Origin of the sequence: Bradyrhizobium sp. AUGA SZCCT0169, assembly GCF_018130085.1 — a bacterium.
In the GTDB taxonomy this organism is placed as follows: domain Bacteria; phylum Pseudomonadota; class Alphaproteobacteria; order Rhizobiales; family Xanthobacteraceae; genus Bradyrhizobium.
The window spans coordinates 1-111,558 of sequence record NZ_JAFCMC010000022.1 but is presented as its reverse complement, the minus strand read 5'-3'; the positions used below and the strand labels follow the sequence as shown (position 1 = coordinate 111,558).

The window sequence follows — 111,558 nt, the reverse complement described above, 5'->3', positions numbered from 1 at the left end:
AGAACTCGTCTCCGGGGAGATCACGGCATAAGCCGTAAAGCCATTGCGCAGGGAAGGCCGGGTGTTCTCCGCTGCCCTGTATGCTCGTGTGCAGCTTTCTTTGCACTATTCGCACACGAGACCGCGGGTGCAGCGCGCACCCGGTCTTCCCTGCGCCCTCTATTTGAAGAGGGCGGGAAGTTTCCAGCAAAGCTCGGGCGCAATGCGTCGCGAGATCGCGAAACTGCGTTTGGTGCACAGCGTAGCTACAAACACCGCCGTCGTCCCGGCCTTGAGTCGGGACCCATAACCACAGGAAGAAGTTTTGCGGATGGTCTCGGCTACCGAACCTCATCGAGAGATCACGCGGTATGGGTCCCCCGATGCGCAATTGCGCATCTGAGCTCAAGGCCGGGACGACACCGAGCAAGACCCCAGGGCCGCCCGAGCCGGGGAACCCGGTTCCACCCCCCATAACCGTCCGGCCTGCCTTGATTTCCGGCAGTCAAATTGTCCTTTGGTAACCTCGCATTAACCAAGATTAGCGTCTGGTTAGGGACGTAAAGACGCGCGGATAGCCCTCGTTTTGACACGTTGGCAGGGGAAGCAGGACCCGGCTTTGGACGGGCCCCCCATGTGACACCAATGAGGCTCTCGCGCTGGCGCATTTTTCGCCGCGCCCGATGCGCGGCTGTGGAACCGGCAGCCAGTCGCTCCCGGAGGAATTTGGGAAGGAGCATGATCCGGAAAAGTGGGACCCGGTTTTCCGAAAAGATCATGCTCCAAACAAGAGACCGAGCATGATCCGGAAAAGTGGGACGGTTTTCCGAAAAGATCATGCTCCAAACAAGAGATAGAGCATGATCTGGAAACGTGGAAACCGGTTTTCCGAAGAGGGTCATGCCCAAACGAGAGCATTGAGAGGATATGATCTGGTGATCCGGAGATTCCTGCAGTTCGTGACGCTGGCCTGCCTTCTGGCAACGGCTTCGTCAGCCAGCGCCCAACAGGTCGAAACGCAATCGCTGTCGCTGGCCGCGTCAGACGTGTCGCTGATCGCGCTGTTCCTGCAGGCGCACTGGGTCGTCAAATCAGTGATGATGGGGCTGCTCGCCTGTTCGGTCTGGGTCTGGGCGATCGCCATCGACAAGATTTTTCTCTATGCGCGCACCAAGCGTGCGATGGACCGTTTCGAACAGGCGTTCTGGTCCGGACAATCGATCGAGGAGCTTTACCGCTCGCTCTCCGCCAAGCCGACGCAATCCATGGCAGCGTGCTTTGTGGCGGCGATGCGCGAATGGAAACGTTCGTTCGAGAGCCAGACCAGGTCCTTTGCCGGCCTGCAGATGCGGATCGAGAAGGTGATGAACGTCTCCATCGCCCGTGAAGTCGAGCGGCTGGAACGGCGGCTTTTGGTGCTGGCCACCGTCGGCTCGGCCGGGCCGTTCGTCGGCCTGTTCGGAACCGTCTGGGGCATCATGTCGAGCTTCCAGTCGATCGCGGCCTCGAAAAACACCTCGCTGGCGGTGGTGGCGCCTGGTATCGCGGAGGCGCTGTTTGCCACCGCGATCGGCCTTATCGCTGCCATTCCGGCGACTATTTTCTACAATAAGTTCATTTCCGAGGTGAACCGGCAGGCCCAGCGGCTGGAGGGGTTCGCCGACGAATTTTCAGCGATCCTGTCGCGCCAGATCGACGAGCGGGCATGATCCCGAAAAGTGGAAACCGGTTTTCGGACCAGATCATGCCCCGGATAAACGGCGTGAGGAGCGGTCAATCGTGAGCATTGTGGGCATCCGATCATGGCGATGAACATGGCAGGTTCGGCAGGTGGCGGTGGACGCCGCGGCCGGCGGCGCGCCGCCGTGATGGCGGAGATCAATGTCACGCCGATGGTGGACGTGATGCTGGTGCTGCTGATCATCTTCATGGTGGCCGCACCGCTGATGACCTCGACCATCGATATCGATCTGCCTGTCGCCAGCGGCGGCAAGTCGCTGGCGTCGAACGCCCCGCCATTGACGCTGTCGGTCAAGCGCACCGGCGGCTCCTGCAATTCGAATGTCGAACTATATCTGGGGGATACATTAATCCCTGCCGCCGACTTGCTGCCCAAAATCAAGGCTATCCGGGAAACCCGGTCGGAGGCCGAGAGCGTGGTCTATCTGCGCGGCGATAAAGACGTCTGTTACACGGATATGATGAAGTTATTGGGGTATATTAGGACGGCGGGGTTCAAGGCGAACATCGTGATCATCCCTGAGGGGGGCTCGTGAGCGATCCCGTTTTTGCGCGGAGCGGAAAGACTTAAGTGAAGCTCAAGATCGACAAGACACTGGCTGCGTCGGTCGCCCTGCACGTCCTCGTGCTGGGGTACGGACTGGTGTCGTTCTCGACCAAGGCTTACGAAATGACGCCGGAGGAATCGGTCGCCGTCGACGTCATTTCCCCCGACCAGCTCGCCAAGGTTATGGCCGGCATGAAGACCGGCAAGAAGGAAAATCCGAAGCCGCTGGTCGACAAGGTGGCTGAAGCCAAACCGATCGACGACGCGGTCGGCAAGGTGACCGAGAAGGCGCCGATCATCACCGAAACTGCGCCGCCGCCGCAGCCGAAGGCCGAGGAGAAGCCGGTCGAGAAAAAACCTGATCCGCCGAAGGTCGCCGAAAAGCCCAAGGAAGAGCCGAAGCCGGAGAAGAAGCCGGATCCCCCGAAGGTCGATCCGATCGCGGAAGCCATCAAGAAGGAAGAGAAGAAGCCGCCGCCGAAGCCGGTCGCCCAGCCTGCGGCAAAACCGCCGGAGCAGAAGCAGAAGATCGTGGAACGGCACTTCGATCAAACGCAGATTGCGGCGCTCTTGGACAAGCGCGACGCGACGCGGCAAGCCGCGACTGGTGCCACGCTGAATTCCAACGCCGCGCTCGGCACTTCAAAGGGCACGGCAGCAGACAATTCCGCGACCTGGGGATCGATGTTCAAGCAGCAGGTCGAGCGATGCTGGAAAAAACCCTATGGCGGCATCGAGTCGCAGAAGCCGGAAGCGGCGTTTGCGATCCGCCTGAAGCGCGACGGTACGCTCGAGGGAATGCCGGTTCCGGAAGGAACACCGGCAACGCCGTATTTGCGCGTCTATCAGGAGAGCGCGTTGCGCGCGATCATCGAATGCCAGCCGTACAAGCTGCCTGCGGCGTTTTTCGAGGAATGGAAATATTTTGCGCCGGTGTTCACCGAACAGAAGACCTGAAGCTTTTGTAATTTGGTGGTCACCTCCCGGCAATCACGGTTATGAGCAAAGTCGAATCGATGACTGACAAAGATGGATTGCCGAACATGCTGTTTCGCCCGAACCGCCGGCAGATCATTACGGGAATGGCGTCAGCGGGCCTGCTGATGAGCGGCCAGCGTGCCTTCGGCCAGGCGCCGAAACGCATCATTGTGCCCGAGGGCGAATTCACGCCGCTCCCCATCGCGATCCCGAATTTCGCTGCCGGCACGCCGGCAGACAGCGAGGTCGGCGCCGGCGTCACGCAGGTCATCACCAACAACCTGAAGCGCAGCGGTCTCTTCGCGCCGATCGATCAGGCGGCCTACATCGAGAAAGTAATCAACATCGATGCCGCGCCGAACTTCCAGAGCTGGAAGAGCATCAACGCGCAGGCGCTGGTGACCGGCCGCATGACGCGGCAGGGCGACGGCCGTCTCAAGGCCGAATTCCGGCTCTGGGACGTCAACACCGGCCAGCAGCTCACCGGCCAGCAATATTTCACCTCGCCGGAATACTGGCGGCGGATCGCCCACATCATCTCCGACCAGATCTACGAGCGCCTGACCGGCGAGAAAGGCTACTTCGACAGCCGCGTGGTGTTCGTCGACGAGAGCGGCTCCAAGGAACGCCGCGTCAAACGGCTGGCCTTGATGGATCAGGACGGCGCCAATGTGAAATATCTGACGCGCGGCGCCGACCTGGTGCTGACGCCGCGATTTTCGCCGTCGACCCAGGAAATCACCTATATGGAGTTCGGGCAGGGCGATCCGCGCGTCTATCTGTTCAACATCGAGACCGGGCAGCGCGAGATCGTCGGCAACTTCCCGGGCATGTCGTTCTCGCCGCGCTTCTCGCCGGACGGCCAGCGCGTCATCATGAGCCTGCAGCAGGGCGGCAATTCGAACCTGTTCGTGATGGACCTGCGCTCGAAATCGACCACGCGGCTGACCGACACGCCGGCGATCGACACCTCGCCGTCCTATTCGCCGGACGGAGCCCGCATCTGCTTTGAGTCCGATCGCGGCGGCAAGCCGCAGATCTATGTGATGGGCGCGACCGGCGGCGGCGCGCAGCGCATTTCGTTCGGCGAGGGCAGCTATTCGACGCCGGTGTGGTCGCCGCGCGGCGACTACATCGCCTTCACCAAGCAGGGCGGTGGTCAATTCGCGATCGGCATCATGAAGCCGGACGGATCGGGCGAACGCATTCTCACCTCGGGCTTCCATAACGAAGGCCCGACCTTTGCGCCGAACGGCCGGGTGCTGATGTTCTTCCGCGAGCCCGGCGGCAACAGCGGCCCTTCATTGTTCACCGTCGATATCTCCGGGCGCAACGAGTTGCGGGTTCCGACCCCTGGCTTCGCCTCCGATCCGGCATGGTCTCCGCTGTTGTCCTGAGCGTTCCATGGTTAGGGTGTTAATCGGCAAACATTGCCTAGCATGCTGATTTATCAGGGGATTTCTATAGCCTGAAATCGAAAGCAACGTCTTGGTAACGATATTCCCTCAGAAAGACTTCATCTGCAAAGGGTAAGACTACGCACGAACAGGACGGCGTACACCCGACATGCAGCTCGCAAACCAGACCGGAGAGTCCGATCAGAAGATGTCGCCGTATCTTCGCGCGGCGCTGATCGATTCGCTGTTCGAAACTCGCGCTCCGCTGCTCACGGGTCTTTTCTTCGGCGCCGTTGCGGCGGCCGTGACCGCGCTGAAGACCGGAGAACCGCTGATCTGGGCGTGTGTCGCGCTCCTCATCTTCGCCGCCGCCATCCGGGCGTTCGACTTGCGGCGGTACCACACACGCAAAGCGACGCTGACCGCCGATGAGGCTGCGCGGTGGAAGAGCCGGCATCAGATCGGGGCGATCATCCAGGCCGCCGCGGTCGGCATCTGGTGCTGCACCACCCTGTTGGTCTCTGACGACGCCGTCGCCCATATGATTTGTCTGTCCACAACCACCGGATTCGTGGCGGGCGGTGCGGGCAGGGCCTATGGACGGCAATGGATATTCCAGCTGCAGGCTTACCTCTGCTTCGGCTCAACGGTCATCGCGCTGGCATTGCGTGGCACGCCCTATTACATGGCCATGTCGGTCCTGTGCGCCGCATTTCTCGTGGTGGTCATACAGATTTCGGCCAATCTGCACAGAATATTCATGCAGGCGCTGATGGCGCGCGAGCGCGAGGCGGCGCTGGCCGGCCAGTTCGATACCGCGTTGAACAACATGCCGCACGGGCTGTGCATGTTCGGCGCTGACGGCCGCCTTGCGGTCATGAACCACCGCTTCAGCGAGATGATGAACCTGCCTGACGATTCGGTGCAGGGTGCCGCCAGTGCGTCCGACATTATTGCAGGCTGCGTCGCCTCTGGTTCGATTTCGCACGCGAGCGGCAGTATGATCCTGTCGGAAATCGAGAGCTCGCAGGCGCGGGACATGATCACGACCGATCCCGACTTCACGCGCAACCGGTCACTGTCATGGACATTCCAGCCGATGGCGGGCGGAGGCGCGGTGGTCTTGCTCGAAGACATCACCGAGCGGCGCGACGCGGAAGCCAAGATCAGCCATCTCGCGCGTTACGACGAACTCACCGAGCTTCCCAACCGGGTCAATTTCCGCGACGAAATCGGGCGCCTGCTGGCCATTCAGCAAGGCGCCGACAGGTTGTCGGCGCTGCTGTTCGTCGACCTCGATCAATTCAAGCAGGTCAACGACACGCTGGGTCATCCCTGCGGCGACCAGTTGTTGTGCGCGGTTGCCGGCCGGCTGCGCGAGATGTTGCGTCCCGAGGACTTCGTGGCGCGGTTTGGCGGCGACGAATTCGTCGTGTTCCAGCAGGACATTCATTCCCACGAGGATGCGGCAGGTCTTGCCCGGCGTATCGTCGACCGGCTGAGCGAGCGCTACAAGATCGACAATCATCTGGTCGAGATCGGCGCCAGCGTCGGCATCGCCATGACCTCTCCCGGGGTCAGCGCGGATACGCTGCTCAAGAATGCCGACATGGCGCTGTACCGCGCCAAGGCCGACGGCCGCGGCACCTTCTGCTTCTTCCGCGACGAGATGGCCCAAACCGTCGAAGCGCGCCGCATCCTTGAACTCGACCTGCGCAAGGCGCTGGCGAACGAGGAGTTCGAACTGTTCTATCAGCCGCTGGTCAATATCAAGTCGGGCAAGATCGCGACCTGCGAGGCGCTGCTGCGCTGGAATCATCCAATCCGCGGCACGGTGTCGCCGATCGATATCATTCCGGTCGCCGAGGATATGGGCCTGATCGTCGATCTCGGTCGCTGGATTCTGCGCAAGGCCTGCATGGAGTGCATGAAGTGGCCCGAGGCCGTCAGCGTCGCCGTCAACTTCTCGCCGCAGCAATTCCATCAGCGCGACGTGCTGAGCGAAGTCCGCTACGCGCTCGAGGTCTCCGGCCTGCCGGCGCACCGGCTCGAAATCGAGATCACCGAATCCTCGTTATTGCGCAACACGCAGCTGACCCATGATGTGCTGTCGCAACTGCATTCACTCGGCGTGCGGATCTCGCTGGACGATTTCGGCACCGGCTATTCGAGCCTGAGCTATCTGCACAACTTCCCACTGCAAAAAGTGAAGATCGACCGTTCCTTCCTCGAAGGCATCGATACCGATCGTCCGCTGACGTTGCTGCGGGGCGTGGCGCGGCTCTCGGCCGATCTCGGCATGTCGGTCGTGGTCGAGGGCATCGAGACCAACGAACAACTCGAATTGATCAGCACCGATGGCACGGTGACCGAGGCGCAAGGCTATCTGTTCAGCCGGCCGGTCCCGGCGGTTCGGGTTCGCCAATTGCTGAACGCTTCCCACGGCCGCCGTTCGCCGGACGAGCCGCTGGTTGTGGTGCCGTCGCGTTCGATCGCGTGATACAACTTCCCGTAATATTACGGACGGTTACGGCCACAAAGGTTAACCCTAACGTCTCGATAGCTTTGCAATTTTGTTAAGGAGCTGTTAAGTTTTTCGTACTCGCTCAGGTTGTTTCGAAGTGATGGAGTACGTGATGAAATCCGAAGCCGAACCGCGCGCTTCGTTCGCTGTTCGGGGAGGAGCGCTGTTTGACCGCGTCGATTACCGACCCATCGAAACTCCTGAGGCGAAAGACCAGCTCTATTTGATGCGCTACAGGGCCTATACGCACGGCAATTTAATTCCGCCGTCAGGGACCGAGCGCTACAGTGATCGCTACGACGATGCGCCCAATGCCTGGACGTTCGGAATCTATGTTGACGGAGAACTTTATAGCTCCATCCGTCTCCACGTCCTGACGTCCGAACAACGGATGTCCTGCACGACCGATTTGTTTGGCGATGTTCTTCATCCTCGCCTCGATCGCGGCGAAGTTTTCATCGATCCGGCCCGTTTTGTTGCAGATCCGGATAAAGCCCAGCGTTTCCCGGAGCTTCCTTATCTGACAGTGCGGCTGGCCTATCTGGCATGCGAGTATTTCAACGCCGATACCGGGCTCGCGCTCGTTCGCCCCGCGCACCAGTCGTTTTATCGCCGGGTCTTTCTTAACGAGACCATCGCCGACCCGCGCCAATTTCCGAACGCATTGGCCAAGGTGGCATTGATGGCGTCCGATTTCCGCGCCGTGCGGGAACACGTCATGACCCGGTTTCCCATCATGCGCTCAAGTGCATTCGAGCGGCGGATGCTGTTCCAGCGTGCGCCTCATTCCTTCCAGGATGCCGAAATATCGACCTTCGAGCGAGCCTCGATCGTTCCCAGTTCCTGAAGCTGCCGGGCCGAAATCATCAGGAATTTGCTGTCCGCCGGCAGGGGCCGCCCAATCGGCGCACAAACCGCCCTGTGCCGCGCGCCCAAAGTGACGATTTCGGCCTCAGCCCGCTTGCCTTCACCGTCGCGCCACATTTACAAACCATTAACCATCGTGGGCGCTTTTCACGGTTTGTCGGCATTTGATCGGGTCTGGCAAGGTTCCATCAAGGTTGACGGAACGTTCGCTTAACCATCGCCCTGTAGACCGGATGACAGTCGGAAAACGTGAGCGTGGAGGCTCCGGAATGAAACATCAGATGCGCATCCTCCAGGGATTGAAACTGGCCGCGGTACTCGCGGTGGCCCTGTCGATGGGCGCTTGCGCCAACAAGAACGTCGGCGCCGATGGGGCGATGGCGAGTGCGGCGACCCCGGGCAGCCAACAGGACTTCGTGGTCAATGTCGGCGACCGCGTGTTCTTCGAGAGCGACCAGACCGAGCTCAGCCCGCAGGCGATCGCGACCCTGGAAAAGCAGGCGCAGTGGCTGCAGACCTACAACCGCTATTCCTTCACCATCGAAGGCCATGCGGACGAGCGCGGCACCCGCGAATACAACATCGCGCTCGGTGCACGGCGCGCCCAGTCGGTACGGAGCTATCTCGCCTCGCGCGGCGTCGATCCGAACCGCATGCGCACGATCTCCTACGGCAAGGAACGCCCGGTCGCCGTGTGTAACGACATCTCCTGCTGGTCGCAGAACCGCCGCGCGGTCACGGTGCTGAACGCCGGCGCCTGAGCGGCTTCGACTGCCGAATTTCAGAACCGGCGCCCTGGGGCGCCGGTTTTGCTTTGGGCGTATGATGAAGCCGCGGGTGACGGCCAGCTTTCGCTGCGTCTGGCGGTTTCGGGGCCTTCGAGGCCGAAGAACAGCCGAACCCCGTTCACGGCTGCGTGCATGGGCCTGATCCCTTCCGTTGATGAACGGCCCGCCGACCATGCCGCTTGCTTGTTTTGAAGCTGATACTAAACCATACCGAAATCCGGCTTCCGGATTCGGAAACGCCAGTCACAATTCTGGCGTACTCCCTCTCTCAATGTGTTCGGCTTTCGATGTCACGCCGAATTTTCGTCGTCAGGGCAAAATGTCATTCAGGTTTCTCAATTCGATCAGCGCCGTGGCGATTGCCGCGATGCTCTCCCTGTCTTCGCAGGCCTCCTTCGCGCAGATATCGTTCCCGTGGTCCTCTTCTCCGCAAGGCTCCCCGCCGGTCCAGGCGCAATCCGACGACGCCGACGCGGATATGCGGATCCAGCGGCTCGAGAACCAGCTGCGGCAGCTCACCGGCCAGAACGAGGAACTGCAATATCGTAACCGCCAGCTCGAGGAGCGCCTACGGCAGCTCGGTGGCGGTGCGGCGGTAGCGCCTGCCGGTCAGCCTCCGGCGGCCCAGCCCGGCGTGGCCGCGGTGCCGCCCCCGGTCCAGGCCTATCCGCCCACCCGGCAACCCCAGGCGCAGCCCGGCTACCCGCAGGGGCAGCAGGGCTATCCGCAGGGACAGCAAGCTTATCCTCAGGCGCAGCCGACCTATGAGCAGCCGCAGATCGCGGCACCGCCGCCGATCATGCAGGAGCAGGCAGCAGCGCCGGCGACCGGCCGCCGCCGCGGCGACGCCTTCGATCCCAGTCAGAATCCGAACGCCCCCGGCGCGCCGCGCGCGCTCGGCGGCGGTCAGTTGCCGGTTGCCAATGACGCGCCGGTCGGCGCTCCGGGCGGCCGCGGACGGGGCGAGCCGCTCGACCTCGGTGCCACCAGCCCGCGCGATCCCGGCGGCGCGCCGCCGCCCGTGCGTGCGCCCGGCGCCAGCGCCGCGCTGACGACGCTGCCGCCTTCGGCGACGCCGAAGGACGAGTTCGATCTCGGTATCGGCTACATGCAGCGCAAGGACTATGCGCTCGCCGAAGAGACCATGAAGAATTTCGCGCAGAAATATCCGAGCGATCCCCTGATCGCGGATTCGCAATACTGGCTTGGCGAAAGCTACTTCCAGCGCCAGCAATATCGTGACGCCGCGGAAGCCTTTCTCGGCGTGACCACCAAGTTCGACAAGTCCGCAAAGGCGCCGGACTCGCTGCTGCGGCTCGGCCAGTCGCTGGCGGCACTGAAGGAGAAGGAAGCGGCCTGCGCTGCGCTCGGCGAAGTGACGCGGAAATATCCGCGCGCCTCGGCCGGCGTGAAGGCCGCCGTGGACCGCGAGCAGAAGCGGGTGAAGTGCTGAGTCGTTAGACCCCGCATCAAGCGCGGGACAGGCTTGGCCCGATAACGCTATGGTCGGTCCATGGCAGAGGACGACCATTCCGCGATCACGGCGAGCCAGGCGAAACTTCTGTTCGCCGATTGGAAGGCTGCGCCCGCGATCGTGCTCGCCGTTTCCGGCGGACCTGATTCCATCGCCCTGATGTGGCTCGCCGCGCGCTGGCGCCGTGCCCTGAAGCGCGGGCCGCGATTGATTGCGGTGACCGTCGATCATGGCTTGCGGCATGAAGCCGCGCGCGAGGCGCGTGACGTCAAAAAGCTCGCCAGGCATCTCGATCTGCCCCATCGCACGCTGCGCTGGCATGGCGCCAAGCCGAACACAGGCGTGCCGGCCGCGGCGCGGGCGGCGCGCTATCGCCTGCTGGCGCAAGCAGCACGCGCTGGTGGCGCGACCCATATCCTCACCGCGCACACCCGCGATGACCAGGCTGAGACATTGTTGATGCGGATGCTGCGTGGCAGCGGCATCGCCGGTCTGGCGGCGATGGCGCGCCAGAGCGAACGCGACGGTGTGTGGCTGGCGCGGCCGTTGCTGGATGTCCCGAAATCGCAACTGATCGCGACGTTGAACAAGGCCAAGATCGCCTTCGCGGATGATCCGACCAACCGCGACGTCAATTACACGCGTCCTCGTTTACGTGCGCTGATGCCGGCGCTGGCGGAAGAGGGCGGCGATGCCAGAATCCTGGCGCGGCTGGCGTCACGGCTGGCGCGGGCCAATGCCGCGCTGGAAGTGCTGGTTGATGGCGCCGAGCGCTATCTGGCACTGAGGGACCGCAATGACGTCGCGCGTTTTGGCTTCGATGCGTCCGCCTTTGCGGGTCTGCCTGAGGAAATCCGGCTTCGGCTGCTGATGCGGGCCATCGACCGCGTCGGTCACGAGGGGCCTGCGGAACTCGGCAAGGTCGAGGCCCTGCTGACGGTGCTGGATCGGGCGGTATCGGAAGGCCAGCCGAAGTTGAAACAGACCCTCGCAGGCGCCGCAATCAGCTTCATTGGAGGCCGGATTCACGTCGAGCCGGCTCCTCCGCGTCGTCGCAGGCCGGCATAAGAGGCAAGCCTAAACCTTGATATCCCGTCATAAACCGGTGTGGAGTCTTAACCACCCCCGAAAAACGCTGATTTTTACGCCATTATTTGACCGGGAATCCCGTTAAGATGCGCTAAATCGTCCTGCAAGATGCGCTAAATAGTCCTGCGTGGTTCCCTTGGCATCGACCCGGGCGCCACCTAGATTGTAAGCAGTGCTCCGGGGATTCTGGCCTGACTGCTCTAGGACGACCCAAGGTTTACTGCCAAGGACATAAGGCCACGATCCGCGCGGCCACGAAGGAAGATCGATGAACGCCAATCTGCGCAATTTCGCCCTCTGGGTAATCATTGTTTTGTTGCTGTTGGCACTCTTCACGCTTTTCCAGAATCCGGGGCAGCGCGCGTCCTCGCAGGACATCACGTTTTCGCAGTTCGTGAGTGAGGTCGAAAAGAACACCGTCCGCGACGTCGTGATCCAGGGGCCGGAAATCCACGGCACCTTCACCAACGGCTCCAGTTTCCAGACCTACTCGCCGAACGATCCGTCGCTGGTCAAGCGCCTGGTTGATGCCAAGGTGAACGTCAGCGCCAAGCCGCCCGGCGACAATGTGCCCTGGTTCGTGTCGTTGCTGGTCTCCTGGCTGCCCTTCATCGCGCTGATCGGCGTGTGGATCTTCCTGTCGCGCCAGATGCAGGGCGGCGCCGGCAAGGCGATGGGCTTCGGCAAGTCGCGCGCCAAGATGCTGACCGAGGCGCATGGCCGCGTCACCTTCGAGGACGTCGCTGGTGTCGACGAAGCCAAGCAGGATTTGCAGGAGATCGTCGAATTCCTGCGCGACCCCGGCAAATTCCAGCGCCTCGGCGGACGGATTCCGCGCGGCGTGCTGCTGGTCGGCCCTCCCGGCACCGGCAAGACCCTGATCGCGCGTGCGGTCGCGGGCGAAGCCAACGTGCCGTTCTTCACCATCTCGGGCTCCGACTTCGTTGAAATGTTCGTCGGCGTCGGCGCCAGCCGCGTCCGCGACATGTTCGAACAGGCCAAGAAGAACGCGCCCTGCATCATCTTCATCGACGAAATCGACGCGGTCGGTCGCCATCGTGGCGCCGGCCTCGGCGGCGGCAATGACGAGCGCGAACAGACCCTCAACCAGTTGCTGGTCGAGATGGACGGCTTCGAGGCCAATGAAGGCGTAATCCTGATCGCGGCGACCAACCGTCCCGACGTGCTCGATCCCGCGCTGCTGCGCCCGGGCCGTTTCGACCGCCAGGTGGTGGTGCCGAACCCGGATGTCGTCGGCCGCGAGCAGATCCTCAAGGTCCACGTCCGCAAGGTGCCGCTGGCGCCGGATATCAACCTCAAGACCATCGCGCGCGGCACGCCGGGCTTCTCCGGCGCCGACCTGATGAACCTCGTCAACGAAGCCGCCCTGACCGCCGCGCGCCGCAACAAGCGCATGGTGACGCAGGCCGAGTTCGAAGAGGCGAAGGACAAGGTGATGATGGGCGCCGAGCGCAAGTCGCTCGTCATGACCGAGGAAGAGAAATTGCTGACGGCCTATCACGAGGGCGGCCACGCCATCGTCGGCCTCAACGTCGTCGCGACCGATCCGATCCACAAGGCCACGATCATCCCGCGCGGCCGCGCACTCGGCATGGTGATGCAGCTGCCGGAGCGCGACAAGCTGTCGATGTCGCTCGAGCAGATGACGTCGCGGCTTGCAATCATGATGGGCGGCCGGGTTGCCGAAGAGCTGATCTTCGGCCGCGAAAAGGTCACCTCGGGCGCGTCGTCCGACATCGAGCAGGCCACGCGCCTGGCCCGCATGATGGTGACGCGCTGGGGCCTGTCCGAGGCGCTCGGCACGGTCTCCTATGGCGAGAACCAGGACGAGGTCTTCCTCGGCATGTCGGTGTCGCGCACCCAGAACGCGTCGGAAGCCACGGTTCAGAAGATCGATACCGAGATCCGGCGTTTCGTCGAAGACGGCTACAACGAAGCGACGCGCATTCTCACCGAAAAGCGCGCCGACCTCGAAGCGCTTGCCAAGGGCCTGCTCGAATTCGAGACGCTGTCCGGCGACGAGATCATCGACCTGCTCAATGGCAAGAAGCCGAACCGCGAGTCGGTGCTTGAGCCGACCACGCCGCGGGCCTCCGCTGTGCCGCCCGCCGGCAAGTCGCGCCCGCGCCCCGATCCGGATCCCGGCCTGGAGCCGCAACCGCAGGCCTAAGTGGGTTTGCACTTGGAATAGAAAACGCGGCGGCGACGCCGCGTTTTTTTATGGTGGCGTCCCGGCCCGCCGTGGTGATCAACGGCGAGACGTGGGAGCGGTTTGGTAAGCTGCCGATGGGGAATTGTCACTTCGTCATTCCGGGGCGCGCGTCTTCGCGCGAACGACGATGTGCAATTGCACATCTGAGAATCTCGAGATTCCCCGATGTGCAATTGCACATCTGAGGTTCGACGCTTCGCGTCGCCCCGGAATGACTAACGAGCCGGCTCCCCGCACGCCCGCAGCAGTTTTCGCAGCGCCTGGATCGGCGGAAACACTTCCCTGTTCCAGTCGGCGCCTTGCGCGTCATGGGCGGCCTGTTCCATCTCGACGATCTCGCAATCCTCCGAAAAGACCCGGTTGGTGAACCAGGCCAGCACCGGCCAGCCGAGATCGAGGATGCCGGGCACTCTGGGCTTGCGCACCGACAGCACGACGAAGGTCCGGTTACGGCGCTGTGCGGCATCGATGGGCGTGTAACCAAGCCATACGCTGAGAACCGGTGCGTCGCCCTTCGTCCACATCCGCAGGGTCTGGTAGGGATATTCGGTGCGCACCGTCATCAGGTCGCGCGCCGTGCCGGCACGGCCGCGCAGGCGGCCGACGATGACGGCCTCGCCGATCGGCGGCTTCTCGCCAGGCCGGGCAAAGCTGTAATCGACCTCCATCCAGCGTTCGCCGGCGCGGCTGCCGAGATAGCGCGGCACGACTTTTCCGGTGGTGCGCCGGTGCAGGAACTGATGATTCATGTCCATCAAGTTCTCATGCATGAAAGTGTAGTGGCAGGCGACGAGCTTGCCGAACCGCCGGGTCTTGTAGGCGGTATCAGCGGCTGCGCCGATCTGCGGCAAGGGGGCGGCGGCAGGCCCGGTGCCGGGCCATATGAAGATCAACCCGTCGCGTTCGAAGCAGGGATAGCGGCGGACGCCGTTCGGCCGCTTGCCCTTGCCGAGATAGGGGACGTCGACGCAGTCGCCCGACGCGTCGTAGCGCCAGCCGTGATAGACGCAGCGCAGGGTGCAGCCATCGACCGTTCCCTTCGACAGCGGCACCTGGCGGTGCGCGCAGCGGTCCTCAAGCGCGAAGATCGCGCCCTCCCTCGGGCGCACCAGCACGATCGGCTCGCCCGCGAACCGCGCCGCGAAAGTCTGGCCGGACTTCACCTCGCGCGACCATGCGACCGGATACCAGTGGTCCGGATTCGCGCCGACCTTGCGAAGATCGACGGCAGCTTCCGACCAGGCGTTATCCGGCCTCACCGTCATCGCGTCGTTACGCCTTTGCCAGCGGTCCGAGATGCCGCGCCATGATCTGTTCCGGCGTCTCGGTGACCTCAATGCGCTGGCCGTCGCCACCGACGAAGGCGAGCACGGTGCGCTCGCCGTCGCGCCACATGCTGCCGACCAGCGCGATATTGATGTGGGTGGCCTGCCCCGTCTCGCACCTCGTGCATTCGATCCAGAAGCGCATGGCGTATCCTTTCAATGATGCCGGGATGAGAGACGGGGCGGGCGTTTAAGCGAGCGCCCGCAATTCGCGGGCGGCGGCGACCATGTTGACCAGAGCGGGCCGCACCTCTTCCCATTTCCGGGTTTTCAATCCGCAATCCGGATTGATCCAGAGCTGGGCGTCGGAGAGCCGCAGCCGTGCCAGCTTGAGCAGGTCGGTTATCTCGGCGGTTTCAGGCACCCGCGGCGAATGGATGTCGTAGACGCCGGGGCCGATTTCGTTCGGATAGCGGTAGTTCCTGAAAGCGTCGAGCAGTTCCATCTTCGAGCGCGAGGTCTCGATCGAGATCACGTCGGCATCCATCGCGCCGATCGCGTCGATGATGTCGTTGAACTCCGAATAACACATGTGGGTGTGGATCTGGGTGTCGTCGCGTACGCCCGACGAACAGATGCGGAAGGCGTCCACGGCCCAGTCGAGGTAGGTCTTCCACTCCGACCGGCGCAGCGGCAGGCCCTCCCGCAGCGCCGCTTCGTCGATCTGTATCATCCCGGCACCGGCGGCTTCGAGGTCGGCGACCTCGTCGCGGATCGCCAGCGCGATCTGGCGGCAGGCTTCGCTACGCGGGATGTCGTCGCGGACGAACGACCAGTTCAGAATCGTCACCGGCCCCGTCAGCATCGCCTTCATCGGCCGCTTGGTCAGCGACTGCGCATATTGCCACCATTCGACCGTCATCGGTTTCGGGCGGGACACGTCGCCAAACAGCACCGGCGGGCGGACGTAGCGCGAGCCATAGGATTGCACCCAGCCATGCGCGGTGAAGGCGAAGCCTGCGAGCTGCTCGCCGAAATACTGCACCATGTCATTGCGCTCGAACTCGCCATGAACCAGCACGTCGAGCCCGATATTCTCCTGCCAGCGCACCGCGCGCGCGGTCTGGTTCTGCAGATAGAGTTTATAGGCGTCGTCGGTCAGCGCGCCCTTGGCATGCGCGGCGCGGGCGTTTCGGACATCCGCGGTCTGCGGGAACGAGCCGATGGTCGTGGTCGGGAAGGCCGGCAGGTTGAAGCGGCTGTGCTGCACGCCGGCGCGATCGGTAAACGCGCTGATGCGGCGGCGCATCGCGCTATCGATGCCGGCGGCACGCGCCGCCACCTTGGCATCGTGGATCCGCGGCGAAGCCTTGCGCGCGGCGGCGGCTTCATCGGAGGCCTTCAGGATGGCGTCGGCGTGGACGCGGCCGCGCGCCAATGCCGTTCCGAGCGCCGCCAGTTCCTCGATCTTCTGCACCGAAAACGCCAGCCAGCTCTTCACGTCGGGATCGAGGCTGGTTTCCAGCGCAAGGTCGATCGGGACGTGCAGCAGCGAGCATGATGGCGCGAGCTGCACGCGGTCGCCGCCGAGCCTGTTGACCACAGGTTCCAGCTGGTCGAGCAGCCGGCTCAGATCGGCGCGCCAGATATTGCGGCCATCGATGATGCCGAGCGACAGCACGCGGTCCTTTGGAAGACCGGCGAGATCGTCGAGTTGCTCGGGCGCGCGCACGAGGTCGAGATGCAGGCCGGCGACGGGCAGGGCGATCGCGGTGTCGCGGTTGGCGCCGAGCCCGCCAAAGTACGTGGCCAGCATGATCTTCAGCTCAGGCGCCGCCTTGGCGATTTCCGCATAGGCATAATGCAGCGCCTGCTGCGCGATGACGTCGAGGTCGAGGACCAGACACGGCTCGTCGATCTGCACCCATTCCGCGCCGGCCTTGGCAAGTTCGCTCAGCACCTCGATGTAGACCGGCAGCAACCGGTCTAGCAGCGACAGCGTGTTGAACCCCGCATCCTTGCACTTGGCGAGTTTGAGGAACGTCACCGGGCCGACCAGCACCGGGCGGGTCTGGTAGCCGAACGCTTTGGCTTCGAGATATTCCTCGATCGACTTGCGCGAGGCGAGGATGAATTGCTGATCCTTCTCCAGTTCCGGCACCATGTAGTGGTAATTGGTGTCGAACCATTTTGTCATCTCCAGCGCCGGCAGGCCGTGGGCCGCGTCGTGGTGGGCGTGGCCGCAATCCGCATCCTGCGCCGCGCCTTTGGCGCCGCGCGCCATCGCGAAGTAGGTGGCGAGTGGAACCGTGCCGCCGTTCCAGCCGTAGCTTTTCGGAATGGCGCCGACCATCACGCAGGTGTCGAGCACCTGGTCGTAGAACGAGAAGTCGTTGGACGGGATGATGCTGACACCAAGCTTCTTCTGGCGCGCCCAGTTGGCGGCGCGCAGCCCGATGCCGGTCTCGATCAGGGCTTTCTCGTCGGTCGTACCCGACCAGAAGCTCTCCAGCGCGAATTTCAGCTCGCGGCGCGGACCGATGCGCGGCGTGCCGAGCGAAGCGACGGGAAGTGAGGAGGTAGAATTTGTAGAAGAAGTCGCTGTGGAAGACTTCTCTGTAGAAGTAGTCATTGGCTTAACCCCAAAGTTGGGGGCAAAGGCCGAAGTGACACGTCTGGATTCAGGCGTCAGGAGGCGCGCGGAATCGCAACCGCACCACCGGGACACCCCGCCCGAGCACGTTTATGTTGTCGAGGCAGGTCTCCTGGCTCGCGGGTCAATGCTGCTGTCCGGTCTTCCCAAAACCTTTGCAGGTCTCAGTGACTTTGTTGGACAGCGGCTCGCCGCTTACAGTTGCGGGGGCAGCTCCGGCTTCACACCGGCTTCCCTCTTAGCTTCGGGAAAACCATCCCGAAGAACCACGACGCGTCCACTTACTGGCAACTCGGCGCGCCCGTCAACTCGATCGCCGGTTGTTGCGGTTGTTCACAGCTTCAACAGGGTGAACCAGAATTTTCGCAGGCTCGGCTAGCGCACCATTGACACGATTGCCCAAATCGCACCAGATGTAGTTGTCACGGTCTATCACGACGCAAGTCATGGTGGCTAAGAGGGAAGTCGGTGATCGCGCCAAAGGGCGCGAAATTCCGGCGCTGCCCCCGCAACTGTAAGCAGTGAGTTGTTCCCGCCTTTACGTCACTGATGCGGATTTCGCATTGGGAAGACAGGGAATAACGACGACCTGCGAGCCAGGAGACCTGCCGCGACACCGAAAAAACGTCCACGGGCGGGGTGTCCGGCGGTCGCTTGCAGATCCATGCCGGCGTTTGCCGCCGCGCATTCGATGCAGCGTCCCCAAAGACATCCGGCCTCAACAACACCACGGGGTCTGCCGATGTCCGAATCTTCCGGTCTCATTTCTCTCGAAGCCAAAACCGCTGCCTTGTTCCAGTTGCGTCCCGAAACGCTTGCCGCGCCGGACGCCGAACTTCCGATGCAGGTGATCCGCCGCAACGGCACGGTTTCGAAATTCGATGCCAGCAAGATTTCGGTCGCGATGACCAAGGCGTTCCTCGCCGTCGAGGGCCACACCGCGGCGGCCTCGCGCCGGGTGCACGAGGTGGTGGAACAGTTGACCGCTGAGGTCGTCGGCGCGCTGTCGCGCCGGATGAGCGAAGGCCGCACCTTTCACATCGAAGACGTGCAGGACCAGGTCGAACTGGCGCTGATGCGCAGCGAGCACCACAAGGTGGCGCGCGCCTATGTGCTGTACCGCGACGAGCGCACCAGGCAGCGCGCCGAGCAGGAGGCCGCCAAATCGGCAACGTCTGCGGCAGGACCCGTGCTGCATGTGACGCTGGCGAACGGCACCAAAGCGCCGCTCGATACCGCGCGGCTCGCGCTGATCGTGGCCGAGGCCTGCGCCGGTCTTGATGGCGTCGACGCCGTGCCTGTCATCGCGGAAACCCAGCGCAATATCTACGACGGCATCAGCCAGGACGAACTGGCGCTCGCTTCCGTGATGGCCGCGCGGACATTGGTGGAGCAGGAGCCCAACTACGCGTACGTGAGCGCGCGGCTGCTGCTCGACAAGCTGCGCACCGAAGTGCTGTCCTACGTGCAGGGGGTGCCGACCAACGCCTCGCAGGCCGACATGGCCACGCGCTACGGCGAATATTTCCCGGCCTATATCAAGGCCGGCATCAAGGCCGAGTTGCTCGATCCGGAGCTGGCGCGCTTCGACCTGAAGAAAATCGCCGCGGCGCTGAAGCCGGAACGCGATCTGGCGTTTCAGTTCCTCGGCCTGCAGACGCTGTACGACCGCTATTTCCTGCATGAAGGCGGCAACCGCATCGAGCTGCCGCAGACGTTCTTCATGCGCGTCGCGATGGGACTTGCGACCCGCGAGATCGATCGCGAGGCCCGCGCGATCGAGTTTTACGATCTGCTGTCGTCGTTCGACTTCATGGCTTCGACGCCGACGCTGTTCAATTCGGGAACGCTGCGGCCGCAACTGTCGTCGTGCTTCCTCACCACGATCGCGGATGATCTCGACGGCATCTTCAAGTCGGTCAAGGACAACGCGCTGCTGGCGAAATATTCCGGCGGGCTCGGCAATGACTGGACCCGCGTGCGCGGCCTTGGGGCCCACATCAAGGGCACCAATGGTGAAAGCCAGGGCGTGGTGCCGTTCCTGAAAGTCGCCAACGATACGGCCATTGCGGTCAACCAGGGCGGCAAGCGCAAGGGCGCGGTCTGCGCTTATCTCGAGACCTGGCATATCGATATCGAGGAGTTCCTCGATCTGCGCAAGAACACCGGCGACGACCGCCGCCGCACCCACGACATGAACACCGCGAACTGGGTGCCTGACCTGTTCATGCAACGCGTCGAAACCGACGGCGAATGGACCTTGTTCTCGCCTGACGAGACGCCCGACCTGCACGACCTCTACGGCACAAAATTCGCCGAACGCTACGCGGCCTATGAAGCCAAGGCGGCGCGCGGCGAAATCCGCGTCTTCAAGCAGGTCCGCGCCACTGATCTCTGGCGCAAGATGCTGACCATGCTGTTCGAGACCGGGCATCCCTGGATCACGTTCAAGGATCCTTGCAATCTCCGTTCGCCGCAGCGCCATGCCGGCGTCATCCACTCCTCCAATCTCTGCACCGAAATCACGCTCAACACCTCGGACGACGAGACCGCGGTTTGCAATCTCGGCTCGATCAACCTCCTCAATCACATCCAGGGCGGCCGCCTGAACGAGGCGCGGCTGAAGAACAGCGTGACGATCGCGATGCGGATGCTCGACAACGTCATCGACATCAATTTCTACACCATTCCGGAAGCGCGGCGTTCCAACCTGCGGCACCGTCCGGTCGGTCTCGGGTTGATGGGGTTCCAGGATGCGCTGCAGGCAATGCGGATCGCTGTCGCCTCCGATGCGGCCGTGACGTTCGCCGACACCAGCATGGAGGCGATCTCCTACTACGCGATCTCGGCTTCGGTCGATCTCGCCGCTGAGCGCGGCCGCTATCCCTCGTTCGACGGATCGCTGTGGAGCCAGGGCATCCTGCCGATCGATTCGATCGAACTGTTGGCGGAAGCGCGCGGCGGCGTCGCGATGGACCGCTCCATGACGCTCGATTGGGGCAGCTTGCGCGAACGCGTCAGATCGACCGGCATGCGCAATTCCAACGTGATGGCGATCGCGCCGACGGCGACCATCTCCAACATCTGCGGCGTCGCGCAGTCGATCGAGCCCGCCTACCAGAACCTCTATGTCAAATCCAACATGTCCGGCGACTTCACCGTCGTGAACGAGTTTCTGGTGCGCGACCTCAAGGCGCGCGGGTTGTGGGACGAGGTGATGGTCAACGATCTCAAATATTTCGACGGCAGCGTCGGCTCGATCGACCGCATCCCTGATGATCTCAAGGCGCTCTATGCCACCTCCTTCGAGATCGACAGCGCCTGGCTGATCGAGGCGGCGGCGCGGCGACAGAAATGGATCGACCAGTCGCAGTCGCTCAACCTCTACATCGCCAACCCGTCCGGCAAGAAGCTCGACGCGCTCTATCGCCTGGCGTGGACCCGCGGCTTGAAGACCACTTACTATTTGCGCTCGCGCAGCGCGACGCATGTCGAGAAGTCCACGCTCAAGGGCACCGACGGCAAGCTCAACAGTGTCGCCTCCGTGACGATGATGGCTCCAGCCCCAATCATCGTCCCGCTGGCCGCCACCGCGCCGGACCTGTCCGGTGCGGTGGCGTGCTCCATCGATAATCCCGAATGCGAAGCCTGCCAGTAAGCAGCAAGAAACATAAGGAAATAAACCCAATGCTCGACTGGTCCGAACCTTCCGCGCCCGCATCTCACGCGCCGCCGCCCTTTGCGGCATTACCTCCTGCCGGGGCCGATCAAACCGGGCTCGGCACCATCGACCGCCGCGGTGGCCGTGTGTCGGTCGACGACAAGCGGATGATCAATTGCCGCGCCGACGTCAATCAATTGCTGCCGCTGAAATACAAGTGGGCGTGGGAGAAATATCTCGCCGGCTGCAACAATCACTGGATGCCGACCGAAGTCTCGATGCAGGCCGATATCGCGTTATGGAAGTCGCGCGACGGCCTCACCGAGGACGAGCGCCGCGCCATCAAGCGCAATCTCGGCTTCTTCGCGGCATCCGAGAGCCTGGTCGCCAACAACATCGTGCTGGCGATTTACCGCCATCTGACCAATCCGGAATGCCGGCAATATCTGCTTCGGCAATCCTTCGAGGAAGCGGTGCATACCCACACCTTCCAGTACATCGTGGAGAGCCTCGGCCTGGACGAGGGCGAGCTGTTCAACATGTACCGCGAGGTGCCGTCGATTACCGACAAGGCGGCGTGGGCGCTGAAGCACACCCAGCATCTCGACGATCCCGACTTCAAGACCGGCACGTCGGAGGCCGACCAGGCGTTCCTGCGCGACCTCGTCGCCTTCTATGTGATCTTCGAGGGCATGTGGTTCTACACCGGCTTTGCCCAGATCCTGTCGCTCGGCCGCCGCAACAAGATGGTGGGGATTGCCGAGCAGTACCAATACATCCTGCGCGACGAATCCATCCACCTGAATTTCGGCATCGACGTCATCAACCAGATCAAGATCGAGAACCCGCATCTGTGGACCAAGGCGTTCCAGGACGAGGTTCGTGATATGGTGCGCACCGCGGCGGAGCTCGAAGCCGCCTATGGCCGGGACACCATGCCGCGCGGCTTTCTCGGGCTGAACGCGGCTTTGTGCGAGACCTACATGCACTTCATCGCCAACCGCCGCTGCGCGCAGCTCGGGCTGGCGCGGGTGTTCGACGAGACCGAGAACCCGTTCCCGTGGATGTCGGAAGCGATGGACCTGAAGAAGGAAAAGAACTTCTTCGAGACCCGCGTGATCGAGTATCAGAACGGTGGCGCGCTGACCTGGGAGTGAGAGCCGGGCCTCAGTTTGACGAGCCCGGCGCGGAAGGTGGAGCGGCCTTGCGCTGATCGTCGCGGACGTGGATCACGGCGACGTCGTCCGTATACACCCGCTTCCACCCCGCGATATGATCCAGCACCTTGGTGGCCGGCAAATCCGGCCCCAACAAGGTGGCGTCGATCTGATACTTGTCGAGCGTGGCGAGCAGTATGTTGACGTCCTTGGCGGTGACCGCGTCGAAATAGTCCAGGACGAACTGTTCGCCGTAGAGTTCGGCGCGGCCGTCGATGAAGGCCTTGATGTCGCGCGACAGCAGATAGCCGCCAAACGGCGACGTGCTGAAGATGCGCTGAGCCTGCCGCTTCTGCAGGACGTCCACCGCTGCGACCGGGGTCTGGGACGACAGGAACGCGAACGGGTGGTGCGCGATGAACACTTGCGTCGATGCCCATCCGGCCACTGCCACCGCGAGCGCGGCAAGCATCACAGGCGCCCGCGACTGTCCTTCCCGAACGGGCACCATCGCCGCGCGCAGCGTTCCCAACTGCTCGGCAAACGGCTTGGCCACGACCAGTGGCACGATAAAGGCGAAGATTTCGATGTTCCGGGAATGCGACAGCGCCATCCAGAGCAGGCCGAGCAGCAGGATGATTCGCGGCACCGACAATGAGAGGCCTCGATAGAAGCCGAGACCGATCAGGCCGAGCAGCGTGAATTCGAAGAAGCTCCAGGTGGCGAAGTTGGCCGGCATCCATTCCCAGATCATGGACAGCAGCTTGCCGAGGCTGAGGATTTTTGCCGCACCGATCAGCGTGTTCCAGCCATAGGGGGTGCAGCAGCACGCCGCGACGGCGGCAACACCGAACATCGCCCATTGAATCATCAGCCTGATGCGGTCCTTGCGTTCGCAGGTCCAAAGCGCTTCCAGGCCGATCGGTCCGATCAGTGCCAGTCCGAGAACAAAACCGCCGTGCAGATTGGCCCAAATCGCAAGCACCGGCAGCAGCCACCATGACGGCGCGCTCCGGCGATCCGCGGCTGCCAGCAGCCCGCCGAGGAACGCGACCATGAACGGGAACGCCAGCATATGGGGGCGTGCCAGGAAGTGGGTCGCCGACTCCAGCACCGCAAGCGTGACCAGCAGGATCGCGCGGGTTGGGTCGAGATAGTCGGCAAACAGGTACATGAAGATCGTGACCGTCGCCCCGATCGCGAGCGAGGTCAGGATGACCGGGCCGGCCCAGCCCAAATATTCATAGGAAACGGCATAGAGCACCTGGGACAGCCAGGAGCTCGACATCCAGGGTTCGCCGAACCGGGTGAAGGTATGAACGTCGGTGTAGGGCACGGCGCCATGCTCGACGATCCACTGCCCGATCCTGATCTGCCAGAGCGTGTCGGAATCCCGCAGCAGGATTTCCCCGAGCGACAGGAAGATCAGATAGGCGACGAGCCCGGTCAACAGCGGAATCAGCACGCGCCCGAGGCTGCGGACACTGGCGCTATTAACAGTCGGATTGGCGAAGGAAATGGACATCGGATTTTGGGCCGGCTTCTTGCGTTGGTGTGACAGTCACGGCGTGCCGCAGGAATTTTCGCGAGCTGACCATAGCCGCGCTATTTTTGCGTGAATTGCGGGCTCACGTGCCTGACAATGATGTTCTTTGGCGAAGAAGCCGTTAACCGGGCGGACCAGCGTTTTAGTCAGAATTTACCATCGCAAGGCACGACGATGGCGGCCTAATCCAATGCCGGCACCAGGGCTATCTGCGGCGCAGCCTGCGCGGTCGACGACGAGGGCGCCACGATGTTTACGAGATACTTGGCAAGGCAGATGCCGATCACGGCCAGCGCGACACCGCCGAACACGTCGATCATGTAGTGGGCGCCGATCACCGGCGTCGAAGCCATCATCAGGATATTGAGGACGACCGCGGCCCCTCCAACATAGCGCACTGGCCAAAGCGCCCAGATGTAGAGCACGGCGGAAGCCGCGTGGAAGCTCGGGAAGGATACGATGCCGGTGATCTTGAGCAATTCGAGATGCCGCAGCGAGCCATCGCGCAGCGCCAGGATGTCGCGCAGCTGCGCCTGATACATCGAGGCATCCAGCGATGTGAGTTGCGCAGGGTCGATGTTCAGGCCGTAGTAGGTTCCGACCGCCGGCGTGAACGTCGAAATCAAGAGCGTCATGATCAGCGTCAGGCTGAACGCAAGCACGAATACCTGCAGCCGCACAAAACGCGATGTCAGGGCAAGGACCAGCGGGATCGCGACCAGGATGATCTTGATCAGGGTGTAGCTGCGCACCAGCAAAGCGCCCAGCCATTCACGGTCATTGACGTATCGCGCGATCATTTCCGGATCCAGGCCCATGGCGCGATCGATCGCGAGCAAGGCGCGGTCCTGCAGCGGCCAGTTGGTCACAGCAGCGACGTACGTCAGCGGCCCCATGATCGTCGCGATCAACAGCAACTGGGAAATCGCCCCCAGCGGAAAGATCAGCTTGGGATCCGCCTGATCGCCCTTGGCGAAGGCATAGAGGTAGGCGATCAGCGCCAATGCCGCGACGATTCCAAGAGTAACGGCAAGGGCGAGCGGTTTCATCGTGAAACCGCAGAGCGCGCCCCCGAGCAGCACCACGGCGCCCATGGCGGCAATCGGAATCCAGTTCAGCTGAAACAGCCGCCAGGCCGTGAAAGCGTTCGAATTGACCATGCCGCACCCTGCGAGGTTGTAGGGCACAGTTGCGCGGGAAGGCTTAATATTCGGGAAACGGCTATGGTTATCGGCCCACCAATTGGACCCTGCGTTCAGCGGCCATTTGCCCCCGAGGCCGTCATATTTGCTTCTTGTCAACAGGCCTGAATAGTTGTTCAGTTCTTCAAAGCGATTGGGGACAATCGTTCAAAACATTGAAGACGCAGCGCGATCTTGCAACCCCTCCCGGGTGCGGACGCGCCGGGGATGGGGAAGCGCGCCATGGTCTATCGGCGAACCCAGCAAGTGGTGAAACGGCTGGCGGCGCGGCGCAGCGCCATTCTGGCGGCGGCGCGGGACGCTGCGGCGGACGGCGGCATGGCGGCGGTGCAGATCGCCCCCGTGGCGGTCCGGGCCAATGTCGCGGCCGGAACCGTCTATCGCTATTTCCCCTCCAAGGCCGAACTGATTTCCGAATTGATCGCCGAAGTTTCGCGCGACGAACTGGCCGCGATCCGCCGCGCGGCGGAGGCGGCGCCCGGGCCGTCCTCGGCACTGGCCGCGGCGGTCACGACGGTCGCCGTCCATGTGCTGTCGCAGCGCAAGCTCGCCTGGGGGATTCTGGCGGAGCCGGTCGATGTCGACGTGTCGGCTTCGCGGCTCGCCAGCCGCCGCGAAATCTCCGGCGAGATCGCAGCAAGGATCGAGGCGGCCGTGCGTGCCGGACATCTGCCGGCGCAGGATACCGCGCTCGCCGCCACCGCACTGCTCGGCGCATTGCACGAGGCGCTGGTCGGCCCGCTGGCCCCTGACAATATGGACGATTCCGCAAAACTGCGCGACGCCGTGCAGACCGTGACGCTATTGGCGCTACGCGCGGTCGGCGTCATGGACGCCCGCGCCCGCGGCCTCGTGGTGCAGGCGGTGCTGCCGGCCAAGGCGCTGGTGGGGGCGTAGTCGCGACAAAACGCGGAACGCGTTTTGCGCGGATATCACCGGCAATTGACATCGCTCTGACGCAACCATCCGCCAGGTTGCGCGTGATCGGTCATTCACCGGTGAAGGAGCATTCCATGACGACGACATCAGGCTCGGCCAAATGGCAGGGCGGCATCAAGGACGGCAAGGGCGCGATCTCGACCAAGAGCGGCGCGCTGAACGACTATCCCTACGGTTTCGCCAGCCGCTTCGAGGGCAAGCCGGGCTCGAACCCGGAAGAATTGATCGGCGCCGCGCACGCCGCCTGCTTTACCATGGCGCTGTCGCTGATCCTCGGCGAAGCCAAGCTCACCGCCGAGCAGATGGAAACCAAGGCCGACGTGACGCTGGAAAAGCAGGGCGATGGCTTTGCCATCACCTCGGTGCACCTGACATTGAATGCGAAAATTCCTGGCGCCGACAAGGCGAAGTTCGAGGAACTCGTGGGCAAGGCAAAAGCCGGCTGTCCGGTGTCGAAATTGCTGAACACGAAAATCACGCTGGACGCGACGCTTGCTTAGCTGTCATTCCGGGGCGCGCGAAAGCGCGAATCTCAGATGTGCAATTGCACATCGGGGAATCTCGAGATTCCCCGGGGCGCAATTGCGCCCCTGAGGCTGGTCCTTCGGACCATCCCGGAATGACGGCACGCCGTCACTTATCCGCTTTGCCATCCGGGCCGACATAGGCGATGCGCACCATGTTGGTGGTGCCGGCGATGCCGAGCGGCACGCCAGCGACGATGATCACGCGCTGGCCCGCCTTGGCGAAGCCGTCGCGGAACGCAATCGAGCCGGCGCGATCGACCATGTCGTCCTGGTCGTGCGCGTCTTCCGCGACCACGCAATGCACGCCCCACACGACGGACAATTTGCGCCCCGTCACCAGGTTCGGCGTAATCGCCACCACCGGCGGCTTCGGCCGTTCGCGCGCCACGCGGATCGCGGTCGAGCCCGAACTGGTCCAGCAGATGATCGCGGACAATTCCAGCGTCTCGGCGATCTGCCGTGCGGCGTCCGCGATGGCGTCGCCGACCGTCTGCTCCGGCTCGGGCCGCTGTGCCGTCAGCACCGAGCGATAGGTCGGATCGCGCTCCACTTCCTCGCCGATGCGGTTCATGGTCGAGACCGCCTCGACCGGGAATTTGCCGGCGGCGGATTCCGCCGACAGCATGATGGCGTCGGCGCCTTCATAGACCGCGGTCGCGACGTCGGAGACTTCGGCGCGCGTCGGCACCGGCGCCTGGATCATCGATTCCAGCATTTGCGTTGCGATCACCACCGGCTTGCCGGCGCGCCGTGCCATCCGCGTCATTTGCTTTTGAAGACTGGGCACCCGCTCCAGCGGCAATTCGACGCCGAGATCGCCGCGCGCCACCATCAGCGCGTCGGAGACCTCGAGGATTTCGCCGAGCCGGTCGATCGCCTGCGGCTTTTCGATCTTGGCCATCACAGCGGCGCGGCCGCGGATCAGCCGCTTGGCCTCATTGACGTCCTCGGCGCGCTGCACAAAGGAGAGCGCGACCCAGTCGATCCCGGTCGTCACCGCGGCTTCGAGATCGGCGCGATCCTTTGGCGTCATCGCCGAGACCGGCAGGTCGGTGTCGGGCAGGCTGACGCCCTTGCGGTCCGACATCTTGCCGCCGATCACCACCCGCGTCACGGCGCGATCGGGCGATGTTTCCTCGGCAATCAGCCGCACCTTGCCGTCGTCGAGCAGCAAGGCGTGACCCGGCCGCAACGCCGCCAGGATTTCCGGATGCGGAAGCTGGACGCGGCTGTTGTCGCCCGGCGCCTTGTCGGAATCCAGAACAAAGTTCTGGCCGTTCTTGAGCTGGGTGGCGCCTTCATTGAACGAGCCAAGACGCAGCTTCGGTCCTTGCAGGTCGACCAGGATGCCGATCGGCCGGCCGTAGCTGGACTCGACATTGCGAATGGTCGTGACCAGTTCGCGCATCTTGTCGTGCGAGGTGTGGCTCATATTGATGCGGAACACATCGGCACCGGCCTCGAACAGCTTGCGAATCATCGCGCTGTCCGACGATGCCGGGCCGAGGGTGGCGAGGATCTTGATCCGACGGAGACGCCTCATTGCTTGGGCGCCGAAGCTGGCGGCTGCCCGGATCCGCCTTGAGGCGGTCCGCCAGGCGACAGACCCGGCACACCACCGGGACCGACCGTTCCCGGAATCCCCGGCACGCGCTGCTGCGCGGGTTGTTCATTGGCTTCGGTCAATTGCACGGTCCATGCTCTCTGTTCGCCGGTGTCGACCTCGAAGAACCCGGTGCGGTCAAAACCGCGCGCCAGGCAATTCTCGGTACCCTTGATGGTGAATTCCTTGTCGCGCGAACACATGAAGGCCTGCCCCGACCATTCGCCGCCGCGGTCATAGTCGAGCGCGTAGATATAATAGAACCGTGCGACAAGCGTTCCGCGCAGCAGCGTCTCGCAACTGCGCGAGGAGACGTTCCACCAGCCCTCGGTGGTCCAGCCCTCGGCGTCCTTGTAGCCGAGCGCGATGCCGACCCGGCTCGAGGTGTTGTTGCAGAGGCGAAAGTCAGCGGCCGCCGAACTGTTCCACAGGCCCATCACCGCCAACGCCAGCGCCGGCAGGAGGCCGGTGGTCAGGCGAGCGGGGAAGGGACGTGAAGGCAGAGAATCTGTTCCGATCATATGCGAAGCTATATCAAATCATTGACGATTTCGCTTGCCCGGCGGGAGCTGTCAACGCCCGGCAGGCGCGTTTCCCACGATGCGGGACGTCCGGATTAACCGGTCCCGTGCTGGTTTGCGCGCCGATATGGCAAAATCTGTGACAATTCCCACCTGATATCAATATGCTCAGGAACAACCCCGCGGGACCAAACCATGACAATTGACGACAAAACCAGAACAGAACTGGAAGCCGCCGTTTTCCGCCGCCTGGTCGAGCACCTGCGCACCCGGACCGACGTCCAGAACATCGACCTGATGAACCTGGCCGGCTTCTGCCGCAACTGCCTGTCGAACTGGATGAAGGAAGCGGCCGACGGCAAGGGCGTGGCGATCAGCAAGGATGAGAGCCGCGAGGCGGTCTACGGCATGCCCTATGAGACCTGGAAGTCGAAGTTTCAGGGCAGCGCCAGTCCCGAGCAGCTGGAGGCGATGAAGAAGACCCATAGCGGGCATTAGAGCGTCGGCGCGCGCTGCCGTTCCCCTCTCCCCTTGTGGGAGAGGGTGGCTTCGCGAAACGAAGACGGGTGAGGGGTTCTCTCCTCACGGTAAGATTCGAGTTTGAGGATAGAGACCCCTCATCCGGCGCTTCGCGCCACCTTCTCCCACAAGGGGAGAAGGGAAAGTGCACCGGCACCACTCCTACCTTCCTGTGGGCGCGCTGTGGATGAGCGCGATGGTGCCTTGACGCAAGGCGCCGCACTCTTGAGGGTCAATCTCAGAAAGCGCCGCGCGGTGAAGCGTGCGGCGCTTGATCTTTCAGCCCACCCATTCAGTTCCACTCAGGAGTACCCGATGGCCACCTCTGCCGCCGCCGTCCAGGAAGAACCCGCGACGAAATTCGCAAAAGACCAGCTCAAGGCCATCGTCGAGCGCATCGAACGGCTGGAAGAGGAAAAGAAGACGATCTCCGACGATATCCGCGACGTCTATGCCGAAGCCAAGGGCAACGGTTACGACGTCAAGGCACTGCGCACCATTGTTCGCCTGCGCAAGCAGGACGCCAATGAGCGCGCCGAGCAGGAGACGATTTTGGAAACCTACATGCAGGCGCTCGGGATGCTGTGAGCCGCCAGCCAGAGTCCTGTTCCGATGGAATCGGAACGGGACTCTGGATTGGTTGACGCGTTTTCCTGACGCGAACCGGCGTCCACTTCGCTGGAAAACGCTCCAGCAGGCATTTCCGGCGCAAACCAGCTTGGGCCACGGCGCTACGTCTGTTAGGCTGCCCGCAAGGGAACCTGGAAATGGACGTGCCTGGACCAGAGCGGAGGCTGGCAGCGGTCCTTGCCGCCGACATGGTCGGTTACAGCCGGCTCATGGAGGTTGACGAGACGGGGACGCTTGCCCGTCTCAAGACCCACCGGATCGAACTCATCGATCCGGCCATCACGAAGAACCATGGCCGCATCATCAAGACCACCGGCGACGGCATGCTGGTCGAATTCCGCAGCGTCGCCGACGCTGTGCTGTGTGCCGCCGAGATTCAGCGCCGGATGGCGCGGCGCAACGCCGACGTCGCGCCGGCGCGCTGGATACAGTTCCGGATCGGCATCAATCTTGGCGACGTAATCGTCGAGGACAACGACATCTTTGGCGACGGCGTCAACGTGGCGGCGCGCCTCGAAATGCTCGCCGAGCCTGGCGGCATCTGTGTCTCGGGCGCGGTGCGCGATCAGGTCGGCCAACGGCTGGATGACGTCGCGTTCGAGGATCTCGGCGAGCAGAGCGTCAAGAACATCGTCCGTCCGATCCGCGTCTTCCGGGTCCGGCTCGATGCCGATCCAGAAGCCGCGCCAGAGGGCGCAAAGGACGCTGCGGTGGCGGCGCCGGCCTCCAAGAAGCCGTCGATCGCCGTGCTGCCGCTCGCCAACATGAGCGGCGATCCGGAGCAGGAATTCTTCGCGGACGGCCTCACCGAGGACATCATTACCGAGCTGTCACGCTTCCGCGATTTGCTCGTCATCTCGCGCAACTCGACGTTCGTGCACAAGGGCAAGGCGGTCAACGTGCGCGAGATCGCGCGCGAATTCGGCGTCGATTACGTCCTCGAGGGGAGCGTGCGCAAGGCGCGCGATCGCGTCCGCGTCACCGTGCAGCTGATCGACGCAGAAACCGACCAGCACGTCTGGGCCGAACGTTACGACCGCGAGCTTGAGGACATCTTCGCCATCCAGGACGAGATCACTCATGCGATCGTCGCGACGCTCCCCGGCAGGGTCGAGGCCGCCCGGCACGACCGCGCAAAACGCAAACCGACCGAAAGCATGGCGGCTTATGAGTGCGTGCTGGCTGCCAAGGTGCGGCACCACCGCTCGACGCGCGAGGACAACGCCGAAGCGCAGCGCCTGCTCGACCGCGCCCTCGCGCTCGACCCGAACTATGCACATGCCCACGCCTGGAAAGCATGTGTCCTCGGCCAGACGTGGGTCTATGGCTGGTGTGCCGATCGCGATGCCACCTTCGATCAGGTGGCCGCGGAGCTGGAGGTCACGCTGGCGCTCGACGACAATGACAGCGACGTACACCGGATTCTCGCCGCGCTGAACCTGAACCGCAACGACCATGACAAGGCCGCGTATCACCAGGAGCGAGGCCTCGCGCTCAACCCCAACTACGACCTTGTCGTGGTGCAGCAGGGCGAGCTTCTAACCTGGCTCGGGCGGCCAGAGGAAGGCATCGACTGGATCAAGAAGGCGATGCGCCTCAACCCGTACCATCCGGAGCGCTTCTGGAGTCATCTCGGGCGCGCCTGCTATTGCGCCGAGAAATATGCCGACGCCATCGAGGCCTTTTCGCGGATCACGCGGCCCGACTACACCCATCATGCCTTCCTCGCAGCCACCTTTGCGCAAATGGGCAACGCGGTCGCGGCCGCTGCGCACGCGGCCGAGGTTCTAAAGTCAGAGCCGACATTCTCGGTGGCCGTTTACCTCGCCACCCAGCACTACAAGCACGCCATCGACCGCCAGCGTCACGAGGCTGGCCTGCTCAAGGCAGGCTTGCCGGCCTGACGCAGCCGAGCACGAACACGGTGATCACGGCGTAGAGGGGCCGCGCGCTCGCGAGGATGATTTCGAGACCAATGGAAGTTGTGCGCGCTTAGCGCAGCGACGCCGTGCGCACGACGAAAGACTGCGTGGTGAGCTTGGCGGTCGCCGATCCGGTGAACCGGTCGGTGGTCATGCCCAGCATCGGATCTTCCGAGAAGCCCATCGTGATCGCGAACGGCGGCTTGATGAAATAGCTGCGCATCAGCGTCATGTCGGTATCGCCGAGCACGGTCGTTGACATCGCGTTGCTCGCGCTCGGCGCCAGCATCACGACCCGCATCCAGACATCGTTGCCCTTGGCGGCGGCAAGGCGCGTCGAGGTCGAAATCACGCTGCCCTGGCCCTGCGATCCCCCCTGCGCTCCCTTGGCGACGACGGTGTTGATTTCGGTGGCGGCGGCGGCAGCGCTGCGCGCCGGCCGCACGGTGCGCGGGATCGGCGCGGAGGCAGCAACCACGTTGGCGCGGTCAACCGGCGAGGAGGCGGCCGGCGCGTAGGCCAGCGCCTTGTTGAAAGCCTCGGCGACGCTGGCAGTCGGTTGCGGATCGGCGGCGCCGACGGCCTGACGGGCCCTGAGGGCCGCAAGCTGCACGGGGGTGGGCTGATTGGCCGTCGTCGGCGCATCGCCCCAGAAGCCGCGGGCGTTGATGATGTCGGCAGGTGTCTGCGGTTTCGGCTCGGCCGGCTTGTCGGCGGAAGCCTGCGCGGCCGGCTTGGCGTCCGGTTTGGATGGCTCCGGTTTGGATGCCTCCGGCTTGGATTTGGGCGCCGGAACGATCTGCGCATCAGCCGAGGCCAGCTGGATCGTTGCCGCGACCGGCTTTGCGCGCGGCGTCGGCACGATCTCGGCGGTCTTCGGGGCCGCGGCGGCAGCCACCACAGAAGGAGCGGGCTTTTCGTTCCTGACGGTGGCGGGGGCGCCGCCCTCATCCTCCTCGTCATTGGATTTGCCGCTCTTGAACAGCGACGCGAACAGGCTGGGCTTCTTGCCGACCGTTGCAGCGTCGTCGCCACTGCCGCGCCTCTCGATGTCGGCGCGGGCCAGTTCATAACCCTTCAGCGGACCACCATTCGAGGGCAGGTGGACGGTACGACCGTTGGGGAACACCCTGGCCAGCTGGTCATGGGTCATGCGCGGCCAGTGACGGACGCTGCCGGTATCGAGATGAACGAACGGCGATCCCGAGGTCGGGTAGAAGCCGACGCCGCCGCGCTGCAGGCGAAGTCCGGCGGCGCGGATCTGCTCGAGCGGAATGCCCGGGATGAAGAAATCCATCGCGTGGCCGAGCGTATGCTGGCTGTGGCGGGCCACGCCGGACGAGCGGCGGCGGAGCATGGCATTGGTGGCGGGGGAGCGGTAGGCGGAAATGATCTGGATCGGCTGCTTACCGTCGACGTCGCGGTAGACTTCCCAGAGGATGTCGAAGAGGTGACGATCCATCGTGGTCTGGTCCTGGCTGCGCCAGTCGCGGAGGAAGTGATTGAGTTTCTTCAGCGCTTCTTCGTCGTAACGCCCGTCGCGCTTGAAGGTGACGGTGAGGTCTTCGTTGGAGTGGGTGTGGTGGAAAGAAAGCGTCCGGGTCTCGTTCCGCGCGGTTGCGTCATGCACCGACCCGGCTCCGGCAAGGAGCAACAGGGAAGTCAGGCCGATTTGATATCCGGCCTTCGGCAGACGAAGCGAATTGAATTGGCGCGCGAAACCAGCCAGCACGTATGAGCCCACCCAGTCGACCAGCGATCACGGATCTCTTTCGCAAACCAAGCCTCCCTAGGACCTGCGAAAGAGGGTGAACGCTTTATTAAAGCGGGAGGGTTAACCGAAGTTTACCGACCCGCCCCCAAGTTAGGCTTAACCTAACCTGTCGACTGTGGCGAAAAAGTGCCCTGTGCCAAAACCGAGATGGATAATGGTTAACGTAAACGATCTCGCCAAAGCGGCGAGATCGTTGATTTTACTTAAAAATTTCGAGGGGCGGCGGGGACCCGGGGATTGAGACCCCCGGGGATTAACGGGTGATCACCCGCCGCTGCTGCTGGGGCTGCGCTTGCGGCCGGCGGCCGACCGGCGCGGGAGGCGTAACAGATGGTCCGCCGCCGAACAGCCGCTCGAAGAACGAAGGACCAGAGCTGCCGTAATCGTTGTTGAAGGCGACGTTGGAGGGCAGGGACGCGCCGCTCGGCCGGACGTAGCTCGGGTTGGCATGGGCCACTACGTTTTCCAGATCCCTGCTGCCGGAATTCTTCAGCAGCGGCAGCATCCTTGCGTCGCGGCCATAGACGTCCCGGCGCATCTGGAGCTTGCCGGATTCATCCACGAACGCGGTCTGATAGGTGATGTGAACCGGGATCGGCGTCGGGAAGCGCAGGTCGACCTCGCTGCGGCCATACATGCTGCGGATTTTTTCCGGCGTGTATTTGTCGTTCGGCATGACGATGTTGAGCAGCGTCGAGGCGTACTGATCCGGATTTTGCACCCGCATGCAGCCATGGCTGAAGGCGCGCTCATCCTTGGCGAACAGGTGCTTGTCCGGGGTGTCGTGCTGATAGACCAGGAACTTGTTCGGGAAGTTGAAGCGGATCCGGCCGAGCGCATTGGCTTCACCCGGCGGCTGCGAGATGTGGATCGAGCCGTCGCGGTTGCGTTCGAGCCTCAGTCCCATGCGTTGCAGTACGGTCGGATCCTGCTGCAGCGCCGGCAGATATTCGTTGTAGATGATCGACGGCGGCACGTTCCAGGTCGGATTGACGGTGATGAACTTCATCGTCTCGGTCAGCATCGGCGTGGCGTGGTTTCCCGGCTTTCCGGTCACGACGCGGGTGGTCCAGACCGGGGCACCGCCCTGCATCACCTTGAGCGTGAAGTCGGGCACGTTGAGGATAACGTAGGCATTGTTGAGCGACGGCACGCCGAGCTGGCGCGGCAGCCAGCGCAAGCGCTCCATGTTGACGATCACGGTGTCGATCTGGCGGTCACGCTTCGGGCTGTTGATGGCCTTGACGGTCTTGTCGTCGAGCACGCCGGTCGGCTTGAGGTCGGCGCTTTCCTGGAATTTGCGCACCGCTGCGGCGACCTTGGCATCGTATTTGGTGTCATCAGGGTTTTCGGTGACGCCGAGCTTGGCGCGCAGTTGCGGCACACGCGGATCTTCGGGGGCGACCTCCGGCTGTTTCTTGGTGGCGGCCTTGAATGCGAGCGGAGCGCCTTCGGCGATCTGCACCACCGGGCCTTCGCCCTGGCCGCGCAGTTCGGCGAGCTTGGCCTTCAAATCCTTGTACAGCTTGAACTGCGGATTGTAGCCCTCGAGGGCTGCGGAAGCATCCTTGGCGGTCGAGATGTTGGCCAGCACTTCGGCCGGATCGGTCGGATGCTCGGGATAGAGGATGTCGGCAGCGACCTGCGACCAGTGCATCCGGCTGCTCTGCGCCTGGCGTGCATAATCGAGCATGCTGGCGGTCAACTTCAGTTCGGCGTCGGCGAGTTGATCGGGCGAGGTGGCGGCCGCGAAATCCGGCACCGGATAGTCGGAGGGATTGAGGCCGTCAGAGGCGGCGTCCTTCAGGCGCGCGACGACGCCTTTGGCGCTGGCGGTCAGTTTGCCGGCCTGCGTCCACTGCGGCGCGTATTCGCGGGCGCTGTAGAATTTTTCGACCGCGGCGCGCTCGCCCTTGCGGTCGAAGGTCCGCAGCGCCTTGCTGGCCAGCATGTCGCGCAATTTGTCGGCGACCGGCTGATCCGCCGGCGCGACACTGCTCGCGGCTTTCACCGGCTCCGCGGCAGGCGCCGCAGCCGTTGCGGGCGCGGGCGTTGCGGGCGTCGTGGTCGCGGTGTCGCTCTTGGGAGCGTCGCTCTTGGGGGGCGCGGCCGCGGGCACGGCGACGGTTTCGGCCGGCCTCGGATCGGGAACGGTTGCGGTCGTGCTCGGTGCGGGCGCTGTCGTCTTGGCCGGATCGGGCACTGACGCGGTGCTCTCGATCTTGAAATCGCCGATGGTCGGCGGTGGAACGTTGGCCGGTTCGGGGCGCGGGACCGCTGCATCGATTGCGAGCTCTGCAGCACTGGTCCGGGGCGTATCGCTCTGACCCGCCAATGCAGAAGTCGCGGACACCGCGAGGAAGGTTGCCGCGACAGCGATCAGCACGCGGTCAAATCCAGCACGGTTGGTCGAACAGTCACGCATCGTCACACCCCCTTGGGCGGAACCGCCCCGGCATGGAGCAGTCCTTCAGGTATCGCTCGTCACAGCTTGCGCGAAAGCGCCGGCCTCGATCGCTTTAAGTCGGTACGCCTGCACGCAACGATTCAAACGCAGACGATACATGCGCCCCTTTCATGCAGCCAGCGCCATGGGGGGCAACTCACGACAAACTGACCTCAAACCACCAGTTGCAATTCGGGTGGCGTGGTTTTGCCATGCCCCCTGAGATTTGTCTGTCACCGGCAAGCCACGGTTCGAAGGTTCCCGAAGCGCCGATGGCGCTCAAGCCCTTGCCACCGGAGCGCCACAATCGTCCGTCGAGCTCAATTGCTCAATTGGTATCTTGCGCGCCCTCAGCCGGATCGTTGGCGGCGGCCTCGTCGAGTTTGCGATAGAGCGTGGAGCGGCCGATCTTCAGCCGGCGCGCCACTTCCGACATTTGCCCGCGATAGTGCGAAATCGCGAAACGGATGATCTCGTTTTCCATTTCCTCGAGCGGCCGCACCTCGCCCGCGGGAGTCAGCATCGCGAGGCTGCCGGTGTTGCTCAGCGGTGCAATCGGTATCTCATTACCTGACACCATCGCAGGCGCCGTCGACGGACCCACGATCAGCGGTTCGCCGTGCAGAGCCTGGGTATCCGTGTCCGGGACGATATGGTGGGCGGCGGCATGCGGGAAGTCCGACAGGCCAAGCTGGTCGCTCTCGCTCAACACCACGGCGCGATACACGGTGTTTTCGAGCTGGCGGATATTGCCGGGCCAATCGAGCTGCGCCAGATGCGTCATGGCTTCCCCGCTGATGCCGGTGATGGTGCGGTTCTCTTCGGCGCTGAACCGCGCCAGGAAGTGCCGCAACAGATGCGGGATGTCTTCGCGGCGCATGCGAAGCGGAGGAATGGTCAGCGGCAGCACGTGCAGGCGATAGAACAGGTCCTCGCGGAAGGCGCCGTTCTTCACGAGGTCGAGCAGTTTGCGGTTGGTCGCCGAAATGATGCGGACATCGACCTTCACCGGCTTGCGGCCGCCGACGGCCTCCACCGTGCCTTCCTGCAATGCACGAAGCAGTTTTACCTGGGCTGCAAGCGGCAGTTCGCCGACTTCGTCGAGGAACAGCGTGCCGCCGGAAGCTTCGACGAACTTACCCATGTGGCGTTCGGTGGCGCCGGTGAACGCGCCCTTCTCGTGACCGAACAGGATCGACTCCACCAGATTGTCGGGGATCGCGCCGCAGTTGACGGCCACGAACGGCTTGGCCTTGCGCTCGCTGCTGCCGTGGATGGCGCGGGCAAACAATTCCTTGCCGACGCCGGACTCGCCTTCGATCAGCACCGGAATGCCCGATGAGGCGGCCTTCTGCGCGGTGCGCAGCACGCCTGCCATGGTTTCGCTGCGGGTGATGATATCGGCAAAGGTCAGCCGGCCTTCGCGACTGTGACGGATGCGCTGCAATTCGCCCTTCAAGGCCTGCGTGTTGAGCGCGTTGCGCAAGCTGACCTGCAGCCGTTCGAAGCCGACCGGCTTGACGACGAAATCCTGCGCGCCGGCGCGCATTGCCGAAACCACATTGTCGATGCCGCCATGGGCGGTCTGCACGATGACGGGAACGGTCAAACCGGCATCACGAATTTTTGCGAGCACACCGAGCCCGTCGAGGCCGGGCATCACGAGGTCGAGAACGACGGCATCGATCGCTTGCGCGTCGGGGGCGGTCAGCAAGGCCACGGCGGCGTCGCCGCTGTCGACGACCAGCGACTCATAACCGCATTTCTGCACCATGTTTTCTACCAGACGGCGCTGCACCGCGTCGTCATCAGCAATCAGAATGGTGGCAGCCATGGTTTACCCCGCACGTTACGCCAACTGTATCGAATCGGGGCACTCTCGCCTATGGCGATTAACGCACACTTAATTGTTGGAGCTGCGGCTGTGCGTGAGCGGCTAAGTGTTGAGGTGTGGCCACACCTCCAGAACGCCGCGATAGCACATGTCGAAAGCCACATAGAGAATGATCGCGAGGCCGACATAGGCGATCCAGCGATGCTTTTCCAACAGGCGCGCGATGAAGTTGGCGGCGAGCCCCATCAGCGCAATGGAAAGTCCCAGACCGAATATCAGGATCATTGGATGCTCGCGCGCCGCACCTGCGACGGCGAGCACATTGTCGAGCGACATCGACACGTCGGCGAGCGTGATCTGCCAGACGGCCTGGCCAAGCGTCTTCTGGTTGGGCGCAGCGGCTGATGGATCAATCGTTCTTGCTGCCGAAAGATCCTGCAGTTTCGGTTCATGATGATGCGACGTGCGCAACTCACGCCACATTTTCCAGCATACCCAAAGCAACAGAATGCCGCCCGCGAGCAACAGTCCAATGATTTGCAGCAACTGAACCGTGACGGAAGCGAAGCCGATGCGCAGGATCGTGGCGGCCAATATGCCGATCAAAATCGCTTTCTTGCGCTGACCCTCCGGTAGCCCGGCGGCTGCAAGCCCGATGACGATCGCGTTGTCGCCGGCGAGCACCAGGTCGATCATCACGACCTGGAAAAACGCTGTCAGGGCTTCTGAGGAGATTAGTTCGAACATGCGGGCCACTCCGTGAATGGTCCAATCCGACATCGCAGTTCGCTTGAACTGCCAGAGGGGCCCGGGCTTGGACGTGCAGACAAAAACGACGCAGTCAAAACTGCGAAACTGATTCCGTTACTCAGGTTGGTTCGAGGGTGAAAAGCCTGACCATTTGGTCCGGCTCGATCAGAACGGAGAGGACGACGCCGATGAACGTCAGGCTTCCGGCGAGGTCGAACCACATGGTGCGGAACCGGTCGCGCCGGCAAAGCAGCGCGAAGCCAGCCGTCGCAGCGGCAATTGCAAACAGCAGGGTGACGATCGCAGGCGCCAGCGCATCCGCCGGCACCACACTCCGGATTCCGAGGGTGGCGATCAGTGCCACGATCAGGATGCCGGCAAACAGCTCCTTGCCGCGAGCCGAAGGTGCTCGGTCGCTCGTTCGGACAATCTGATTGCGGTCCAAGAAGGCCATCGAAATCTTATTCGCGAGCTGAGATTGTGGTAGGGAACTTGACTGATCTCGGTATTCAATTTGGCTAGTTTAGTAATCATGAAACGAGTAAAACATCAAGACGTTTCCGCTGAACGGCTGCCGGGCAAGGCTGTGCCGGAAGCCAAGCAATTGCGGAAACTGGCGGGGGATTGGCTAAAGCAGCGCCGGGCGGATGCCGAATTGTCGCAGGCCGATCTCGCCGCGCGGCTCGGTCTCAAGTATTATACGTTCATCTCACAGGTCGAGAACGGGTTCAGCCGTGTCCCGACCGAAATTATGGGCGCGTGGGCCAGCGAATTGGGTCTTGAACAGGCGGCGTTCGCTAGGCATCTATTATTGTACTACGAGCCGGAACTGCACCGGCTGCTGTTCGGAGCGGAAAGCAAATGAGCGTGGTTGCGTTCGAGCGCAGACATGAAACCGGCGTCTGGAGCGAACGGGAGCTCAATACAATCTCCGCGGCATTGCAGGCTGCGCTCGCGCCATCGACCGGCCGTGAATGGGAAACCGGCACGACGGAAAAAGGCGATGCCCAGTTCTATCTGTTGGGCCCGCTTCCGGATCAGGCCTGCGAGCTGTGTGTGTCCCGGGTCGGGGGGCGCTATATTCTGGAAGACGGGTTGGGCCGGCTGCTGTTCGAGCATCGAAACCTCGATCTCGTCGCGCTGCACGCGAGGGCCGCGGTCCCTTGCACGTCGTGGCTGATGGTTCGGGCGATCACGCTGTGGTGTGCGATTCGGAGCGTCTTCCACGAAAAACTCGAGCCGATGATCGCGGAGACCGAAGAGCTGCTGGTGCAGCTCGCGCCGCAGCTGGCAGCGTTCGCCTGATCGCCTCGTCAAAAATCATCACGCCAATCTGAAAGTGTTCATGAACGCGAAATCTGCGACATCCCGCGCCAGCAAGAAGTCCCGCAAAACCGCAATCAGCAAGGGAGCTGCCGTCAGCAAGGCCGCCGCAGCCAAATCGAAAACCGGCAAATTGCCGGAATGGAATCTGGCCGACCTCTATTCCGGTATCGACGCCCCCGAAGTCGCGCGTGACTTGCAGGAGATGGATGCCGCATGCATCGCGTTCGAGACCGACTACAAAGGCAAACTGGCCGACAACGTTGCAAAGGATGATGGCGGGCAGTGGCTCGCCGCAGCGGTCAAGCGCTACGAGGCGATCGACGATCTCGCCGGCCGCCTTGGCTCCTATGCCGGCCTGATCCACGCCGGCGACAGCGTCGATCCCGCAATCACGAAATTCTACGGCGACGTTTCGGAGCGGCTCACCGCCGCATCGGTGCATCTGCTGTTCTTCGGGCTCGAACTCAACCGCGTGGACGACGCCGTGATTGAGCGCGCGCTGCAGACGCCCGACCTCGCCTACTATCGCCCGTGGATCGAGGATCTGCGCAAGGACAAGCCGTATCAGCTCGAGGATCGCGTCGAGCAGTTGTTTCACGAAAAATCCCAGAGCGGCTATGCCGCCTGGAACCGGCTGTTCGACCAGACCATCTCCGGCCTGCGCTTCAAGGTCGGTGGAAAAGAACTGGCGATCGAGCCGACGCTGAATTTCCTGCAGGACCGCGCGCCCGAAAAGCGCAAGGCCGCGGGGCAGGCGCTGGCGAAAACCTTCAAGGAGAACGAGCGGACCTTTGCGCTCGTCACCAACACCCTCGCCAAGGACAAGGAGATTTCCGATCGCTGGCGCGGCTTTGCGGATGTCGCGGATTCCCGGCATCTCAACAACCGTGTCGAGCGCGAGGTGGTCGATGCGCTGGTCGGATCGGTCAGGTCGGCCTATCCGCGGCTGTCGCATCGTTATTACGCGCTCAAGGCCGGCTGGTTCAAAAAGAAGAAGCTGGCGCATTGGGATCGCAACGCGCCGCTGCCGTTCGCGGCGACCGGCACGATCGCCTGGCCCGAGGCCCGCAACATGGTGCTGACGGCCTATCGCGGCTTCTCGGTCGAGATGGCCGATATCGCCGAGCGTTTCTTCACCGACCGCTGGATCGACGCGCCGGTGCGGCCGGGCAAGGCGCCCGGTGCGTTCTCGCATCCGACCACGCCGTCGGCGCATCCCTATGTGCTGATGAACTATCAGGGCAAGCCGCGCGACGTGATGACGCTGGCGCATGAGCTCGGCCATGGCGTGCACCAGGTGCTGGCGGCCAAAAACGGTGCGCTGATGGCGCCGACGCCGCTGACGCTCGCCGAAACCGCCAGCGTGTTCGGCGAAATGCTGACCTTCAAGCGGCTCTTGGGACAGACCAAGAATGCGAAACAGCGTCAGGCGCTGCTCGCCGGCAAGGTCGAGGACATGATCAACACCGTGGTGCGGCAGGTCGCGTTCTATTCGTTCGAGCGCGCCATCCACACCGAGCGCAAGAACGGCGAACTGACCGCCCAGCGCATCGGCGAGATCTGGCTCAGCGTGCAGAGCGAAAGCCTCGGGCCGGCCATCGACATCCGCCCGGGCTACGAAAATTTCTGGATGTATATCCCGCACTTCATCCATTCGCCGTTCTACGTCTACGCCTATGCGTTCGGCGATTGCCTGGTGAACTCGCTCTATGCGGTCTACGAGAACGCGTCCGACGGCTTTGCCGAGCGCTACCTTGCGATGTTGGCGGCCGGCGGCACCAAGCATTATTCCGAACTGCTGAAGCCGTTCGGGCTCGATGCCAAGGATCCGAAGTTCTGGGACGGCGGGCTGTCGGTCATAGCCGGCATGATCGACGAACTGGAAACGATGGGCTGACGCACGCGCCGCGGCGACAAACTTCGGCCGTCGTCGCACCCCATCATGACGCGACGTCAGGAGTGCAGTGCTCATGGTCGACACGCCGACACGCCGCGCAGTGCTTGGAGCGGGCGCCCTCGTGGCCGGTTCGCTGTTCGGGATCGAAAGCGCTGTTGCGCAGGCGCCGCTTCGGCCCACGCCCGCCTGCCACGACGGCGAGGCGGCAACCTTGGCGCAGACCGAAGGGCCTTACTTCAAGCCGTCCTCGCCCGAGCGGGTCGAACTGTTTGAAGAGGGGATGGCGGGGCAGCCGATCGAACTCGTTGGGTTCGTGCTTACCCGTGCCTGCAAGCCGGTCTCTGGCGCTTTGCTGGATTTCTGGCAGGCCGACGGCAGGGGGCAATATGACAATTCCGGCTTCCGGCTGCGCGGTCATCAGTTCACCGATGCGGAAGGGCGATATCGGTTGCGCACCGTCGTGCCTGGCGTCTATCCCGGCCGCACCCGCCACATCCATGTGAAGGTACAGCCGCGCGGCGGCCGCGTGCTGACCACCCAGCTCTATTTTCCGGGCGAATCGCAGAACGGCTCCGACGGCCTGTTCCGCAAGGCGTTGCTGGTGCGCACCGCCAAGAACGCCGGATGGCTCGCCGGACGGTTCGATTTCGTGGTCGGCTAGGCGCTTTCGCGCCGCGCCGGCATTTCCGGATGTTTGTAAAACATTTGTTGAACAGGTGGGCGGGCCGTGTTATACGTTCCGTACAACGGAGCCGGTGCTATGACCAAGATCCCTCGCGGCATGAACGAAGCCCCTCGTGAGTACAAGATCGAGGACACCGCTCTTCAGATTCGGAAGATTGGCAATTCGGTCGGCGTGATCCTGCCGAAAGAACTCCTTGCCCGGCTGAATCTCAAGGAGGGCGACAAGTTCTATCCGGTCGAGCAACCGGATGGCAGCCTGCGTCTTTCGCCGTTCAACCCCAAGCACGCGCGGACGATGGAAATCGCCCGCCAGATCATGCACGAATATCGCGATACGTTTGCCGCGCTTGCAAAATGAGCGAGCCAATCTGGCTCGATGTCGACGAAGTCATCGACATGCATGCCGAGCAACTGGCGATATTTGGCGGACCAGAAGGCCTCCGGGATCACGGCCTTCTGGAGTCGGCAGTTATGCGGCCGGTCGATCAATGGGCTTATGGACAGACCGATATGGCCGCGCTCGCCGCAGCCTATGCGTTCGGTCTTGCCCGCAACCGCGCCTTTGTGGACGGCAACAAGCGCACCGCGTTCCACGCCATGATGGTGTTTCTGCGGGTCAACGACATCCCGTTCGCGCCCGATCCGGCGCACGCCACCGCCATCATCCTGTCCCTGGCCGCGGGCGAGGTCAGCGAGGAAAGCCTGACCCGCTGGATCCGGGACAATTGGCCTTGCGAATGACCCGATAGGCTTTGTCCCGTTGCCCTGCTGGCGGCTTTGCGGTAATTGCACGCCAGATCGATGATTACTGGGGATACCGATGGCAGACCATAGCGAAGTGGCCTACACGACCGCTGACGGCAACGATTATCCGGCCCATGAGCAGACCTATGAAGGGTTCATCATGCTGGTCAAGTACGGCACCATCGCCGTCGTCGTGATCGTCGCCCTGATGGGCTACTTCCTGACCTGATGCGTCGCCGGCTGCACCGCCCGGGCGGCGGTGACCAGAAAAATTTGCACGTTGCCCGGTTATGAAACCGGTATCCAACTAAGCGGAAATAACGCTAGTTTGCTTGCGCGCGCGCCCTCGCGCCGCCGGAGGCCCCATGAAGATTGCCGTTGCCAAGGAAATCGATCCGTCCGAACCACGGGTGGCTGCTTCCCCCGATACCGTGAAGAAGTTCAAGGCGATTGGCGCCGAAGTGGTGGTGGAGCCGGGAGCGGGCATCAAGTCGGGCCTGCCGGATTCCGAATATACCGCGGCCGGTGCCACCATCAGCGCGGACGCGTTGAAGGATGCCGACATCATCATCAAGGTGAAGCGGCCGGAGGCCTCTGAACTCGGCCAATACAAGCGCGGCGCCCTGGTCATCGCCATCATGGACCCCTACGGCAACGAGGCGGCGCTCAAGACCATCGCCGACTCCGGCGTGTCGGCCTTCGCGATGGAATTGATGCCGCGCATCACCCGCGCGCAGGTGATGGACGTGTTGTCGTCGCAGGCCAACCTCGCCGGCTACCGCTCGGTGATCGAGGCCGCCGAGGCGTTCGGCCGCGCTTTCCCCATGATGATGACCGCAGCGGGCACGGTTCCCGCGGCAAAAGTGTTCGTGATGGGCGTCGGCGTCGCCGGCCTGCAGGCGATCGCGACCGCGCGCCGGCTTGGCGCCGTCGTCACCGCGACCGACGTGCGGCCGGCCACCAAGGAGCAGGTCGAAAGTCTCGGCGCCAAATTCCTCGCGGTCGAGGATGAGGAGTTCAAGAACGCCCAGACTGCCGGCGGCTATGCCAAGGAAATGTCGAAAGAGTATCAGGCCAAGCAGGCCGCCCTCACCGCCGAACACATCAAGAAGCAGGACATTATCATCACGACCGCGCTGATCCCGGGCCGTCCGGCGCCGAGGCTTGTCAGCGCCGACATGGTCAAGTCGATGAAGCCCGGCTCGGTCCTGATCGATCTGGCGATTGAGCGCGGCGGCAATGTCGAGGGCGCCAGGGCGGGCGAAGTCGTCGATGCCGATGGCGTCAAGATCGTCGGCTACACCAATGTCGCGGGCCGTGTCGCGCAGTCCGCCTCGAGCCTGTACGCCCGCAACCTGTTTTCCTTCATCGAGACCATGATCGACAAGCCGAACAAGGCGCTCGCGGTCAATTGGGAAGACGAACTGGTCAAGGCCACAGCGCTGACCAAAGACGGCGCCGTCATCCATCCGAACTTCCAGCCTAAATAGCCAGCCCAGGAGAGCCGCCATGGATCATATTGCACAGGCCGTCGATCCCTTCGTGTTCCGGCTGTCGATCTTCGTCCTTGCCGTTTTCGTCGGCTACTTCGTGGTCTGGTCGGTGACCCCCGCGCTGCATACACCGCTGATGTCGGTGACGAACGCGATCTCGTCGGTGATCGTGGTCGGCGCGCTGCTCGCGGTCGGCGTTCCCATGATCTCGAGCGGCTCAGGCTGGGCGCGCGGCTTCGGCTTCATCGCGCTGATTTTCGCCTGCGTGAATATCTTCGGCGGCTTCCTTGTCACCCAGCGCATGCTGGCGATGTACAAGAAGAAGGCAAAGTGAGCGGCGTGCACCTCGGGGTGGCGAAGACAATAGGGGACCTGAGATGAACGCCAATCTGGCTGCATTATTGTATCTCGTGGCAGGTGTGCTGTTCATCCTGTCGCTGCGCGGCTTGTCCAGTCCGGCATCGTCCCGCCAGGGCAATCTGTTCGGCATGGTCGGCATGGCGATCGCGGTCGCGACCACGCTCGCCAGCCATCCGCCGGCGGACGGCGTCGCCTGGGTGCTGGTGATATTAGGCATCGCCATCGGCGGCGGCATCGGTGCCGTGATCGCGCGGCGGGTGCCGATGACCTCGATGCCGGAATTGGTCGCCGCCTTCCACTCGCTGGTCGGTATGGCCGCGGTGCTGGTGGCCGCCGGCGCGTTCTACGCGCCCGAAGCGTTCGACATCGGCAAGCCCGGGCAGATCCACGCCGCGAGCCTGATCGAAATGTCGCTCGGCGTCGCGATCGGCGCGCTGACCTTCACCGGCTCCGTGATCGCGTTCCTGAAGCTGTCCGGCCGCATGAGCGGCGCGCCGATCATCCTGCCGGCGCGCCACATCATCAACATCGCGCTGGCTCTGGCGCTGGTATTCTTCATCTTCGGTCTGGTGCGGTCCGGCAGCGCGCTCGACTTCTGGCTGATCACGATCATCGCGCTGGTGCTCGGCGTGCTCATGATCATTCCGATCGGCGGCGCCGACATGCCGGTCGTGATCTCGATGCTGAACTCCTATTCCGGCTGGGCCGCGGCCGGCATCGGCTTCACGCTCGGCAATTCCGCGCTGATCATCACCGGCGCGCTGGTCGGCTCGTCGGGCGCGATCCTGTCCTACATCATGTGCCACGCGATGAACCGTTCCTTCATCTCGGTCATCCTCGGCGGCTTCGGCGGCGAGACCGCGGCGGCCGGCGGTGGCGGAGGCGAGCAGAAGCCCGCCAAACTCGGCTCCGCCGACGACGCGGCCTTCATCATGAAGAACGCGCAGAAGGTGATCATCGTGCCCGGCTACGGCATGGCGGTGGCGCAGGCCCAGCATGCGCTGCGCGAAATGGGCGATCTGCTGAAGAAGGAAGGCGTCGAGGTCAAGTACGCCATCCACCCGGTCGCCGGCCGCATGCCCGGCCACATGAACGTGCTGCTGGCCGAGGCCAACGTGCCCTATGACGAGGTGTTCGAACTCGAGGACATCAACTCCGAATTCGCCCAGGCCGACATCGCCTTCGTGATCGGCGCCAACGACGTCACCAATCCGGCGGCCGAGGACGACAAGACCTCGCCGATCTACGGCATGCCGGTGCTGCAGGTCTGGAAGGCCGGCACCGTGATGTTCATCAAGCGGTCGCTCGCCTCGGGCTATGCCGGCATCGACAATCCCTTGTTCTATCGCGACAACACCATGATGCTGCTCGGCGACGCCAAGAAAGTCACCGAGAACATCGTCAAGGGGATGTAGCCCCGGACACGGGAAGTCATGACCGTCCTGAAATGGCTGCTGATTGTCGTTTCGGTCGGTTATGCTTGCGGGCTCGCCGGGCTGTTCTTCGCGCAGCGCTCGTTCCTGTTTCCGATTCCAACGGCCACACGAACGACGCCGCAGGCGGCCGGTTTTCCGGAAGCCGAAGAGCATGTGCTGACCACCGCGGACGGTGAGAAGGTCATTGTCTGGCATGTTCCGGCCAGGCCCGGCCGTCCCGTCATTCTCTATTTCCACGGCAATGGCGATTTCCTCGCCGGCTTCTTCGGGCGTTTTCGCGAACTGATTGCCGACGGCACTGGCATCGTCGCGATGTCCTATCGCGGCTATGCGGGCTCGAGCGGACACCCGAGCGAGCGCGGCTTGCTGCAGGATGCGGCCGCGGCCTATGCCTTCACGACGGCGCGATACAGCGCGGACAAGATCGTGGCCTGGGGCTTTTCGCTCGGCACCGGCGTCGCGGTGGCGCTGGCGGCGGAGCAGCCGATCGGCAAGATCATTCTGGAGGCGCCCTATACATCGCTTGCCGACGTTGGCGCTGCCGCATTTCCGATCTTCCCGGTTCGTTGGGCGATCAAAGATCCATTCCATTCCGACCACCGCGTCGCGCGGGTGAACGCGCCGCTCCTGGTCCTGCATGGCGCGCGCGATGCCACGATCCCGATCGCATTTGGCGAGCGCCTGTTTGCGCTTGCGCACGATCCCAAGACGTTCGTCAGGTTCCCTGACGGCGGCCACAACGATCTCGATGCTTATGGTGCAACGGCAGCAGCGCGGCAATTCATCAACGCCGCAAAAGGCTGACGGCGGCGATTGTTTACTGCATAGTCGGACGGCAATGATTTCAAGGATTTTGACCGCATGAGCGCGCACGGCCCGATGCCGAAATCCTCGTGGATTTTCCCTGCCTTGGCGGTGGCGCTGTTCGTGGTCGCCACCGCGCTCGGGCTGACCTTCACACCGACGGCCGGCGGTTTGCTGTTCGCGGCGCTGCTGCTGGCGATCCTGTTCGGAACGGTGTTTGCCGCCGTGCATCACGCCGAAATGATCGCGGAGCGGATCGGCGAGCCTTACGGCACGCTGTTGTTGACGCTGGCGGTCACCATCATCGAGGTCGCGCTGATTGCGACCATTATGCTCGGCGAAAAGCCGGTGCCGGCGCTGGCGCGCGACACGGTGTTCGCGGTGGTCATGATCGTGTGCAACGGCCTCGTCGGCATCTGCATCTTCATCGGCGGGCTGCGCTATCGCGAGCAGGATTTTCAGGTCTCCGGGGCCAACCTTTATCTCAGCGTGCTGTTCGTGATGGCGACCATCACGCTGATCATGCCCAACTACACGCTGACGGCGCCGGGGCCGTTCTATTCGGCGGCCCAGCTCGGCTTTGTCAGCGTCGTCACACTCGTTCTTTATTGCGTGTTTCTCTATACCCAGACTATCCGGCATCGCGATTATTTCATCAATGATGCCGGGGGCGAGGCGGCGGACGGATCGCTGCTGTCGAACCGGATGCTGGCGCTGAGCATCGCGCTGTTGCTGGTGTCGCTGCTGGCGGTGGTGCTGCTGGCCAAGAAATTCTCGCTGGTGGTCGATATCGCGATTGCCAGCATCGGCGCGCCGCCGGCTTTCGCGGGCGTGCTGGTGGCGCTGTTGATCCTGCTGCCGGAAAGCGTCGCCGCCATTTCTGCCGCCCGCAAGAACGACCTGCAGAAGAGCATCAATCTGGCGCTCGGCTCGTCGCTGGCGACCATCGGGCTGACGATCCCCGCCGTCGCCGTCGCCGCCTACGCGCTCGACAAGCAATTGGTGCTTGGGCTCAACACGCAGGAGATGGTGCTGCTGGTGCTGACCTTCGTCCTCAGCATGCTCACCTTCGGAACCGGACGCACCAACATCCTGTTCGGGCTGGTCCACATGGTGGTGTTCGCCGTATTCCTGTTCATGGTATTCGTGCCGTAGTTCCCTTGTCGTTCCCTGGAGTTCATCCAAAATGCTCAGCGCCCAGTCAGACGTTCAGGTCGACACCCCGGAAGTTCGCGTCACCGAGTGGCGGCTGGCGCCGGGCAGTGCCACCGGCCACCACACCCACGGGATGGACTACGTCATCGTGCCGGTAACCGCGGGCGAAATGACCATCGTGGCGCCGAATGGCGAACGCTCGAAGGCGCAGCTCGCCGTCGGCAAGTCCTATTTCCGCAAGGCGGGCGTCGAGCACGACGTGCTCAACGAAACGGCAACCGAGATCGTGTTCCTGGAGGTCGAACTGAAGCCCTGATCGTCCGTTATCGGCAGCGCCGCAACCGACTCATTTCGGCCGCAGGTCCTGACAAGCCGTTAATGGTGTGGTTCCCGGAACGTCCCGCAACAAGGAGGGCCGGCGGGGTCGCCTTAGAGACGCAGAAACGGAACCTCATGAGGATCTGCACAATTGCCACCGATCCGTCTTAGTTGATCCCTCAATATGCCCAGAAGTTCCAGCATCAAACTTGCCGCGGGGAGTGGCCGGCATGCTGAAGAAGTATATTTCGAAATTCACGATCGACATCCTGCCTTCGGTGGCAGCGACCGTCATCGGGGCTTACATCGTCAATCATTACATCGTCACCAGGCCGGGCACGGACGCCCCTGTCGCCGCCGCCGTATCGGCTGCCGACCCCAAAGCTGCAGCCAAGACCCAGGACACCAAGGCCGCGGAAACCGGCAGCCCGCCGACGGCGGGCGTCAGGGCCAAGGGCATTTCCGAAAAAGCCCTCCTCGAGAAGACCGCGGCCGAACGGCCGGCGGTGGTGGAGAAGGTTGAAGCCAAAGCGGATATGAAGGCGGATGTAAAAGCTGACACGAAGCCCGCCGACGCGCCTGCCGAGACCGCGAGCGTTCCGGCCGAGCCGCGCGCCGCCCGCGCCGCGCCGCGCGAACGCGAGAAGGAAAAGATCAGGGTCGTGCTGCCGTCTCCGGTGCAGCCCGTGGCGCCGGCCGTCGCCGCCGCGCCGCCAGTTGCCGCGCCGCCGGTCGAAACCGCCGTTGTGCCGGATGACCGCCGCGACGCCAACGACCTCGCGCGCGCTGCGATCGAGCGTCTGCGGGTCAACAATGATGGTCCGCCGCGTGCACCCGAAGTGGTGCGCGCCCCAGAAGCTCAGCGAGTCGAGACTCCGCGGATCGAGACCCCGCGGATCGAGACGACGCCACGAAGCGAAATGCCGCGGGTCGCAACCGCGCCGGCGCTTCGCCCGCTGCCGCCACCGATCTCGGTCTCGACGCCTTCAGGAGGGGAGACTTTCGATCAGGGCAGGCCGCCTTACGCAGCCAATGCGTCTGTCGATCCGCGCCGTCCGACGCCGCCGGCCGAAATTCCGGTGTCGCGTCCGCTCGATTTGCGGGCCGATATGGCGGAGCCGTCCGGGCGCGAGCGGACCTCGGTTGCCGAGGACGTGCTGTCGGCGGCGAAGTCGGTGTTTCACGCCGTCCTGCCGAAATAATCCATAACATCGTGTCTTCTCGTGCCCCCGGACGCAGGCCGCGACCGGGGCTTCCACTTTGCATGGGGTTGTTTTCGCGATTTTGCTTCTGGCGCAACCGGTAGCCACCCGCGATCAAGTCCGAGGGATGGCGGGCATGCTTCGCTGGAAAACGGCGCTACCCGCCGGTGCGGGCCAGGCCGCTGCGTGCGGCTTCGTCCTTGGGGCGGATTGCGATGGCGCGGCCATAAGAGGCGGCCGCCTTGGCCTTGTCGCCAAGCCGCTCATAGGCCTGCCCGCGGGCTGACCAGGCCGGTGCGCTGTTGGGATCGGCCTGCACCGCTTCATCCAGGTCGGCGGCCGCTTCCTTGGCCTTGTCGATCGCGAGATAGCTTGTTGCGCGGCCGAGCAACGGTTCGACCTTTTGCGGCGTCAGGCCATTGGCGGCGGTGAAATCCTCGATCGCCTGCTGGTATTGTTTCTCGCCTTGATAGATCAGCCCGCGGCCGTAGAGCGCTTGGACGTTGTACGGATCGAGGGAGAGGGCGCGATCGAATTCCGCCAGCGCCTCTTCGTTCTTGCCGGACCTGGCGAGCACCTGGCCGCGGGTGGTATAGCCCTGCGAGTCGCTGACGCTACGCGCGCTGATATTGTCGGTCGGTTTTTGCGCCACGGGCTGCGGCTTTGGGCTGTCCGCACCCCACGATCCCAGATCGAACGAGCAGCCGCCAAGCGGTATCGTCAGCAGCGCGACAAGTACGGCCGTATGGCGCACGCCACGAGAAAACGAACAGGAGGCCGGAATGGCCTTATGGCGGAATGCTCGCGCGTTCATGGCGCATAGGTAGCCCGGCACGCCGCAAAATGCATCGGTCAAAATAGCCGCAACCGGCGGACCGAACCCGTCAGGCCCACGTACCGACAAACAAAAAACCAAAGAAAAACCCAAAGAAAAAAGCGCAGGCCAAGGCCCGCGCTTTCCAATTCAAATCTGCTCGGTCGTTCAGCGCGGTCCGCGCGGACCTGCACCCGGGCCGCCACGACCGCCACCGGGACCACCGCGGTCGCCACCGGGGCCAGCACCGAACACCGGCTTCGGCTTCATCGGCAGCAGGCCTTCGCGCTGCAGCTTCTTGCGAGCCAGCTTGCGCGCGCGGCGCACGGCTTCGGCCTTTTCACGGGCCTTCTTCTCGGAGGGCTTTTCGTAATGGCCGCGGAGTTTCATCTCGCGGAAAATACCCTCGCGCTGCATCTTCTTCTTCAGCGCCTTGAGGGCTTGATCGACATTGTTATCGCGGACGAGAACCTGCACGCGGCATCCTCTTTCAATTGATCGGATAGGAATTCTGGTAAAGCGAAGAGCTGGCGAAAGGCCTAGCCCTTAACCTGAAGGCGGGCATTTACCAGACAAAACCTGCGATGTCCACCTGTGAAGCGAAAAGCCGGACCAAGTTAAGCCATGAAATGCGGCAAATCTGTCGCTGTTCGGCCCTGATTTGGGAAGTTGTGTGCCCAGATCGAGGCCGTTCCCGGCGTTTTGAGCAACCCGGCAACAACAATCTGGGGAGACAACCATGGATACGAAGAAATATGCCGCCGAGGCCATCGGTACGTTCTGGCTGACATTTGCGGGATGCGGCAGCGCCGTCATCGCCGCCGCCTTTCCGCAGGTGGGTATCGGACTGGTCGGGGTGTCCTTTGCGTTCGGACTGAGCGTCGTCACCATGGCCTATGCGATCGGCCATGTATCCGGTTGCCATCTCAATCCGGCCGTCACGGTGGGGCTTGCCGCCGGCGGGCGCTTTCCAACCGGGCAAATCGCGCCCTACATCATCGCGCAGGTGATCGGCGCCGTTGCGGCGGCGGCGCTGCTTTATGTGATCGCAAGCGGCGCTGCCGGTTTCGACGTCACCAAGGGTTTTGCGTCGAATGGCTATGACGCGCATTCGCCCGGCAAGTACAGCATGGTGGCCTGCTTCATCACCGAGGTGGTGATGACCATGATGTTCCTGTTCATCATCATGGGCGCGACCCATGGCAAGGCGCCGGCGGGCTTTGCACCGCTGGCGATCGGATTGGCGCTTGTCATGATCCACCTCGTCAGCATTCCCGTCACCAACACCTCGGTGAATCCGGCACGCAGCACCGGGCCTGCGCTGTTCGTCGGCGGATGGGCGCTGGCGCAGCTCTGGCTGTTCTGGGTAGCGCCGCTGATCGGCGGCGTACTGGGCGGGGTGATCTATCGCTGGCTCAGCGAGGAGCCCTCCGGCGTCGTCGAGGGCCGCAAGCCCGCGTGATGCGGGCTTGCCGCTATTTCCTGCGCGGCGACACTTCGGTGACGTGACCCATCTTGCGTCCCGGCTTCGGCGCTCCCTTGCCGTAAAGGTGCACGGTGGCGCCGGGAACCGTCAGCCACTGCTCGTAGCCGAGGATGTCGTCGCCAATCAGGTTCGTCATGGTGACCTCGCCATGACGGACCGGTTTGCCGAGCGGCCAGCCGGCGATGGCGCGGATGTGCTGCTCGAACTGCGAGATCGAGGCGCCGTCCAGCGTCCAGTGTCCGGAATTATGCACCCGCGGCGCGATCTCGTTGACCAGCACTTTCGGCCCGCCATTTTCCGCTACCACGAACATTTCGACCGCGAGCACGCCGACATAGTTCAACGCGGTTGCGATCTGCTCGGCGATGCCGCGTGCCTGCGCCGCCAGCGCATCCGATATCTGCGCCGGCGCGCGCGAGATTTTCAGGATGTGGTCGCGGTGCTCGTTTTCAGTGACGTCGAAACTCTCGACCTGGCCGTCGACCGAGCGCGCAGCGATCACCGAGATCTCGCGTTCGAACGGAATGAAGGCCTCGAGGATCGCCGATTTGGTGCCGAGGTCTTCCCAGACCCTGGTGAGATCGTCGCCGTCGCGGATGATCGCCTGGCCCTTGCCGTCATAGCCGAAGCGGCGGGTCTTGATCACGGCGGGCAGGCCGATCTTCTTGATCGCCGCCCGCAGGGTTTCCACCGACGACACGTCGGCATAGTCGGCGGTGCCGATACCGAGGCGCTTCACAAAATCCTTTTCGACCAGCCGGTCCTGCGTGGTCTCCAGGATCTTCTGGGCCGGCAGCACCGGACGGCGCGCCGCCAGCACCATGGCGGTGGCGGCCGGCACATTCTCGAATTCATAGGTGATGACGTTGACGTCGTTGGCGAACAGTTCGAGCGCCTCGACATCGGCATATTCCGCGCAGGTGGCGTTCAGCACCACGTCAAAGGCCGGCGAATCCGGGTCCGGCGAAAACACCTGGCAGCGGAGGCCGAGGCGCGCCGCAGCCATCGCCAGCATCCGGCCCAATTGCCCGCCGCCGAGAATTCCGATGGTGTCGCCGGGCTTCAGCTTCACATTGTTGGAAGCCGTCACGCCAAGCCCTCCGGCCGCTCTTTGACCGCATCGGTCTGTTGCTGGCGCCAGGCAGCCAGGCGCGTCGCCAGCGCCGGATCCTGCAGCGCCAATACGCTGGCGGCGAGCAGCGCGGCGTTGATCGCGCCGGCCTTGCCGATCGCGAGGGTGCCAACGGGGACGCCCGCGGGCATCTGCACGATCGAATAGAGCGAATCGAGGCCGGACAGCGCCTTGGATTCGACGGGAACGCCGAACACCGGCAGCTCGGTCAGCGCCGCCGCCATGCCCGGCAGATGCGCCGCACCCCCGGCACCGGCGATAATGATCTTGAAGCCGGCCGCCTTGGCGCCCTTGGCGAAAGCAAACAGCCGGTCGGGGGTGCGATGGGCCGAGACAATGCGTTTTTCGCAGCCGACCCCGAGCGCCGCCAGCGTGTCGGCGGCGTGGTGCATGGTCTCCCAGTCCGACTGGCTTCCCATAATGATGGCGATCGGTGCGGTCATTTCGTCAATTCTATTGGGGAATCCAGAAACATAGGCCGATTATAGGGGCGGCCCGGGCGTCATCCAAGGCATGGCAAGGGATTAGGAATGGACTATCCTGTCTTGGTGAATCCGGGCAAGCCTTCATACGCATGCCTGCACAGGGAAGGTCATGAAGAAGAAAACCAGGGCAGCGGCTTCGGGAACCGGAAAACGCCCGAAAACGGCCCCGGCAGGACGAAAAGCCGCGCCGCGCGGGATCCGCAAGTCGGCAAGCCCGCCCCCAGCTCCGTCCGTTGACCCCAAATCGACGATCCGTCGGCTCAAGACGCAATTGGCGCGGGCTCGGGCCCGAATCGAGGAACTGCAGGCCTCGGCCGATACCGACTTCCTGCTGGATATTCCGAACCGGCGCGGTTTTGAGCGCGAATTGCACCGCGCGATCGCCTTCATCAAGCGCTACCACGCGAGCGGCGCCCTGATCGTGCTCGACGTCGATCGCCTGAAGCCGATCAACGACGCTTTCGGTCATGCCGCCGGCGACGAGGTGCTCAAGGCCATTGTGAAGACGCTGCTGGCCCATGTGCGCGCATCTGACGTGATCGGCCGGCTCGGCGGCGACGAGTTCGCGCTGCTGTTGTGGAATCTCAGCGAAACCGATGCCAGAGCCAAGGCGGCGTTGCTGGAGGGGACGATCGATCGCCTCACCTTTGTGTTTGGTGGCCGCACCGTCACTGCGGGCGCCTCCGCCGGCGTCGCGATCCTCGGTCCTCACGCGGAATCGGGCCGCGCGCTGGAAGAGGCCGACAGCGCGATGTACATCCGCAAGGCGCAGCGGCGGCATGAGGCGTGAACTGCATTCGTCAGGTGAGCAAAAGCCAACGGGTCGCGCGAATGCGCGCCCGATGACAGGCTCCGCATCTTGCTTCGTGAATTGATTTGGTGGGCACGCACAAGTGCGCCTTTGCCCACCCTGCGAATGCTTGCTGCGAACGTTCGCAGTGACGACTACAGCCCGCTCAAATCTTCCGGCACGTTGCCGAACTTCCGCAGCAATTGCGCGTCGCCGAATTCGCCGATCATCGGATCGCCACTGCGGCTGAACGCGACTGCGCCGATGCTGCCGGGGGCTCGCGACAGGATCTCGGCGCGGCGCAGCGCGGTGGTCGGACTCTGGCACTCCTCGGCAGCGCCAGCGACCGGCGAGCCGTCATCGTCCTGCAGGAATGGCAATGCAACGTAATAGGTGACATCGGCCATCATCGTCGCTCCGGTTTTGCTGCTCAGGCAGCGGTGCTGCTGGTGCGCAAGGGTTGGGTCGGCACGCAGCCGGCGGATATCGCCGCCTGCAATTCCTCCAGCTCGGCTTCCAGATATTCGTTGGCCATGATCAGCGCCTTGATGGTCGAGCGCAGATTGCCGTCGCACATCGCGATCGCCTGATCGCAGGCTTGCTCGTAGCGGCTGTTGTCGGACAGGGACGGTGGTGCGGACATGACAGAACTCCCTTTGCTGGCGGCAGGGAGATATGTTCCTCTTTTGTTCCATTGGAGTCAAGCAAAGAGCGTGCGCGAAAGTTCATTTTCCCGCGCTCAAAGGCTGCCGGCGACGCGATCGCGGCCCTGAAAGTTCGTCGCAACCGCGGCGCTTGTGGATGTCGGGGAAAAGGGATTTGCGCGCAGGCGGGCGGTCTTCTGGCTATAGCCGCACCGTTCCGAAAAAAAATCGCACCTGCCGGGCGAGCCGATCGGCGGCAGCCAGGTTGCGGCTGTTCATCGTGGTGCGGCTTGTCCTGCGCGGCATCCGGCGCCAGCGCGATCAGCCTGCGATCAGGCAATGATATCAGGCGTGATCTGATCTTCGATGAAGGCGATGCGGTCGCGCAATTGCAGTTTGCGCTTCTTCAGCCGCTGCAGCCGCAGCAGATCCGGCGCCGGCGACTGATGCAGCGCGTCGATCGCCGCATCGAGATCGCGATGCTCCTGCTGCAGCCGGGCAAGCTCGTTTACGAGCTCGCGCTCATCTTCGTCGGTCATGGCGTACGCTAACTGCAAAAGCACGATGAGGTTGTAGACGGCTTGCAAAGCCGCCAGCGAAATATCGTCCCTGCGGGCCCGGTCCGCAAGCCGACCCGGTTCCATAGTCACGATTGGTTACAGATAAATCCGAAAAAATGAGAGCCCCGATTCTGGATAGCCATCGACAGATTCGGCGGCTGGTGTACACTCATTCGTCCGGATCGAATCTGAGGTTTCACCCACCGAGGAGATTTCGTATGGCTCTACAGGCGCATCTTGTTGAACTTGAACGTAAACACAAGATCCTCGAAAACGAATTGCACGAAGCGCTCGTGCACCTTTCCACAGACGACCTCCACATTGTCGAGTTGAAGCGCCGCAAGTTGATGGTCAAGGACGAGATCGAGCGGTTGAAGCAAACCGCCAGCGATACGGTCCACTAAACCGGTCTCCAGCAGAATAGCGAAACGTAATTCACCGTCGGATGGGCGCTTTTGCGCTCATCCGTATAGGTTGTATTGCGAAATTATCTTGTATTTATCGCTTACTGCTCTGCCAGTTCACCAACATGATCAGCGATCGCCAGGGACGACGTCAGTCCCGGCGATTCGATGCCGAACAGGTTGATCAGTCCAGTGACGCCGTGCGCGCGCGGTCCCTGGATCAGGAAGTCCTGCGTGGCAACCGCAGGTGGCACGATCTTGGGCCGGATTCCGGAATAGCTCGGCATCAGCGCCCCGTCCGGCAGCGTCGGCCAATAGCGCCGGATCGCGGGATAGAACCTGTCGGCACGGGCCGGGTCGACGGCGTAGTCGATGCTTTCGACCCACTCCACGTCCGGACCGAAGCGCGCCTGTCCGGCCATGTCGAGGGTGAGGTGCACGCCGAGCCCGCCGGGCTCCGGCACCGGATAGATCAGCCGTGAAAACGGCGCCCGCGCGCTGCAGCTGAAATAATTGCCCTTGGCGAGATACGCCGGCGGTATCAACTCGATCGGCATGCCCTCGATGCTGCGCGCGACCGAAGGCGCGCCCAATCCCGCCGCGTTGACCAGCAGGTTGCATTCCAGAACCATCGGCGCATCGCCGCCCGTCTCGATTTCGATCCTGCCCGCGTTTGCCCGGGCGCGCAGCAGCGGCGTGTAAAACGCGTAAGCCGTGCCGGCTTCCTCGGCATCGCCCATCAACGCCAGCATGTAGGCGTGGCTGTCGATGATGCCGGTCGACGGCGAGAGCAGGGCCGCATCGCAATTGAGTGCCGGCTCCAATGCACGCGCCGCTTCGCCGGTCAGAAGCTGCATGTCGTCGACGCCATTGGCTTCGGCATGGGCGCGGATCGATTGCAGTTTTTCGGTTTCCGCAGGTGTCGTCGCGACGATCAGCTTGCCGCAATTGCGATGCGGGATGCCGTGGTCGCGGCAATATTCGTAGAGCGCCCGTTTGCCACTGACGCACATCTGCGCCATCAGGCTGCCGGCGCGGTAATAGATACCGGCGTGGATCACTTCGCTGTTGCGCGATGAGGTGATGGTGCCGATGCCCTCGGCCGCCTCCAGCACGATGACTTCGCGGCCCTGCTGGGCGAGCCGCCGCGCGATCGCGAGCCCGATCACTCCCGCTCCGATGACGACGCAATCAACCTTGTCCATGTACGCTTCAGGCCCGGAAATTTGGCGCGGGATCACGCCCGTCGCGCGCTTGTTTTATTATCGTTTCGTTCAGAAGTAAGCCCCAACAACCCGTTGGATTGTCTCGACATATGCCCTGAGGTCCGATCGTGTTAGTGAAGCATTAATCATGTCAGGGCAATTGCCGCAATTTGAGTCGCATTTTCCGGTTGCAAGGGTAGGCGTTTACCCGATCCAAACCCGTCGAGCCAGACACTCCATCGGGAAATCCGCGGGTGAATGATGGCTGGCAAGAATTGGCAGGCAGGCGGGAGGGATTCAGTTCCGGCGCTGGCCCTCGTGTGTCTGCTCGCCACCGCTGCGTCGTGCGGATTGGCATGGGCCGCGCCGCCCGTTTCCGGCAGCTTGGCGCCGTCGGGCTATTTCGGTGAGCTCGACGCCAGCATGATCTGGGAGACGCTGATCGGCGGCATCGTGGCCGTATCGTTTCTGGTAGCGGCCGCGCTGTGGGTGCTGTCGGCGCTGCGCCGGGTCAAGCGCTCGCAACTCCGGCGCAGTGCGTTCGTCAGCTCAGCCCTGAACAATCTCAGCCAGGGCGTGGTGATGACCGACGCCCGTCAGCGCATCATCTTCAGCAACGACCGCTATCTCGAAATCTATGGCCTGGTCCGCTCGGACATTCCCCGCAACATGACCGGGCCGGAACTGCTGGAAGTGCGGCGCAAGCGCGGCGCACTGGGCGTCAGCGCCGACGAATTCTATGCCCAGGCCTCCACCGCGGAGGGCCTGATCACCGAACTGCCAAACGGCAAATCGGTGCTGGTCAAGTATTTCCGCCTGCCGAATGGCGGGTCGGTCGCGACCCATGAGGATTGTACGGAGCAGCGCAAACTTTCGCGCAAGCTGGCGTCGACCACGCAGTTCCTGGAATCGGTGCTCGACAACGTTCCGGTCTGCGTCGCCGCCAAGAACATCGAGGACGGCCGCTATATTTTCGCCAACCGCGCGTTCGAGCGTTTCTCGCGCTTCTCGCGCGACCATATCGTCGGCAAGCGCGCCGACGAGATATTCCAACCCGAAACCGCACGCACGATCGACACCGCGGATCAGTCGGCGCTGAAGGCACCGGAAGGCTACCACCGCACTGAGTTCGAAGTCGAGCGCGGCTCCGAGAAGCGCGTCCTCGCCTCCAACCGCGTGATCGCGCGCGATGAGAACAACCAGCCCGAATTCCTGATCGCGCTGTTCGATGACGTCACCGACCGCCGCTCGTTGTCGCGCGAGCTGGAGAGTACCAAGAAGTTCCTCGAACTCGTGGTCGACAACATTCCGGTCTCGCTGATCGTCGAGCGCGTCTCGGACGGAAAATACCTGCTCGCCAACCGCAGCGCCGAAACCATCCTCAACCGCCGTCGCGAGGACGCCACCGGACTGACGGCTGCCGATATCTTCAATCCGCGCGAAGCCAAGCTGATCATCGCGCGCGACGAGGCGGCGATCAAGAAGCGCGGCCTTCTGACCGAGGAACACCCGATTTCGACCAAGGACGGCCTGCGGCTGTTCCTGACCCGCCGGATGACGGTGCTCGATGATGCCGGTGAGCCGCAATATCTGATCAAGACCCATGAGGACGTCACCGATCGCCGCCAGACCGAGTCGCGGATGGCGCACATGGCCTATCATGACGGCCTGACCGATCTGCCGAACCGCGCCGCCTTCCTGCAGGCGCTGGCCCAGATGATCGAGGCCTGCGAGGGCACCGAAGAGGAATTCGCGGTGCTCTGCATCGACCTCGACGGGCTGAAGGAAGTGAACGACGTGTTCGGTCACGCGATGGGCGACAAGGTGCTGACCGAGGTCGCCCAGCGCCTGCAGGACTGCGCCCGCGGCGGCGTGGTGGCCCGGCTCGGCGGCGACGAATTCGGGTTGATCATCGACGGCAAACAGCCCTCCGCGGGCATCGCGCTGGCCGAGCAGGTCGCGATCGCGCTGGCGAAGGAATTCCAGATCGACGGCAAGCCGGTTCGGGCCGGTGCCACCACGGGCATCTCGGTATTTCCGCACAACGGGTCGGACGCCGCAGCCCTGCTCGCCAATTCCGGCGCGGCGCTGTTCCGGGCGAAAGCAAAATCGCGCGGCTCGATCAGCGTCTTCGAGCCCGAGATGGACCAGCAGATCCGCGACCGCCGCGTGCTGCATCAGGACCTCTCGGTCGCGATCAAGAACGGCGAATTGTCGCTGTACTACCAGCCGCAGGCCACTTCGGGTCCGACGGTTGCCACCAGCGACGTGATCGGCTTCGAGGCACTGGCGCGCTGGATGCATCCGGTACGCGGCTTCGTGTCACCAGGCGATTTCATTCCGCTGGCGGAAGAAAGCGGCCTGATCGTCGAAATGGGCGAATGGATCCTGCGCGAAGCCTGCCGGGAGGCGGCCTCCTGGCCGGTGCCGATGCAGATCGCGGTCAATTTGTCGCCGGCGCAGTTCATGCACGGCGATGTGGTCAGTCTGGTGCATTCGATCCTGCTCGAAACCGGGCTGGCGCCGGATCGGCTCGAGCTCGAAATCACCGAAGGCGTGCTGATCGAGGATTTCGATCGCGGCCTGGCGCTGCTGCGGCGGCTCAAGGCGCTCGGCGTGCGCATCTCGATGGACGATTTCGGCAGCGGCTACTCCTCGCTGAGCTACCTGCAGGCGTTCCCGTTCGACAAGATCAAGATCGACCGCGCCTTCGTCATGCATCTCGGGCGCAATCCGCAATCGGCCGCGATCGTGCGCGCCGTCATCGACCTCGGCCACGGCCTCGAAATGTCGATCGTCGCAGAGGGTGTCGAAACCCAGGAACAGCTCGGCTTCCTGTCGGAAGAGGGCTGCGACGCGGTGCAGGGCTATTTCATCGGCAAACCCCTGCCGATCGGGCAATACGCCGCGCTGGTCGGGCGCAACGTCATCAACAGCATCGAGTCCACGCGCAAGACCGGCTAGAGCCTGCGCAGGCTCTACCCGTTTGTTTGACGCGTTTTTGCCGCAGATAAGTCTACGCGATCTACTTGATTGCGATGCGAACCGGTATCCACTTCGCGCGAAAACGCTATGTTGTCGTGCAACTCGGTTCTCGACTGTAAGCGTTGCATGGCGGATTACGATCTTGCGATCATCGGCGGCGGATTGAACGGCGTTGGCATCGCGCGCGACGCCGCCGGGCGCGGCCTGCGCGTGATCCTGCTGGAGCAGGGCGATCTCGCTGCGGGCGCCTCCTCGGCCTCGCCCCGGCTCGTTCATGGCGATCTGGCGGGGCTGGAGCGGCGCCGCTTCCTTCGCGTCCGTGCGGCATTGGCCGAGCGCGACATTTGGCTCCGGATCGCGCCACATCTGGTGCGCCCGATGCGCTTTGCCATCCCGGCCCACACTGACGAACGCCTGGCCTGGCAGCTGCGGTCATGGCTGTTGCTGTATGACCGGCTGGCCTCGCGCGCGCCGTTGCCGCGCTCCGCCACCGTCGACGTCACCCACCATCCGGTCGGCAATCCGCTGAAGCGGCCGTTCGGAACGGCCTTCGAATATTCCGACTGCGTCGTCGACGATTCCCGCCTGGTTGTGCTCACCGCCGTCGATGCCGCGGCGCGGGGGGCTGCGATCCGCACCGGCGCCCGCTGCACCCGCGCCGAGCGGGGCGAGACCTGGCGGCTGGTGACGATCGATCGCGGCCATCGTCAGGTCGTCACCGCGCGGGCGCTGGTCAACGCCACCGGAGCCTGGACCGCGACCGTCGCCGAGACGGTGCTGCGCCAGCCGCCGCCCAGGCTTGTCACGATCCAGATGAGCCAGATCGTCGTCCGCCGCCTGTTCGACACCGACAACGTCTACGTATTCCAGAACAGCGACCGCCGGCTGATTTTCGCCAGCCCCTATGAGCGCGATTTCACCCTGATCGGCACCGTTGGCCATGCGTTCAAGGGCGATCCCGCCATTGTCGCGATGGCGGCCAGTGACGTGGCTTATCTTTGCGATGCTGCCAACCGGTATTTTCGCGAACGGATCGAGCCGTTCGACGTGGTGCGGACGGTTTCCGGCGCCAACCTGGTGATGAACCCCGCGAACAACCGGGCAGCGTGGGATGGCGCGATGAGCTTCGACCACGCTCGCCGCAAGGCGCCGCTGATCACGATCTTCGGCGGCGACGTCACCACCTCGCGGCTGCGTGCCGAAAGGGCCGTCTCCAGGCTGACGCCGTTTTATCCGATGTCGCCGCGCTGGACTGCGACGGCGCCGCTGCCCGGCGGCGATTTTACCTGGAACCGCTTCGAGAACGAGATCGATGAGGTGCGCGCGCGCTGGCGGTTTCTCAGCGAGGATCACGCCCGCCGCCTGGTCGGCGCCTATGGGTCGAACGTCAAGGCGATCCTTGGCGAGGCCAGGGATCGCGGCGATCTCGGCCCGGCGTTTGGGCCTGAGCTGACGGGCGCGGAAGTGCGCTATCTCATGAAGCACGAATGGGCACGCTTCCCGGACGACATTTTGTGGCGACGCTCGAAGCTTGGCCTGACCATGCCGCCGGCGGATCGCGAGGCGCTGGCGGCGTACATGGCGACGGTGTCCTCGGAGCTGGCATGCGGCGCTCAATAAATCCGACGATTGTCATTGCCACGGCGCGGCGGCGATCGAAGTGTTCGCCGTTCAACGCCGCGCCTGAACTTCGCGCGACCAGGCCGCGTCACGCGCGGACGGCCTGCGCTCGAGCCGGGTGGAGATCAGCCCGGCGGCCTTCTCGCGGTGTCCTCCGCGCAAATACGCCACGATCAGCGTGTCCTCCCACAATTCGCGCTGGGCGTGGCTGCCGCCGATCCGCACCAAATCGGCCATCGCGGGTTCGAGCAGGCGGATCGCACCGTCATTGTCTCCGTCGACGAAGGCGCGCATGCCGCGGCAGAGGTCGATCGCCGCGCGCCCCGGCGCCAGTTTACCGTCGGCGGCACGGGCTTCCAGTTGCGCCAGTCGCGTGTCCAGCGCCTCGCCGCCGATGGCCGCCCCTGACAGCGCGTGGTGGACGTCGGCGAAATGCGCCCCGGCCTGCGGGAAATATTTTTCGCCATAGGCGGCGACGTCGCGCCAATGCGGTTCCAGCCCGGATTTGCCGGCGAGCGACAGCCGCCACAGCAGCGAAGCGCCGTCGGTGAAAATATTCAGCGGCGGGTAAGGGCGGTCGGCCGGCTTGATTTGCTGTTCGTAGATCGCAAGCGCGCCTTCGAGATCGCCTTCGTCGAGCGCGGTCAGCGAGATGTGCCACCACAGATGCCCGTGCAGGAAGCTCTTGCGGTCGTGCGCGGGCAGCCACGCGGAAAGGAACTGGCGGCCCGCCGCCAGGTCGCCTTGCTCGAACATCGCGTGCGACAGGCCGTGCGCGGCATTGGCATTTTCAGCCCGCAACCCCATCGCGCGTTCGCTTAAAGTGCGGCCGGTGGCGAGATTGCCGGCTTCGGTATGCGACCAGCCGAGATAACTCAGCAGCCACCAATCCTCGCCGTAATGCTTGGCGACACGCTCGCATACCGCAAGCTTGGCGGCGTCGTGGTCGGCACGGCCCGAAAACGCGTAGAGCCCGAAGGCGCCGAGCAGCATCGACAGCACCAGCGCATCGCGGGGATATTCCTCGAGATGCGCTTCCGCGCCGCCGACGGCCACTTTCGGCTTGCCTTCGATCACGGCAGCCATCACCTCGATATGCTGGCGCTCACGGGCGTCGGCGCCGGCGGCCAGTTGCCGTGCTCGCGCGGCCATGCTGCGCGCTTCATTGCCCTGCATATTGAGCTGATGCAGGCGGGCCCGCGCGATATGTGCCAGCGCGAAATCACTATCTTCCCGGATCGCGCGGTCAAAGGCGTCCTCGGCGCCGTGCCAGGCTGACAACATGCAGTCCATGCCGTCGCGATAATGCGCGGCGGCGCGGTCGGAGGTCGTCGTCAGTGGCAGATCATATCGGTCCCGGTTCATTTTCTTGTTCCGTGATGTGCGCGGTGAGTGCCAAGCCTAGCAGAGACATGACCGCTGACAGCGATAATATTGTGACTGTGCGCCGCGAAGCGGTTGAGCCGATGCCGATCCGCCGCTAGCGTGCGGCAGCGAGGGCTGGCAGGGGACATGACCGAGGAATCGCCGGAAATTACGCCGAAGGCCGATGGGATCGCCGACCCCGCAAAGCCGGAGCCGCCACCTCAAGCGCCCGTAAGCCCGGCGCCGCAGTTCGAATTGGCTGCCGACATGCCGCTGCTGCGCATCGAGGGGGTCGGCAAGACGTTCGGCAGTTTCCGCGCGGTGGACCGGCTGTCGCTCGATATCCGCGCCGGGGAGTTTTTTGCGCTGCTGGGTCCGAGCGGCTGCGGCAAGACCACGCTGCTGCGCATGCTCGCCGGTTTCGAGACGCCGGACGAGGGCCGCATCCTGCTTGGGGCCAAGGACATCGCGCAGGTGCCGCCGCATCTGCGCCCGGTCAACATGATGTTCCAGAACTACGCGCTGTTTCCGCATCTGTCGGTGCGGGACAATATCGCGTTCGGCCTCAAGCGTGCCGGCATGGCGCGCGACGAGATCGCCACCCGCGTCGCCGAGATGGTCGCGCTGGTCAAGCTCGAAGGCATGGAGAAGCGCAAGCCCGATCAGCTCTCCGGCGGCCAGAAGCAGCGCGTGGCGCTGGCGCGCTCGCTGGCCCGCCGCCCGCAGGTGCTGTTGCTCGACGAGCCGCTGGCTGCGCTGGACAAAAAGCTGCGCGAGAGCACGCAGCTCGAATTGATGGACCTGCAGCGCCGGCTCGGCATGACCTTCATCATCGTCACCCACGACCAGGAAGAGGCGATGACGATGGCGAGCCGGATCGGCGTGATGGATGCCGGCCGCCTCGAACAGGTGGCCACCCCGCGCGAGCTCTACGAGGCACCGCATTCGCGCTGGGTCGCGGAATTCATCGGCGACGTCAACCTGTTCGATGGCGAGGTTGGCTGGCGCGAAAATAACCGGCTGCTGGTCACGACCAGGGAGGGCGTCACGCTTGCGGTGACCGAGCCGCGCCAGCGGGTTACCAAGGCCACGGTCTGTGTCGCGATCCGCCCCGAGAAGGTCAAGCTGTCGCGCCGTGCCCCGGTGTCGGATGCGGCCAATACGCATGCGATCAACCGGCTCGAGGGCGTGGTGACAGATGTCAGCTATCTCGGCGGGCTCACCGCGTACAAGGTCAAGCTGGAATCCGGCGCCGTGGTGCGCGCATCGGTGGCCAATACCGCGCGGCTCGACATCGATGCCTATCTCGCGGGCCAGCGCGTGATGGCCTGGTTCACGCCTGACGACTGCATGGTGCTGGAACAATGAGCGCGCGCAGCATCTTCGCCCGTCCGGCGCGGCTGGCTGCGATCGCGCCCTATCTGTGGATGGTGCTGTTCTTCCTGGTGCCGTTCGGTTTCGTGCTCAAAATAAGCCTGTCGCAGACCGCGATCGCGCAGCCGCCCTACGTGCCGCTGTTCGACCTCACCGCGGGCTGGGCTGCGATCAAGGCGGCGTTGTCGGAACTGTCGCTGGACAATTTCAAACTGCTGGTCTCGGACAGTCTCTACATCTCCTCGTACTTGCGCAGCATCTTCGTCGCGGTGACCTCGACGGCGATCCTGCTGCTGATCGGCTACCCGATCGCCTATGGCATGGCGCGGCTGCCGCAGCGCTGGCAACCAATCGCGATGATGCTGGTCATCGTGCCGTTCTGGACCTCGTTCCTGATCCGGATCTATGCCTGGATCAACATCCTGCAGCATGACGGTCTGCTCAACAAAATGCTGCTGGCGCTGCATATCGTGTCAACGCCTGTGGTGTGGCTGTCGACCGACACCGCGATGTACATCGGCATCGTCTATTCCTATCTGCCGTTTATGATTCTGCCGCTGTACGCCACGCTCGCGAAAATGGACGGCGCGCTGATCGAAGCGGCCTCCGATCTCGGCGCCTCGCCGGGACGCGCGTTCTGGCTGGTGACGTTTCCGCTGTCGCTGCCGGGCGTCGGTGCCGGCGCGCTGCTGTGCTTCATTCCGATCGTCGGCGAGTTCGTGATCCCCGATCTCTTGGCGGGTTCCGGTTCGATGATGATCGGGCAGACGCTGTGGCTCGAATTCTTCACCAACAAGGACTGGCCGGTCGCTTCCGCAGCCGCGGTCGCGCTGCTGCTGTTGCTGATACCGCCGCTGCTGCTCTATGACCGGCTGCAGCGCCGCACGCTGCGGGGAGGGGGCGGATGACGCGCCGGGTGAACCGGATTTCGCCGTTCAACATCACCTCGCTGGCGCTGGGGCTGGCGTTTCTCTATCTGCCGATCGTCATTCTCGTCATCTACTCGTTCAACGCCTCGCGGCTGGTGACGGTGTGGGGCGGCTGGTCGCTGCGCTGGTACACCGAGTTTTTCAACGACCGCGCCATGCTGGACGCAGCCTGGATGAGCCTGCGCGTCGCCGCGGTGTCGGCGACGGTCGCAACCCTGCTCGGCACGCTGGCGGCGATTGGTCTGGCGCGCGGCGAGCGCTTCAAGGGCCGCTCGCTGTTCTCGGGCATGCTCTATGCGCCGCTGGTGATGCCGGAGGTGATTTCGGGCCTGTCGCTGCTTTTGCTGTTCGTGGCGCTGAACGCCGAGCGCGGCTTCTGGACCGTGACGCTTGCGCATACGACGCTGACGATGTGCTTCGTCACCGTCGTGGTGCAGTCGCGCCTCGCCTCCATCGACCGCAGTCTCGAGGAAGCCGCGATGGATCTCGGCTGCGATCCGGTGCGGGCGTTTCTGTCCGTGACGCTGCCGCTGATCGTCCCGGCGATCGTTGCCGGCTGGATGCTGGCCTTCACGCTGTCGCTCGACGACGTCGTTATCGCGAGTTTTACGACGGGCCCGGGCTCGGCGACCTTGCCGATCCGGATCTATTCCGAGGTGCGGTTAGGAGTGAAGCCGCAGATCAACGCGATCTGCACCATGGTGATCGCGCTGATCGCGGTCGTGATCGTGATTGCGTCCTTCGCCTCGAAGCTGTCGAGCTCGCAAGGCGAGAGCGCGGCGCCATTATGACTTCACCGCGCCCGCCGTCAGCCCGCCCACCATATACCGCTTGAACGCGTAATAGATCGCGGCCGGTGGCAGGGCGTAGATGAAGCCGGTGGTCATCAGCAATTCCCAAGGCGAATCATCCGCGGCAAGGAAGTTGCCGAGCGCCACGGGCAGCGTGATTTCGGTGTCCTTGGAGAGCAGCAGGAACGCGTAGAGATATTCGTTCCAGGCGAGCAAGATAGCGTAGGTGCCGATCGCCACCAGCGAGGGCATCATCAGCGGCACATAGACCAGCCTGAACAGCTGCGGAATGGTCGCGCCGTCCATGGTGGCGGCTTCGTCGAGTTCGACCGGCAGCTTGTCGGAGGCCTGCTTCAGCACCCAGATCGCGTAGGGCGAGGCGATCGTCACCATCGCCAGAATCAGCGACCAGTGATTGTTGAGCAGGCCGTAATTACCCATGGTCCGGTACATCGGCACGGCGAGGAACGCCGCCGGAATGAAATAGGTGAACAGCGCGAGATTCATCACCCACCGTCCGCCGGGCACCTTGAGCCGCGAGATCGCAAACGCCGCCGCGGTCGCGATCAGCAGCGTCAGCGCGCCGGCCGCGAGCGCAATCACGATCGAATTCCAGAACTGGATCCAGAAATCCCGCAGGAAGTAATGCTCCTGATGGAACACGATGCGGAAATTGTTCAGCGTCGGATGCGCCGGCCAGAGCTTTCCGGAGAACGCATCTTCCTTCGGCGAAATCGCGAACAGGAACATGTGGTAGATCGGGATCATGGTCCAGAGGAACACAGGAATCCCGATCAGCAGGAGGCGGGCTTCGACGCCGACTTCGCGTAGCGTGGGCAGTTTCATCGCGACAACCGTTTCATCATGAAATAGATCAGCGGCAGCACGAACGGCAGCGCGCAGACGATGGACGCCATCGCCAGGCTGAGCTGATCGAGCCGCAGATAGCGAATCCCGAGGGTCGCGAGCACATGGGTGAGATCGGCGGGGCCGCCGCCGGTCAACAGATAGACGCTGTTGAAGTCACCCAGCGTCCAGATCATCGAGAGCAGGGTGCAGGTCAGATACAGCGCCTGCATCGACGGCCAGGTGATGAAGCGGAACTTCTGCGTCCGGCTCGCGCCGTCGACTTCGGCCGCCTCGTAGAGATCGTGCGAGATCGCCAGCCGCCCGGTCATCAGGATCAGCGTCCAGAACGGCAGCGATTTCCAGATGTGCACGCCGATCGCCATGCCGAGCGCCACGGTCGGGTCATTGAGCCAGTTCGGGCCGTCATCGCCGGTGAGTTTGAAGATCAGCGTGTTGACCATGCCCCATTCGGGGTTGAACATGAAACGCACGGAGAGAATGGTCGGGATCGACGGCACCGCCCAGGGCAGGATGAACAGCACCGAGAGCCATTTGATCCAGGGGCGCTGCTGGGCGAAGAAGCCGGACAGGAACAGCGCGATCATCATTTTGAGGTTGATGCCGACCAGCAGGAAGATCAGCGTATTGACCGCGGCGCGCGCGAAGATCGGATCGTGCCAGAGCGCGACATAGCTCGCCGGATGACGCGCCAGCCACAGCCCGTAGCAGACCGGGTAGACCACGAAGGCCAGAAACACCAAGAGGTAGGGCGCCACCAGCACGATGCCCCAGACCTGCGGGGTGGTCAGCCGGGCCGACAGCGGCGGGCCTGGCATCGCCTGATCGCCCGAGATCGTAATCGCCATATTCAGTTACTCTTGTCAGCCATGCCGGCCGCAATGCGCGGCCGGTGTTGGTTGGTACACCTCTCCCCGCCAGCGGGGAGAGGTCGGATCGCCTCGGCGATGCGAAGCATCGTCCGGTGCGATCCGGGTGAGGGGGTACAGGACTCACCGCGAGCATCACTCGCGGAGAGAGCCCCTCACCCCGACCCTCTCCCTGCGAAGAGCGGGGCGAGGGGGAAGGAATCAACCCGCGATCTGCTTGAGGCGGGCGATCAGTTCGTCGACGGCCTTGTCGACCGGAACCTTCTCGCTCACCACCCGGTTCATCGCCTTGGCCCAGACGTTCTCGTTGTTCAGGATCGTGAACTTCCAGTTCTTGGTGAAGTCGAACGGCGTGGTGCCGCCGGTGAACTGGGTGTAGACGGCTTTGCGATGCCGGTCAGCCTGCCAGAACGGGCTCTGCTGACTGGCCGTCGTCACCGGGAACCAGCGGCCGAGCGCGCCTTCGATATAGGGCCGCAGGTTTTCTTCCTGCAGCAGGAACTTGATGAACTCCTTGCCTTCGGCCTTGTTCTTGGCCGCGGTGAACATCAGCCCGGTCTTGACGTCGGAGCGGTACTTGATCGGCGTGCCGTCCGGCTTGTTGGGGAACGAGGCCGTGATGATGGTCTCGTCGTAGTTCTTCTTGCCGAGCGCGCGCTGTTCCGGCGTCAGCGCCGGGTTGTTGGCGTCGTCGAGCCATTTCGCGGCGATCGAGATCGTGAAGTTGTGCGTCATCACGATGGTCTTGTTGTGGAACGCGACGTTGTTGTCCGGATCCTTCCAGGTGGTGGAGGAGGGCGGCGCGCAGCCCCTGGTGTAGGTGTCTGTGTAGTCCTTCAGCGCCTTGATCAGGTTTTCGCGCACCTTCGGGTCGTCGACCAGCAGCTTGCCGTCGTCATCGACGAGCTTGACGTTGTAGGCGTCCATGAAGGTGTAGAACGACTGGAACGAGTCGGTCGATTCCACGCCCATCGGCTGGCCGACGGCATAGATGCGCTGGCCGGTGGCCTTGCGAATGGCGGGCTGCACCTTGTCGCACCAGAACGACCAGTAATCTTCCCACTTGGTTGGAATGTCGCTTTGCTTGAAGCCGGCCTGCCCCAGCATGTCGCTCCAGATCTGGACGTGCATGCTCTGCTGCTTCAGCGGATAGCCGTAATAGGCCTTCTTCTTGGCGACATCGTTGTAGAGCAGCGCGGTCTCCAGCGTGTTCGGCGCGAACGCCGACTTCATCGGCAGCAGGATGTCGCCGAGGTCCTCGAGCTTGCCTTCATAGGCCCATTTGCCCTGCGCCTGCACGTCGTAGCTGTCGGAATAGGCGACGTCAGGCACGGTGCCCGAATCCATCGCCGCCACCGTCTTCGGAATCATGTCCTGAATGGCGTATTGCGACAGTTCGACCTTGATGCCGGTCTTGGCCTCGAACTTCTTGATCGCCTCGAGCAGCGCGTCGTCCTCGGACTTGTAGAAGCCCTTGCCGAACCAGACGGTAATGGTTTTTTGTTGGGCCATCGCAGGCGCTGTGGCGTAAAACAGCCCGACAGCCGCGACCGCGAGTGAAACTGCACCAATTCCCTTGAATCTCACATTGTTCTCCCTGGATATGCCGGGTTTTCCAACCCGGTTGGATCAGTGATAGCGCAACCAAACGGCGCGATCTAGATGCCGCGTTGCAAACTTGTGTAGGGCGGTTCCAGCCAGGCCAAGCGTTCGTCCTGGCAAGGCAATCAGGCATCAACGACGTCGTTTCAGCCTTGTCGTCCCGGCCTGGGGCGCAATTGTGAACGGCACCCCATAACCACCCATTTTGATTGTGAAGGGGATTGCGACTCCAGCCTGATCTAACCTCGGCATCGCCCGATATAACTTGCGCATCAGCGGCTATCAGGCTCGCTATGTGCAATGGCGCATTTGAGCCGGATGACGCGGCTTCGCATTCTCGCGGCCTGATAAGCCCGAGCTTTGCCAGAAACTTCCCGCCCTCTCGTTGAGAGGGCGCAGGGAAGACCGGGTGCGCGCTGCACCCGCGGTCTCGTGTGCGAATAGTGCAAAGAAAGCTGCACACGAGCATACAGGGCAGCGGAGAACACCCGGCCTTCCCTGCGCAATGGCTTTACGGCTTATGCCGTGATCTCCCCGGAGACGAGTTCTTGGTTGACTCCGTCGCTGCCGGTTCAGCTCACGCTTCTCCGGCAACTTGACGCCTGCAACGGGCGCCAGGACCACACGGTTTTGCCGTACGCTTAGTCCGCGCTGTCGTCTCAGCGCAAACAAGCGTCCACCGCAACCCGCCCAACGTCCGTGACGACGGCCGACGCCCTCTGAGTGGGACGGGATGGCCAAACATATGCACCTGATTTGCCTTCCGGTAAACAGAAATATTTTTTATTTTGGGGCTTGACATGATTTCTGTAAAACAGAATTGCTTTGCCCCGGCTTCGCCAAGGCTTCGCCGGGCGCGGCCGTCGGGTTGATTTGTCGCGCCTTGGCTTGCAGATTGCTATTGCGCGCGCCGCGACGCAGTTCTCAAGGCGCAGGCAGATTGCGGGGTGAACCCATAAATTCAAGCGATCACCCGGCGTCGGCTTTACCCTGGACTACGGACGCAATTCAGGCGTGGCGTGAGGTCCGGACGCGCCCGAGCTTGAGCTTGGGTAAGCCACTGCCTGTTTGAAGTGCCGGGCTTTTCCTGACTCCACAGAATTTGGGGAAGATCTTTGTATTGCTCTGCCGGGGCGCTTTTCATCCCGAACGAATTTGAATTTGACCGGCGAGGGTCGCGCGAATGCGGCCCTTTTGATGCACAATCACAAGGGGGGTTAACAGCGTTGTTAATCGCCCCTCTCGCTGTTTGACTCACACCCAACTGAGGCGGCCCCGACCCCGCAATATCAGCGCATGAGCGATTGAAAATATTCCGGTCCCAAGAAAGAGGCCGCCAACATGCGGCGGCCCTGCGCTTTGGTCAGAGCCTTCTGGCGAGGCGCGGCAAATCAATCCTTATCTTGCGCGTACTTCTCCAAAACCAGCCGATTATACTCATCTCTCACGGCTCTCCGTGAAATATGCCCTTTTCGGTCCTTGGCAATCTTCAGAAGATCAGGATCAGTCGGTGCCTGCGATTTCCTTCTGAATCTGGCAAAGAGCCGACTGGTAGGCCCCGAGGCTCTTCCAAACAGCCGGTCAAACCATCCCATTGTGTCCTCACCGGTCATACTGCGAATTACGACACCCTATCATCATGAACTTAGGACACTAGGGGTCAAGTACGGACAGTACCCTTCCAGCCCTATGGGAACAGATTGGCAGCTGAAAACGCAGGTCGAACTCAATATCGCATGACCGTTCAGGGAAGCTGACATCGGCTATCCCGTCGACCCCTTTCGCCAAGGGCCAATTGCCGCCGTTCCATCCGCGCCAGGCTCGCTTTACAGGTGGCCAGCCACGCCCAGTTGATAGTTCACATCTAGCGCAGCACGCTTTTTGTGTGGAGGGTCAGGATTCCAACCAACAATGGCGAACATAACGAAGAAGCCCACAATGTACGCTACCGCGACATACCAGCCGTGGCGCAGCCACAAGCCGACCGACTTGGCCTCCGGATACATATTGGAGATCGCGACGCCCGCAGACGAGCCGAACCAGATCATCGAACCGCCGAAGCCTACGGCATATGCAAGGAAACCCCAGTCGTAGCCGCCCTGCTTGAGTGCGAGCGCCGTCAGCGGAATGTTGTCGAACACGGAAGACAGGAAGCCGAGCCCCAGCGCCGTTTGCCACGAGGCGACAGGCAATTCCTCGACCGGCATAAAGGACGCATTGGTGACAAGGGCCAGGAGGAAGACCGTTCCCTTGAACGTTTCCGGCATGATCGCCCAATCCGGCCGACGCAGCGGCGCGGCTGCGAGAATGACGATCCATACCGCAAGTCCGATCACGGGGATAACATCGAGCACCGCCGGAAACTTCAGGTTGGCGATCACGTTGGCCAAAACAGCGATGGTCAGGATTGCACCGACAACGCCCGCATAAGTCCAATCGATGTGCAGGCCACGCTGCGTATCCTTCTCTATTGGGGAGTGGCGGTGTTGTGCCAGCGAAGCCGGTATCCCGTAGATCAGGAAGCCGGCGACGGCTGCGACGTAGGCTTCGACGACGCGCAGCGGGCTGATGCCGTCGATCCACATCATGGTGGTGGTGGTATCACCGACCACGCTGCCGGCGCCGCCGGCATTGGCGGCCGCAACGATGGCGGCAAGGTAACCGATATGTAGTTTGCCCCTGAACAAGTGCCGCGCCATCGTGCCGCCGATCAGGGCCGCGGCAATATTGTCGAGGAAGCCCGACATCACGAATACAGTAGCAAGCAGAACCAGGCAGCCGCTCCAACCGTTTGGCAGCAACGCCGGCATCGCGTCGGGGATTCGACTGTTCTCGAAATGCCGCGACAGGATGGCGAAACCCATCAGCAGCAAAAACAGATTGGCGAGAACAACCCATTCGTGGTGGAGCTGGAGCATCAGGCCGGTCAGGCTCTCGCCTTGCCGGAAGCCGGTAAACAGGAGCTTGTAAAGTGTGACGGCCACGAGCCCGGTCAACGCCACCTCAAGCGTCTTGTGGTGGAACACCGCTACACCCAGCAGTGTCAGGCCGAACAGAATGAAATCAACCGGAATGCCGAACAGGAAGACGGGCTGAGCCGAATACGGGCCAGTTGTGGATGCTGCCGCGACGGGATTTGCGATCAGGACGGCTGGGAGAGCCACCGCGGCTGCAACAAGCAGCAGGGGCACATTCATGGCCTGCCCGGTGAGGGATTGGGCACGGAGGATTTCTTGGGCTGAACGTCGGGGATGCATTGGGCGCACGCTTTCCGCGTGGCGGCCCGACCATCGCTTGACCTGTCACTGCCACATGCAGCGAGCACCCGAGTGCCGTTCTACACGCCAACCGAAAGAAAGCAATGTGTGCTGGAGGCTGATGTCCGCTCTGAGTCATTCGGCGGAAGCTGACGTCCGGGTCGGCGACTTCCGATCTTCCCCTAACAACGGACTTCACTCGTCAGATCGGCTAGTTCTGAAAAGTGCCCAAAAGCAGACATCACGATCTTTGCCGGATTCCTGCTTTGCTCCCAAGATCGGTTCGAGGAGATGACGGAGGCGTTTTCCGTTGGGTGCTAGCTTGCGCCCGAGCCGGGTGCCGGACTGAGCGGAGCGCCCCCTACCGAAAAGGGGCCGACAGGCCTGGAAAGTGGCGGAGGGGTCGGAGGAAGAACCGGAGGGAGTACTTTTCTCGACGCCTGGATGACCCGCGTGCGAGGATTTGGACGTGGGATGCTGGAAGTCGTCAACGGTGCGATGCTGGAAGTCGTCAGCGGTGGCGCCTGATTCTGCAGGGAGCTCACCTGCGCCGTCAGCAGGGAGAGTTGACGGGTTATTCTTTTCAAATCCGCCTGTTGGGCTGCGGAGCTCTGGATCAGCGACATCAACACATCGGCGTTTTGCTCCTGCGACGTCTGAATGTCCCGCAGTCCCGCCCTGACAACCGGATCCGGTACGAGGACCGGAGCCGGGACAGGCGGAGGAGATGCAGCGACGCGATTGTAATTTGGCGGGGAGAAGCGGCTGAAGTCCGGCAAGGACAACCGATCGACGCTCGGCAAAGAGAACTGATTGAAAACCGGCAGTGAGAAGCCGCCGAAACTCGGCAAGGAATTGGCGGTGGCGGCACCAATGACGGCCATGGCAGCCAGCGAGACAGCTAACACCGGCACCGGGCTTGAGGCCACCCGCGGTGCCCCCTCGGGCTGTTTGTCTCCTTGCGTTTCCCTGCCGGGTGCTTCGGTCACCTGCGTTCCCTACGTCTCAGCCCATCGCCGGTCAGCAAAACAAAAGAGCCATCGCGGTGACAAACCAGCAATGGCTCGCGCGCGCTTGCCCACCTGAATTCGGCTCAAATCATGGGCTCGTATGGTTAATGTTCAGTTATTCCAGAGACCAGCCGGCATCGCTGCCCGTCCGAGCCAGGTCGCAAGCGTCATCGTGAACAGGCTTGTGGTCCTGCCGTCGTCAGTTCGGCTTCGTGGCACCTTCTGCCGCCGCCGGCGCCGCCGGCCTTGGGCCGCCGCCGGTGATCCGCTCGATCACCGAGCGAACGGCGTCGCGGGTCTTGCGATCCTTTACCGCATCCAGCAGCGGGGCGGCACCCGGCGAGCGGCGGATCAGGCTTTCGGGATCGGGAAACACCAATGGATCGTCCCAGGGTCCCTGCACCACGAACGGCAGGTCGAAGCCGGGCGGCGCGTTGGGTGCAGACGTCAGACTGGCGACGCCCTTCAGATCGTATTCGCGCGCCGGCACCGAGGCCGTGCCGGTCAGCGTGAGCCGCGTCGTGGGACCCTCGACGCGGACGTCTTCGGCGGTCGCGATGCCGTCGTTGAATTTTACCTCCACGTTGAGCGTATCGAAGGGCGTCGAGCCGTTGCGGAAATTGCCGCTGCCGGACAGCGGCCGCCGCTCCAGCCGCTTCAACAGCTGTTCGACATTGAAGCCGGAGATCGCGCCGTCACGGCCGTTCAGGGTCGCGGTGCCGTCGAGCGAGGTGACGAGCCCGAACGGGCTGGAGCCCGAGGCCACCAGCGAGACATTGAGATTGCCGCGGCCGGAGAGTTTGTTGATGCCGAACAATTCGGATGCGCAGGCGTGCATGTCGACATCGGTGAACTGGAACTGGGCCTTGACGTCGGCCACCGCGTCCGAGCGCGCGACACCGAACGTGCCCTTGGCGATGCCGCCATACATCTGCGCCTCGGCGACCGAGAGCGCGAGCGCGCCGCCGCGCAGATTGGCGCCGAAGGCGGTGCGGCCGAGCTTGGTCGAACCGACCGTCACCTTGGCGGCCGACAGCCGCATGTCGAGATCGGTGGTCGACAAAGAGTTCAGGTCGAACAATTGCCGATTCCAGTCGCGCGCGCCGCTCGCCAGCAGGCGGAAGGTCGAGATGTAGGGCGTGAAATCCAGCGCCCCGGCGGCCAGCGTCGCCTGCAGCGTCTGCCGGCCGTTATTGGCGAAGGTCATCACGCCTTCGGCGACGTTGCCGTCGAGTTCGACATTCACATTGGTCAGCGCAACGGAAGCGCCGACGACATTGGCGCGGGCCTTCAGCGCGAAGCGGCCGAAGCCGCCGCCGGGCGGCGTCTGTCCCATCCAGCGCAACGCGTTGCGCAGGGACGGGCTGTCGATCGTCACCGTGCCTTCCATCATCAGGCTGGTGCGGTTGGCGAGTGCGCCATCGAATGCCAGTTTCAGCGGTGCGCTGACCAGCCGCGCCTTCACGCCGGAGCGATCGCCCGACAGCAGCGCGAGGAAATCGCTGGCGCTGACCGAGCCGTCGACGCGCTCGCCGCGCCAATCGAACTGTCCGGTGGCGGCGAACGAACGCGAGATCGACGGCCAGGCCAGCGACAGGTCGATATCGCTTAGCGCCTCGGAGGCCTGGCTGGTGGCGTCTTCATAGTTGAGCACGCCGTCCTGGATCCGGATCTCGGAGAACGACACCTGATTCTCGGCGCCCGGCTTCATGGCGCGCGCGATGGTCTCGACGAACGGCGTCCAGTTGCTCTCGCCATGGCCGTTCCTGACGACGCGGATATGCGGCCGCAGCATCATGACGTCGGCGATCTCGAACCGCCGCAGCAACAGCGGCAGCAAGCGCAGATTGGCCGTCAGCACGTCGACCTGCAGCGCCGGGTCGACGGTGGCGCCGCCCTTCAGCCTGACATTGTGAAACGAGACATAGCTGCCGGGAAATACCGAGACGTCGATCGCACCCGAGACGACCAGATCGAGCCCGGTGACGGCGCGAATCTGCGCTTCGACCGCCTGGCGCAACGCGTCCCGGTTGAGGAACCAGGAGGTCCCGATCAGGCCGATCAAAGCCAAGCCGAGAAACGCCGCAATCGGCATCCCCAGGCGCTTCATTCCTTGGGCCATCGTCAAAGACATATCCAGGTCGGGTTGAGGTCGAGGGTTTGGTTGTCCGGGGCGGCCGCGCCTAGCTTTCAGCCCTTGCCAACCCACACAACCTGAAGGGTTTTCTTGACGCTTTCAAGGCCATCCTGGCGTTGTGAACCGCCGCCGGTGGTCCAAAAGCGCGCGCATTGACGCAGTGCGAAGATTTCGCCTAATAATCCCCTGATTATGCCGGCCTTGAGCCGTTTCCTCCATCAGGTCAGACATCCATGAACAAGGTTTACCCCGACGCCAAATCGGCACTCGATGGCGTTCTCAAGGACGGCATGATGATCATGTCGGGTGGTTTCGGTCTTTGCGGCATCGCCGAGACCCTGTCGGACGCGATCCGCGAATCCGGCGTGAAGGGCCTCACCGTCATCTCCAACAATGCCGGGGTCGACGGCATCGGGCTGAGCCGGCTGCTGGAGACGCGGCAGATCAAGAAGATGATCTCGTCCTATGTCGGCGAGAACAAGCTGTTCGCCCAGCAATACCTCGCCGGCGAACTGGAACTCGAATTCAATCCGCAGGGCACGCTGGCCGAGCGCATCCGCGCCGGCGGCGCCGGTATCCCGGCCTTCTTCACCAAGACCGGCGTCGGCACCCTGATCGCCGAAGGCAAGGAAGTGAAGGAATTCGACGGCGAGAAATACATCATGGAGCGCGGGCTGTTCGCCGACCTCGCCATCGTCCACGCCTGGAAGGGCGATACCGCCGGGAACCTAGTCTATCGCAAAACTGCGCGCAATTTTAACCCGATGATGGCGACCGCTGCCAAGATCACCATCGCCGAGGTCGAGCATCTGGTGCCCGCCGGCGAGATCGACCCCGATCACATCCACACGCCCGGCATTTTCGTCAAACGCATCATCGACGTCGGCACCGGCAAGAAGCGGATCGAGTTCCGCAACACCCGTCCGCGCCCCGCCGCGTAACTCAACAGGAAGCAGGAAAGCACTATGGCCTGGACCCGTGAACAGATGGCCGCTCGCGCCGCCAAAGAGTTGCGCGACGGTTATTACGTCAATCTCGGCATCGGCATTCCGACGCTGGTCTCGAACTACATCCCCGACGGCATCGACGTCAGCCTGCAGAGCGAGAACGGCATGCTCGGCATGGGCCCGTTCCCCTATGAGGGCGAGGAAGACGCCGACCTCATCAACGCCGGCAAGCAGACGGTGAGCGAACTGCCGTCGACCAGCTATTTCTCGTCAGCCGAATCCTTCGGTATGGTGCGCGGCGGGCATATCGATCTGTCGATCCTCGGCGCAATGCAGGTGGCGCAGAACGGCGACCTCGCCAACTGGATGATCCCCGGCAAGATGGTCAAGGGCATGGGCGGCGCGATGGACCTCGTCGCCGGCGTCAAGCGCGTCGTCGTCGTGATGGAGCATTCCGCCAAGGACGGCCCGAAACTCCTGAAGACCTGCAACCTGCCGCTGACCGGCGAAAAGGTCGTCGACATGGTGGTGACGGATCTGGCTGTCTTCACCATCGACAAACACGGCAAGGACGGCATGGCGCTGATCGAGCTCGCCGACGGCGTCACGCTGGACGAGGTCAAGGCCAAGACCGAAGCCGAATTCCGCGTCGCGCTGAAGAACGCGTAAGGCGCGACTCGCGGTTTATCGTCGTCCCGGGCGGGACCCATACGCCGCGGCGGGTGTTATTAGCAAAGGTCGCTGACGCCGGCGTGCTTGCCGAGGGGCCGCGGCGTATGGGTCCCGGATCGGCGCTCGCTGTGCTCGCTTGTCCGGGACGACGGATGTTGTTTGGCTTTACGCCGGCCCTGACGGCACGTCGGAGAACCGGGTCAGCCACGCCACCGGGCCGATGCTGGCGGCGACGATCAGCAATGCTGCGAGCGCGCCGTCTTCAAAACTGCCGCGGCTGGCGAACTGGTAGATCGAGGTCGCCAGCGTCTCGACGTTGAGCGGACGCAGCAGCAATGTTGCCGGCAATTCCTTCAGACAGTCCACGAACACGATGATGACGGCGCCCAGCATCGCAGGCCGCAGCAGCGGCAGATGGATCAGCCGCATCGTGGTTGATTGCCTTGCGCCGGCGGCGCGCGCGCTGTCGTCGTAGTCGTGCGGGATTCGCTCGAAGCCGGCCTTGATCAGTCCGGTCGGCACCGCCAGGAAGCGGATCACATAGGCGATCACGACGGCTGCACCCGAGCCGACCAAGATCAGTCCCGGCAGTGAACCTCCGAGCCATCCGCCGAGCGCGCTCAGGCCATTGTCGATCGCGAGCACCGGGGTCAGCAAGCCCAGCGCGAGAACCAGGCCGGGCAGGGCGTAGCCGGTTTGCGAGATGTTCATCGCAACGAGGCGCACCGGATCCGGGCGCCAGCGCCAGGCCAGGATGGTGGCGAAGCCGAGGAAGAGCGCGATCAGTGTCGCCAGCGTTGCGAACGCCACCGAATTGAAGGCATCGCGCCCCAGCGTCATGTCGAAATTGGTCAAGAGCCCGCGCTTGAAACTCTGCTGCAGCAGAAACAGCACCGGTACAATGAAGCCGAGCAGCACCGGCGTGAGGCAGGCGGCAAACGTCCACCAGCCCCGCCTGCCGTGCAATCGCGTGCGCGGCGTCAGCCGCGGGCTCTCGGCGGAAAACCCGGTCGCGACATTGCGGCGGCCATAGCGTTCGATCGCGATCAGGCCGGCGACGATCGCCAGCATGAAGCAGGACAATTGCGCCGCGCCGGCGAGGCTGCCGCGGTTGAGCCAGGTCGTGAAGATCGACACGGTGAGCGTACGGACGCCGAGATATTCGCTGGCGCCGATGTCGTTCAACGTTTCCAGCGACACCAGCGCGACGCCGACCGCCAGCGCCGGCCGTGCCATCGGAAGCGAGACGCGGAAGAATATCTGCAGGCGGCTGGCGCCGAGCGTTCGCGCGGCCTCGGCGAATTCGGCGCTCTGGAACTGAAACATCGTCCGCGCCGAGAGATAGACGTAAGGGTAGAGTACGAGGCCGATGACGATGATCGCGCCCGGCATCGAACGCAGATTGGGCAGGACGGCCACCGTGTCGCGCAGCGGAAACCAGATCGCGAGCGTGCGATGAACCAGGCCGAGCGGCTCGAACAGGTCGGCATAGACGTAGGCGGCGATGTAGGTCGGAATCGCCAGCGGCAGCGGCATCAGCCACAACAACAGCGCGCGGCCGGGAAAGTCATGCAGCGAAATCAGCCACGCGGTGCCGGCGCCGATCACAAGCGCCAGCGCGCCGACGCCGAACAGCAACAGCGCGGTGTCGAGCATCGCCCGCGGCAACACATAGGCGATCAGATCGCGCCACAGATCGGGCGCGGGGTTCATCGCCAGCGCGATGACCGCGATCACGGGCGCAGCGACCATGATCGCGGTCATGACAGCGATGGCCGCCGAGATCCGTCCGGCGTGCGCGGATGGGTTCACGTAAAAAATTTCTCAGGCGAGAGGTACCGGTAGTTCGACCTGCCGAGGTCTACTCCCTCCCCCCTTGCGGGGGAGGGCGGGGGAGAGGGGTAAGCCACACCCACCGCCGTTGCCGCCGCCCCTCTCCCTAACCCTCCCCCGCAAGGGGGGAGGGAACAGGGCGGAGCAAGTCCGGGCATCACGGCACAATCAGTCGTCAAAGCATCAATTATCAAAGCCGACCTTGTCTACCAGCGTCGCGGCCGCCTTGCGGTTGGCGGCGACCTTGGCGATCGGCAGGGTATCGGCGTTGAGCTTGCCATAACCCGCAATCGTCGGGTTGATGGCGACGCCGGCGCGCACCGGATATTCGTAGTTCTGGTCGGCATACATCTGCTGCGCCTTTTCACCGGCGAGCCATTCGATCAGCTTGACGCCGTTGGCCTTGTTCGGCGCGTGCTTGGCCAGCAGCACGCCGGACAGATTGACGTGGGTGCCGCCGCCCGCGAACGTCGGCAGGATCACCTTGGTGGCTTCCGCCCACGGCTTCTTTTCCGGATCGTTGTTCATCATCAGCGCCCAGTAATAGGTGTTGCCGATGCCGATGTCGCACTTGCCGGCGGCGACGTCGCGCGCGGCCTCGCGATCTCCGCCCGACGGCTTCTGCGCCAGATTGGCCTTGACGCCGCGCAGCCATTCCTCGGCTTTGGCCTCACCGTACTTCGCGGTGTAGGCCGCGAACAGTCCGTTGTTGTAGATGTGCTGGCCGGAGCGGATGCAGATCTTGCCCTTCCACTTGGGATCGGCGAGCTCTTCATAGGTGATGGCGTCCTGCTTGACGCGATCCTTCGAGGCGTAAATCACGCGCGCGCGCATCGAGATGCCGGCCCAGTGTCCGTCGGGGTCGCGGTATTGCGCCGGCACGACCTTGTCGAGCGCCTCCGACTTGATCGGCTGGGTCACGTCGGCCTTCACGGCCTCGTCCATGCGGCCGATATCGACCGTCAGCAGCACGTCGGCCGGGCTGTTGGCGCCCTCAGCCTTCATGCGCTGCTCGAGCCCCGAACTGGCCGAGACGACGTTGACCTTGATGCCGGTGTCCTTGGTAAAGGCATCGAACAGCGGCTGGACCAGCTTGGTTTCGCGATAGGTATAGACGTTGACTTCGCCGTTATCGGCGGAAGCCGTGGTGATGGCCGACGAAGCCAGACCAAGCAACGCCGCTGATGCGGCGAAGACGCGAAATTTAATCATGAGGGCTGCTCCGGCAGGCACGAGGATGATGCCGGTTTCACTAGCCCAGCGGATAGCGCGCACGAAGCGCCGCGATGTCGCGACTGCATTCTTTTAGAGCGATTCCAGATTTTAGTTTAGAAGCATTCCAAAATATCTGTTCGACCTTGGCACGCTCCGTGCCTAATCTCGGCCTTAGCGGAGGTAAGCCGATGCGCGACATTCTCGAATATTGCATTGGCGGTACGAGGCGGAGCGTCGCCGCCGGCACCGAAGTTCTTCATGAGGGCGCCCGCACCGGGCATCTATATGTGCTGATCGAGGGACGGCTCGAGGTCATCAAGGGCGACACCATCGTTGCCACCATTGTCGAGCCAGGCGCGGTGCTCGGCGAAATGTCGGTGCTGCTCGACACGCCGCATACCGCCACCGTGCGTGCGGCGCAGGATTCGGCGATCTACGAGATCGACGATGCCGCGTCCTTCCTGCGGCAGCAGCCGGCGGTGTCGCTGATGATCGCGAGGATGCTGGCGCAGCGGCTCAACGTCGCCAACACCTACCTCGCCGATCTCAAGCGGCAATATGCCGGCCACGGCAACCACCTCGCGATGGTCGGAGACCTCCTGCAGAGCATGATCAACCTTCCGCCGACACAGGTTTCACCAGGCTCGGATCGGCAATCTGATCCAAGGATATGAGCCAGGGCGGCGCGGTTTGAATCGTTGCCGCCGGCCGCTGCAACGGCGCCTTGAGGTCGATCGATTGCGCGTGGTCCGCCGAAAGCCAGAACGCGGTCGCCTCGTCGAGATCGAGCACGATGTAGGTGGGCGGCCGGCCAGGCTGCAATCCGGTATTGAATACCCAGGTATCGCCGAGCCGGTCGAACCATGAGCCCTCGGAAATGAAGGGCGATTGGTGGACATGGCCCGAGATCACCATCGAGGGCTGGTGGCGCGCGATCCACTGCACGAGATCGACATCGCCGAAATACCGCTTGCCGCCCCAGCTGGTTGGCGAATTCCCCGGCGGCGCGTGATGCACCCAGATCCAGTGCGCCAGCCGCTCCACCGAGGCCTCCTGCAACTGCGTTTCGAGGCGCTGCTTGACCAAGGGACCGTCCCACCACGGACAGACCGTGAAGAGCGTGTCGCCGATGGTCAGGCTGTCGCCGTCGCAGGCGATGCCGAGTTCGCGGAGCTCGCCGATCCAGCGCGAGATTTTTTCGCCCTCGCTACTGCGTTCGTCGAGGTCGTGATTGCCCGAGCACAGGATCACGCGGGTGATACCGGCCAGCAGTGACAGATACTTCTTCACGACGACGATCTGGGCGCGGAAATCGACGATCGAGCCGATGTCGAGCGCGTCGCCGGCGAAGATCACGAGATCGAATTGCGGTGCGGCGCTCAGCAGCCAGTCGAACTGCGGCAAGGAATAATGCAAATCGGCGACGACGAGGCAGCGCATAATCGGCTCACCCAAATAGCCTGAGAAAGAGGCGATCCGGGTCCGGATGCATTCAGGCAGCAGGATTCGAGCAAAAAATGTGCCGTGCTGCTTATATCGGGGAGCGTCAGATGCCCGCAGTTCGTCCCTTCAGCGCGTGTCGAAATTGACCGCCGTCGTGTTGCCGCCGCTGAGGACGACGGCCACGCGTTCGCCGGCGGCCGGCCGATAGGCGCCGGACAGGATCGCCGAGAACGTGGCCGCACCTCCCGGCTCCGCCACGGCGGGCGGAATCACCACTGGCGGCAGCCTCCAATTGGTTAGCTGCCGATCCGTTCATTCTTGATGCAGTGCATTGCCAATAGCGGCAACAAAGCCCCAACCACCTCGGTTAGCGCTGGAACAAACGTGATTTGGTTCACTATACTATAAATAGATTCTGTTTGACACGCGATTTTGGCGTGTAGATGATCCCTCATTTCTGATCATTGCATTCTGGTAAATGAACAAATTTGCGGCAGCCTGAGCGCTGCGGTGTGGAGGCGGACAATGAGTAAGCCCGCAAAAGAGAAAACAGCCAAGAAAAAGAAAACAGCCAAGAAAAAGAAAACAGCCAAGAAAGTGTCGTCAAGGCCGCGACGCGAGAAGTCGGACAAGATCAACGTCTTTATCAGCTATTCACACGATGATTTCCCCATCGCGCAGGCGCTTTCGCAAGTAATCTCGAACATGGACAATGCCGCATTCCATGTGTTTCTCGATGCTGAAACGATCGAACTGGGAGGGGACTGGAAAGCCGAGATCGCACGTGCGGTCAAAGAAGCTGACATCTTCATAGCAATCTATACTGGAGACCAAAAACACGTTTTCGATTACTGCGGCTTCGAAGTGGGTCTCTTTACCGCGTCTGAGTCGCCCGGAATGAAGCGAAGGATGTTCTGTATTTACGACACCAAGGATCCGCCGACGATCCTGGCAGGTCTCCAGGGCGTGCAGATCCGCTATGACGCAGGAGAGAAGCTGCTTAAGAGTACTGAGAGGTGGATGTCCGACGCTTTCGCGCCGCGAATGAAAGCGGTGTTTGCTCTTTGTAATGAACTATACGCCCAGCGCCGCGGGGGGCAGTTGGAGGATCGGAGCGAGATCAAGGCGCGCGAAATCATACAGGCGTTCTACGCGAACAAGGGCGATGAGGTCGTCGAAGAACGGCCGCTTCACGAGCGCATTTCAATTACCCTTCCTGCCGTGACAGATTGGGAAACCATGACCGGTATTCCGCCGACTTCGCGCGTGTTGGGGACGATAGCCTCCTTCAACTTGCTCGGCGTTCCAAGCGCAGTCCCACAGCGACTGAAGGATCAAGAGATCTACGCTCTGGAATGGAAGGACCTGGCCGAGATACTGACAAAGCGCGCCGGTAACGTCGTGCCCTGGATACGGTATGTCGAAGCTTCCATCATGGCGCAACTGAAGGCGGGCGTTGCGCAACCGCCACCGCTGAGCTTTATCGGTGAGGATTTGAAGCCTTATCGCCCTATCATCGGACGCTTCAAGGTGTTTCGGAACGGCACCAGGCGGTACTACGTTTCGCTCATTCCGACGCTCGAGCGACTATTTCCCGGACGAGATGAGACGTCGTTTCCGCTGATCGGGTTGATTTTTGCCGCGCGCTTCTGGTTCAAGTTCGGCGAGGAGCGGCAGAAATTGCGCGACCAATTTTCAGTGGATGCGGTGGAAAACGCGTTTGACCTGGAGGTCCGGTCGCTGGACTCTTACCTTCAACGGATGGTGATCGAGGCGAGCGAATATGGCCTTGCTGACCAGACAAGTATGAAGAAGTTCATGAAGGCTGAAGACGCCGCCATCATTGACCACTTCTTTGCGGTCTGGAAGCAGTCCTATGACGTACTCTGTACCACCTTGAAGGGCTGGGTCGACCGGAAGGTGAACAAGCCTCAGGTTGCGGATGCAATCGACAGATTCGCGAACGATGTCCTGCCGCAAAACCAGAAATTTATGACAATGATGTTTCGCGAACTCGAAACACAGCTTCCATTGCTGAATGCGAGAAGACGAGCCCCTGCAGTATCCCTCAGCACCGAGCCGGCTCCATGATAGGTATTGACGCCAATCTGCTAGCCTAGCTCTTTTCTGGCTGTTTGGTTCGACGAGTTTTGATAGGCCGCAATTAGCCCCTTGGCGGACCTCACGGCGATCTTGGTCGAGGTCTGCCAACTATCCTGAGCGTTCGTCACTCGTCGATGTACGATTTCCTAGCAGAAATTGACTGCCGTCGTGTTGCCGCCGCTGAGGACGACGGCCACGCGTTCGCCGTTGGCCGGCCGATAGGCGCCGGACAGGATCGCCGAAAAGGCGGCGGCGCCGCCCGGCTCCGCCACGATGCGCAAGGCGCGCCACAGCGTCTTCTGCGATTCGGCGATCGCCTCGTCGGTCACCAGCACGGTGCGGGGCGCGTATTTCTGCACGATCGGGAATACACGCTCGCCGACGCGGCGCGGCGCCAGCGAATCGGCCGCCAGCCCGCCGGCCTCCGCATCGACGGGATGTCCGGCCTCCAAAGCCCTGGTCAGCGTCGGCGAGGCAAACGGCTCGACGCCGATCACCTTGATGCGGCCGGCGTACCAGGCCGCTATCCCCGCAACCAGCCCGCCGCCGCCAACCGCAACGAGCACCGTGTCGATGTTGGGAAGTTGTTGGTCGAGCTCCAGGCCGATCGTTCCCTGACCCATGATGGTTTCGTTCTGGTCGAATGCGTGAACCGGCAGCGCGCCGGTTTGCTGCGCCCATGCTTCGCTTCCGGCGAGCGCATCCGCATAGCCATCGCCCTCGATGGTGAGATCGGCGCCGTATTCGCGGATGCGCGCGATCTTGGCCGGAGAAGACACGATGGGCACGAAAATCTTGGCCGGTATGCCGAGCCGCATCGCCGCATAGGCGACGGCAGCGCCATGATTGCCACCCGACGCCGCGACGACGCCGGCTTTGGGTATCTCGCGGGTCAACAGATTGGTGAAGGCGCCGCGGGCCTTGAATGCTCCCGAGTGTTGCAGCAATTCGAGCTTGAGGCCGATTGCGCCGGCGGACAGCCCGAACTCGCTGCCATCGGTCTCGATCACGGGCGTACGCCTGATATAGGGCCGGATGATCTTCTCGCACGCTGCGATAGCTTGCGGCGTTACGGCATCATCAGGTTCACCCATGGGAATCTCCGCGGCTTGTCGACATTGACAGGAATTAGTCATTTAGCTAATTAGCAATATGACTTCTTTCGAGGATGACGTCGAGTCTGCTTTTCGTGCGCTCGCGAGCGACCGTCGGCTTTTGATTTTGGAGTGGCTGAAGCGCCCGAAGGCGCATTTCCGCGCCCAGGTCGACGGCGACCTGGTCAAGGACGGGGTCTGCGGCGTGCTGATTGCCGAGAAGCTTGGGGTCAGCCAGCCCACGGTGAGCGAACATCTGAAAGTATTGTCGAAGGCGGGGTTGGTGAGCGCCAAGCGCGTCAAGCAATGGACGTTCTACAAGCGCGACGAAGTACGCATCGCAAAACTGAAGACGGCCATGCTGGCAAAGATCTGACGATTACGATCACACCTTCGCGGCCGCGTGCGAGAACACCACCTCGATCAGCGTCCCCGAGCGCGCGCCGGTCTTGATCTGGAATCGGGCGCGGTTGGCTTCGACCAGCGCCTTGGTCAGCGACAGGCTGACGCCGGTGCCCTCGGAGGCCTGATCGGACGGCGCCGGGGTGCGGAACGGCTCCAGGGCGGCGGCGACTTCATTGTCGTTGAGGCCGTGGCCGGTATCGCGGACCCGCAGCATCACCTCGCCGAAATCGGACAACGCCGTGGAGACGATGACCTGGCCGCCGGCATTGGCGAGATGAATCGAATTGCCGATCAGGTTGAGCGTGATCTGGCGCAGCGCGCGCGCATCGGCGACCACCGGCGGCAGCGTGTGTGCCAGCGAGGTGCGGATGATGATGCGTTCGCGGTTGGCCTGCGGCTGCAACACGGCGACGCAACTCTCGACCAGTTCGTTGAGATTCTGGTTGGTGAACGACAGATCGAGCTTGCCGGTCTCGATCCTCGACAGATCGAGCAGATCGTTGATGATCGAGATCACCCGTTCGCCGGAAGCGCGGATGTCCTTCATGTATTCGCCATAGCGCTCATTGCCGAGCGCGCCGAAGCGTTCGCCGATCATCACCTCGGAGAAACCGATGATGGCGTTGAGCGGCGTGCGCACCTCATGGCTGATGCGGGCCAGCACGTCGGCCTTGGCGCTGGCGGCGCGCTCGGCCAGCCGGCGCGCTTCGCGCAGCTCGTTCTCGCTCTGCTTGGCTTGCGACAGGTCGCGGAACACCGCGAAGAAGTTCGGACCGTCGGCCTTTGTCCGTCCCATGGTCATCGACAGCGGAATGAAGCCGCCCTTGCTCTCGCGCCCGAGCGTCTCGCGGCCGTGCTCGAGCAGGCTGGCGACGCCTTCGGATTTGATGCTGGCGAGATAGTCGAACACCTCGTGCTGGCTTTCCGGCGCAAACAGATCCGCCAGATTGCGTCGCGCCAGATCCTCGCCGTCATAGCCGAACAGCGCTTCGGCGCTGCGATTGACGGAGCTGATGTTGCCCTCGGCGTCGAACATCACGATGCCTTCGGCCGTGGTGTCGAGGATGGCGCCGAGTTCTTCGGCATCGGCGTGGCCCGCCGGCAACGGTTCGGGGACCAGTGGTTCGGCAACTGGCGGTTCGGCAACCGGGACAGCTTCCGCGATCGCAGCGGCGACGGCGGCGCCTTCGTTGCGCGCGCCCGAGAAGATCAAAGCGAGCGCGGAATCGCCGTCCCATGAAATCGTGTAGAGGCGCGCGTCGGTCGCCGCCGGTGGCGTCGATGCGGGCCCTTCCGGGTCTTCTTGCGCATGTTGCGGCTGGCTCGCGGAGATCATCACCGGCGTGCCGGTGTCCGACGTCGAGGGCGCGCTGGAGACGCCGGGCTCGACATAGAGCGCGTCGAGGCCGCCGGCATCTTCCAGCGCATGCAGGCTCGGATAGCCCATCTGCGTGAGGAAAGCGGGATTGGCGTAGAGCAGCCGATCGAGCCGGTAGATCAGAATGCCGACCGGCAGCAAGTCGAGCAGCGCCTTGTCGCGCCTGCTTTCGCCGCGCGCCGGCGGCTCGGAAGGGGCCAGCCATTCCGGCTGCACCGGGGCATCGCTCGCGGCTTCCTGTGAAACTGCCGCATACGCGTCCGTCGATGCGGCGTTCTCGACCACGGTTTCATCGAGGCCGGTGACGGCCTGTGTCGTCTCATTGCCGTTCTCGTTCTCGAGCCGCGCCGACAATTGCCGCGCGAGTTCGTTGAAGGCGCTGTTTTCGACCGGCGTCAGCGATGGCGGCTTGGCGTCGCCGGGGGGGCGGAACGGCAGAACGTTCTTCGGCGTTTCCGCCTGCGTTTCTGCCAGAGTATCCTTTGGGGTATCCACGGCGGCATCCAGATCGGTTGGGTGTGAAGTCTCGGAAGCAATTGGCTCGGGCAATTCCGTAACGGGAGGCGACGCGACGCTGGTCTCGATGACAAATTCCGCGGGCCGGTCATCTGCCGCGGTCGGCTGCGCGGTCACGTGCTCGCTGAAGCTTTCGCTGAAATTTTCTTGCGGCAACGCTTCTTGAGGCGCGTCCTCCACGGACGGGCCCTGCGCGGGCAACTCCTGCGCAGTCAAGTCTTGGCCGACCGAATCCGACGCTGGGCCCGCCTGGACGATATCAGCCGAGCGCGGTTCCGGCGCGATCGGCGCGGGTGCTCCACCGAAGAATTCGTAGCGGCGCAAGGCGGCCAGTCGTGCCAGGCCGTCGAGATCGCGGCAAACGCCGAAGCCGCGAAAGCCGGCAAAATGCCGTGCGCGATCGAAGATCGGCAGGCCCGACAATTCGACCGGCAGCCGCGCGCCGCCGTCAACCGGCCAGTTCAGCGTGATGCCGCTCCAGGTCTGGCGCGTGGCAAACGCCTTCGTCACACGGCCTTCGGGATCGAGCCCGAAGGCTTCCGCGATCTCGCTCCACAACCGGCCGAAGCCGGCGGTGGTGTGCGGGCCGATCAGCCGGGTGAATTCATCGGCGCCGAGCGTGAAGCGGCCTTCCTGATCCATCTGCCACATGAAGCGCAACGGAAGCCGCCGCGCATGCGGCGACCGCTCTTCGAACCACGACGGCGCCTTGACGGGTTCGGCGGCGATCGGCGCTATCAGGTTTTCGGCTGATGATTCAGGCGCGGCGTCGGCGAATGCGGGCGTGGCTTCGTCGGCGACCGCTGCGACGTCAGGCCATGGTTCAGGCGGCAACGCGGCGGATGGTTCGCTGCTGGACGGCGCCGCCGCGGCGACCGGCTCGGTTTCGGGTTCTTCCGGCGCCTCTGCGAGGGCGTCGAACAGCGCCAAGGCGGCCGGCGCTTCGCCCGGAGCGGGCTGCTGCGGTTCGGGTGCGGGATCGTTCGCGACAATTCCCGCCACCGGCGGTTCGAGTGGTTGAGGCAATTCTTCTTGCGGCTGCTCTTCTTGTGGCTGCGCGGCCGCGACGGGCTCCGGTGCTGCGGCGTGCACGGCGTCCGGCACGATCAGCGCGACAAGGCCGATGTCGGCGCCAGCGCCAACCCGTTGCAGCACCATGCGGCCGATGTCGATCGCGGTTGCGACGGCGCCCTGCTTCAGCGCGTCCTGGCGCGCATCGTCGAGGCCGGCCTCGACCAGATTGTGAACGCCGAGCAGGGGACGCGCCGCATCGCTGGTGCCGATCAGGATGCCGTCACGGGTAAACGCCGCGACTGGCATCGCGAGACCCTCGACCAGCCGCTGCAGCCGTTCCGTCAGCGGCATGGCGCGGCCAGAGATGTTGCCGGCGGCAACCAAAATACCGTGGCTGCCATCGGGCAGATCGAGACGCGAACAGCCGCAGGTCGCGAGCATGCCGGGCGTCGCGCCAAAACCTTGCAGCCGCTCCAGCCGGACCGCGCCGCCCGCAAGCAGGCGGCCGGCGAGCCGCGCGATCTGCCGCCGATGCGGATCGGCCGGTCCGAATATTTTCCCCGCCAGCGCCGTGCTGTTGGCCGTGCCGAACAAGCGCGCGCCGACCGGATTGGCCCACAGAACCCGCGTGCCGTCGCTCGACCACAGCCACGCGGCCAGGGCGCTCGTCGCGTGCGCCGCCAGCCGCGGATCGCCGAGTGCTAGCATCTGGAGTTCGGCATTATTCATCAGCGCGACATGACCGTGGATATGAGCCTTCTGCTCGAAGATGGTTTTTGCGAATCGGCGGCCGAACGCTGACTGCCCTGCAGGATCGCAAGTGGATCGCCAGTATCGCAAGCGTGGCGCGGCAGGTCCACGGCCGGCGGACCCAAGCGGTATTCTAAGCCGCGATAACCTTAATCCGGCTGAACCGAATCGGCCTCTGCGGCGTTGAGCTTGTTACAAAAGACCACCGGAGGTTCACGATGTGAACCCGAGGCCACAGCCCAAGGTGCACGATGCGGAACCGCGGACCCGGCATCCTGGACGCCTGCCAAGCAGCCCCCAACGCCACAGGAGTGGGACCATGAGCGACGATGGCCGTTTCGAGATTCCAAAGGAAATGCGATCGATGGCAGAAGCGAGCTTCGAGCAGGCCCGCCAGACCTTCGAGAAATTCCTGTCCTCCGCGCACCAGGCCGCGGGCTCGTTCGAGGATCGCGGCGACGCCGCGCGCACCAACGCCAAGGAAATCGGCAGCAAGGCGGTCGCCTTCGCTGAAAAGAACGTGCAGACCTCGCTCGACTACGCGCAAGCGCTGCTGAAGGCCAAGGATCTGACCGAGGTGATGCGGCTGCACAGCGAGTATGTGCAGGGCCAGATGCGTGCGCTGGCGGAGCAAGCCAGCGAGATGGGTCAGATCGTCAGCCGCGCCGCGATGGACGCGGCGAAGCCCAAGAGCTGAGGAGAGGCCTGAGGGGCATTTGCTTCAAGAGCCTCACCTCTTCTACTTTAGGGTCTATAGATGACTGAAATACACCCAGTACGGGCAATGTATGTCGCAGTGCACATTGTTTTGCTTTGCGTTGCACAAAATTGACATGATAAGGGTGTTTATTGGGCAAGCCCGACGATGGGCACTCCCCAAGACCGGAGTTCGATCCGGAAATATGTACCGGTATTCCGAGAAGATCGTGCTCAGACAAGCAAAGACCGTGTGATCCAGTACGGCGCTACCGGCGTTCACCGGTGGCGGTCGCAAGGGGTCACCACGATTCACCCCGTTGCGAAGGAAGCATGCGAATGACCAGTTCGACCGATCCGTTCTCCGCCTCCATCATTCCGTTCGAAGTCCCCGAGCAGGTGCGGGCGTTCGCCGAAAAGGGCGTTTCGCAGGCGCGCGACAACTACGCCAAGTTCAAGGATGTGGCCGAGAGCCATAACGGCACGATGGAAGCCGTGTTCACCTCGGCCAACAAGGGCGCCAGCGCCTACTCGGCCAAGCTGTTCGAGTTCTTCAAGGCCAACACCACGTCCTCACTCGACTTCGCTCAGGACCTGCTTAGCGTGAAGACGCCGGCAGCCGCCATGGAGCTGTGGACCTCGCACGCGAAGAAGCAGTTCGAGACGTATTCGGCCCAGGCCAAGGAACTCGCCGAACTCGGCCAGAAGGTTGCGACCGAAACCGTCGAACCGATCAAGGCGTCGGCCGCGAAGTACCAGCAGCCGGCCGCCTGAGCCCGCATTAAGGTTCGAAAAAAGCCCGGGCAGGTCAGCCCGGGCTTTTTTTGTTGCCCCTGGGCCGGTCCTTCGCCATCGAGGCCCCGTAGTAGCAAATGAACTTTGTCCGCCCCCGAAGCGACTGATAATCGGGTGGCTGGTGGCCTTGCCAAAGCGTGGCGTTGCACCTAGTTTCCCGCCCATTCGCCACCCCCTTTTTGTGGGGCTCGCGCAGGATGCAGTTGTAGCTCAGTCTGGTTAGAGCGCCTGTCTGTGGAACAGGAGGTCGGTGGTTCGAGCCCACCCAACTGTACCAACCCCATCGCGGATATTCCCAAAGACCGCCCGCTTCGTTGCGCTGGCCGCAGCGCGTGTCCGGCCAATGATGCCTGACCGGATCAGACCGGCACGCCCTTCATCTGATGGCCGATCCAGCCGTACAGCCGCGATGCGGTCGCGGCGGCCAACACCGTCGCCAGCAGCTCGAGCGGGCTGTCGAACGCTATTCTGGCTGCGCTCCACCAACTGGGCAGATCGTCGAGGTCGCCGATCAGGCCGACCGCCAGGAGCCCGGCCAATACCGGCAGCAGCACAATAAAAAAGCTTTTCAGGATCAGCCAGCTTCGACCCTTGGTATCCGCCATCACATGGCGCAGCGAGGCACCGGGCGCGTCAACCGCGATCGCCGGAAAAAGAATAGCCAGCCGCACCAGGACGACGACGACGACGATCGCGGTTGCAATCCGGCCGGTGAAATCAGCGCTGGTCGCCGCACTTGTGCTGTGGCGTGTTGTCCACCCCTGCTTGCCAATCCCGGGCGGTTCACCCACAATTCGTGGAATCATTGCCTCGGGGGGAATTCATGGCGACTTTTCGGATCAGCAATTGCGGGTTTGGTTTGGTGCTGGCGACGGCGCTCGCATTTTCATCGCTGCCGGCTTTGGGGCAGAGCTACACCCCTGAACAGGAACAGGCCTGCACCAGCGACGCTTTCCGGCTTTGCAGTTCCGATATCCCCAATGTCGAGCGCGTCACGGCCTGCATGGTCGCCAAGAAGTCTCAGCTTTCGCCGCCTTGTCGGGCGCAATTCAGATCCGGTCCCGAACCGAGCCGGGCCGCTTCAGCGCCCGCCGGCAGGCCAATGGCGATCAAGCCGGCGGCCCCGCGCAAATCCGCGGCCAAGGCGCGTAAGCCCAAGAAACCGGCAAAACCAGCCCGGACCTGAGCGCGGCATGCCATTTCAAGCCCCCTTCGCGCGACAGACTGACACCTTGTGCCTCCGGCTGCGAGTCAACATCTCTTCAGCACGAGGAGAGATCAATTGAGCAAAGAATCGCAAATGGAGCTCGACCGGCATTTTGCCTGGTTCGAAGCCAAGCTGCCTGCCGGCCCGGCCAGATTCGTCGGCTGGCTGCGCAAGCCATCGTCGCGCTACGTCAGGATTCCGATCGCCATTCTGCTGATCTTCGGCGGCATTTTCAGCATCTTGCCGGTGCTCGGACTCTGGATGCTGCCGCTCGGACTCCTTTTGTTCGCGCAGGACGTCCCATTTCTGCAGACGCCGATGGCGAAGCTGCTCGGATGGATCGAGCGCAAATGGATCGAACGACAGCGCACAAAAAGCATGCGCTGAATCGATCAAGCCACTCTGGCGATTCCGTTTTTGCGATTCCGTCACCGATTGCGCGGTCGCACGCAGTGTGACTCAAAAAGCAACTTTATTGGCTAATCAGTGGCTTCTTCGCAATAAGCAGCAAATTTTTCTTTCACGAATCAGTGCGCTGATTCATTTTCGGCTTCTGGGGTCAATCTGGAGGCCAAGGTATGAACGTCATAGTTTTTGCTTCGCGTAAGGGGGGCTCGGGAAAAAGTACCCTGGCTGCTCACATTGCTGCGCACGTCCATAAGTCGACGAAACCCTGTTTGATGGTTGATGCTGATCCGCAGGGATCGCTTACTCTCTGGCACAAATTGCGTGGAACGAACGAGCCGCCGATCAAGGCCGCGGTAAATTCGGTCAGCGGAATTATCGCCGCCGCCAAGCGCGACGGTATCGAATGGGTGTTCATCGACACGCCGCCGAATTTGTCGGCCGTCGTCGACGACGCCATCAAGAACGCCACGATGGTGATCATTCCGGCGCGGCCCGGCGTGTTTGACGTCAATGCCGTGCAGGAAACCATTCAGACCTGCCGTGCAGCGCGCAAGCCCTACGCGGTCGTCATCAACGGTGCCCCCGCGAGCCGGGACGGCGTTGAAAGCCGGATCGTCACCATTGCGCGTGAAGCATTGATCAAGTTCCGTGCGCCGGTGTGGAGCGGCCAGATCACCAACCGTGCCGATCTGTTGCTGGCGCTCGGCAACGGCGAAGGCGCCCGCGAATATTATGCGGAAGGCCGGGCCGCTGCGGAAATCAGCCGGCTGTGGGCTGCGATCGAACGTTCGATCAAGGCCATCCGCGGCAACGCGTCGGCTTCCGGCGCCATGCACAAGCAAGCAGCGTAACAACGCCGCTTACGGACTTAAAAAGACGCGCGGGACTCCGCGCGTTTTTCTTTGTCTGCGTCATTGCGAGCCAACGGGCGCGCATTCGCGCGACCCGTTGGCTCGCAATGACGGCGGAAGCAGTCCGCTCACGCCACCATCAGCATATAAAATACGACGACCGGCGACATGGTCAGGATCACCGACCAGATGCCGACCGCCCAAAGAACGTCCTCGGTCGTAAAACCCTGTTGATCAGGGAGAGTATTGTTTTCGATTTCCACGACGCGCCCCCGCGTTTGTCCGTTGTGACGAGCTTGATACGCGACCGCTTTTAAAATCCCGGTCGCAATTTTGCTCGCATTTGACCGCAGGTGCTACCGCCGATTAACCACGGCAGCTCCTGCGTTTTCGTTCAAGCCATCAGCAGACGCCAGGTCGCAACCGGCGCGAAGCCGATCAGCGTCGCCCACAAGGCAAAGGACGAAACCAGCAAAACGTCCTGCACTCGCTGGACGCGTTCGCTGGTCGGAAATTTCCAATTGTCACTGGTGTGGTCGATCATTTGATGTCCCCCGTTTTCTCAATGAGGACATCAATACGCCCGAGATTTTAAAGTTGACGGCAATGCTTTGGACGATTTTGAAGCGCCGCCCTCACCAGCCGTTAACCAGCGTTCCGGAAGGCCGCGGCGTTTGCAAAGGTCACGCGGCGATCGGCGAGGCGACCGCGGGCGAATGCGGTTAACATTGCGCCAACGCGGTCAGGCAATTTTGCTGGCCGGCGTCCACGCCATTGGAAGATATTCTGGTCACCTTATGCGCCTCCGCATCATCCGAGCCGGTGTGGAGCGACAGAAAAGCCGTCGCCGCGGTCTTCCGCGTGCGGCGGCTTTTTTGTGCGCAACGCTCCCTATAAGCGGGAGGGACCCGGCTGCGACGCCTTGCTACGCCCGCCGCAACAGGGCCGGCGCGCGCCGTTCCCGCTCCGCATCGAGCCGCGCCGCGAGCTCCGCGCTGACTTCCACCATCGGCAGCCGGACCTCGGCACTGTCGATCAGCCCGCTCTGCGCCAGCCAGTATTTTGCAGGCGCCGGGCTGGGTTCGGCGAACAACAGCCGCGTCAGTTCGGAAATATTGTTCCAGCACGCCTGTGCGCCCTGGTGGTCGCCCTGCTGCATCAGCGTCCGCACCGAGGCGAACGCTTCGGTCTCCAGATGCGCCGACAACAGGATAGCGCCGTCGGCGCCGTCGACGAGCGCCTCGTGATAGTGCGCGTCCTCGCCGGTCAGCACGCGAAAGCCTTTCGGCCGCAGGGCCAGGAACTCGATCGACTGGGCGCGGTCGGCAGAGCAATCCTTGATGCCGACGATGTTGCGATGTGCGGCGAGCTGCAGCAGGGTCTCGTTGGAGAGATTGACCGCGGTCCGGTAGGGGATGTTGTAGAGCACGATCGGCCATGAGGCGTGATCGGCGAGCACCGTGAAATGCCGCAGCAGGCCGCGCTGCGACGGCCGCGTGTAATAGGGGCTGGCGATCAAATAGAAGTCGATCGGCCAGGCGGCGGTCTCGTCGAGCGTATCCAGCATCTTGCGCGTGCTGGCGCCGGACAGGCCGAGACAGATCGGGATATAGCGGCGGCTAGCCGAGATCTCGGCCCGGGTCACCGACACCAGCTGCTCGAGCTCGTGGAGGTCCAGCGTCATGCCCTCGCCCGAGGTGGCGGCGAGGATCAAGCCGTCGACCGGGCTATTGGCGTAGTGCCTGATCATGCGGCGCAGCGACGGCTCATCGAGTTCGCCGTTGCGAAACGGCGTAACGAGGGGCAGCCAGAGGCCCTGTAATCGGTCTTGTGGATCGGTAGACATGGTTCCATCTCCTTGAAGGCTATTGCCGGAGACGGGACACATGAAAAAACCCCGTCCAGACGGCGGGGTTTCGGGATCGGCTTGGCGGTTAATCTATCGCGCGCGTCGATCTCGGGTCCCCGGGTGGGGACCTTTTTTCGACGACAGAGCGGCGCACGAATTCGTGATCATGTGACGATGATGATGGCGCAACGGCGCGCTGTCAATCCGCGCACGCTCGATGACGTTTGTTTTACGGAAGAAGAAAAGATCTGGAGACGACGAAGGATCAGCTGAAATCATCTGCAGACGAAACGATCCGGAGAAGAAAAAAAGCCGGGCCCAAAAGAGCCCGGCTTAAGGTATTGGCCACGTGAGGCCGACACAATCACCTTCCAAGAGGGATTACTGAGCGCCCGCGCCACTGGAGGAGGGGGACATATGCGCGACACGATCGCTCAGCGTGTAAGCACTATGATCCCCATCTGCGGCTTGCGTAAACCGGTTAAGCCGCATGTCTGACATGCGGAGACCGGGGGCTTTATAAGAGCCGCTAATCGGGAAGGCGGGAAACGTCAGCCGCTGCGAAAGCGTTTTCGTGCGAAGCCCGTGCCGCACGTGATGCGGGATCGATACCGGCTCGCGTCAAGAAAACGCGTCAAAACAAGAATCTAGAGCTTCGGTTCTGATTCAATCAGAACCGAAATTCCAGTCAGACCGAAATGCTAGGAGGGCCAGCGCTGCGCCTTGCTCACAACGAAATCGCGGAACACCTGCACCCGCGCCACCGTCTTCAACTCTTCGGGATAGACGAAGTAGGTGTCGATCTGGATCGAGTCGGTCTCGCCGAACAGCTGCACCAGACGGTTGTTCTCCTCGACGAGGTAGTCGGGCAGGGCGGCGATGCCGAGCCCCTGCTGACAGGCCCTGACAAGACCAAGGATGTTGTTGACCTTGAAATAAGCCTCGCGCGGACCCGAGCCGTTGCGGCCGGCGTCGATCAGCCAGCTGCGGTTCTGCAGGTGCGGCGGCACCTGGGAATCGCCGAGCATGATGATGCGATGCGAGTCGAGGTCATCGAGGGTGCGCGGCGTGCCGAAGCGCTTGATGTATTCCGGCGAGCAATAGGCATGGAAGCCGATCGAGAACAGCTTGCGCTGGATCAGGTCCGGCTGGGTCGGCTTGCGGGTCCGGATCGCGACGTCGGCCTCGCGCATCGACAGATCGAGATCCTCGTCGGTCACGATCAGCGAGATGCGGATGTCCGGATAGAGGCTGGTGAACTCGTCGAGCCGCGGAATCAGCCAGTTGATGCCGAGCGCCGGCGGCGTGGTGATCTTGAGGTCGCCTGACGGCCGCTCGCGGCTGTCGGTGAGCTTGGCGCGCGCCGCCTGCAGCTGCATGAACACGTCATGCGCGGTGCGGAACAAGAGGTCGCCCTGTTCGGTGAGGATCAGCCCGCGCGCATGGCGATGGAACAGCGATACCGCAAGCTCCTGCTCCAGCGCCGAGACTTGCCGCGATACCGCCGATTGTGAAAGCCCGAGTTGCTCGCCGGCATGGGTGAAGCTGCCCGCTTCCGCCGCCGCGTGAAACACCTTCAGCTTGTCCCAATCCATGTCCGTGAATCCGTCCCGTGTTCGACGCGTAATCATTCTGCTGCCGCCCGATCACTCGCACGCAAGGCGAGAAAGCGCTCGGCCTCGAGGGCCGCCATACAGCCAAGGCCCGCGGCCGTGACCGCCTGCCGCCAGGTTTCGTCCGCGACGTCGCCGGCGGCGAACAGGCCGGGCACCGACGTCGCCGTCGAGTTCGGCGCCACCTCGACATAGCCGGAGGGTTTCAGTTTGACTTGGCCGGCGACGAGTTCGGTTGCCGGCGCGTGGCCGATGGCGATGAAGACGCCGTCCGCGGGCACCTCCGTCAGCGCGCCGCTCTTGACGTTTTTCAGGCGCACATGGGTGACCTTGCCCGGATTTTCGGTGCCGCAGATTTCGTCGATCGCACTGTCCCAGATCACCTTGATCTTCGGGTTCTTGAACAGGCGATCCTGCAGGATGCGCTCGGCGCGGAAATGATCGCGGCGATGCACGATGGTAACTTGCGAGGCGAAGTTGGTGAGGAACAGCGCTTCCTCGACCGCGGTGTTGCCGCCGCCGACCACCATGACTTCCTTGCCCCGATAGAAGAAGCCGTCGCAGGTCGCGCAGGCCGAGACGCCAAAGCCCTTGAACTTCTCTTCCGACGGCATGCCGAGCCAGCGCGCCTGGGCGCCGGTGGCAAGGATCACGGTTTCGGCGAGATAGACCTCGCCGCTGTCGCAGGTCAGACGGAACGGCCGCTGCGTGGTGTCGAGTTTGGTGACGAGATCGGTGACGAGCTTGGTGCCGACATGGGCCGCCTGTTTTTCCATCTGCTCCATCAGCCACGGACCCTGGATGACATCCGCAAAGCCCGGATAGTTTTCCACGTCGGTGGTGATGGTGAGCTGGCCGCCGGGCTGGATGCCCTGGATCAGCACCGGCTCAAGCATCGCCCGCGCGGCGTAGATCGCTGCGGTGTACCCGGCAGGGCCGGAACCGATAATGACGACCTTGGCATGGATAGGCGCGGGCATCGGCAGATTCCCTCTCTTTGGAGGATTTTGATGAGGACTTGTGCGAGGAAGCGCCGGGAAATGCGTCGCGCGGCGCTAAAAGTGTCAAATCCAAGTCTATGATATCTGGGTAGCCATGCAAGATTTGCAATTCAAATAAGCGAATTTTCCCCGGAACTGCGGTATTTTCTCCGGATTCACGCAAAATGGCGCAGTGCACGCGCAATAAAATTGCGCAATCGATGCCAGCTGCGCTAAGAGTGTTGCCTGCAAACACCTTCCCAAGCCAAACCAGCCCCAAAGAACCTAGGGAACCCAAAGGAACCGGACCGCGTGTCGAAGAATCTCGACGAGATCGACCTTAGAATTCTTTCCGAAATCCAGGCCGATGGCCGAATCACCAACGTCGAACTGGCCAAACGGGTCGGCATCTCGCCGCCGCCTTGCCTGCGCCGGGTCAGGACGCTGGAGGAAGAGGGCTACATCCAGGGCTACCGCGGCATGCTGGATCCGCGCCGGCTCGGCTTCGACGTCACCGTGTTTGCCTCCGTGCACCTGTCGAGCCAGGCCGAAGCCGACTTGCGCGCCTTCGAGGAATTTGTCCGCGCCGAGCCGCTGGTGCGCGAATGCTGGATGCTGTCGGGGGAGGTGGATTTCATCCTGAAATGCGTGGCGCCCGACATGGCGACGTTCCAGGATTTCGTCACCCATCTGACGTCGGCGCCCCATGTGCGCAATGTCAGGACGTCGCTGGTGCTGCACAATTCCAAATACGAGGCGGCGGTGCCGCTCGATTTGAAGGTGACGGGATAACGCTGCGCGCTATCCCGTCATTCCGGAGCGATGCGGAGCATCGAACCTCAGATGCGCAATTGCGCACCTGCGGTCTGGTCCTGCGGACCATCCCGGAATGACGGTATTAGCAAAAGTGCCGTTTGCTCCTCAGCTCTTCTTCCGCATGGCGTCGACGCTGATCGGTCCACCGCCGGCGGTCGACAGATAGAGGCAGGCGAAACAGAACAGGATCGCGAGCGTGCCGCCGTTGATGAGCGGATAAAAGCCCTTCGGCGCGTGACCCATGAAATAAGCAAAGGCCATCTCGCCGGCAAGAATGAAGGCGACGGGCCGTGTGAACAGTCCGAGCAGCAAGAGAGCGCCCAGAATCAACTCAATCGCACCGGCGGCTCCGGATAGCGACATCAACTCCACCTTGTTGAGAAAGGCGTAAGGATTACCCTGCGGAATTGTCGGAAACTTCAGAATCTTCGCGACGCCGAATTGAAACAGCAGCAGGCCGGTGATGAAGCGAAACAGGCTCAGTGCTGGCGGCTGGAATTTCGAAAGCAGCTTATCGATTGCGTCCATGTTGTCCCCCAAGTTGGATCGAGTTCCACTTGGTATCGCGTCGCGGCCTTAAGGAAAAGCGCGCGGCGGCCGGATTCCGATGACGTTTTGGCGAGCAGCACGGGATTCTACGGGAGTGCTGACTGTTTGCCACACCGCTGTGCCGGTTACCTCGAGGTGACTTTGCGGCACTGTGCCACCAGCGCAGAAACGCCGAGCACTGGAATCACTGCGTGCCGAGGCAGCGGATGGCTTTGGGCTGACAGGCAATGCCGATGTTGGAGCAGGTCGCGGGCTCATTCTTGGCGCCGCGCGCGCAGTTGACGCAGTCGTCGGTCCAGCGGCTGCAGTTCGGCGGACCGGATTGCATCGAAAAATTGCCGGCGTCTTTGGGCGCTTTGCGCGGCGGAATCGCGAGCTCAGTCGCAGCCGAGATGTTGCATCCGGTGATCACGATCGTCAGTGCGAAAGCAAGGCACGCAACGAGATCGTGATCTGGCCGCATGCCGTCTTCCTCAAGGCGATGAACGCATCTCCCGGCCCCGGACCGGCGGGCAGTGCCCGCCGGGGCAAACCTGGCTCCAGCCTAGCGCCACTCGACCTTGGTGATCTCGTAGGCCTTGGCGCCGCCGGGCGCCATGACCTCGACGGTCGTGCCCTTCTTCTTGCCGATCAACGCGCGGGCCAGCGGCGAGGTGATGGAGATGCGGCCCTTCTTGGCATCGGCCTCCGGCTCGCCGACGATCTGCCACACCGCTTTCTTTTCGGTATCCTCGTCGACCAGCGTGACGGTGGCGCCGAACATGATGGTGTCGCCGGAGAGCTTCGAAATATCGATGATGTCGGCGCGCGCGAGCTTGTCTTCGATCTCGGCGATGCGGCCTTCATTATGCGACTGCTCTTCCTTGGCGGCGTGATATTCCGCGTTCTCCGAAAGGTCGCCATGCGAGCGCGCCTCGGCGATGTGCTCGATGATGCGCGGCCGGTCCACCGACTGGCGCTGCTTCAACTCGACCTCAAGCGCGGCATAGCCGCCGGCGGTCATCGGAACCTTTTCCATCATCTCTTCCGTCCTTCGCCCGTGCGAGCCGCTCCTTGAGAAGTTGCGCGCACGAAGCAGTCTTTCGATTTCGATTCGGAGCCATTCGGGCTCGAAACGCGAGCCCGCCAGCCTATTAATTTTCGGCCCCGTCAGGGGCCGATACAACTTCCAAACGAGCGGTGGGTTCCAGCCATATGGCTTTGTTGCCAATCGTTTAGCGGGCAATTTGGCCCGGCGAACGATCAGTTTTCGGAAAAGTAACTCTGCAGCGTGCGGACCTCAAGGTCTCCGCCCAGATAGGCGCGGATGCCCTGTGCGGCCGCCACAGCACCCGAAAGAGTGGTGTAATATGGCACTTTATGCAAGAGGGCAGCCCGTCGCAACGAACGGCTGTCGGCCAGCGCCTGCGGCCCCTCGGTGGTGTTGAAGACGAGCTGGATGTCGCCATTGGTGATCGCGTCGACGATATGCGGCCGGCCCTCCAGCACCTTGTTCACTTTTTCGGTCGGCACGCCCGAATCGGTGAGGAAGCGCTGGGTGCCCGATGTGGCCATCACTCTGAAGCCGAGCGAGTGCAGCAGCCGCACGGCGTCCGCGATGCGAGTCTTGTCGCTCTCGCGCACCGAAACGAACACGGTGCCCTTGCGTGGCACGCGGGTGCCGCCGCCGAGCTGGCTCTTGGCGAAGGCGACCTCGAACGAACGGTCGATGCCCATCACTTCGCCGGTCGAGCGCATCTCCGGACCGAGCACGGTATCGACACCGGGGAAGCGCGCGAACGGGAATACCGATTCCTTGACGCCGACATGGCCGAGCTTGCGCTTCTTCAGATTGAAGTCCGCGAGCTTCTCGCCGGCCATGATCCTTGCCGCGATCTTCGCCACCGGCGTGCCGACCACCTTGGCGACGAACGGCACGGTGCGCGACGCCCGCGGGTTGACCTCGAGCACGTAGATGTCGCCGTCCTTGATGGCGTATTGCACGTTCATCAGGCCGACCACGTCGAGGCCGAGCGCGAGTTCGCGGGTCTGCCGTTCGAGCTCGGTGATCATCGCACCATCCAGCGAATGCGGCGGCAGCGAACAGGCGGAATCGCCGGAGTGAATGCCGGCTTCCTCGATATGCTCCATGATTCCGACGACGAACGTGTCCTTGCCATCGCACAGGCAGTCGACGTCGATCTCGGTGGCGTCGGAAAGATAGCGGTCGAACAGTAGCGGGTTCTTGCCGAGCACGGTGTTGATCTGCCCGGTCTTGTCGTTGGGATAGCGCGCCTTGACGTCGGCCGGCACCAGCTCGGGCAGCGTGCCGAGCAGATAATTGTTGAGCTGCTCCTCCTCGCGGATGATCTGCATCGCGCGGCCGCCCAGCACATAGGACGGACGCACCACCAGCGGCAGGCCCAGATCGGCCGCCACCAGCCGCGCCTGCTCGACCGAATAGGCGATGCCGTTCTTGGGCTGCTTTAACCTTAGCTTGTCGAGCACGCGCTTGAAGCGGTCGCGGTCTTCGGCAAGGTCGATGGCGTCGGGCGAGGTGCCGAGGATTGGCACGTCGGCGGCTTCCAGCGCGCGCGCCAGTTTCAGCGGGGTCTGGCCGCCGAACTGCACGATCACGCCGTGCAGCGTGCCGTTGGTCCGTTCGGTGGCGATGATTTCCAGCACGTCCTCGGCGGTGAGCGGTTCGAAATAGAGCCGGTCCGCGGTGTCGTAGTCGGTCGACACGGTTTCCGGATTGCAGTTGACCATGATGGTCTCGTAGCCGGCGTCATGCAGCGCAAAGCAGGCGTGGCAGCAGCAATAGTCGAACTCGATGCCCTGGCCGATCCGGTTCGGCCCGCCGCCGAGGATGATGACCTTCTTCTTGTCGGACGGCGCGCTCTCGTCGGCAAGATTTCCGGCAAAAGGCGATTCATAGGTTGAATACATATAAGCAGTCGGCGAGGCGAACTCCGCCGCGCAGGTGTCGATGCGCTTGAACACCGGGCGAACCCCGAGCGCGTGGCGTTTGGCGGTCACGTCGGCCTCGGTGGCTTCTGCAAGCACGGCGAGCCGCGCGTCGGAAAAGCCCATCGCTTTCAGCGTCCGCATGCCGAACGCGTTGCCGGGCAGGCCGTTCGCCTTGATCTTGGCTTCCATGTCGACGATGCCGCGCATCTCGGCGAGGAACCAGGGATCGATCTTGCAGGAATTGAAGATCTCTTCATTGGACCAGCCGAGCCGCATCGCCTGGGCTACCTGCAGGATGCGGTTGGGCGTCGGCGTGCCCAACGCGGCGCGGACCGCGTTCTTGTCGTCGCCGCGGCCGAGGTCCTCGATCTCGATTTCATCGAGGCCGGTGAGCCCGGTCTCGAGCCCGCGCAGCGCCTTCTGCAGGCTCTCCTGGAAGGTGCGGCCGATCGCCATCACTTCGCCGACCGACTTCATCGACGTGGTCAAGGTGTGGGAGGCGCCGGGGAATTTCTCGAACGCAAAGCGCGGTATCTTGACGACGACGTAGTCGATGGTCGGCTCGAACGAGGCCGGCGTGGCGCCGCCGGTGATGTCGTTGGCGATCTCGTCCAGCGTATAGCCGACCGCGAGCTTGGCCGCGACCTTTGCAATCGGAAAGCCGGTCGCCTTCGACGCAAGGGCAGAAGAGCGCGACACGCGCGGGTTCATTTCGATCACGACCATGCGGCCGTCGGCCGGGTTGATGCCGAACTGCACGTTGGAGCCGCCGGTCTCGACCCCGATCTCGCGCAGCACCGCCAGCGAGGCGTCGCGCATGATCTGGTATTCCTTGTCGGTCAGCGTCAGGGCCGGCGCGATGGTGATGGAATCGCCGGTATGCACGCCCATCGGATCGAGGTTCTCGATCGAGCAGATGATGATGCAATTGTCCTTTTTATCGCGCACCACCTCCATCTCGTACTCTTTCCAGCCGAGCACGCTTTCCTCGATCAGCACCTCGTTGGTCGGAGAGGCGTCGAGCCCGCGCTCGATGATGTCGAGGAACTCTTCCTTGTTGTAGGCAATGCCGCCGCCGGTGCCGCCCATGGTGAAGGAGGGGCGGATAATCGCAGGCAAACCGATTTCGGACAGCGCCATCAGCGCCTCGCCGAACGCGTGCTCCTGATAGCGCTTGCGGCGTTCGTTCTCGCCAAGCGTCCATTGCCGCTCGAGTTCTTCCAGCGCATCGCCCGACAGTTTCTCTCGCTCGGCGAGGTATTTGTCGCGGTAGGACTTCTTCAGCGCCGAGGCGTTGGCCAGCCGCGATTTTGGCGTCTCCAGACCGATCTTGGTCATGGCCTCGCGAAACAGCTGGCGGTCCTCGGCCTTGTCGATGGCGTCAGCGGTGGCGCCGATCATTTCGACGTCGAACTTGTCGAGTGTGCCCTGACGGCGGAGCGACAGCGCGCAATTCAGCGCGGTCTGGCCGCCCATGGTCGGCAGCAGTGCAAAGCCGCCGGGAATGACGTGGCGTTCTTTTTCGATGATCTTGCCGACGATTTCCGGCGTGATTGGCTCGATATAGGTGGCATCGGCCAGTTCCGGGTCGGTCATGATCGTCGCCGGATTGGAATTGACCAGGACGACCCGGTAGCCCTCTTCCTTTAGCGCCTTCACCGCCTGGGTGCCTGAATAGTCGAATTCGCAGGCCTGGCCGATCACGATGGGGCCGGCGCCGATGATCAGGATGGTGGAGATGTCGGTTCTTTTGGGCATCAGGTCTCGCGGACTGGAATTTGGGCACAAAAAAAGGGCGCGCATGCTGCGCGTCCCCTAAGCCAAGAGCGCGGGTTACCCTCGCGCGCGGGTGGTCTTTAGACCAGATTCCGCACCCGCGAAACCCCCAAAAGCGGGCCATCAACCGGCAAATTGGCTATTTTGGGCTGCGGCTTGGTGAGTTGGGAAAGGCTGGCCGAGGCCCGACTTCGTCCTTCGGGCTACGTCGCGGCAGCCTTCGCTGCGACGGGGCTTGCCGAGCCGTAGCTTGCGCAGCAAGCGAAGGCTGGAGGCCCGGCCTGGACTTGAACCAGGATAAGAACGTTGCATCGTTCTCGCGTTGTCGCTTCCGCCACCGGGCCAAGGCGATCATTACCGATCACGGGCGGGTGAGCTACGTTTACCTTTTATTAACCCTAACTAGCGCACCGATGGGTGGTGGGCGATGAAGGTCATCCTCCAGGGGTTGTGGCCGATATTTGTCTGCGCGCGCGAAGCGGCGAAGCCGGCCCGCGTCAGCTTGGCGATCATCTCGCTTTCGCTGTAGCGTTGCAGGCCGACGCGGGTGCGCAATTGCCGGTAGTCCGACAGCGCGGTCGAGGCGAGGCCGTAGAGCGCGTCCGTCAGGAAGCCGTGGGCGCTTGCGAATTTCAACAGCGCCAGCACGTCTCGCCCCATGCCGACCTCGGGCCGCAGGATATCGCCCAGCACCAGCCGCCCGCTCGGCTTCAACAGCCGGCGAACGACCGCGAATGCGGAATCCAGCTCTTGCTGCGTCATGTATTGCGCCACCGAGTTCATGACGACGAGATCGACCGAGTGCGCGTCCATACTCCGGAGCTCATCCAGCGAACGGACGCGGATCTTGGTGTTCGGCGCAAAGCGCGCGATCAGCCGGCCGCGCACGCCGGGGGCGGGTTCGGCGAGATAGAGTTTTGCGCAGGCGTCCGCCACCTTGGCCGCCGACAGCGCCTCGCCGCAGGCATAGTCCAGCACCACGGCGTCAGGGGATGAGATGTAGCCGATGATGTCGCGCGCGATGATCTGGAAATGCAGGTCCCGGTGCAGTTTGCTCGCATAGATCGTATGCGTGGAATCGTAATAGTCGATCCATTCGTCCATCGGGGCTGCGTCCGGCAAAACAGGGGTTTCCGGCAAGGAACCGCCGGGAAAGTGATGCGTTAGGGTGTTCGGCGGCCAATGTCCAATGCCACCGCTGTCCGGTTTCCTAACAGGAAGGTTCAACGTGAGCAAAGCCAACAAATCCGAAAAAGTGTCCCCCGATCTCGATACGCCGACCGATCTGCCGCAGGCCGCGGTGGACAAGATTTCGGCGTCACTCAACGTGCTGCTGGCCGACGCCTTCGCACTCTACATGAAGACCAAGAATTTCCACTGGCACGTCTCCGGCCGGCATTTTCGCGACTACCATCTGATGCTGGACGAGCAGGCGGAGGCGATCTTCGGTACCACCGACCAGCTCGCCGAGCGGGTGCGCAAGCTTGGCGGCGTCACGCTGCGTTCGATCGGGCAGATCGCAAAGCTGCAGACCATTCAGGACAACAACGAGGCTTACGTCCCGCCGCGCGAAATGCTGCGCGAATTGATGGAGGACAACAAGCACATGGCCGCCGCCATGCGCAAAGCCCACAAGCTTTGCGACGACCACGAAGATACCGGCACCGCGCAGTTGCTCGAATTGTTCGTCGACGAGACCGAGCGCCGCACCTGGTTCCTGTTCGAAGCCAGCCGTCAGGAAAGCGCCAACGCGGCGTGAGATTGCTTCTTCCCCTTCTCCCCTTGTGGGAGAAGGTGGCGCGAAGCGCCGGATGAGGGGTTCTCTCCTCACGATAAATCTTACGGTGTGGATAGAACCCCTCATCCGTCGCGCTTCGCGCGCCACCTTCTCCCACAAGGGGAGAAGGGAAAAGAGTATGCCGCTAAATCCTGTGCTTCAGCACCTCTTCCTTGAACTGCAGCCCATGTCCCGGCCGCTCCGGCGCGGTGATCATGCCGTTGGCAATTTGCGGCGGATCGACCCAGAGGTCGTCGATCAGCCCCATGTTCTCGCACCAGATGCCGTTCGGGATCGAGGCCAGGAGGTGCACGTTGAGTTCGGGAAACAGATGCGGCGCGATGGTGATGCCCCAGGTGTCTGCAAGGGATGCGATCTTGCGCAGGTCCGTCATGCCGCCGCGCATCGGGTCGGGCTGCAGGATCGGCAGGCAGGGATTGATAAAGAACGGCCTTAGATCGTAGCGCGTGAAATGGGTCTCGCCGCCGACGACGCGCATGTCGAGCGCTGCGGCAATGCGCTGGTAGCCGGCGAAATCGTCGGCCGGCACTGGCTCCTCGAGCCAGTAGATATCGTACTTTTCGAATTTGCGTCCCATCTCGATCGCGACGTCGGCGCTCCAGCCCATATTGACGTCGATCATGATGTCGATGTCGGGCCCGAGCGCCTCGCGCATGCGGCGTACATTATCGAGGTCCTGCGCGGGCGTGTGCACATGCGCGACCTGCATCTTGATCGCCTTGTAGCCCTGCTTCACGAAGTGCAGCGCCTTCTCGATCATGCCGTCGCCGCCGGCGCCGCGGAAGCAGCCCGAGCCGTAGATCGGGATTTCAGAGCGATAATGGCCCCACAACCGGTGCAGCGGCAGGCCGGCGCGCTTGCCGACCGCGTCCCACAGCGCGATGTCGATCGCCGACATCGCCATCGCGGCGATGCCGCCGCGGCCATAGGTCATCGTCGCCGTCCACAGATCGCGCCAGATCGCCTCGATCGCGGTGGCGTCCTTGCCCTTCACGCGCGGGATGATGCACTCGTCGAGGCAGGCCGCGATCGACTGCATGCCCGGGCGGAACACGAACAGATAGCCCATGCCGGTGACGCCGCCTGCGGTCTCGACTTCGCAGATCAGGATGTCGCGCGTCGGGCCCAGCGCGTGTCCCTTGAGCGAGGGATCGTCGGCCCAGGGCAGGCGCAGCATCGTCACGGTGATGTCGCGGATGGTCATGTCTGGGTTGGCTGTCATTGGACGTTTCCCTGTGCGGGCCGGATCACGTTGGCCTGATCTCGGACAGGGAAAGTCAATCACATAACGGCGGCGCTGATCCAGCGCTGCGCGTCATGCCTCCAATGCGGGGACCTTATTTTGTCGCCCTCTCCCCTTGTGGGATCGAGACGAGCGAAGCTCGCTCTTGGGGTGGCTTCGCGAAGCGAAGACGGGTGAGGGGTTCTCTCCTCGCGGCAAGATTTCCAGATGCGGATAGAAACCCCTCATCCGGCGCTTCGCGCCACCTTCTCCACAAGGGGAGAAGGAAGGAAGTGTCAGCCGCGCTTCCATAGTTTTACAAGCGGTCCATTCGTCCCCATCACCGGATCGGACTTCGGCAGCTTCACTTCCGGAATCGTCTTCAACGCCTTGGCGTGATTCTCCGGCGTCGCGCGCGTGATTTCGGCCGGCGGTCCCGGTGGATAGGCGCCGACGACGGAGAAATCAGCGCTCGACGACAGGCATTGATGGCCGGTGCCGGCGGGCAGGATCGCGACGTCACCGGCCGCGATCGCAAGGTCCGTGCCATTGTCGCCGCCGAACCGAACGACGGCGTTGCCACGGGCGACGCCGAGCACTTCGTGCACGGTGGCGTGGTAGTGCAGATAATCATAGACGCCGTTGCGCCACATCGCGCCCCAGCCATTGGCGCCGAACAGGCCCTCGATGGTCTTTTCGGGATGATCGTTGTCGACGTCGATCGCGCGCTTGTAGACCAGGAACGGCATCTTGCTGTTCGGCACCAGGCCGTCATCGACGAAGTCGAAGGTGAGGGGCTGAAGGTCTTCGCTGACCACGGACATGATCGTTCTCCCGCGTACAAACCATACGTCGGGATTCAACCGCTGTCAGGGCCTCGCGTTCCCTTGGCTCATGCTTTCGGGATTTCAAACACCAGACAGGTCGTGGTGGCGTGGGCGAGCAGGCGGCCCTTGGAATCGGTGATGCGCGCTTCCGCGGTAGCGGCGCGGCGGCCGACGCTGAGCGTGCGGCCCTCCGACTTCACAGGGCCGGTGTCCTTGGTCATGCCCTTGATGAAGGAAATCTTGAATTCCAGCGTGGTGTAGCCGGTGCCGGCCGGCAGCGTGGTGTGGACGGCGAGCCCCATCGCGGAATCCAGCAGGATCGCGGCGTAGCCGCCATGCACCGAGCCGATCGGGTTGTAGTGCCGGAAGCCCGGCACGCTGTGAAAGGTCACGACGCCGTTCTCGGCGGTGGAATCGAACGGCTCGACATTCTCCATGATCGGCGGCGCCGGCAGCTTGCCCTCGAAGATCGCGCGGACGAATTCGAGGCCCGTCATTGACGCCATCACGCTGGTCGGCGTCACGCCGTATTCGACCTTGGGGGCGGGGGCGGTGTCCATGAGGAGGTTCCTGTTTAATATTACCGACATCATACTAAGACTTTAGACGGCAATCCAGTGACAGATTGTCATATGCGGACGACAGATTGTCATGCCCGGACTTGATCCGGGCATCCATCAATCTTCAAAGTGGATGGATTGCCGGGTCAAGCCCGGCAATGACGGTGGCGCTTACGCCCGCTTGTTCGCCCGCATCAGATCCGCGAACCGCTTGAAGAGGTAATGCGAATCCCGCGGCCCGGGCGAGGCTTCCGGGTGGTACTGCACGGAAAATACCGGCTTGCCGTCGAGCTGGATGCCGCAATTGGAGCCGTCGAACAGCGAGATGTGGGTCTGCGTGGCGCCCTTGGGCAGCGTGTCCTGGTCCACCGCAAAGCCGTGGTTCATGGACGTGATTTCCACCTTGCCGGTGGTCTCGTCCTTGACCGGATGATTGGCGCCGTGATGGCCCTGATGCATCTTCTTGGTCCTGGCGCCGACGGCGAGGCCCAGCATCTGGTGGCCGAGACAGATGCCGAAGGTCGGCGTGCCCGAATCGATCACCTGCTTGATCACTGGCACCGCGTATTTGCCGGTCTCGGCGGGATCGCCGGGGCCGTTACTGAGAAACACGCCGTCCGGCTTCATTGCCAAAATGTCTTCGGCTGATGTCGTCGCCGGCACCACGGTGATCTTGCATCCCTCGCCGGCGAGCAGCCGCAGGATGTTGCGCTTGATGCCGTAGTCGATCGCGACCACGTTGAATTCGGGCGCGGTCTGGCGGCCAAAGCCCTTTTCCCAGCCCCACGGCGTCTCGTCCCAGGTGAAGCGCTGGGCGGAAGTCACCATCGGCACCAGGTCCATGCCTTCGAGGCCGGGCCATTCGCGCGCCTCTTCCTTGAGGCCGTGCAGGTCGAACTTGCCGTCCTTGGCGTGCGCGATCACAGCATTCGGCATGCCCTTGGAGCGGATCAGCGCGGTCAGCGCACGGGTGTCGATGCCGGAAAGGCCGATGATGCCGCGCGCCCTCAGCCATCCGTCGAGATGTTTCGCCGAGCGGTAGTTCGAGGGATCTGATATGGCGGAGCGCAGGATCACGCCGCGCGCGCCCGGCGTCGCCGCCATGTTCACCGTCTCGATATCCTCGTCGTTGGTGCCGACGTTGCCGATATGCGGGAAGGTGAAGGTGATGAGCTGCCCGGCATAGGAGGGATCGGTGAGGATCTCCTCATAACCGGTCATCGCGGTGTTGAAGCAGACTTCGCCGACCGCCTGGCCTTCCGCGCCGAGGCCAAAGCCTTCCAGCACGGTGCCATCGGCGAGCACGAGGAGCGCGGTCGGTTTGAGGTCCGGCCAGGCTGACGAGTTTTCAGGGATTGTCATGAGCGCATTACATAGTCGGCGTACCCCGCCGCGTGAACCCCCAAAAACGCGGATTCACACGCGTTTCACTGCATATTTGACAGGCTGTGCCACCAGCCTAATCTGGAGTTCCCATTTCATAGCGTTTTCGAGCGAAGTGGACGCCGGTTCGCGTCAAGAAAACGCGTCAAAACAAGAAGCTAGGGCCGCTTTTCACCCCAAGGCGCCCAATCAGGAGTCCGCATGGACAATACGATGCCGATCCTGCTCGTTCCGGGTCTTGCGTGCTCGCCGCGGCTCTTTGGCCCCGTGGTGCCGGCCCTCTGGCAGTTGGGGCCGGTGACAGTCGCCAATCACAAGCGCGACGACAATATGGGCGCCATCGCCCGGCGGATCCTGGCCGAAGCGCCGCCGCGCTTTGCGCTCGCCGGGCATTCCATGGGCGGCTACATCGCCTTCGAGATCATGCGACAGGCCCCCGAGCGGGTGGCGAAGCTGGCGCTGATCAGCACCCAGGCGCGGCCCGACACCGGCGAAGCGACGACGCGCCGCCAGGGCATGATTGCCCGCGCCAAAGGCGGCGAATACCGCGCCGTGCTCGACGAGCTGTTTCCCGGCTTCGTGCACCCGTCGCGGCAGGGCGATGCCGCGCTACGCCAGCTGGTCCAAGACATGGGCGACGATATCGGGCCGGAAGGGTTCGTCCGCCAGCAGACCGCCGTGATCGGGCGGCCGGATTCGCGCCCCACGCTGGCGTGGATCAGGTGCCCGACGCTGGTGCTGACCGGCGACCAGGACAACACCATCCCGAACTCGCTCTCGATGGAGATGGCGAGCGGCATTCCCGGGGCCAAACTGGTGGTGCTGGCCAATTGCGGTCACCTGCCACAGGTGGAAGCGCCGCAGGAGACCGCCGACGCGCTGACGGAATGGCTTCGGGGCTAGGTTGTTTCGAGAGCGCGAACAGCCTAGATCAGGGCTCTGATAGCCGAAGGATACGAACATGCTGCGCGACGACATCAACAATGCGGTCAAGGACGCGATGCGGGCCAAGGACGAGCGCAAGCTGTCCACGCTGCGCATGGTCAATTCGACGATCAAGAACGCCGACATCGCCGCACGCGGGGAGGGCAAGCCGCCGCTCAGCGATGCCGACCTGCTCGGCGTGTTCCAGAAGATGATCAAGCAGCGCCAGGAATCCGTCGAACTCTACGACAAGGGCGGCCGCGCCGAACTCGCCGCGCAGGAGCGCGAGGAGATCGCGGTGATCGCCGCTTATTTGCCGAAGCAGATGTCGGAAGATGATGTGAAGGCGGCGATATCGGCCGCGGTCACTGAAACCGGCGCCGCCGGGATCAAGGACATGGGCAAGGTAATCACGGTGCTGAAGGCGAAATACGCCGGCCAGATGGATTTTGGCAAAGCCAGCGGATTGGTGAAGGCCGCGCTCGCGGGATGAGTGGATATCTCATTGGATGTCGTCCCGGCGAAGGCCGGGACCCATAGCCACCGGCGGTAATTGTTTTTACGCGCTGGTGGTTGTCTTTCTTCTCCAACAACCCCTGCCGCGGAGTGATGGTGTGGACGGCCCCCTACGGCATCAGTTGTGCCAGAATGAGGTTGTTGAGATCTCAGACAAGG

At 63.0% G+C, this 111,558-nt stretch carries 100 protein-coding genes, 1 tRNA gene, 1 pseudogene and 2 riboswitches; of the genes and pseudogenes, 54 read left to right on the top strand and 48 right to left on the bottom strand.

What is annotated here, in order from left to right; genetic code table 11:
- Nucleotides 1–1,004: 1,004 nt before the first annotated feature.
- From tolQ to ftsH, 10 genes are all read left to right on the top strand, one after another.
- A complete protein-coding gene (gene tolQ / locus JQ609_RS23170) occupies nucleotides 1,005–1,688 on the top strand; it encodes a protein TolQ (RefSeq protein ID WP_212207806.1) in 684 nt (227 codons plus the stop codon).
- Between the two features lie 93 nt (nucleotides 1,689–1,781).
- The gene (locus tag JQ609_RS23165) at nucleotides 1,782–2,255 is read left to right on the top strand and encodes a biopolymer transporter ExbD (RefSeq protein ID WP_212207624.1); all 474 of its coding nucleotides are present in this window, start codon (nucleotides 1,782–1,784) and stop codon (nucleotides 2,253–2,255) included.
- Nucleotides 2,256–2,290: 35 nt separating this feature from the next.
- A complete protein-coding gene (locus JQ609_RS23160) occupies nucleotides 2,291–3,223 on the top strand; it encodes a protein TolA (RefSeq protein WP_212275074.1) in 933 nt (310 codons plus the stop codon).
- 86 nt (nucleotides 3,224–3,309) lie between these two features.
- Complete coding sequence (tolB, locus tag JQ609_RS23155; RefSeq protein ID WP_212275081.1) at nucleotides 3,310–4,641, top strand: Tol-Pal system beta propeller repeat protein TolB; 1,332 nt, start codon at nucleotides 3,310–3,312, stop codon at nucleotides 4,639–4,641.
- Between the two features lie 169 nt (nucleotides 4,642–4,810).
- Nucleotides 4,811–7,141 (top strand): bifunctional diguanylate cyclase/phosphodiesterase, encoded by a 2,331-nt coding sequence (locus JQ609_RS23150; RefSeq protein WP_212275073.1) that lies wholly within the window; start codon nucleotides 4,811–4,813, stop codon nucleotides 7,139–7,141.
- Between the two features lie 136 nt (nucleotides 7,142–7,277).
- Nucleotides 7,278–8,012, top strand: a complete 735-nt coding sequence (locus JQ609_RS23145; RefSeq protein WP_212207627.1) for an N-acyl amino acid synthase FeeM domain-containing protein — start codon at nucleotides 7,278–7,280, stop codon at nucleotides 8,010–8,012.
- Between the two features lie 289 nt (nucleotides 8,013–8,301).
- Entirely contained in the window at nucleotides 8,302–8,793 is a 492-nt protein-coding gene (gene pal, locus JQ609_RS23140) for a peptidoglycan-associated lipoprotein Pal (RefSeq protein WP_212207628.1), read from the top strand.
- Nucleotides 8,794–9,139: 346 nt separating this feature from the next.
- Nucleotides 9,140–10,273: a tol-pal system protein YbgF gene (gene ybgF / locus JQ609_RS23135; RefSeq protein ID WP_212275072.1), complete on the top strand. Its 1,134-nt coding sequence runs from the start codon at nucleotides 9,140–9,142 to the stop codon at nucleotides 10,271–10,273.
- A 60-nt stretch (nucleotides 10,274–10,333) separates the two neighbouring features.
- Complete coding sequence (gene tilS / locus JQ609_RS23130; RefSeq protein ID WP_212275071.1) at nucleotides 10,334–11,362, top strand: tRNA lysidine(34) synthetase TilS; 1,029 nt, start codon at nucleotides 10,334–10,336, stop codon at nucleotides 11,360–11,362.
- A gap of 289 nt (nucleotides 11,363–11,651) precedes the next feature.
- Nucleotides 11,652–13,574 (top strand): ATP-dependent zinc metalloprotease FtsH, encoded by a 1,923-nt coding sequence (gene ftsH / locus JQ609_RS23125; protein ID WP_192736823.1) that lies wholly within the window; start codon nucleotides 11,652–11,654, stop codon nucleotides 13,572–13,574.
- 257 nt (nucleotides 13,575–13,831) lie between these two features.
- Here the strand turns inward: ftsH and JQ609_RS23120 are convergent, their stop codons facing one another.
- The 3 genes from JQ609_RS23120 to metE are packed head-to-tail and all read right to left on the bottom strand — an operon-like array spanning nucleotide 13,832 to nucleotide 17,513.
- The gene (locus tag JQ609_RS23120) at nucleotides 13,832–14,881 is read right to left on the bottom strand and encodes an aromatic ring-hydroxylating dioxygenase subunit alpha (RefSeq protein WP_212207631.1); all 1,050 of its coding nucleotides are present in this window, start codon (nucleotides 14,879–14,881) and stop codon (nucleotides 13,832–13,834) included.
- Between the two features lie 7 nt (nucleotides 14,882–14,888).
- Complete coding sequence (locus JQ609_RS23115; RefSeq protein ID WP_212275070.1) at nucleotides 14,889–15,086, bottom strand: hypothetical protein; 198 nt, start codon at nucleotides 15,084–15,086, stop codon at nucleotides 14,889–14,891.
- A gap of 45 nt (nucleotides 15,087–15,131) precedes the next feature.
- Nucleotides 15,132–17,513, bottom strand: coding sequence for a 5-methyltetrahydropteroyltriglutamate--homocysteine S-methyltransferase (gene metE, locus JQ609_RS23110; protein ID WP_212275069.1), 2,382 nt, complete (start codon nucleotides 17,511–17,513; stop codon nucleotides 15,132–15,134).
- A gap of 105 nt (nucleotides 17,514–17,618) precedes the next feature.
- Nucleotides 17,619–17,820, bottom strand: a riboswitch (cobalamin riboswitch).
- A gap of 122 nt (nucleotides 17,821–17,942) precedes the next feature.
- A riboswitch (cobalamin riboswitch) is annotated at nucleotides 17,943–18,162 on the top strand.
- Between the two features lie 114 nt (nucleotides 18,163–18,276).
- On the opposite strand from metE, the gene JQ609_RS23105 reads away from it, so the two are divergent.
- A complete protein-coding gene (locus tag JQ609_RS23105; protein ID WP_212275068.1) occupies nucleotides 18,277–21,192 on the top strand; it encodes a ribonucleoside-diphosphate reductase subunit alpha in 2,916 nt (971 codons plus the stop codon).
- A 29-nt stretch (nucleotides 21,193–21,221) separates the two neighbouring features.
- Nucleotides 21,222–22,352: a ribonucleotide-diphosphate reductase subunit beta gene (locus tag JQ609_RS23100; protein WP_212275067.1), complete on the top strand. Its 1,131-nt coding sequence runs from the start codon at nucleotides 21,222–21,224 to the stop codon at nucleotides 22,350–22,352.
- Between the two features lie 10 nt (nucleotides 22,353–22,362).
- Here the strand turns inward: JQ609_RS23100 and JQ609_RS23095 are convergent, their stop codons facing one another.
- Nucleotides 22,363–23,877: a hypothetical protein gene (locus JQ609_RS23095; protein WP_212275066.1), complete on the bottom strand. Its 1,515-nt coding sequence runs from the start codon at nucleotides 23,875–23,877 to the stop codon at nucleotides 22,363–22,365.
- A gap of 203 nt (nucleotides 23,878–24,080) precedes the next feature.
- Nucleotides 24,081–25,058 (bottom strand): phosphatase PAP2 family protein, encoded by a 978-nt coding sequence (locus JQ609_RS23090; RefSeq protein WP_212275065.1) that lies wholly within the window; start codon nucleotides 25,056–25,058, stop codon nucleotides 24,081–24,083.
- A 264-nt stretch (nucleotides 25,059–25,322) separates the two neighbouring features.
- Here JQ609_RS23090 and JQ609_RS23085 point away from each other — a divergent pair, with 264 nt between their 5' ends.
- Together JQ609_RS23085 and JQ609_RS23080 are read left to right on the top strand one after the other, a co-directional pair.
- Nucleotides 25,323–25,997 (top strand): TetR/AcrR family transcriptional regulator, encoded by a 675-nt coding sequence (locus JQ609_RS23085; RefSeq protein WP_192736811.1) that lies wholly within the window; start codon nucleotides 25,323–25,325, stop codon nucleotides 25,995–25,997.
- 116 nt (nucleotides 25,998–26,113) lie between these two features.
- A complete protein-coding gene (locus JQ609_RS23080; RefSeq protein ID WP_212275064.1) occupies nucleotides 26,114–26,539 on the top strand; it encodes an OsmC family protein in 426 nt (141 codons plus the stop codon).
- A gap of 133 nt (nucleotides 26,540–26,672) precedes the next feature.
- On the opposite strand, the gene pyk is transcribed toward JQ609_RS23080, so the two are convergent.
- The gene (gene pyk, locus JQ609_RS23075; RefSeq protein ID WP_212207637.1) at nucleotides 26,673–28,109 is read right to left on the bottom strand and encodes a pyruvate kinase; all 1,437 of its coding nucleotides are present in this window, start codon (nucleotides 28,107–28,109) and stop codon (nucleotides 26,673–26,675) included.
- Nucleotides 28,106–28,690 carry a DUF1036 domain-containing protein gene (locus tag JQ609_RS23070; protein ID WP_212032877.1) on the bottom strand — a complete coding sequence of 195 codons (585 nt, stop codon included), beginning with the start codon at nucleotides 28,688–28,690 and terminating at the stop codon, nucleotides 28,106–28,108. Before JQ609_RS23070 ends, pyk begins: the two co-directional genes overlap by 4 nt.
- Nucleotides 28,691–28,885: 195 nt before the next feature.
- Between JQ609_RS23070 and JQ609_RS23065 the strand changes: the two genes are divergently transcribed.
- The 3 genes from JQ609_RS23065 (at nucleotide 28,886) to JQ609_RS23055 (ending at nucleotide 31,743) form a co-directional block, all read left to right on the top strand.
- The gene (locus tag JQ609_RS23065; protein WP_212275063.1) at nucleotides 28,886–29,188 is read left to right on the top strand and encodes a DUF1244 domain-containing protein; all 303 of its coding nucleotides are present in this window, start codon (nucleotides 28,886–28,888) and stop codon (nucleotides 29,186–29,188) included.
- Nucleotides 29,189–29,524: 336 nt separating this feature from the next.
- Nucleotides 29,525–29,797 (top strand): DUF2312 domain-containing protein, encoded by a 273-nt coding sequence (locus JQ609_RS23060; protein ID WP_079600063.1) that lies wholly within the window; start codon nucleotides 29,525–29,527, stop codon nucleotides 29,795–29,797.
- A 179-nt stretch (nucleotides 29,798–29,976) separates the two neighbouring features.
- A complete protein-coding gene (locus JQ609_RS23055; RefSeq protein WP_212275062.1) occupies nucleotides 29,977–31,743 on the top strand; it encodes an adenylate/guanylate cyclase domain-containing protein in 1,767 nt (588 codons plus the stop codon).
- Between the two features lie 88 nt (nucleotides 31,744–31,831).
- On the opposite strand, the gene JQ609_RS23050 is transcribed toward JQ609_RS23055, so the two are convergent.
- The 5 genes from JQ609_RS23050 to JQ609_RS23030 all read right to left on the bottom strand — a co-directional run bounded on the left by JQ609_RS23050 (nucleotide 31,832) and on the right by JQ609_RS23030 (nucleotide 39,010).
- Nucleotides 31,832–33,505 carry a DUF882 domain-containing protein gene (locus JQ609_RS23050; RefSeq protein WP_212275061.1) on the bottom strand — a complete coding sequence of 558 codons (1,674 nt, stop codon included), beginning with the start codon at nucleotides 33,503–33,505 and terminating at the stop codon, nucleotides 31,832–31,834.
- A 283-nt stretch (nucleotides 33,506–33,788) separates the two neighbouring features.
- Nucleotides 33,789–35,960, bottom strand: coding sequence for a L,D-transpeptidase family protein (locus JQ609_RS23045; protein WP_212275060.1), 2,172 nt, complete (start codon nucleotides 35,958–35,960; stop codon nucleotides 33,789–33,791).
- A 349-nt stretch (nucleotides 35,961–36,309) separates the two neighbouring features.
- On the bottom strand, nucleotides 36,310–37,815 hold the full coding sequence (locus JQ609_RS23040) for a sigma-54 dependent transcriptional regulator (RefSeq protein WP_212207642.1): 1,506 nt from the start codon (nucleotides 37,813–37,815) through the stop codon (nucleotides 36,310–36,312).
- Nucleotides 37,816–37,917: 102 nt separating this feature from the next.
- Nucleotides 37,918–38,562 carry a TerC family protein gene (locus tag JQ609_RS23035; protein WP_212275059.1) on the bottom strand — a complete coding sequence of 215 codons (645 nt, stop codon included), beginning with the start codon at nucleotides 38,560–38,562 and terminating at the stop codon, nucleotides 37,918–37,920.
- Between the two features lie 121 nt (nucleotides 38,563–38,683).
- A complete protein-coding gene (locus tag JQ609_RS23030) occupies nucleotides 38,684–39,010 on the bottom strand; it encodes a hypothetical protein (RefSeq protein WP_212207644.1) in 327 nt (108 codons plus the stop codon).
- A 141-nt stretch (nucleotides 39,011–39,151) separates the two neighbouring features.
- On the opposite strand from JQ609_RS23030, the gene JQ609_RS23025 reads away from it, so the two are divergent.
- The 14 genes from JQ609_RS23025 to JQ609_RS22960 all read left to right on the top strand — a co-directional run bounded on the left by JQ609_RS23025 (nucleotide 39,152) and on the right by JQ609_RS22960 (nucleotide 49,984).
- Entirely contained in the window at nucleotides 39,152–39,430 is a 279-nt protein-coding gene (locus JQ609_RS23025) for a helix-turn-helix domain-containing protein (RefSeq protein WP_212207645.1), read from the top strand.
- Nucleotides 39,427–39,870 carry a hypothetical protein gene (locus tag JQ609_RS23020; protein WP_212207646.1) on the top strand — a complete coding sequence of 148 codons (444 nt, stop codon included), beginning with the start codon at nucleotides 39,427–39,429 and terminating at the stop codon, nucleotides 39,868–39,870. Before JQ609_RS23025 ends, JQ609_RS23020 begins: the two co-directional genes overlap by 4 nt.
- Nucleotides 39,871–39,910: 40 nt before the next feature.
- On the top strand, nucleotides 39,911–41,788 hold the full coding sequence (locus tag JQ609_RS23015) for a M3 family oligoendopeptidase (protein WP_212275058.1): 1,878 nt from the start codon (nucleotides 39,911–39,913) through the stop codon (nucleotides 41,786–41,788).
- Between the two features lie 73 nt (nucleotides 41,789–41,861).
- Entirely contained in the window at nucleotides 41,862–42,449 is a 588-nt protein-coding gene (locus JQ609_RS23010) for an intradiol ring-cleavage dioxygenase (protein ID WP_212275057.1), read from the top strand.
- A gap of 120 nt (nucleotides 42,450–42,569) precedes the next feature.
- Entirely contained in the window at nucleotides 42,570–42,830 is a 261-nt protein-coding gene (locus tag JQ609_RS23005) for an AbrB/MazE/SpoVT family DNA-binding domain-containing protein (RefSeq protein ID WP_192736949.1), read from the top strand.
- On the top strand, nucleotides 42,827–43,213 hold the full coding sequence (locus JQ609_RS23000) for a type II toxin-antitoxin system death-on-curing family toxin (protein ID WP_212275056.1): 387 nt from the start codon (nucleotides 42,827–42,829) through the stop codon (nucleotides 43,211–43,213). The genes JQ609_RS23005 and JQ609_RS23000 overlap by 4 nt, the downstream gene beginning before the upstream one ends.
- 79 nt (nucleotides 43,214–43,292) lie before the next feature.
- Nucleotides 43,293–43,445: an aa3-type cytochrome c oxidase subunit IV gene (locus JQ609_RS22995; RefSeq protein ID WP_212207650.1), complete on the top strand. Its 153-nt coding sequence runs from the start codon at nucleotides 43,293–43,295 to the stop codon at nucleotides 43,443–43,445.
- A 136-nt stretch (nucleotides 43,446–43,581) separates the two neighbouring features.
- Complete coding sequence (locus tag JQ609_RS22990; RefSeq protein ID WP_212275055.1) at nucleotides 43,582–44,706, top strand: Re/Si-specific NAD(P)(+) transhydrogenase subunit alpha; 1,125 nt, start codon at nucleotides 43,582–43,584, stop codon at nucleotides 44,704–44,706.
- Nucleotides 44,707–44,725: 19 nt separating this feature from the next.
- Entirely contained in the window at nucleotides 44,726–45,043 is a 318-nt protein-coding gene (locus tag JQ609_RS22985) for a proton-translocating transhydrogenase family protein (protein WP_212207652.1), read from the top strand.
- Nucleotides 45,044–45,086: 43 nt separating this feature from the next.
- Nucleotides 45,087–46,484, top strand: coding sequence for an NAD(P)(+) transhydrogenase (Re/Si-specific) subunit beta (locus JQ609_RS22980; RefSeq protein ID WP_212207653.1), 1,398 nt, complete (start codon nucleotides 45,087–45,089; stop codon nucleotides 46,482–46,484).
- 18 nt (nucleotides 46,485–46,502) lie between these two features.
- Nucleotides 46,503–47,309 carry an alpha/beta hydrolase gene (locus JQ609_RS22975; RefSeq protein ID WP_212275054.1) on the top strand — a complete coding sequence of 269 codons (807 nt, stop codon included), beginning with the start codon at nucleotides 46,503–46,505 and terminating at the stop codon, nucleotides 47,307–47,309.
- A gap of 57 nt (nucleotides 47,310–47,366) precedes the next feature.
- Entirely contained in the window at nucleotides 47,367–48,464 is a 1,098-nt protein-coding gene (locus JQ609_RS22970; protein WP_212275053.1) for a calcium:proton antiporter, read from the top strand.
- 31 nt (nucleotides 48,465–48,495) lie between these two features.
- Nucleotides 48,496–48,780, top strand: coding sequence for a cupin domain-containing protein (locus tag JQ609_RS22965; protein WP_212207656.1), 285 nt, complete (start codon nucleotides 48,496–48,498; stop codon nucleotides 48,778–48,780).
- A 232-nt stretch (nucleotides 48,781–49,012) separates the two neighbouring features.
- A complete protein-coding gene (locus tag JQ609_RS22960; RefSeq protein ID WP_312014883.1) occupies nucleotides 49,013–49,984 on the top strand; it encodes a hypothetical protein in 972 nt (323 codons plus the stop codon).
- A gap of 157 nt (nucleotides 49,985–50,141) precedes the next feature.
- Here the strand turns inward: JQ609_RS22960 and JQ609_RS22955 are convergent, their stop codons facing one another.
- The gene (locus JQ609_RS22955) at nucleotides 50,142–50,798 is read right to left on the bottom strand and encodes a tetratricopeptide repeat protein (protein WP_212275052.1); all 657 of its coding nucleotides are present in this window, start codon (nucleotides 50,796–50,798) and stop codon (nucleotides 50,142–50,144) included.
- A 168-nt stretch (nucleotides 50,799–50,966) separates the two neighbouring features.
- The gene (gene rpsU, locus JQ609_RS22950; RefSeq protein WP_192736788.1) at nucleotides 50,967–51,275 is read right to left on the bottom strand and encodes a 30S ribosomal protein S21; all 309 of its coding nucleotides are present in this window, start codon (nucleotides 51,273–51,275) and stop codon (nucleotides 50,967–50,969) included.
- Nucleotides 51,276–51,537: 262 nt separating this feature from the next.
- On the opposite strand from rpsU, the gene aqpZ reads away from it, so the two are divergent.
- Entirely contained in the window at nucleotides 51,538–52,260 is a 723-nt protein-coding gene (gene aqpZ / locus JQ609_RS22945; protein WP_212207658.1) for an aquaporin Z, read from the top strand.
- 13 nt (nucleotides 52,261–52,273) lie between these two features.
- Here the strand turns inward: aqpZ and JQ609_RS22940 are convergent, their stop codons facing one another.
- Nucleotides 52,274–53,374 carry a 5-(carboxyamino)imidazole ribonucleotide synthase gene (locus JQ609_RS22940; protein WP_212275051.1) on the bottom strand — a complete coding sequence of 367 codons (1,101 nt, stop codon included), beginning with the start codon at nucleotides 53,372–53,374 and terminating at the stop codon, nucleotides 52,274–52,276.
- Nucleotides 53,371–53,859 carry a 5-(carboxyamino)imidazole ribonucleotide mutase gene (gene purE, locus JQ609_RS22935; protein ID WP_212275050.1) on the bottom strand — a complete coding sequence of 163 codons (489 nt, stop codon included), beginning with the start codon at nucleotides 53,857–53,859 and terminating at the stop codon, nucleotides 53,371–53,373. Before purE ends, JQ609_RS22940 begins: the two co-directional genes overlap by 4 nt.
- Nucleotides 53,860–54,010: 151 nt before the next feature.
- Here purE and JQ609_RS22930 point away from each other — a divergent pair, with 151 nt between their 5' ends.
- A complete protein-coding gene (locus JQ609_RS22930) occupies nucleotides 54,011–54,691 on the top strand; it encodes a GGDEF domain-containing protein (RefSeq protein WP_212275049.1) in 681 nt (226 codons plus the stop codon).
- Between the two features lie 155 nt (nucleotides 54,692–54,846).
- On the opposite strand, the gene JQ609_RS22925 is transcribed toward JQ609_RS22930, so the two are convergent.
- The 3 genes from JQ609_RS22925 to JQ609_RS22915 all read right to left on the bottom strand — a co-directional run bounded on the left by JQ609_RS22925 (nucleotide 54,847) and on the right by JQ609_RS22915 (nucleotide 55,874).
- Nucleotides 54,847–55,098 carry a hypothetical protein gene (locus JQ609_RS22925; RefSeq protein WP_212032854.1) on the bottom strand — a complete coding sequence of 84 codons (252 nt, stop codon included), beginning with the start codon at nucleotides 55,096–55,098 and terminating at the stop codon, nucleotides 54,847–54,849.
- A 23-nt stretch (nucleotides 55,099–55,121) separates the two neighbouring features.
- A complete protein-coding gene (locus tag JQ609_RS22920) occupies nucleotides 55,122–55,334 on the bottom strand; it encodes a hypothetical protein (RefSeq protein WP_212207661.1) in 213 nt (70 codons plus the stop codon).
- A 333-nt stretch (nucleotides 55,335–55,667) separates the two neighbouring features.
- Nucleotides 55,668–55,874: a YdcH family protein gene (locus JQ609_RS22915; protein ID WP_192736782.1), complete on the bottom strand. Its 207-nt coding sequence runs from the start codon at nucleotides 55,872–55,874 to the stop codon at nucleotides 55,668–55,670.
- 239 nt (nucleotides 55,875–56,113) lie between these two features.
- Between JQ609_RS22915 and JQ609_RS22910 the strand changes: the two genes are divergently transcribed.
- Entirely contained in the window at nucleotides 56,114–56,299 is a 186-nt protein-coding gene (locus JQ609_RS22910) for a YdcH family protein (protein WP_192736781.1), read from the top strand.
- A gap of 101 nt (nucleotides 56,300–56,400) precedes the next feature.
- Here the strand turns inward: JQ609_RS22910 and JQ609_RS22905 are convergent, their stop codons facing one another.
- A complete protein-coding gene (locus tag JQ609_RS22905) occupies nucleotides 56,401–57,504 on the bottom strand; it encodes an NAD(P)/FAD-dependent oxidoreductase (protein WP_212275048.1) in 1,104 nt (367 codons plus the stop codon).
- Nucleotides 57,505–57,765: 261 nt separating this feature from the next.
- Here JQ609_RS22905 and JQ609_RS22900 point away from each other — a divergent pair, with 261 nt between their 5' ends.
- Together JQ609_RS22900 and JQ609_RS22895 are read left to right on the top strand one after the other, a co-directional pair.
- Nucleotides 57,766–60,468, top strand: a complete 2,703-nt coding sequence (locus JQ609_RS22900) for an EAL domain-containing protein (RefSeq protein ID WP_212275079.1) — start codon at nucleotides 57,766–57,768, stop codon at nucleotides 60,466–60,468.
- A gap of 147 nt (nucleotides 60,469–60,615) precedes the next feature.
- Nucleotides 60,616–62,109, top strand: coding sequence for a glycerol-3-phosphate dehydrogenase (locus JQ609_RS22895; protein WP_212275047.1), 1,494 nt, complete (start codon nucleotides 60,616–60,618; stop codon nucleotides 62,107–62,109).
- A gap of 51 nt (nucleotides 62,110–62,160) precedes the next feature.
- Here the strand turns inward: JQ609_RS22895 and JQ609_RS22890 are convergent, their stop codons facing one another.
- Nucleotides 62,161–63,474 (bottom strand): tetratricopeptide repeat protein, encoded by a 1,314-nt coding sequence (locus tag JQ609_RS22890; protein WP_212275046.1) that lies wholly within the window; start codon nucleotides 63,472–63,474, stop codon nucleotides 62,161–62,163.
- 147 nt (nucleotides 63,475–63,621) lie between these two features.
- Here JQ609_RS22890 and JQ609_RS22885 point away from each other — a divergent pair, with 147 nt between their 5' ends.
- The 3 genes from JQ609_RS22885 to JQ609_RS22875 are packed head-to-tail and all read left to right on the top strand — an operon-like array spanning nucleotide 63,622 to nucleotide 66,568.
- On the top strand, nucleotides 63,622–64,842 hold the full coding sequence (locus tag JQ609_RS22885) for an ABC transporter ATP-binding protein (protein ID WP_212275045.1): 1,221 nt from the start codon (nucleotides 63,622–63,624) through the stop codon (nucleotides 64,840–64,842).
- Nucleotides 64,839–65,756, top strand: a complete 918-nt coding sequence (locus JQ609_RS22880) for an ABC transporter permease (protein WP_212275044.1) — start codon at nucleotides 64,839–64,841, stop codon at nucleotides 65,754–65,756. The genes JQ609_RS22885 and JQ609_RS22880 overlap by 4 nt, the downstream gene beginning before the upstream one ends.
- Nucleotides 65,753–66,568 carry an ABC transporter permease gene (locus tag JQ609_RS22875; protein ID WP_212275043.1) on the top strand — a complete coding sequence of 272 codons (816 nt, stop codon included), beginning with the start codon at nucleotides 65,753–65,755 and terminating at the stop codon, nucleotides 66,566–66,568. Before JQ609_RS22880 ends, JQ609_RS22875 begins: the two co-directional genes overlap by 4 nt.
- On the opposite strand, the gene JQ609_RS22870 is transcribed toward JQ609_RS22875, so the two are convergent.
- The 5 genes from JQ609_RS22870 to JQ609_RS22850 all read right to left on the bottom strand — a co-directional run bounded on the left by JQ609_RS22870 (nucleotide 66,563) and on the right by JQ609_RS22850 (nucleotide 76,295).
- Nucleotides 66,563–67,414 (bottom strand): carbohydrate ABC transporter permease, encoded by an 852-nt coding sequence (locus tag JQ609_RS22870; protein ID WP_211999422.1) that lies wholly within the window; start codon nucleotides 67,412–67,414, stop codon nucleotides 66,563–66,565. The two genes, JQ609_RS22875 and JQ609_RS22870, sit on opposite strands and share 6 nt — an antisense overlap.
- Nucleotides 67,411–68,283, bottom strand: a complete 873-nt coding sequence (locus tag JQ609_RS22865) for a carbohydrate ABC transporter permease (protein ID WP_212275042.1) — start codon at nucleotides 68,281–68,283, stop codon at nucleotides 67,411–67,413. The genes JQ609_RS22870 and JQ609_RS22865 overlap by 4 nt, the downstream gene beginning before the upstream one ends.
- Before the next feature lie 222 nt (nucleotides 68,284–68,505).
- Complete coding sequence (locus JQ609_RS22860) at nucleotides 68,506–69,891, bottom strand: ABC transporter substrate-binding protein (RefSeq protein WP_212207669.1); 1,386 nt, start codon at nucleotides 69,889–69,891, stop codon at nucleotides 68,506–68,508.
- Between the two features lie 1,841 nt (nucleotides 69,892–71,732).
- Entirely contained in the window at nucleotides 71,733–73,103 is a 1,371-nt protein-coding gene (locus JQ609_RS22855) for a citrate transporter (RefSeq protein WP_249128315.1), read from the bottom strand.
- A 1,269-nt stretch (nucleotides 73,104–74,372) separates the two neighbouring features.
- A complete protein-coding gene (locus JQ609_RS22850; protein WP_212275041.1) occupies nucleotides 74,373–76,295 on the bottom strand; it encodes an AsmA family protein in 1,923 nt (640 codons plus the stop codon).
- Between the two features lie 248 nt (nucleotides 76,296–76,543).
- On the opposite strand from JQ609_RS22850, the gene JQ609_RS22845 reads away from it, so the two are divergent.
- Both JQ609_RS22845 and JQ609_RS22840 read left to right on the top strand, forming a co-directional pair.
- On the top strand, nucleotides 76,544–77,251 hold the full coding sequence (locus tag JQ609_RS22845; protein ID WP_212207671.1) for a CoA transferase subunit A: 708 nt from the start codon (nucleotides 76,544–76,546) through the stop codon (nucleotides 77,249–77,251).
- 24 nt (nucleotides 77,252–77,275) lie between these two features.
- Nucleotides 77,276–77,926 carry a 3-oxoacid CoA-transferase subunit B gene (locus tag JQ609_RS22840; RefSeq protein ID WP_212032632.1) on the top strand — a complete coding sequence of 217 codons (651 nt, stop codon included), beginning with the start codon at nucleotides 77,276–77,278 and terminating at the stop codon, nucleotides 77,924–77,926.
- A gap of 168 nt (nucleotides 77,927–78,094) precedes the next feature.
- On the opposite strand, the gene JQ609_RS22835 is transcribed toward JQ609_RS22840, so the two are convergent.
- Nucleotides 78,095–79,693, bottom strand: coding sequence for an iron ABC transporter permease (locus JQ609_RS22835; RefSeq protein WP_212275077.1), 1,599 nt, complete (start codon nucleotides 79,691–79,693; stop codon nucleotides 78,095–78,097).
- Between the two features lie 252 nt (nucleotides 79,694–79,945).
- On the bottom strand, nucleotides 79,946–80,974 hold the full coding sequence (locus JQ609_RS22830; RefSeq protein WP_212207672.1) for a Fe(3+) ABC transporter substrate-binding protein: 1,029 nt from the start codon (nucleotides 80,972–80,974) through the stop codon (nucleotides 79,946–79,948).
- A 191-nt stretch (nucleotides 80,975–81,165) separates the two neighbouring features.
- Here JQ609_RS22830 and JQ609_RS22825 point away from each other — a divergent pair, with 191 nt between their 5' ends.
- The gene (locus tag JQ609_RS22825) at nucleotides 81,166–81,651 is read left to right on the top strand and encodes a Crp/Fnr family transcriptional regulator (protein WP_212207673.1); all 486 of its coding nucleotides are present in this window, start codon (nucleotides 81,166–81,168) and stop codon (nucleotides 81,649–81,651) included.
- On the opposite strand, the gene JQ609_RS22820 is transcribed toward JQ609_RS22825, so the two are convergent.
- The gene (locus JQ609_RS22820) at nucleotides 81,590–82,417 is read right to left on the bottom strand and encodes a metallophosphoesterase (RefSeq protein WP_212275040.1); all 828 of its coding nucleotides are present in this window, start codon (nucleotides 82,415–82,417) and stop codon (nucleotides 81,590–81,592) included. The two genes, JQ609_RS22825 and JQ609_RS22820, sit on opposite strands and share 62 nt — an antisense overlap.
- A gap of 129 nt (nucleotides 82,418–82,546) precedes the next feature.
- On the bottom strand, nucleotides 82,547–82,696 hold the full coding sequence (locus JQ609_RS22815; protein WP_409411193.1) for a hypothetical protein: 150 nt from the start codon (nucleotides 82,694–82,696) through the stop codon (nucleotides 82,547–82,549).
- Between the two features lie 249 nt (nucleotides 82,697–82,945).
- On the opposite strand from JQ609_RS22815, the gene JQ609_RS22810 reads away from it, so the two are divergent.
- On the top strand, nucleotides 82,946–84,511 hold the full coding sequence (locus tag JQ609_RS22810; protein ID WP_212275039.1) for a toll/interleukin-1 receptor domain-containing protein: 1,566 nt from the start codon (nucleotides 82,946–82,948) through the stop codon (nucleotides 84,509–84,511).
- A 158-nt stretch (nucleotides 84,512–84,669) separates the two neighbouring features.
- On the opposite strand, the gene JQ609_RS22805 is transcribed toward JQ609_RS22810, so the two are convergent.
- Entirely contained in the window at nucleotides 84,670–85,617 is a 948-nt protein-coding gene (locus tag JQ609_RS22805; RefSeq protein ID WP_212275038.1) for a threonine/serine dehydratase, read from the bottom strand.
- A gap of 58 nt (nucleotides 85,618–85,675) precedes the next feature.
- Here JQ609_RS22805 and JQ609_RS22800 point away from each other — a divergent pair, with 58 nt between their 5' ends.
- On the top strand, nucleotides 85,676–85,993 hold the full coding sequence (locus JQ609_RS22800; protein WP_212207676.1) for a helix-turn-helix transcriptional regulator: 318 nt from the start codon (nucleotides 85,676–85,678) through the stop codon (nucleotides 85,991–85,993).
- A 9-nt stretch (nucleotides 85,994–86,002) separates the two neighbouring features.
- On the opposite strand, the gene JQ609_RS22795 is transcribed toward JQ609_RS22800, so the two are convergent.
- Nucleotides 86,003–89,659: a PAS domain-containing sensor histidine kinase gene (locus JQ609_RS22795; RefSeq protein WP_212275037.1), complete on the bottom strand. Its 3,657-nt coding sequence runs from the start codon at nucleotides 89,657–89,659 to the stop codon at nucleotides 86,003–86,005.
- A 340-nt stretch (nucleotides 89,660–89,999) separates the two neighbouring features.
- Here JQ609_RS22795 and JQ609_RS22790 point away from each other — a divergent pair, with 340 nt between their 5' ends.
- The 3 genes from JQ609_RS22790 to JQ609_RS22780 all read left to right on the top strand — a co-directional run bounded on the left by JQ609_RS22790 (nucleotide 90,000) and on the right by JQ609_RS22780 (nucleotide 91,448).
- Nucleotides 90,000–90,377 carry a phasin family protein gene (locus JQ609_RS22790; RefSeq protein WP_212275036.1) on the top strand — a complete coding sequence of 126 codons (378 nt, stop codon included), beginning with the start codon at nucleotides 90,000–90,002 and terminating at the stop codon, nucleotides 90,375–90,377.
- Between the two features lie 338 nt (nucleotides 90,378–90,715).
- The gene (locus JQ609_RS22785; protein WP_212207679.1) at nucleotides 90,716–91,150 is read left to right on the top strand and encodes a phasin; all 435 of its coding nucleotides are present in this window, start codon (nucleotides 90,716–90,718) and stop codon (nucleotides 91,148–91,150) included.
- 220 nt (nucleotides 91,151–91,370) lie between these two features.
- Nucleotides 91,371–91,448, top strand: a tRNA-His gene (locus tag JQ609_RS22780).
- A gap of 82 nt (nucleotides 91,449–91,530) precedes the next feature.
- On the opposite strand, the gene JQ609_RS22775 is transcribed toward JQ609_RS22780, so the two are convergent.
- Nucleotides 91,531–91,962 (bottom strand): hypothetical protein, encoded by a 432-nt coding sequence (locus JQ609_RS22775; RefSeq protein ID WP_212275035.1) that lies wholly within the window; start codon nucleotides 91,960–91,962, stop codon nucleotides 91,531–91,533.
- Nucleotides 91,963–91,994: 32 nt separating this feature from the next.
- On the opposite strand from JQ609_RS22775, the gene JQ609_RS22770 reads away from it, so the two are divergent.
- The 3 genes from JQ609_RS22770 (at nucleotide 91,995) to JQ609_RS22760 (ending at nucleotide 93,637) form a co-directional block, all read left to right on the top strand.
- Complete coding sequence (locus tag JQ609_RS22770) at nucleotides 91,995–92,357, top strand: hypothetical protein (protein ID WP_249128310.1); 363 nt, start codon at nucleotides 91,995–91,997, stop codon at nucleotides 92,355–92,357.
- A 114-nt stretch (nucleotides 92,358–92,471) separates the two neighbouring features.
- Nucleotides 92,472–92,765, top strand: a complete 294-nt coding sequence (locus tag JQ609_RS22765; RefSeq protein WP_409363384.1) for a hypothetical protein — start codon at nucleotides 92,472–92,474, stop codon at nucleotides 92,763–92,765.
- Nucleotides 92,766–92,956: 191 nt separating this feature from the next.
- Nucleotides 92,957–93,637, top strand: a complete 681-nt coding sequence (locus JQ609_RS22760; protein ID WP_192736750.1) for a ParA family protein — start codon at nucleotides 92,957–92,959, stop codon at nucleotides 93,635–93,637.
- A gap of 128 nt (nucleotides 93,638–93,765) precedes the next feature.
- On the opposite strand, the gene JQ609_RS35645 is transcribed toward JQ609_RS22760, so the two are convergent.
- The 5 genes from JQ609_RS35645 to trxB all read right to left on the bottom strand — a co-directional run bounded on the left by JQ609_RS35645 (nucleotide 93,766) and on the right by trxB (nucleotide 98,079).
- Nucleotides 93,766–93,900, bottom strand: a complete 135-nt coding sequence (locus tag JQ609_RS35645) for a hypothetical protein (RefSeq protein WP_283813432.1) — start codon at nucleotides 93,898–93,900, stop codon at nucleotides 93,766–93,768.
- 131 nt (nucleotides 93,901–94,031) lie between these two features.
- Nucleotides 94,032–94,181 carry a hypothetical protein gene (locus JQ609_RS22755; RefSeq protein ID WP_212275034.1) on the bottom strand — a complete coding sequence of 50 codons (150 nt, stop codon included), beginning with the start codon at nucleotides 94,179–94,181 and terminating at the stop codon, nucleotides 94,032–94,034.
- Nucleotides 94,182–94,562: 381 nt separating this feature from the next.
- Nucleotides 94,563–95,483: a 4-hydroxy-tetrahydrodipicolinate synthase gene (gene dapA / locus JQ609_RS22750; RefSeq protein WP_212275033.1), complete on the bottom strand. Its 921-nt coding sequence runs from the start codon at nucleotides 95,481–95,483 to the stop codon at nucleotides 94,563–94,565.
- 704 nt (nucleotides 95,484–96,187) lie between these two features.
- Nucleotides 96,188–97,081: a LysR family transcriptional regulator gene (locus tag JQ609_RS22745; RefSeq protein WP_212032642.1), complete on the bottom strand. Its 894-nt coding sequence runs from the start codon at nucleotides 97,079–97,081 to the stop codon at nucleotides 96,188–96,190.
- Between the two features lie 32 nt (nucleotides 97,082–97,113).
- Nucleotides 97,114–98,079 (bottom strand): thioredoxin-disulfide reductase, encoded by a 966-nt coding sequence (trxB, locus tag JQ609_RS22740; RefSeq protein ID WP_212207684.1) that lies wholly within the window; start codon nucleotides 98,077–98,079, stop codon nucleotides 97,114–97,116.
- A 312-nt stretch (nucleotides 98,080–98,391) separates the two neighbouring features.
- On the opposite strand from trxB, the gene JQ609_RS22735 reads away from it, so the two are divergent.
- On the top strand, nucleotides 98,392–98,871 hold the full coding sequence (locus JQ609_RS22735) for an Lrp/AsnC family transcriptional regulator (protein WP_192736745.1): 480 nt from the start codon (nucleotides 98,392–98,394) through the stop codon (nucleotides 98,869–98,871).
- A gap of 129 nt (nucleotides 98,872–99,000) precedes the next feature.
- On the opposite strand, the gene JQ609_RS22730 is transcribed toward JQ609_RS22735, so the two are convergent.
- The 6 genes and pseudogenes from JQ609_RS22730 to JQ609_RS22705 form a co-directional block, all read right to left on the bottom strand.
- Nucleotides 99,001–99,414, bottom strand: coding sequence for a DoxX family protein (locus JQ609_RS22730; RefSeq protein WP_212207815.1), 414 nt, complete (start codon nucleotides 99,412–99,414; stop codon nucleotides 99,001–99,003).
- A 214-nt stretch (nucleotides 99,415–99,628) separates the two neighbouring features.
- Nucleotides 99,629–99,907: a hypothetical protein gene (locus JQ609_RS22725; protein WP_212275032.1), complete on the bottom strand. Its 279-nt coding sequence runs from the start codon at nucleotides 99,905–99,907 to the stop codon at nucleotides 99,629–99,631.
- Nucleotides 99,908–99,988: 81 nt separating this feature from the next.
- Nucleotides 99,989–100,465 (bottom strand): transcription elongation factor GreA, encoded by a 477-nt coding sequence (gene greA, locus JQ609_RS22720; RefSeq protein ID WP_212207686.1) that lies wholly within the window; start codon nucleotides 100,463–100,465, stop codon nucleotides 99,989–99,991.
- A 221-nt stretch (nucleotides 100,466–100,686) separates the two neighbouring features.
- Entirely contained in the window at nucleotides 100,687–104,151 is a 3,465-nt protein-coding gene (gene carB, locus JQ609_RS22715) for a carbamoyl-phosphate synthase large subunit (protein ID WP_212207687.1), read from the bottom strand.
- A 287-nt stretch (nucleotides 104,152–104,438) separates the two neighbouring features.
- A pseudogene (locus JQ609_RS22710) lies at nucleotides 104,439–104,513 on the bottom strand.
- A 58-nt stretch (nucleotides 104,514–104,571) separates the two neighbouring features.
- Nucleotides 104,572–105,273: a class I SAM-dependent methyltransferase gene (locus JQ609_RS22705; RefSeq protein WP_212275075.1), complete on the bottom strand. Its 702-nt coding sequence runs from the start codon at nucleotides 105,271–105,273 to the stop codon at nucleotides 104,572–104,574.
- 124 nt (nucleotides 105,274–105,397) lie between these two features.
- Between JQ609_RS22705 and JQ609_RS22700 the strand changes: the two genes are divergently transcribed.
- The gene (locus JQ609_RS22700) at nucleotides 105,398–105,928 is read left to right on the top strand and encodes a Dps family protein (protein WP_212275031.1); all 531 of its coding nucleotides are present in this window, start codon (nucleotides 105,398–105,400) and stop codon (nucleotides 105,926–105,928) included.
- A gap of 163 nt (nucleotides 105,929–106,091) precedes the next feature.
- Here the strand turns inward: JQ609_RS22700 and JQ609_RS22695 are convergent, their stop codons facing one another.
- The 4 genes from JQ609_RS22695 to carA form a co-directional block, all read right to left on the bottom strand.
- On the bottom strand, nucleotides 106,092–107,189 hold the full coding sequence (locus JQ609_RS22695) for a mandelate racemase/muconate lactonizing enzyme family protein (protein WP_212275030.1): 1,098 nt from the start codon (nucleotides 107,187–107,189) through the stop codon (nucleotides 106,092–106,094).
- A gap of 296 nt (nucleotides 107,190–107,485) precedes the next feature.
- Complete coding sequence (locus JQ609_RS22690) at nucleotides 107,486–108,013, bottom strand: hypothetical protein (RefSeq protein ID WP_212275029.1); 528 nt, start codon at nucleotides 108,011–108,013, stop codon at nucleotides 107,486–107,488.
- 68 nt (nucleotides 108,014–108,081) lie between these two features.
- Nucleotides 108,082–108,576 carry a PaaI family thioesterase gene (locus JQ609_RS22685; RefSeq protein ID WP_212275028.1) on the bottom strand — a complete coding sequence of 165 codons (495 nt, stop codon included), beginning with the start codon at nucleotides 108,574–108,576 and terminating at the stop codon, nucleotides 108,082–108,084.
- Nucleotides 108,577–108,747: 171 nt separating this feature from the next.
- Complete coding sequence (gene carA, locus JQ609_RS22680) at nucleotides 108,748–109,938, bottom strand: glutamine-hydrolyzing carbamoyl-phosphate synthase small subunit (protein WP_212207692.1); 1,191 nt, start codon at nucleotides 109,936–109,938, stop codon at nucleotides 108,748–108,750.
- Nucleotides 109,939–110,160: 222 nt separating this feature from the next.
- Here carA and JQ609_RS22675 point away from each other — a divergent pair, with 222 nt between their 5' ends.
- Together JQ609_RS22675 and JQ609_RS22670 are read left to right on the top strand one after the other, a co-directional pair.
- Entirely contained in the window at nucleotides 110,161–110,862 is a 702-nt protein-coding gene (locus JQ609_RS22675; RefSeq protein ID WP_212275027.1) for an alpha/beta fold hydrolase, read from the top strand.
- A 58-nt stretch (nucleotides 110,863–110,920) separates the two neighbouring features.
- Nucleotides 110,921–111,376 (top strand): GatB/YqeY domain-containing protein, encoded by a 456-nt coding sequence (locus JQ609_RS22670; RefSeq protein WP_212275026.1) that lies wholly within the window; start codon nucleotides 110,921–110,923, stop codon nucleotides 111,374–111,376.
- Nucleotides 111,377–111,558: the final 182 nt, after the last annotated feature.

What these genes read in the sequence shown, in the direction of transcription:
- JQ609_RS22920 (WP_212207661.1), bottom strand. Translation starts at nt 55,334, where the DNA reads ATGTCCGCACCACCGTCCCTGTCCGACAACAGCCGCTACGAGCAAGCC.
- JQ609_RS22805 (WP_212275038.1), bottom strand. Translation starts at nt 85,617, where the DNA reads ATGGGTGAACCTGATGATGCCGTAACGCCGCAAGCTATCGCAGCGTGC.
- JQ609_RS23010 (WP_212275057.1), top strand. Translation starts at nt 41,862, where the DNA reads ATGGTCGACACGCCGACACGCCGCGCAGTGCTTGGAGCGGGCGCCCTC.
- JQ609_RS22790 (WP_212275036.1), top strand. Translation starts at nt 90,000, where the DNA reads ATGAGCGACGATGGCCGTTTCGAGATTCCAAAGGAAATGCGATCGATG.
- JQ609_RS22980 (WP_212207653.1), top strand. Translation starts at nt 45,087, where the DNA reads ATGAACGCCAATCTGGCTGCATTATTGTATCTCGTGGCAGGTGTGCTG.
- JQ609_RS23150 (WP_212275073.1), top strand. Translation starts at nt 4,811, where the DNA reads ATGCAGCTCGCAAACCAGACCGGAGAGTCCGATCAGAAGATGTCGCCG.
- JQ609_RS22675 (WP_212275027.1), top strand. Translation starts at nt 110,161, where the DNA reads ATGGACAATACGATGCCGATCCTGCTCGTTCCGGGTCTTGCGTGCTCG.
- JQ609_RS22810 (WP_212275039.1), top strand. Translation starts at nt 82,946, where the DNA reads ATGAGTAAGCCCGCAAAAGAGAAAACAGCCAAGAAAAAGAAAACAGCC.
- JQ609_RS22870 (WP_211999422.1), bottom strand. Translation starts at nt 67,414, where the DNA reads ATGAAACTGCCCACGCTACGCGAAGTCGGCGTCGAAGCCCGCCTCCTG.
- JQ609_RS22785 (WP_212207679.1), top strand. Translation starts at nt 90,716, where the DNA reads ATGACCAGTTCGACCGATCCGTTCTCCGCCTCCATCATTCCGTTCGAA.
- JQ609_RS23055 (WP_212275062.1), top strand. Translation starts at nt 29,977, where the DNA reads ATGGACGTGCCTGGACCAGAGCGGAGGCTGGCAGCGGTCCTTGCCGCC.
- JQ609_RS23100 (WP_212275067.1), top strand. Translation starts at nt 21,222, where the DNA reads ATGCTCGACTGGTCCGAACCTTCCGCGCCCGCATCTCACGCGCCGCCG.
- JQ609_RS22905 (WP_212275048.1), bottom strand. Translation starts at nt 57,504, where the DNA reads ATGGACAAGGTTGATTGCGTCGTCATCGGAGCGGGAGTGATCGGGCTC.
- JQ609_RS23020 (WP_212207646.1), top strand. Translation starts at nt 39,427, where the DNA reads ATGAGCGTGGTTGCGTTCGAGCGCAGACATGAAACCGGCGTCTGGAGC.
- dapA (WP_212275033.1), bottom strand. Translation starts at nt 95,483, where the DNA reads ATGTCTACCGATCCACAAGACCGATTACAGGGCCTCTGGCTGCCCCTC.
- JQ609_RS22690 (WP_212275029.1), bottom strand. Translation starts at nt 108,013, where the DNA reads ATGTCCGTGGTCAGCGAAGACCTTCAGCCCCTCACCTTCGACTTCGTC.
- JQ609_RS22930 (WP_212275049.1), top strand. Translation starts at nt 54,011, where the DNA reads ATGAAGAAGAAAACCAGGGCAGCGGCTTCGGGAACCGGAAAACGCCCG.
- JQ609_RS22975 (WP_212275054.1), top strand. Translation starts at nt 46,503, where the DNA reads ATGACCGTCCTGAAATGGCTGCTGATTGTCGTTTCGGTCGGTTATGCT.
- JQ609_RS22855 (WP_249128315.1), bottom strand. Translation starts at nt 73,103, where the DNA reads ATGAATGTGCCCCTGCTGCTTGTTGCAGCCGCGGTGGCTCTCCCAGCC.
- ybgF (WP_212275072.1), top strand. Translation starts at nt 9,140, where the DNA reads ATGTCATTCAGGTTTCTCAATTCGATCAGCGCCGTGGCGATTGCCGCG.
- JQ609_RS22685 (WP_212275028.1), bottom strand. Translation starts at nt 108,576, where the DNA reads ATGGACACCGCCCCCGCCCCCAAGGTCGAATACGGCGTGACGCCGACC.
- JQ609_RS22845 (WP_212207671.1), top strand. Translation starts at nt 76,544, where the DNA reads ATGAACAAGGTTTACCCCGACGCCAAATCGGCACTCGATGGCGTTCTC.
- JQ609_RS22820 (WP_212275040.1), bottom strand. Translation starts at nt 82,417, where the DNA reads ATGCGCTGCCTCGTCGTCGCCGATTTGCATTATTCCTTGCCGCAGTTC.
- JQ609_RS22840 (WP_212032632.1), top strand. Translation starts at nt 77,276, where the DNA reads ATGGCCTGGACCCGTGAACAGATGGCCGCTCGCGCCGCCAAAGAGTTG.
- JQ609_RS23145 (WP_212207627.1), top strand. Translation starts at nt 7,278, where the DNA reads ATGAAATCCGAAGCCGAACCGCGCGCTTCGTTCGCTGTTCGGGGAGGA.
- JQ609_RS23015 (WP_212275058.1), top strand. Translation starts at nt 39,911, where the DNA reads ATGAACGCGAAATCTGCGACATCCCGCGCCAGCAAGAAGTCCCGCAAA.
- JQ609_RS22925 (WP_212032854.1), bottom strand. Translation starts at nt 55,098, where the DNA reads ATGGCCGATGTCACCTATTACGTTGCATTGCCATTCCTGCAGGACGAT.
- carA (WP_212207692.1), bottom strand. Translation starts at nt 109,938, where the DNA reads ATGACAATCCCTGAAAACTCGTCAGCCTGGCCGGACCTCAAACCGACC.
- JQ609_RS22835 (WP_212275077.1), bottom strand. Translation starts at nt 79,693, where the DNA reads ATGACCGCGATCATGGTCGCTGCGCCCGTGATCGCGGTCATCGCGCTG.
- pyk (WP_212207637.1), bottom strand. Translation starts at nt 28,109, where the DNA reads ATGAGGCGTCTCCGTCGGATCAAGATCCTCGCCACCCTCGGCCCGGCA.
- ftsH (WP_192736823.1), top strand. Translation starts at nt 11,652, where the DNA reads ATGAACGCCAATCTGCGCAATTTCGCCCTCTGGGTAATCATTGTTTTG.
- JQ609_RS22900 (WP_212275079.1), top strand. Translation starts at nt 57,766, where the DNA reads ATGGCTGGCAAGAATTGGCAGGCAGGCGGGAGGGATTCAGTTCCGGCG.
- JQ609_RS23005 (WP_192736949.1), top strand. Translation starts at nt 42,570, where the DNA reads ATGAACGAAGCCCCTCGTGAGTACAAGATCGAGGACACCGCTCTTCAG.
- JQ609_RS22990 (WP_212275055.1), top strand. Translation starts at nt 43,582, where the DNA reads ATGAAGATTGCCGTTGCCAAGGAAATCGATCCGTCCGAACCACGGGTG.
- JQ609_RS22910 (WP_192736781.1), top strand. Translation starts at nt 56,114, where the DNA reads ATGGCTCTACAGGCGCATCTTGTTGAACTTGAACGTAAACACAAGATC.
- greA (WP_212207686.1), bottom strand. Translation starts at nt 100,465, where the DNA reads ATGATGGAAAAGGTTCCGATGACCGCCGGCGGCTATGCCGCGCTTGAG.
- JQ609_RS22895 (WP_212275047.1), top strand. Translation starts at nt 60,616, where the DNA reads ATGGCGGATTACGATCTTGCGATCATCGGCGGCGGATTGAACGGCGTT.
- JQ609_RS22695 (WP_212275030.1), bottom strand. Translation starts at nt 107,189, where the DNA reads ATGACAGCCAACCCAGACATGACCATCCGCGACATCACCGTGACGATG.
- JQ609_RS22850 (WP_212275041.1), bottom strand. Translation starts at nt 76,295, where the DNA reads ATGGCCCAAGGAATGAAGCGCCTGGGGATGCCGATTGCGGCGTTTCTC.
- JQ609_RS23115 (WP_212275070.1), bottom strand. Translation starts at nt 15,086, where the DNA reads ATGCGCTTCTGGATCGAATGCACGAGGTGCGAGACGGGGCAGGCCACC.
- JQ609_RS23120 (WP_212207631.1), bottom strand. Translation starts at nt 14,881, where the DNA reads ATGACGGTGAGGCCGGATAACGCCTGGTCGGAAGCTGCCGTCGATCTT.
- JQ609_RS22890 (WP_212275046.1), bottom strand. Translation starts at nt 63,474, where the DNA reads ATGAACCGGGACCGATATGATCTGCCACTGACGACGACCTCCGACCGC.
- JQ609_RS23065 (WP_212275063.1), top strand. Translation starts at nt 28,886, where the DNA reads ATGACAATTGACGACAAAACCAGAACAGAACTGGAAGCCGCCGTTTTC.
- carB (WP_212207687.1), bottom strand. Translation starts at nt 104,151, where the DNA reads ATGCCCAAAAGAACCGACATCTCCACCATCCTGATCATCGGCGCCGGC.
- JQ609_RS22745 (WP_212032642.1), bottom strand. Translation starts at nt 97,081, where the DNA reads ATGGATTGGGACAAGCTGAAGGTGTTTCACGCGGCGGCGGAAGCGGGC.
- JQ609_RS22885 (WP_212275045.1), top strand. Translation starts at nt 63,622, where the DNA reads ATGACCGAGGAATCGCCGGAAATTACGCCGAAGGCCGATGGGATCGCC.
- JQ609_RS23095 (WP_212275066.1), bottom strand. Translation starts at nt 23,877, where the DNA reads ATGTCCATTTCCTTCGCCAATCCGACTGTTAATAGCGCCAGTGTCCGC.
- JQ609_RS22985 (WP_212207652.1), top strand. Translation starts at nt 44,726, where the DNA reads ATGGATCATATTGCACAGGCCGTCGATCCCTTCGTGTTCCGGCTGTCG.
- JQ609_RS23070 (WP_212032877.1), bottom strand. Translation starts at nt 28,690, where the DNA reads ATGATCGGAACAGATTCTCTGCCTTCACGTCCCTTCCCCGCTCGCCTG.
- JQ609_RS22760 (WP_192736750.1), top strand. Translation starts at nt 92,957, where the DNA reads ATGAACGTCATAGTTTTTGCTTCGCGTAAGGGGGGCTCGGGAAAAAGT.
- JQ609_RS22875 (WP_212275043.1), top strand. Translation starts at nt 65,753, where the DNA reads ATGACGCGCCGGGTGAACCGGATTTCGCCGTTCAACATCACCTCGCTG.
- JQ609_RS22955 (WP_212275052.1), bottom strand. Translation starts at nt 50,798, where the DNA reads ATGAACGCGCGAGCATTCCGCCATAAGGCCATTCCGGCCTCCTGTTCG.
- JQ609_RS22865 (WP_212275042.1), bottom strand. Translation starts at nt 68,283, where the DNA reads ATGGCGATTACGATCTCGGGCGATCAGGCGATGCCAGGCCCGCCGCTG.
- metE (WP_212275069.1), bottom strand. Translation starts at nt 17,513, where the DNA reads ATGACTACTTCTACAGAGAAGTCTTCCACAGCGACTTCTTCTACAAAT.
- JQ609_RS22880 (WP_212275044.1), top strand. Translation starts at nt 64,839, where the DNA reads ATGAGCGCGCGCAGCATCTTCGCCCGTCCGGCGCGGCTGGCTGCGATC.
- JQ609_RS22795 (WP_212275037.1), bottom strand. Translation starts at nt 89,659, where the DNA reads ATGAATAATGCCGAACTCCAGATGCTAGCACTCGGCGATCCGCGGCTG.
- JQ609_RS22755 (WP_212275034.1), bottom strand. Translation starts at nt 94,181, where the DNA reads ATGATCGACCACACCAGTGACAATTGGAAATTTCCGACCAGCGAACGC.
- JQ609_RS22765 (WP_409363384.1), top strand. Translation starts at nt 92,472, where the DNA reads ATGGAGCTCGACCGGCATTTTGCCTGGTTCGAAGCCAAGCTGCCTGCC.
- JQ609_RS22800 (WP_212207676.1), top strand. Translation starts at nt 85,676, where the DNA reads ATGACTTCTTTCGAGGATGACGTCGAGTCTGCTTTTCGTGCGCTCGCG.
- JQ609_RS22825 (WP_212207673.1), top strand. Translation starts at nt 81,166, where the DNA reads ATGCGCGACATTCTCGAATATTGCATTGGCGGTACGAGGCGGAGCGTC.
- JQ609_RS23000 (WP_212275056.1), top strand. Translation starts at nt 42,827, where the DNA reads ATGAGCGAGCCAATCTGGCTCGATGTCGACGAAGTCATCGACATGCAT.
- JQ609_RS22725 (WP_212275032.1), bottom strand. Translation starts at nt 99,907, where the DNA reads ATGCGGCCAGATCACGATCTCGTTGCGTGCCTTGCTTTCGCACTGACG.
- JQ609_RS23085 (WP_192736811.1), top strand. Translation starts at nt 25,323, where the DNA reads ATGGTCTATCGGCGAACCCAGCAAGTGGTGAAACGGCTGGCGGCGCGG.
- JQ609_RS23060 (WP_079600063.1), top strand. Translation starts at nt 29,525, where the DNA reads ATGGCCACCTCTGCCGCCGCCGTCCAGGAAGAACCCGCGACGAAATTC.
- aqpZ (WP_212207658.1), top strand. Translation starts at nt 51,538, where the DNA reads ATGGATACGAAGAAATATGCCGCCGAGGCCATCGGTACGTTCTGGCTG.
- JQ609_RS22960 (WP_312014883.1), top strand. Translation starts at nt 49,013, where the DNA reads ATGCTGAAGAAGTATATTTCGAAATTCACGATCGACATCCTGCCTTCG.
- tilS (WP_212275071.1), top strand. Translation starts at nt 10,334, where the DNA reads ATGGCAGAGGACGACCATTCCGCGATCACGGCGAGCCAGGCGAAACTT.
- purE (WP_212275050.1), bottom strand. Translation starts at nt 53,859, where the DNA reads ATGACCGCACCGATCGCCATCATTATGGGAAGCCAGTCGGACTGGGAG.
- JQ609_RS22770 (WP_249128310.1), top strand. Translation starts at nt 91,995, where the DNA reads ATGGCGACTTTTCGGATCAGCAATTGCGGGTTTGGTTTGGTGCTGGCG.
- JQ609_RS23045 (WP_212275060.1), bottom strand. Translation starts at nt 35,960, where the DNA reads ATGCGTGACTGTTCGACCAACCGTGCTGGATTTGACCGCGTGCTGATC.
- JQ609_RS23165 (WP_212207624.1), top strand. Translation starts at nt 1,782, where the DNA reads ATGGCGATGAACATGGCAGGTTCGGCAGGTGGCGGTGGACGCCGCGGC.
- JQ609_RS23105 (WP_212275068.1), top strand. Translation starts at nt 18,277, where the DNA reads ATGTCCGAATCTTCCGGTCTCATTTCTCTCGAAGCCAAAACCGCTGCC.
- JQ609_RS22965 (WP_212207656.1), top strand. Translation starts at nt 48,496, where the DNA reads ATGCTCAGCGCCCAGTCAGACGTTCAGGTCGACACCCCGGAAGTTCGC.
- trxB (WP_212207684.1), bottom strand. Translation starts at nt 98,079, where the DNA reads ATGCCCGCGCCTATCCATGCCAAGGTCGTCATTATCGGTTCCGGCCCT.
- JQ609_RS22830 (WP_212207672.1), bottom strand. Translation starts at nt 80,974, where the DNA reads ATGATTAAATTTCGCGTCTTCGCCGCATCAGCGGCGTTGCTTGGTCTG.
- JQ609_RS22995 (WP_212207650.1), top strand. Translation starts at nt 43,293, where the DNA reads ATGGCAGACCATAGCGAAGTGGCCTACACGACCGCTGACGGCAACGAT.
- JQ609_RS23080 (WP_212275064.1), top strand. Translation starts at nt 26,114, where the DNA reads ATGACGACGACATCAGGCTCGGCCAAATGGCAGGGCGGCATCAAGGAC.
- JQ609_RS22915 (WP_192736782.1), bottom strand. Translation starts at nt 55,874, where the DNA reads ATGACCGACGAAGATGAGCGCGAGCTCGTAAACGAGCTTGCCCGGCTG.
- JQ609_RS22705 (WP_212275075.1), bottom strand. Translation starts at nt 105,273, where the DNA reads ATGGACGAATGGATCGACTATTACGATTCCACGCATACGATCTATGCG.
- JQ609_RS23040 (WP_212207642.1), bottom strand. Translation starts at nt 37,815, where the DNA reads ATGGCTGCCACCATTCTGATTGCTGATGACGACGCGGTGCAGCGCCGT.
- JQ609_RS23090 (WP_212275065.1), bottom strand. Translation starts at nt 25,058, where the DNA reads ATGGTCAATTCGAACGCTTTCACGGCCTGGCGGCTGTTTCAGCTGAAC.
- pal (WP_212207628.1), top strand. Translation starts at nt 8,302, where the DNA reads ATGAAACATCAGATGCGCATCCTCCAGGGATTGAAACTGGCCGCGGTA.
- JQ609_RS22970 (WP_212275053.1), top strand. Translation starts at nt 47,367, where the DNA reads ATGAGCGCGCACGGCCCGATGCCGAAATCCTCGTGGATTTTCCCTGCC.
- tolB (WP_212275081.1), top strand. Translation starts at nt 3,310, where the DNA reads ATGCTGTTTCGCCCGAACCGCCGGCAGATCATTACGGGAATGGCGTCA.
- JQ609_RS22670 (WP_212275026.1), top strand. Translation starts at nt 110,921, where the DNA reads ATGCTGCGCGACGACATCAACAATGCGGTCAAGGACGCGATGCGGGCC.
- JQ609_RS23035 (WP_212275059.1), bottom strand. Translation starts at nt 38,562, where the DNA reads ATGTTCGAACTAATCTCCTCAGAAGCCCTGACAGCGTTTTTCCAGGTC.